The organism is Carboxylicivirga linearis (genome assembly GCF_018271995.1).
Taxonomy (GTDB): domain Bacteria; phylum Bacteroidota; class Bacteroidia; order Bacteroidales; family Marinilabiliaceae; genus Carboxylicivirga; species Carboxylicivirga linearis.
On sequence record NZ_JAGUCO010000003.1, the window covers coordinates 288,358 to 403,700 of the forward strand.

The window sequence follows — 115,343 nt, forward strand, 5'->3', positions numbered from 1 at the left end:
GTCAGTAACTCTGATGCTAAGAAGTTAATATCCTTCTTTAAATCTTTTACGCTTGCCATATTTTTTGTTTTACGCATTTATTGAGTTCAAAGGTAAACAATTAAACTGAAACAACATGTTTATCTATGTTTGTGTATAATGTTCTTCTTTATGCAGGTAAATCATGTTACAAACTGCATTCGTTTTGTATTAAAGGCTGTTGGAGGGATGGCAATCATCAGACAGAAAATTTTCTGCGTTTATCTAAGGAATTTTACAGTTAATAAAAAGAAAGGAACATTATCACTTTTTGTCTTTAATTGCCAAGTGGCCTTTTATATCTTTGAGTACCATTAACCACTAAACTCATCCAGTTGTTAGGAAAAGCCTATATAATAAAATCCTGTGGAACGTGTAAACGCATTCTTAAAGGGGTAAAGGAATACGGAAATATTGAGATTATTGATATTAAGGTAGCTCCGTTAAGTGTTGATGAGGTAGATGGTTTAGCCCGAAAAGCTGGAAGTTATGAGGCTATTTTTAATAAACAGTCGAAAAAGTACAGAGAAGAAGGACTGGCTCATAAACAACTGAATGAAGAAGATATTAGGCGTTATATTATTGATGAATATACATTTCTTAAAAGGCCTATATTTCTTATCGATGAAATGATTTTTATTGGCAATAGTAATAAAAGTGTTAGTAGTTTGATGAATTATTTAAATATGAAGTCAAAGCAACAATAAGATACCCGCTATAATAACCTAACTCAAAATTATAGTAATTGTAAAGAAGGCTGAGCTATTGAAAAATAGCCAGCCTTTCTTTTTATATTTATTCTTCCAACCATTTTTCAAGCTGGGTTATAGCCTGCGATTTTTGTTCTTTGTTTAAGTTGTTAATGCGTGTGCGATGATTTCCGTCGGCTTTAACAATCTTAACTGTATTGGTTAGGTCGTCAGTAATAATACTTGTTGCACCCCAGGGATCTGTTCCTCCTACAATAGCCAGTATCTTTGGATTCGACTGTTTTAATCGCTCCATCACATTAGGCATTGCTTCATCATTAAATTGTAAGTTTTTGCTGTCCGGAGCAAATAAACTGCTGCTTATTGTATCCTGATCAAATCCTTTTAGAAGCGGTTTCATATCACCTGTAATATAACCGTAGTAACCCAATTCGGTATATGCCTGATAAAAGAAGGGTTTGATTCCTTCCCATATTTGATCCGCCGGATAGGAAAAATCGCTGTATTGAGCCAGATGATCAAATAGTTCCTGAGTGGTAGCAGTAGTTTCCGGAATATGATCCGTATCTCCGTGCCATTGCCAAAAAGAAAAAGGATATTCAAGAACAGTAAGATCAAAGGCTTTGTCTAACCCCATGCGATAGGTGTATCCTTTTTCTTCAGCTAACTGTTCAAAAAGAATCATCAACTCATCTCTATGGTTAAGAACGGCCAATTGAAAATCATTAATTTTTTGTCGATCTTCAGCTGTACCTACCTTATTAAAGAAATCAAATAAACGGTCTTCTTCTCTACCAAAATTAATAGGTGCCACATAGGGTACACTAATATCAACATCATCCGGAAAATAAGAACGATGGTATATTGAGGTTTGTCCACCTTTACTGATGCCTGTGCTTATCCATTTACCTGTATAAAATTGTTTGAAGAATTCAATAATCTTATGATGATCTTTAGCGGCTTGTTCTATGTTTAAATATTGCCAATCGTTTATATCCGGTTTCGAATCTTCAAAGTATCTGTGTTCAACAATTATTTGATTGGTTTTTAGCATTTGTGCCAATTCGGTAGTGTAGTTTCTATTGGCAGAATAACCTTCGGTTACTATCACAACAGGTGCATCAGCATTATAATGTGATAGCCATATTCTTTGTGTAAAGGTTCCTTTGCCGGGATCGTTGTGGTCAACAGGTTGCTTAAATTGTATCAGGTAAGCATTTTTAAAAAGACTTGTATCTGCCTGTACCGAATCACAACTAACGATGTAATCAGAATTGAGTAGTTGTTGTAAAGATTGTGGTTTAGAAACACAGCTACTAAGTGTTGCCGCTACCAACAGAGTAACTAATAATAGTTTGTTCATATGTATTTGAGTTTAAATTATCTTAATTTTTACATGCTTGAAAGTGATGCGCTGAAAGGGAGGTATTACATTAATAAATCCAACATTCATACAGACCTTTGTATGAATTATTAAATGTATTGTATGCTTTAGAATAGTTGTTCACTTGCAATTAAGAATGTGTTACGAAGTAAGAAATTTAAATTCAAGTATCAAGAAAAAATGTCAAAAAAAGGCTGACTATTGAAAGCCAACCTTTAGAAAATATATGTTTGTCAACAGAAACCTTAAGTTACAATTATTTTACTTCATGAAGGGCAATAAGAACTGGCTCTGCATCTAATTCAATGGTTTTAATTGAAGGAATATAGTTTATTGGGGTTTCATTATATACTTCCATGCATGTCATCCATGCTTCAACTTGCATTGGTTCTTCAATTTGTTCTGCAACTAACTGGTCAACATCAAAATTTACTTGTTCAAATTCGTTGTAATTCAACATCCAATCTTCAATTGCTAACAAAGGTTCTTCTGTATCATTGGTGAAAGCACTGTAGTTTAGCATCCAATCTTCAATAGCTAGTAAATCTTCATTGAAATTTTCACTTGTTGCAGGTGCTATTTCATCAATGTTAAGCATCCATGCTTGTATTTCAAGATCCTCTTCGATAATCATTTCTTCATTGAAACCAGAATTAAAAGAATCATAATCAGTCATCCAGTTTTCAACCTGAATTTCGTTTTCAACTACCACTTCGTCGTTCAAAAAAGTTGGTTGAGCTAATAAAGATGTTCCGAATACTACTAATGAAAGAATCATAATGCTTACTGATTTTACTGTTTGTTTTGTGCTTAAGGTTTTCATGACTTTATTTTTTTAATTGTTTGTAACTGATCACTGTAAAACAATCGATGTGCCAAAAAATATAAAGTAAAGAAAATCAAATATATAACATCAATAAGAGATTTGAAGGTCTTTTAATATCGTGCGGTTATGAAACAAAACGGTGTGCGAAAGCGAACATGTGTATCAAGAAGGTACAAACTGATATAATATTGACTTTTTGGTATTTTATATACACAACCAAATCAATTGATTTGATTATATTTATCAAGATAAGTTAGCGCGGTTTGATGACCATTTAATTGTGAGGCTTCAACAATTTATCGTATTTTTGTTTTAAATTTTTATACAATGAGAACAGCAGAGATTCATACCGAAAAAGGAATTATGAAAGTTGAGTTCTATGAGAACGATGCTCCCAATACAGTAGATAATTTTGTGAAGTTGGCTCAATCAGGATATTATGATGGATTAAATTTTCATCGTGTGATTCCTGATTTTGTTATTCAGGGTGGTTGTCCTGATGGTACCGGAGCCGGTGGCCCTGGTTATACTATCGATTGTGAATTGGATGGCGATAATCAATATCATGATAAAGGAGTATTGTCAATGGCTCATGCCGGGCGTAATACTGGTGGATCACAATTTTTTATCTGCCATAACAGAGAAAATACTCAGCACCTTGATCGTCAGCATACTTGTTTTGGAAAAGTAGTTGAAGGTTTAGACGTGATTGATGATATTCGCCAAGGTGATAAGATTTTAAAGGTGGTAGTAAACGGTTAGAAATTAAAAGATATTAGCGAAAGATGAATTTTGAAATTTCAGGGAATTTAATAGTAAAAGACGATACAGTAGAGATTAGTGCATCCTTCAAAAAACGTGAGTTTGTAATTGAAGTGGTAAATGAGCGTAATTCTGATTGGAATGATTTTATCAAGTTTCAGTTAACTCAGGATAAATGTAATTTACTGGATCCTCTTCAATTAGGAGATAAGATAAAGGTGAACTTTAATATCAGAGGTCGTAAGTGGGAAAAAGACGGAAGAGTTAATTATTTCTCAAACCTTGAAGCTTGGAGAATTGAAAAAGAAGAAGCTGTTTTGCCTCCAGATGCACCAGCCCCTAATTTCTCTGAAGCTGATATACCACCAGCCGGACCGGACGAAGATCTACCATTTTAAAGAATATTATATGTCCTGAACCGATTGGTTCAGGACTTTTTTTAACCCTAATTTCAAAGAAATGAAAATTTCCACATTAATTGTATTTTCTCTTTTTTATGTAGTTAGCTTTGGTCAGGCTTTTAGCGATTCATTATCGAATTTTGAGGTATATGAAGGACGAATTGGTTTGAGTGATGATCAATTTCCGGTGATGTACTGGGCCGGTTCTGCTGTGTCCATCCACTTTACAGGTACAGAACTGGGAGTTACATTGGACGATGATGAAGGAAAAAACTTCTTTCAGGTTATTATTGATGGACATGATGAATTTCCAATTTTAATAGACTGTGATCAGGGATCTAAATATTATCAGCTTGTACATGGTTTACCCAAAGGCAAGCATATTGCCAAAATGGTGAAACGTACTGAACCATGGGAGGGATCGACCGTATTTAAAGGATTTAAGGTAAACGGTGATATAAAGCCAATGCCAATGACCTTAGATGAAAAGTTAAAAATTGAGTTTTACGGAAATTCAATAACTTCGGGTATGGGTAATGAAGACTTGAGCGATTATGGACGGCAGAATGGCAATCCTCGCTTCAAAAACCATTACCTGTCTTATGCATCTATTGCCAGTAGAAAATTAAATGCCGAACATCGCAGCATTTCATTAAGTGGTATTGGTATCATGGTTAGCTGGGATGATTATATTATGCCTGAAATATATAACAGAACCAATCCGTTTGATGAAAATAGCCACTGGGACTTTAGCAGCTGGACTCCTGATGTTGTGGTAATTAATCTTTTTCAGAATGACAGCTGGATTGTGGAAAAGCCCGATTATAAGGAGTTTAAAAAGAGGTTGGGCGAGGAAAAACCCGATGCAAAAGCTACCATTAAAGCGCACATGAATTTTGTAAAATCGGTTCGTAAAGAATATCCGAATGCTGATATAATTTGTTCGTTAGGAAGCATGGATGCCACACGGAAAGGAAGTCCCTGGCCGGGATATGTGCAGCAATCTGTTGAGAAACTCCAGCAAAAGGGTGATAAAAAATTACACTTTATGTTTTTTCCTCATAATGGACATCCTGCTCACCCAACTGTTTTCCATGATTTTGAAATGGCCGATCAGTTAGTTGATTTTATCAATAAAACAATACTCAATAAATAATAGTGAATAAAGCCAAAGAAAAATTTGAAACGGGTAAGGTTTTACTAATCAGCCTTGCTCATTTCTTTCACGATGTGTATACTGCCTTTTTGGCTCCATTGCTACCTTATCTGCGCGAAAGTATGGGTATTAGCCTAACTTTTGCTGGCTTTTTATCAGTAGTTCAACGGTTACCTACTTTGTTTAATCCTTTGGTAGGGATATTAGCAGAGAGGACTAAATCGCGATATTTTGTGATTTTTACACCAGCTGTTACAGCCGTTTCAATGAGCTTGATGGCAGTGGCGCCTCATAAAATTTATTTGGTTTTATTGGTGCTGATCAGTGGCATCAGTAGTTCGTTTTTTCATGTTCCTTCACCCGTTATGATGCGTAAGGTTTCGGGTAAAAGAATTGGAATGGGAATGAGCTTTTATATGGTTGGGGGTGAGCTAGCCCGATCGGTTGGGCCCGTGGCTGTTGTTGGAGCTATTGAGTTATGGGGTCTAAAAGGAATAACTTATTTTATTCCAACCGGTATTTTGGCTTCTGTTCTTTTGTATTTTCGGTTAAGAAATATTTCAGTAGCTGAGAGTATTCAAAATCATTCAGGATTGGAGTATTTGAAGGTATTCCGAAAATTCTTACCATTGGTGTCTACTATAGCACTCATCCTCTTTTTCAGAGCTGCCATGAAATCAGCTTTGACTTTTTATCTGCCAGTATATATTACAAGTCATGGTGACTCTAAAATATGGGCTGGAATTTCTCTTTCTATCCTTCAGGCAGCCGGAGTAATAGGAACTATGTTTGCCGGTACCATTTCTGATAAAATTGGTCGCAGAAGTATGATGGTTATTGCTACCTCAGCTGCACCCATTTTATTTTTTGGATTTTTATATACAACCGGATTTTTGCAAATGGTATTTCTGGTTTTATGTGGATTGTTCTTATTTGCCACGGGCCCTGTTTTTTTGGCTATTGTAAACGAGTACAAAACAGAACACAGCAATTTTGTGAATGCTGTATTTATGACTACTACTTTTCTAATAGGCGCCACTATGGTTTTATTAGTAGGTATGCTGGGTGACTTTTTTAGTCTGGAAACAACCTATCATATTGTTGGTTTATTTGCCTTTCTGGCTATTCCTTTTTCGTTTCGTATTCCGAGAAGGAAATAGTATTCTCTATTTCTCAGTTAAGATAATTTCTATATTCATCTCATCTGAAGAGGCCATCTTTTGAGGTGTTATGGTAATTATTTTGTTTTGATACAGTTTTTTACGGATCAAGATTGTGTAAGAAGTATTTTTCTTCAAGTAATAGCTGAATTCTCCATTTTCGTCAGCAGTTATTCTGGTTTTAAAGCTTCCTTTATTACTGCTAATATCAATCCATGCATCTTTTAAAGGAGCATTCTCGGCTTCGTTTCTCACAAATCCTTTTATCTGGCAATATTCCAATGGTTCACTTATGATGAGGCTGTAAACATCATCACCACCATTTCCTCCCGGGCGATTAGAGGTGAAGTATCCGAAGCTATTGGTGTCATCCAGATAAAGACTAAAGTCATCTGAAGAAGTATTAACCGGGTAGCCCATATTAAATGCTTTTGAGAACTTACCATCCTTTTGTTTGGCTAGAAATAAGTCGTAACCGCCTAATCCGGGTAATCCATCAGAAGCAAAATATAAAGTGCCTGTTGACGAAAGAAATGGAAAAACTTCGTTACCAATAGTATTAATTTCCGGACCCAGATTAACAGGTTTACTTAAAAAACCATCTTTTATTCTACTTACATACAGGTCCATACCACCGTATCCGCCAGGCATGTCAGAGCTATAATAAATAAGTTCAGCTTCAGTATCAATAAATGCGTGAGCCATGTTATAATTGCCACTAAATAAGTTAATAGGCTGAACTTTTTTCGACCATTTATCTCCGTGTTTAAAAGCAATAAACAGGTTCAGAACATTTACGCTTCCATCAACACTTTGTGTGTTGCGTGTTAGATAGGCAGTGTTTAAATTATCTTCGAAGCAAATAGGACCATCATTAAATTTTGAGTTGAGGTTAACACTAAATGGTTCAATATATTTCGAATTCTCTTTATCTGTTTCTTTAATCATGTACAGATTATAAAAGGAAGCTCCGGTTCTAATGTCCTTATTTTTAGTGATGCCTGATGATGGACGGTTAGAAGAGAAAACAACTTTATCTTCATACAAAACAGGAGCAAACTCATCATATTGACTATTAAAGCCCAAGTGGCTGATTTTATAACGGCTGGAATCCTTTTTTTGCATTTCAATAAAGGCTTTCAGGTCTTTAAAAGCATATTGGTTATTGCTATTACTTTGCAAATAGAATTTTTCCAAGTATAATTCTGCTTCCTCATATTGTTTTTCTTTTTGAAGTTCTCGGGCAAGCAGAAAGTAATTGTTAAAATCAAATTCGGGGTATTCAATAACTTTTTTATAATATTCAGAAGCCTTTGAACTATTGCCTAATTTGCTATATGATTTGGCAATTTGCAGGTTAGAATAATATTCGTTTTTCCCACTCTTTAAAAGTTTTTTGTATTCTTTGATAGCTCTTTTGTAGTTGAACTCATTATAATAGCTGTTGGCTTTATCCAAGTCTTTGGACTGACCAGCTACAGAGAGAGAAATTAAGCAAAGTGCGATTATGAGTGATAGCTTCATATTTTAGAAATACCTTGGATTTTGTACTTTTTCATTTGTAAAATTAAGCTCATATGAAATCATAATTTCATGAGTGCCATTGTTGTAGTTGCGTAGCTCGTTGTTAATCATATCGTATGCATATCCTACTTTTAGTTGTTCTGTGATCTGGTATTGCAATATTCCACCAAATGAATCGCTCATCCGATACATGGCTCCAACCCAAAGTTTTTCTTTAAACAAAAAGTTAATGTTGGCATCTAAACTTACAGGTGCAGCCTGAGTTAATCGGGCTAAAATGGTAGGTTTAAACTTCACCTCTTCACTAATATTAAATACATATCCACCTGTTAAAAAATAGTGCCTTATCTCAGAACCAGACTGTCCTAAAATCTGAACATCTCCATTAACCAGTTTGTTTTCCAGGAGCTTTGGAGCTGAAATACCCAGGAAATACCTGTTTGAATACAGATAAAGTCCAAACCCAAAGTTGGGAAGATATTTACTGGTTGAACCAATATTAGACAACGAAGGGTCGTTAGGAGATGCCTGAAGCAGTTGTGTAACATCTAATTGAAAATGGTTAAAACCACCTTTTAACCCGAATGATAATTTACTCTTTTCAGATATCTTAATGCGGTAAGCATAATCAACATAAAACCCGGTTTGACTGGCCGGTGATAATTGATCGTGTATAATGCTTAAACCTAATCCAATACTTTTACCCAAAGGCATATGTCCAGTAAGCGTTTGAGTTGATGGAGCTCCTTCAAATCCAACCCATTGATGACGAGATAATGCCATTATACTAGTCATTCCTCGCGAACCGGCATACGCAGGATTGAAAGCCAAAGTATTAAACATGTATTGAGTATACAACGGATCCTGCTGTGCTTCTATTCTACCTACTTGAGTAGTGAAAAAGAGGAGTAGAATAAGGAGTGATTTTATGTGATTTATTTTACGCATCATTGATTAATTAGGGTGTTGGTTACTTCTTCAAATAAACGGTGCCTTTTATAACTCTTCCATCTACAAGTTTAAAGACATAGAAATAGGTTCCTTCAGATAGTTCGTCAGATCCTAAAGAGCTTTCCGATGATCTTCCATCCCATGTGTTGTTATAATCTTTCATGTAATAAATCTGAGCTCCCCAACGATTAAAAATATAAAGCTCATTGTTGTCATACTCTGCAGTTCCAATTCCGGGAATAACAAAATAGTCGTCAACACCATCGCCATTTGGAGAAAATACCTCAGGAATATTATCGGGAGCTTTTTCAATGGTTATATGCACTCTGGCACCAGAAATAGCTCCGGTTCCATCTTCTAATATGTAGTCAACAATTTCTTCATCACAACCACAATTATAAGCAGCATTGAAACGCAGCGTTTTTCTGTCCTCTAAAATCACCGCAGTACCTTTGGTACTTGGAGTATAACTTGCAATTCTTACCCAGAGTAGCTCAGGAGATTCAACATCATCATCGTTCAGTGTTAAATCTAACTCGGCCGACTGTCCTTCTATCACAGTCATGTAATCATCCTGTGCAATAGGAGGGTCATTCAAAGGAAGGATTGTAATGTATATGGTGTCAACAGAACAGATGGAAGCTTCGTTACAAATTTGATACGTCATCATATCTTGCCCGAAATAATTATCATCTGGGAAGTATTCAATAACAGAGTTATCAATGTCGATGACATAGGATCCGTTTTCTGGTTCATCAATTACAGTCAAAGAAGATGCATCTATCGGACTATTAGGGCTGGAGGCATTTGCAATCGGATAGATTGAAACAGATTCATCTTCGTAAGTTTCTGCATAAACACTCTCAGTAACCGGAATAGCATTTTCTCCTGAAATAGTTAAATAAACTGTTGCCTGACTGCAATCACCTTCAACATCGCATATTTGATAGGTGTATAAATCGGTTCCTTCAAAATTAGCATCGGGTGTGTAAATAATATATCCAGTGCCGGTTTCCACTTCGGTAGTTCCATTTTGTGGCTGAATAGTTACTTCAAGGGAGTTTAGATTCAAATCACTGTCAACATCATTGTCGTTCTCAACCACATTGGTTCTGATTGTTGAACTAAGTAGTCCGAAATCATTATCATCAACGGCAACAGGAGCATCGTTAACTGAAGCAATAGTAATGTTTGCTTTGGCCTGAGCGGATGCACCATCTTCATCTTGTACCGAATAGGTAAATGAATCAGAACCAAAATAATCAAGGTCAGGAGTGTAAGTAATGGTAAAGTCTGAATTAATTGACAGAGCTCCATTTTGAACATCACTAATAATTTGTAATGTTGATGGCACTATTTCATTATCAAGGTCAGAATCATTCTCCAGAATAGCAAAAGTAGCAGTTATGTCTTCCTGTGTTTCAATATTGTCATCCTGCAGATTTGGAGCATCGTTAACCGGATTGATGGTTATGGATACTGTAGCCTGAGAAGAGTAGCCATCTTCATCCTGAATTTCATAAGTGAAATTGTCGGTTCCGTAATAATTTTCAGTAGGCGTGTATAAAACAGTACCGTCCGTTTGTGGCTCTGCACTTCCATTTGTTGGTTCGACTACAATTGCAACTGAGCTTGCAATTATATTGTTTTGCTGGTCGGTATCGTTCTCTAAAACATTTAATGAAGTAGGTGTATCCTCATCAATAGAAAATACATCGTTAACAGCAATAGGAGCTTCATTTGAAACGGTAACGCTAATAACAGCAACATTACTCAAGACGCCATCGGTATCGGCTATTTGTAACGAGAATTGATCATTGCCGGCAAATCCTGCATTGGGTGTGTACTCTACCGTTTCGTTCTGTAGGTTTATATTAACTGAGCCATTTGCTGGGTTATTAATTACACTAAGAGTACTTAAGTTTAAGTTGCCGTCCACATCGTTTGTGATGTCAGCAATATTTATTGTTAATGCTACATCTTCAGCCGTTGTATAGGGCGTTTGATTTTCAATGATCATAGGGGCATCGTTGACGTTAATAACTGTAATAGAAAACTGTTGCTCAACAGTTGTTAAAGGATCAGTTGCCCGTATTGTGATTGAATAAGGACTGTTGGCAACATCATCATTTACAGGTGTTCCTTGCAGTTGTCCGGTACCGTCTTCATTGTCGGTGAATTCTAGCCAGTTAGGTATTTCAATTGCTGACAATGAGGGAATATCACCATCCTCATCAGAAGTGGTTACAACATAATTATATAGTTCATCCTGATTAATACTTGTAATTGGAGTAGATGTGAAAACAGGAGCAGAATCGTTATCAGTAATATTAATGGTTACCATCTGGTTGGGAAGAACCTGATAATTCGAATCACTATTGGTATTGACACTAATAGTAACAGTAAGTGTTTCGTTCTCAAAATTAGTATCTTCTATTGCTGCTATCTCTATTGATTGCGGTTGATCCCAATTGTCTGCATTGAATGTTACAGGCGTTTCTGGAACTGCAGAACTGGTTGTATTACTTGAGGTGATATTAAAAATTACAGGTGAATTGGGTTGAGTAGTCAATTCAATAGTAATTGAAGAACTATTTCCTTCGGTAATACTGAGTTGAGTTGCAGATAAAATATATTGCGCTATATCATTATCTTCAATATCTACTGCAATTGTTTTGTTATCAATATCAATAAAATTAGGATCGCTATTGTCAACGTCAACACTTAAAGTAATAGTGGCAATTTCGTCATTTGTATCTTCATCATCCAATCCCGCAATTGTAACTTGTTGGGCAATGTTCCAATTGTCAGGAGTAAAAGTTAAAGTGTTGGACGAAACGGAAAGAGCATTAGAATTTGAATTGCTAACGTTGATAATAACATCACTTTCTGGTTGAGCTTCAAGAACAACTGAAAAATTGTTTGAATCACCCTCGGTGATAATAAAACTATCAGTGTTGGGAGTAAAGTCGGCAACAGTAATATCTGATACATTAACGATAATCAACTGATCATTCACATTAATGTATGACTGGTCACTTGCAGCGGTTACAGAAGCAGTAATGGTTAATGATTCATCGGTAAGGTCAGGATCTGTTACTCCTGTAATGGTTACTGTTTGAGGTGTATTCCAATTTTGATAGGTAAACTGTAATGAGGATGGAGATACTGTGGCAATGTTTGCATTAGCACCTGTAAAATTAATGGTTACCGTATTGGTTGGTTGAGTATTTAATACAACGTTAAAGCTTTCAAATGAATCTTCATTGAAATTTAATTCTGTTTGTGATAAAGTAAAACCTGCAACATCGTTATCCGTTATATTAACAGCTAATGATGCATTGATATCGGTAAAACCAGTGTCGCTATTATTGTTATTAACAGCTAACGAAATAGTAACAGTTTCATTATAGGCATCATCGTCGTTAACAGGATTTACAATTACTGTTTGTGGGGTGTCCCAGTTGTTTGTAGTGAATGTTAAACTACTCTCAGAAATGGTTACAGCTCCTTCGTCAGGGTTACTTAAATCAACTACCACATTGCTTTGTGGTTGAGCGGATAGGGCAACAGTGAAAGAGCTATCTTCGGTATCACCTTCGTTAATATTTAGTTCGCCAGGTGTAACTATAAGCGAAGCAGCATTGTTATCAGTTACATTAATATTAATATTTTTGTCAGCTAAACTTGAATACCTTGAATCGCTTCCGGAACCAACAGAAGCGGTAATTATCACTGTTTCATTTACAATATTGCTATCATCTTCAGCTGTAATCGTTATAGTTTGGGCTTGATTCCATGTACTATTGCTAAATGTGACTTCGGATGCTGATAAACTTATGGCATTGGTATCATCGCTAACCAATTCGATGGTGACAGAGTTACTTGGCTGGGATGATAAAACGATGGTGAAATCGTTTGTATTTCCTTCAGTTATATTTATTTCAGAAGCTGATAAAACAAAATTGGCTGTTTCGTTATCAGTGATATTTACAATTAAATCCTGATTAAGACCATTAAAATCGGCATCACTTGATGGATCAATTGTTAATGATATGGTAACTACTTCATCATCTGCATCATCATCTTCCAATCCTGTAACTTCAATTTGTTGTGGAGTATTCCAGTTGCTTGTCGTAAATACCAAAGGAGTTAAGTCTAAGCTGGCTGCACTTGAGTTGCTGTTTGCAAGGTTGATACTAACATTGCTTGAAGGTTGTTGAGTTAATACAACTGAAATGTTACCTGTGTTACCTTCGGTTATACCTAAAGGATTAGGAGTAGCTGTGAAACCTGCTATGTCATTATCTAATACCGTAATGTTAATTTCTTTGGGGTCAATTGTAGTAAATGCAGCATCGCTTGACGCATCAACGGTGGCCGTAATTATGGCTGATTCGTTTGTAAGATTATCATCAAGTAAAGCATTGATAGTAACTGGCTGTGAAGTATTCCAGTTCTCATTTGTGAATGTCAGTGTTGCGTTAGAAACCGATATTGCATCGGAATTATTATTGGATAAATTAATGGTTACCGGATTAACGGGTTGGGCCGAAAGTGAAACTGTAAAAATAATTCCGGTTCCTTCATTGATAAACACTTCCGAAACAGATAGGTTTACATCGGCATTGTCATCATCATTAACAGTGATATTAATTGTTTTATCCTCAATTCCGTTAAAGTTAGCATCGCTACTACTATTATTAACGCTAAGGGTTATAGTTGCAGCTTCGTTATTTGAATCAGAATCGGGAACTCCAACTACATTTACTTGCTGCGCAGTACTCCAATTACTACTTGTAAAGGTTAACAGGTTGGTTGATACAGTTGCAGCTTCGGTATTTGAACTGTTAATGCTAATTACCACATTGCTGGATGGCTGCGCAGAAAGAGCAACTGAGAAATTACCTGAACTTCCTTCGGTAACTGTTAAGTTATCCGCACTAACGGCAAAGTCTGCTACTGTTACATCTAATACAGTAACATTAATGGTTTGGTTGCTTAACGATGTAAATGCTTGATCGCTAATGGAAGCTACAGATGCTGTAATAGTGAGTAACCCATCAGTCAAATTATTGTCTTCCACACCGGTAAGTGTTACCGTTTGTGGCGTACTCCAGTTTAGGTTCGTGAATTGTAACGAAGAAGTTGATAGAGTGGCTATATTAGCATTACCACCCGTAAGATTAATATTAACCGGGTTATTGGGTTGAGCGGTTAAAGCAACGGTAAAAGTTCCATTCGAATTCTCTGCAAAACTTAATTCTGATACAGATAAGCTGAAACCTGCAGAGTCATCATCAGTGATGCTTACAGCAACAGTGCTGGAAGTATCACTAAAATCATTATCACTATTGGTATTGTCAACGTTTAATGAGATAGTTAAATTTTCATTATAGGCGTCGGCATCGTCAACGGGAGTAATAATTACTGTTTGTGGGGTATTCCAATTACCCGATGTAAAAGTAAGGCTACTTGCTGATATGGTTGCGGCACCTAAATCAGAACTAACCAAATCAATAACAACATCACTCGAGGGTTGTGCTGAAAGCACAACAGTAAATGATTGTTCCTGCGCATCACCTTCTGTAATATCAAATGTGTTGGTTGAAAGGATTAAAGCTGCATTATCGTTATCGGTAACTGTTACAGCAATCAATTTATCAGCAATGCCTAAAAATCCTGCATCGCTACCAGAAGCAACAGAAGCCGTGATGGTTACTGCCTCGTTAATGAGATTATCATCATTCTCAGCGGTTATAGTAACAGACTGAGCTAAATCCCAAGTGCTGTTTGTAAATGTAACAACTGATTCTGACATACTGATGGCATCAGTATTGCTACTTGTTAATTCTATGGATACATTACTACTGGGTTGAGATGTTAATTCAATAGTGAAGTTGTCGGAATTTCCTTCTGTGATATCTATTGTAGATGCTGATAATACAAAATTAGCATTTTCATTATCCGTGATATTGACCGTTAAAGATTCGCTTAAATCATTAAAGTTAGCATCACTTTCAGTATTGTCAACCTCCAGAGTGATAGTAGCTAATTCGTCATCGGCATCAGCGTCATCCACTCCAGTCACAGTAATTGTTTGAGACAGATCCCAATCACTGGGTGTAAAAACTATCGGATCCAAAGAAAGGCTGGCAGCAGCAGTATTATTGTTGCTAAGGTCAATAACAACGTTACTGGAAGGTTGAGCAGAAAGTACTACTGAGAAGTTCCCAGAGCTACCTTCTGTAATTCCTAAAGGATTAGGCGTAACAGTAAAGCCGGCCACATCATCGTCTGTAATAGTAATGTTAATTTGTTTATCAGTTATACTGGTAAATTGCATATCGCTACCCTCATCAACTGAGGCAGTGATTATAGCTGCCTCGTCACTCAGATTATCATCATTTAAAGCAGTAATAGTAACAGATTGTGGTGTACTCCAGTTAGATGAATTAAAATCTAAAGCAGATTCAGATAGTGCAACAGCAATAGTATTGTTGTTTGATAGATTGATTGTAACCGGGTTAAGCGGCTGAGCGTTTAGTGAGACCGTAAATACTCCAGTTGAGCCTTCATCAATTGTTAGTATGGTGGTTGATAAGGTAAAATCAGCTTCATCATTGTCTGTTATATTGGCAGTTAGTGTTTTTGAAAGGTCATCAAAATAATCATCGCTATTGGTATTATTAACACTTGCAGTGATGGATACTGTTTCATTAATAACATCATTATCTTCTTCACCTGTTACAGTTATTTCTTGCGAAGTGCTCCAGTTAAGACTTGTGAAAGTGATGGTTTCATCTGATAAAGAAGCGGCTCCTGCATCGGAGCTTGAAAGATTTATTACAACATCATTGGATGGTTGAGCTGATAATGTGACGTTAAAGACATCGGAGGTATTTTCGTCAATTACTAATGATTCGGTATCAAAAAGTATTTCGGCCACGTCAATATCATTAACAGTAACCGTTGTGTTTTTATCAGCTGCCCCTGTAAATGCTGCATCACTACCTGAGTCAACAGAAGCGGTTATGATAGCCGTTTCGTTTTCAACATTAGCATCAATCTCACCTGAGATTGTTACCGTTTCAGCTGTAGACCAATTGGTGTTGTTAAATGTAATTGATGCAGGAGAAACTGTAGCGGCATCTGTATTGTCGCTTGAGAGGTTAATAGTAACAGGACTTGAAGGTTCTGCACTTAAAACGATTGTATAACTGTTGGTTGAATTTTCATCAACGCTTAATTCTTCAGATGAAATAACAAAATTTGCCGTTTCATTATCAGTAACATTTACCGTAAGGGTGTTTTCTTTACCCAGGAAAAAGGCGTCGCTGGTGTTATCTGCCGCCAGTGTGATATTAACAACCTCATTATCCGCATCATCGTCTTCCAAACCTTGAACTTCAACAGACTGAGGTGTATTCCAATTCTCAGAAGTGAAAGTTAGGGGTGTTGTTAAAAAACTTACAGCTGCATCATTTCCATTAGTTAGATTTATTATAACATCATCAGATGGTTGGGCTGTTAAAACAACAGAAAAAGATCCGGTTCCACCTTCGCTAACTCCCAAAGGATTAGGGGTAACTGTAAAGTCGGCTACATCGTTATCTGTAATTGTAATATCAACAGTTTTATCAGAAATACCTGTAAACCCTGAATCACTGCTTGCGTCAACCGAAGATGTAATAATAGCTGATTCATCAATTAAGTTAGCATCTGTTACTCCGGTAACGTAAACCGTTTGGGCCGTATTCCAATTGCTGTTATTAAAAGTGATACTTGCGGGAGCTACAGTTGCTGCATCAGTATTGTCGCTAGAAAGATTGATGATTACATCAGATGCCGGTTGAGTTGTTAATGAAATAGTAAAAGCAACAGAAGCTTCTTCATCAATAATTAAGGATGATGCAGAAATGCTTAAGTCAGCTGTTTCATCATCCTGAATAGTATAAATTGTTGATTTAGAAAGATCATGGAAAGGCGAGCTGGTAGAGCTTGTGTTATTAACACTAGCTGTAATGGTTACCGATTCGTCATATGCATCTGCATCCTGTACACCTGTTACAGTTATATTCTGTGGTGTGCCCCAGTTGCCATTGGTAAAAGTTACAGAAGAAGGTGAAAAAGATGCGGCATTCGCATCTGTACTTAATAAATCTATAACAACAACTTCATCAGGAGCTGGTTGGCTTGTAAGAACAACGGCTAATTGATCAGTATTTCCTTCGTTGATGCTGGTTGATGTTGGGGTAATTGTAAAATTGGCTGTTTCATTGTCTGTTATGGTTATGATTGCCTGATTAGTTGATCCAGCTGTTATACTTGAATTATTGGTTGTTCCTAATAGTAATGTAACCGTTTCATCTCCTTCGGTAAATAAGTCGTCAATTACTGTTACCGGAATGGTGGTTGATGTTTGATTAGCACTAAGAGTTATTGGAGACGAATTTGTTGTGTAATCTTCGCTAATAGTTGCAGAGCCGCCTAAAGTAAAATTTATTTCAGTGTCGGTTGTTGACGCTATCGTTGAGTTAATCGTAAAAACACCGCTTGTTGTGTTTTCTACAGCCTGAGTTGTAGCAACAATTGAGAGCTCTGACGTGTCATCATCCTGATTTATTACTACAACACTTGTTGATGAACCATTATCTCCATCAATTGAAATAGTAATGCTTTGGTTACCATCAATAACATTATCATTTTGCCCTGTAATGGTAATTAATTCTCCAGAATTATAATTGTCGGAGGTAAGGTTTACACTGGAAGGTGTTACAATAATTTCATCATTTACTTCAGCTGGAACAGAAAAAGTTACTGCTACGGTGCCTGAGGGATCAGCGTCAAGAGTTAAAGTAAAAGTTGCAGTGGTTCCGTCCTCACTCGTGCTGTTGCTAACAGCACTGGCAACTAGGTTTTGAGCAACTGAATTAATTGATAGTCCCACCAAAATTAGCAGGAGAGAGAGTATTCTTAATTTCTTAGGATTGGATTGCATCTGAATCGTTTTAAGTATATGACAATTCGAACACATAAAAGTATCACCCATTATTGGGTTTTGCTTTTATTTTTTGATGAAAAGCCAGATTTTAACTACGAAATCAGACGAGAGAAAATAGATTATGCCTTAAATAGTTGAATATTGCTTAAAAGATTGGAACAAAAAGTTTAATCTATTTCATTAGTGAGTCTTGATAATTCCTTTTTTACCTTTTTTCGTTCGTCTTTTATTCTTTTTACCTCCTTTAAAACAAATGAAATTTCGTATCCGTCTCTGATGGCTTCTTTATCAAATTTTTCCATTACGATGTAATAGTATTTCTTTCCAATGAATTGTACTTTTAAAGATTGATCCCAGTTTGATGCAATGAAATCAATTACTCCATTGTCTTTACCATCTTTATAATTAACAATCTCCCATACATTTTCACCGTCTTCAAATTGCCTGTTTTGAAAACCATCTTTTTCTACTTTTTCACTCAAAGCATGATTGCCGCTAAAGTACACTTTAATCTGATTGTGGTTAATGTGTGATGTTCCGGTGTAATGACTGGAAATATAAAATTCTCCATCCCAGTCGAGGTGTGCTCGTAGGTAAATCCTGTTATAAGAATTTTCTGGTTTCTGACGTTTGTGGATCAGTATTTTTTTTGACCCATAATCAGATGATTCTCGAAAGTTTTTTAATAGAGGTTCTAACTCTTTTTCTCTTGCAGTTAACAGACTATCAAGAAAATCAAGGTTGTTTTTTTGTTCGTCAATAGTAATTTTTCTTAACAAATCATTAGCCCGGGTTGTATATTCAATTTGGTCAGAGAAATCTTCATTGATAGTGTCAATCAGTAGTTTTGCATCATTAAATTGTTTGTCAGCAAAAAGTTCTTGCGCTTTCTCGAATTTATTTTTTGCTAATTTTTCCCTGTTTGGACCGCAGGCAATTAGAATGACAGAAATAATAAAGAGTATTGGGAGAATTTGTTTCATGCTAAAAATATTATACCTCAAAAATATAAAAGTTTATTCTAGAGTAATAAAAAAAGCCACCAAAGGTGGCCTAATGTTAGTGAAAAAAAGATTTGATTAAAAAAACAATGTTTCTTAATCGCAACATGTTTAAATTGTTTACATGTTCAACTTGTCCTGTTAGCAAAAGCCTTCAGGAATCCCCCGCAATTAATCTTAATATTAAAATAATGTTTTATCGATATTTATTTGTGCAATAAAGGTGTGCTTATTGCATTTGTTATCAATAACGTATGCTTATTCGGTTGGTTTCAGTTTTGTGGTTAAATCATTAAAACCATTGATCTACTTTCTAGATTAAACGATAATAGAATTTTACTATTGTAAAGAAAACAAAAATTATTGATAAACAAAACTAATTAATAGTCTTTTTCTGTATCTGAATTAATTAATTTTTTTGTTGATAACAATCCGCACGCAGCATAAATGTCTTCACCTCGGGATTTCCTAATTGTTGTATTAAGTCCTTTGTTACTTAGTTGGTCTCTAAACCATTCCATTTTTGATCTTTCACTTCCTCTTAATGGCGAATTGGGAATAGGATGAAAATGAATCAGGTTAATTCTGCATCTTATACCGTTTAATAGTTTAGTCAATCCTTTAACATGTTCCGCAGAGTCATTCACTCCTTTAAACATGATGTATTCAAATGAGATTCTGCGCTGTCTTCCAAAGTCATAGTCTCTAAGGGCTTCAATGACCTGTTCAGCAGAATAAACATTTTCAATAGGCATCAACTGTTTACGCTCCTCGTTAAATGGAGAATGCAAGCTTATGGCCAGGTGTGCTTCTGATTCTTCAATGAAGCGACGCATTGCGGGTACAACTCCAATAGTCGACACATTTATTCTTCTTGGGCTCCAGCCATATCCCCAATCAGAAGTAATTATTTCAAGGCTTTTAAGCACATTGTCAATATTATCCATGGGTTCTCCCATTCCCATATAAACCAGGTTGGTTAATTTCTCTCGTTCAGGTAAGCTAGCTATCTGATTGAGAATTTCGTTAGTGGTCAATTGTTTCTGAAAGCCCTGACGAGCAGTCATGCAGAACAAGCAACCCATTTTACAACCAACCTGAGAAGAAACACAAAGGGTATTGCGTTCTGATTCTGGCAAGTATGCGCTTTCGATAAACTGAGAATTGATAGTTTTGAATAAATACTTCTTTGTACCATCAATTGATTCCTGGTATGATTCAGGAGGTGTTAAGCCAACCTCATATTTCTCATCTAACAACGCTCTGGCTTTTTTCGAGAGATTACTCATCTCCTCAATTGAGGTAACATGTTTTTTATACAACCAATCAGCTAACTGTTTTGATGTAAAAGCAGGGAGTTTTAATCCAACTATTATTTCTTTTAGTTCACCTAAGGTTTTTCCGTACAATGCTTCTTTAGCCATAACTAGCTTAATTAAAAATAGATTTCAGCAATGATATGATCGAAAGGAATGCCTTTTTCAATAAGGATTTCTCTAACGTCTATAATCATTTGAGAATTTCCGCAAAGATAGTATTTATAATTGGTAGGTAATTGCTTTTGATTTTTGAGGTAAGTTGTTAGTCTGCCATTATATACTCCTTCTTGTTCCTCGGAGGTACAAAATCGCTTGTAATTTTCACCGAGTAATGATATAAAGGTTTCTTGATAATAAAATGAATCCAAAGTTCGTGATCCATGAATTAAAGTAACCTCATCAGCTTTATTTGAACGTGCCAATGAAAGAAATGGAGCAATTCCAGTGCCAGTTGCTATCCACATGGCTGGTTTATGTTCGCATAAAAATTTACCAAAGGGTTCAGAAATAAAAAGATGATCGCCTGTTTTCAACTCAGCTAGTGAAGGAGTTAGTTGACCTTGAGGATTAATATCAAATAATATCCCTAAATAATCTTCGTCAAGTCCTGATGCGATTGAATATAACCGTGGTTCATTATCGGGAGCTAATGCAACTGCTATAACCTGTCCGGGTTGAAAGTCAAATTTTTTATCGATTTTAAGATAGTAAACACCTTCTTTCAAAAGTAGGTTGTCGATAACACTTACCTGATGTAATATTTTTCGCTTACGGCTATTCATTCCAATTTTTTGAATTTAACAGCCTTGCCAGAGAAATGTTTATAAATAAGTATTGCTCTTGCTGATAAGAATAATAATGTAGTTATTTCAAAGGAAGGTAAACCTCTGTAATCCATTTAGCAGGATCAGTTTCTTTTGTTGGATCGGTTAAGTAAAACTCTATTGGATCAATAGATCTGCTAACTTTTAATTTTTTGCTTCTGGCATACATGTATGCCGCCGACCATGCATTTGACAGATGTTTATAATCGCCTTTAAAAGTAACTTTTAAAGCTTTTTTAGCTGGTAAAGTAGCCACGTAAAATCCATTGCTGAGGTTAAATTGCGAGGAAGTTATTATTCCAGCCGAATACTCACAAACAGGATTTTTTATATCGAAATTGTGATAAATAGCCAGTGCTTTTTCTGCTTGTATATTCTTGTCGTTTGCCAGGTTATTTAATTGATTAAATGCTTCTTTCATTGAACTGCTAATATCTTTCATATTACAGCTAGTTCTGGTAGCTATAAATTGGTCAGGCTGAATGTTTTCTATGCCATCAATTTTTATTTCAGAAGCAATAGATCCTAACTCCAGTTTATCTTTAATCATCTTTAAACCTCTTTCATAATCCATCCCAATCCACGGCTCCATATTTTTAGCCATAAATTTGAATAAAAAAGGCATTTTACCTTTCATTCCCCAAGTTAGTTCGCACATTTCACCTTTGCCGCTTAACATCCAGAATACATCAGAGCGAGATTTGAACGGTTTTAAAAATCGTATTTCCTGTTCAAGAGAAACATCTTTTTTTAAGGATTTGTGCTCAATCTCACCAACCCCCACCATTTTGCCGGTCCACTTATAAACGGCCCCAATGGCTTTACCATCTTTACTTACCGAGACATTAGCATCGGGTTCGAGACATAACCATGGCGACCATGATGTCCAGGTATTAAAATCAGAAATAAGTTCAAATGCTTTTTCTCTGGATACATCCAATTCTATCGATCGGGTTATGTAATACGATCCGTCTATTGAAGCTAACCATACTGTCAGGCCCAATAGTACTAGTATAAATATAAGTAGTGCGTAAATCATAATCGAATATTAGTTTGTATCAGGGCGGGGATATATGGCTTTCTAATTTAATCAGCTATTTTGTCAAAGTCAACAGGTAACTAATTATAGCTAAATTAAACGTGTTTGGAGTTTGTTAAAGTGTTACTTTAAAAATGTTGTTATCTTTAAAGATTCAATAGAAAAGCATATTTGATGAGACAATTGGGAGCAGGAGGACTAGGTAAGTCTATTCAAAGAAAAGTTATTATTGGTTTTGGTATCATTATCATGATTCTTTTTCTGGTTTCATTTATGAGTATCAATGGTATTCATCAATTGTCGCATGTGGTTTCTAATACAGAGGTGGTGAATCGCTTGCAGGATCAAATTTCCGATTTAAGATTAAATGAAAAGCGAGTTCTTATCTCAGGTAATTCTTCCCTTAAAATTAGAGTTGATACTATTTCCCGTAATATCACCAACCTTCTAAAGGAAATTAATCAGTCTGACATAAATGATGAAACCAAAAGTGAGTTGGAACCTTTTGCCGAATTGGTAAGTGAATTCAATAAGAATTTTAGTTTGTATGTTTCACTACACGAATTGTTGGATACAACAGATGATCAGAATGACTCATTATTTAAAAGTATTGAAACAATAGAAATCAATCAATTCGAAACAATTGGGAAATGGTTTCGGCCGGGATCAGAGAAATATAATAGTGTTACTCGAGAGTTTAATGATATACATTCAAATTTAATTTCCATCCGGGTTATTCAAACCCGAATACAGAATAGGTTAATTCAAGGCGGTGAGCGCGATACCCTTAATGTTCGCTTTGATAGGACCTTAAAAAAGTCATTCGAGATTGAAAACATTGTTAATAATGCAGAGGTTCGTGAGTTTATGAGTGACTTCCGAAATGTTTTTAGAGCCTATGAACAAACAACCATACAAATTCTCAATCTAAGTGAAAACATCAATACAGCCCAACGCGGTTTAATCAGTGCCGGAAGCGAAATGCAGAAACGCTCTAAAAAAGCATCTCTATTACAAAGTAAGCAACTAACTAAGTGGGGCGATTTAAGTATGAACTTCCTGATTATATTGGTAGTTGTTGCTATACTCGGAGCAGGCTTTGTACTGGCATTTTTTATATATACCATTACTTCTGATGAAAGAAAAAGGAAAGATATTGAAGGGGCAATTGAAGATAATCGTCGTTTGCTTGATGATATCATCAATAACAGTAAAGCTCTCATTTTTGTAAAAGATTTAGAAGGAAGGTACACATTGGTAAATCAAAACTGGTGTGAAGAAGTAGGGGTGACCGAATCGGAGGTGATCGGTAAACAGGCAGATAAGTTTTTTGATGCTGAGGTAGTTGAGCATTGGAATGAAGTTGATGAACAGGTGATAAAATCAGGTGTTGCTGTTCACTTCGAAGAAGGTATGGAATTAAAAAAAGGCAGAAGGTATTTTCTGTCTAATAAGTTCCCAATAAGAAATACAGAGGGCGAAATAACTGCAATTTGCAGTATATCAACTGATATTACTGAGTTAAACGAAGCTTTGCGCGACCTGGAAAGAAGTCGTGAGAATTATCGAAATATAGTAACCAATGTGCCGGGTATTGTTTATACCGGAACGATGGACGATAGCCGCTCGATGTCTTTCTTAAGTAGCGGATTTACGAAAGTAACCGGTTTTGATAAAGAGAACTTTTTAAATGGGGTTCAGTCGTTCACCAATATGATAGTTGAAGGTGATAGAGAAAGAGTATTAGAAACTATCAAGCAGGCAGTGGCCCGTAATCAGTCCTTCGAAATTGAGTATCGTATTGAAGATGTGAAAGGAGAGAAGAGATGGCTTCATGAAAAAGGAATGCCTATTAAGCAACTTGAAAATTCGGGGTATTACTTGCAGGGTGTAATGATTGATATGACAGCCCAAAAAGAAGCCATTTCGGAAGTAATGTTGCGCGATAGGTTTTTGGAAGGTGTAGCTGAGGCGGTTAAGGAGTTGATTGCCAATCAGGAGGCTGAAGAAGCTCTTCTGAAATCATTACGTATTGTAGCGCAGAGTGCCATGGTCGATCATTCATTTATTTTTGTAAATGAACCAATTGGGAAAGATGGTCAGCCAAGGTTTTCGCATCATTACGAATGGCAGAAAGATCAAATAAAACCAATTCAACGGCCGGAATTACAAAATGTAAGTTATCAGGAAATAGGCTCCAGATGGTACCATTCATTAGCAGATAAGAAAGAAATCAGCGGATTTAAAGATGACTTTATAAAAGAGGAGCAGGTGCTTTTCGAAAAGTTAAATATTCAGAGTATACTTATAGTCCCGGTTTTTGCCCGAGATGAATTTTGGGGTTTTATAGGCTTTGGAAATATTAATAAAGGATTACCTTGGGTTGAATCGAACAGGGCTATTTTTAGAGCTTATACGGTTACTCTTGGTATTGCCATTGCAAAAGAGCGTGATTCGGTGCTGCTTAAAGAAGCAAAAGATGCAGCTGAAGCAGCTACCCAGGCAAAAAGTGATTTTCTGGCGAGGATGAGTCACGAGATTCGCACTCCAATGAATGCTATTGTTGGATGGACTCATCTTGCTATTGAGAAAGAAGCAGCTCATTCTCATAGCGATTATTTGCATAAAATTCAGGCAAGTTCTAAGTCCCTCCTGGGAATTATTAACGATATACTTGACTTCTCAAAGATTGAGGCTGGCAAGCTTATTTTAGAAAATATCGATTTTGATCTTGAACAGGTATTTGATGATTTAAGTAATATGGTGAGTTACAAAGCTCACGAAAAAGGGCTTGAATTTATTTACGCTCTGGATGCCGATGTTCCACTTAATTTGGTGGGCGATCCTTTACGACTATCTCAAATACTTATCAATCTGGTAAATAATGCCATTAAATTTACCAATGAAGGAGAAGTGGTTACGAGTGTATTAGTATTGCAGGAAGACGATAATGATGTTGAATTATTGTTTGAGGTAAAAGACTCAGGTATTGGTATTAAGCCCGATCTGCAACAATATTTATTTGAATCATTCTCGCAGGCCGATGTTTCAACCACCCGAAAATATGGTGGAACCGGACTTGGTTTGGCAATTTGTAAGCGACTTACAGGTTTAATGGGAGGACGTATTTGGGTTGAAAGCGAATATGGAATGGGAAGTTCCTTCTTCTTTACTGTTAAGGTTGGTAAAAATAAAGTTCAAAAACGCGATCTTCTAATTCCACCTAAAGACCTGGAGGGAATTGAAATATTGTTGATAATATCTCATCCAGTTACCTCCCATATTCATAAAGACATGCTTGAGCTGCTTGGTTTTAAAGTAACCATGGTGGGTAGTTTAGAAAAAGCAATGGTGAAGTTGGTTGAAAGTAATCAGAAAAAAGTCTTTGACTTGATTATAATGGATTGGGAATTGCAGAGAGAGAATAATGTAGATGCTGCTTTTGAACTAAAAAAGCATAATAAAAATTCAATTCCTTTAATCATTCTTATACCAGCTTTTAATCAGGATCCAATTCTCCTTAATTTTATTGAATCAAATCCTAAGGTGTGGTCGGTAGTAAAACCTGTCAATTACTCTACTATTTACGATGGTTGTATGGAAGCCTTAGGAAAGGAAAAATCAACTGTTTCATGGCGTAAGAAAGAACCGGATTTGTACCTTAAGGAACTGAAAAAGTTGAAGGATGTATTGGTACTTTTGGTGGAAGATAATGAAGCTAATCAGATGATTGGCATTGAGTTGTTGGAGCTTGCTAATGTTAGTGTGGAAGTGGCCTCCAATGGTAAAGAGGCAGTTACTCTATTAAAGAAAAGAGGTCCAAATTATTACGATCTTATTCTAATGGATATTCAAATGCCTGTGATGGATGGCTTTGACGCTACCAAAGAAATTTTGCAATCTTCGGGTTTTAAAGAAATGCATATTGTTGCCATGACGGCTGACGCCATTGATGGAGCTAAAGAAAAATACCTGAAAGCCGGAATGGTGGATATGATTTCTAAGCCTATCGATCCGGAACAGGTCTATAATAAGGTTCTAAAATGGGTTAACAAGCAAAGAGGTATTATGCAATCCAAGAGGAGACCTGTAAAAGTGATTGACCAATCGGAAAATCAAATTGCAGAGAATTTACCTGAAGTTAATACCTATCCTCCTATTGAAGGGATAAATGTGGAAGAAGGAGTGAAACGATTTGCGAATAGATGGGATTTCTTCAAGCGACTATTGCAGCGTTTTTATTTCGATCATCTCAATTTTGTAAAGGAATTTAATGAATTAAAAGTTAAGGATAGAGAGGCTGCAGAGCGTATGTTGCATTCGTTCAAAGGAATTTCCGGTACTATTTCTGCACCTAAGTTATATGAAATGGCTATAAAGGTTGAAAAATATTTTAAAGAAGATAGTCCGTCATTTAGTGAAGGCTTTATTGCTATGACAAAAGAGTTGGAAACAATTTTAAAGGAATTAAGTATAAACAAAGAAGTGGATATTGAGGGGGTAGATAAACAAAATTCTAACTAAATGAGGATTCTAAGTATTTTTCTCTTTTCACTTATTCTTATCTCGTGTGAAGATGCTCTTCGTTCTCCCGGGAAACCTCTTATGCAATTTGATTTCAATAACGAAATTGTTAACAAGGGGATGGGTAAGCTGGATATTGAGGGGGATGCAATGGTAAGTTATTACTATGGAGAAAAAGATACCTGTCTCGATTTAATGGCTTCAGCAAAATATCGAAAACCCATAATCATTAATTATCAGGATGACTTTTCGTTTGAAGATTACGATGGATATACCGTTTCTGTTTGGATACAAAAAGCTCGCAATGATAATGAAAGTTATAGTGTCCTTTCGCAACAAACCTATTTAGATGGTAAATGGCTAGGTTGGGAATTACGAGCTGAAAATTGTGGCTCATGGAGCTGGGTTTATCGTGATAGTATACAAACCTGGAAGTATCAACCTACTTCTTTGAGGCAACCTGTAAATGATGGTAATTGGCACCAGTTAACGTATAGCTATAATAAAAACTCGCAAGAAGCTCGCCTGTATTATGATGGAGAAAACGTGGCTGTTTACTCTTTGTTTGGGAATACATTCAGTATAAAATCAGTTCCGTTACGTGTAGGAGTGAGTCCTGCTTCAGCTTCTGAGAATATAGATATTTTTAATGGTAGGATTGATAATTTAGCTGTTTGGTCGCGAACACTGGAATCAGAAGAAGTTCATACTGTCTATAGATTAAAAGAAAAAAAGAAGTTTAAACGACCTGTTAGCGGTGATGTATTTAAGGTTTTGACATGGAATATCTGGCAAGGAGCAATTCATGAGGGGAAAAGAGTAGGGGCGGAGCGTATCTTAGATGTTCTTCAATCGTCAGAAGCCGATTTGATTATGTTGCAGGAAATGGCAGGTGAGGGGCCTTATTTAGCTGATGGTCTTGGGTTTTATTTATATCAGAGAAATAAGGACTTGGGAGTGCTTAGCCGATATCCATTGGAAGAGGCAAATAACGTATTTAGAGTACATAATTCTGGTTGTATAAAAGTTGATTTGGGTGCTGATCAAAAGGTTTTTGCTTGCCCAATCTCATTGACAGAAGAGCCACGACTGGATTCATATATAAAAAGTGGAAATGCGGACGTTGATACAATCATATATCGTGAAAACGAATTCAGAGGAAGAGAAATAACCTTTATTCTGGGTGAATTAAGGCATTTGATGTTTACCAATAAAAATACTCCCATGATTTTAGGTGGAGGTTTTAACAGTGGATCACATCTGGATTGGACGGAACGGAATCAAGATCTTCATATGGGGCTTGTTGTTGAATATCCGGTGACTAAACAGGTTGAAAAGGCTGGGTTTACAGATACATATCGCAGCTCTCATCCTGATGAAGTTGTAGACAAAGGGTATACCTGGTCAACTAAATTTAAAAGTGCTTTTCCTAATCGTACAGACTTTATCTATTCATTTGGCGAAGATATTCATATTGAAGAAAGTTATGTGTTAGATGACCATCAGGTAAGTTTCCCTTCGAGCCACGCTGCTGTGGTAACCGTATTTAATTTAGAAAAAAAATAATAGCGGGTAAGGGTTTTTATTTCTTAAATTGTCCTTGATAAAACCGAAGTAAATGGGTACATCTTATGATTTAGATGTTAATGAGCAATCTCTTTTGAATAGTATTAAAGAAGGAGATGAGAAAGCTTTTGAATATTTATTTAAAAGCTATTACCCCCACTTGGTTTTATTTGCGCAAAAATATTTAAATGATCGGGATTTGTCTGAAAGCTTGGTGCAAGATGTATTTGTTAATATGTGGATGAAGCGTGAAGATATGTCCATTCGATCATTAAAGGGTTTTTTGGTGGTGGCTGTTCGAAATAAATGTAACAACGAATTGAAGCATCAAAAAGTGGTTAGAGAGTTTGAAAAATCAAACGAAACGACTCCAATAGAAGAATTACCTCATTATAACGATGAAATTTATTTAAATAAAATTAATGAGGTGATTGACCAGTTGCCGGCTCAGCGGAAACGTATTTTTCGTATGAGTAGGATGGACGGTTTAAAATATAGAGAGATTGCTGATAAACTGAATATTTCGCCAAAAACTGTGGAAGTGCAAATGGGTAAGTCACTTAAGTTTTTGCGAGAAAAGCTTCAGCCATTAAAAAGGCAGTTGCTAGGTTTATTTTTGTGATTAATAATAAGGGTAAATAAAGTGTGAAATGTCCTTAAGTTGAATGATGAAACAGAAAAGATCACATAGTATCGATTGGGATTTAATAGCTAAGGATATAGCTGGTGAGTTAAGTCAGAATGAGCATGATAGGCTGAATAATGAATTATCAGCTGATAATGACTTGCTGGGACAGCTAGGTGAGCTATGGGGTGATGCCAAGTATGCGCAGGAATTAAAAACAATTGATACCAATAAAGCGTGGTCGAAAGTTCAGAATGATATACATCACAAGCAGAGGTACCGTTTAATGAACGGTTGGAAAAAAGGTATGTTAGTAGCAGCTACTGTAGTTATTGCTTTAGGTGCATATGTACTGATTAAGAACTTGGTTTCGGATGACAAATTTACCAGTGTTATTGCTCAAAATGAAGTAACACACATTCAACTTACAGATGGAACAAAAGTGGATTTAAATATAGGTAGTGCACTTAAGTATCCCAATGTTTTTGATGCTGAAACAAGAAAGGTAGAACTTCTGGGGGAAGCATTTTTTGATGTTGCCCGAAATGAGAATCAACCCTTTGTTATAGAAACCAATAATCTTCGGATTAAAGTTTTAGGAACATCCTTTAATGTAAAAGCAAATGTTGAAAATGGCAACGAAATAGTCACAGTGTCATCTGGCAAGGTGGAAGTATGGCATAATACAAGCCATGTTGTATTGGAAAAAGGAGAGGCTGTGGATTTTGATGTAGAATCTAAGGAGTTGGTGAAAACTTCAGTGGTAAACGTTAATTACAAAGCCTGGAAAACGCGAGAAATAAAATTTGAAGATGTTTCGCTGAGAGAAGTAATTGCCATTATAGAATCGGTTTACCATATTACAATTGAGGTGGATGAAAGTGTTGAGGTGGATAGTTTAATTCTTAATGCTCAATTTAGTCATGATAACCTAGAGCATGTTATGCGAGTGGTTTGTCAAACATTCAACCTGCAATCTAGTCGTGAAGAAGATAAATATCGAATAGAATCTGTTAGATAGCTGGGAAGAAAATTGTATTTTAATGCGGAGTTCCATTAAAGGACCTTTCTCTTTCAATGCTTAGTACTAACAAATGAAGATATCCATTAACAAGAGAATAAGTGTGTTTGTGTTGATTTTCGGATCACTTCTATCATTGCATGCACAAACATTTAATTTCCATTATAATCAAATTTCTCTCGGAGCTTTAATGGATACTATATCCAACCAAACAAATATTAAAATTTCCTATGATGCAAAAGCTGTTCCGGTTGACAGTATTATTGCAATAAACAAGAGTCAGATACATCCTTATGCTTTGTTACAATCAATTCTGAAAGAGAGAAATTTAGTATTGTCTTTTAGTAACAACCAAATTGTAATAAGTGAATCCAATAAAAAGCAAGAAAGTCCATTTCTAAGGATCAAAGGAAAAGTGTGCGATGATGCTGATAGTTCAGCAATGCCGATGGTTAATGTTACCATAAAGAATAAAGCATTGGGCACAATAACTAATATGGATGGCAAATATGAATTCGTTGTTCCATCGGAATATATTAACGACACACTGGTGTTTTCTTATTTAGGGTATTTAAACAGTTTGTTTAAGGTTAATGAAGTTGATAGTCTGTTAACGGTACGAATGAAAAGTCATGATATTAAACTAAAAGAAATTGAAGTTCGATATCAGGAAGTAGATGATATAATTGAAGGAATTAAGAAAAATAAAGCAGATAATTATTTCAATACTCAAACCATTTTAACCGGTTTTTTCAGAGAATCAATTAAGCAGGATAATAAGTTCGTGCAAGTGTCAGAGGCTATTATCCAAATTCAAAAACCTTCGTATAAAAATCTTTTAAGTCTTGAAAGGGTAAGGTTTATAAAAGGTAGAAAGCTTTCAGGTTTGCACGCAATGGAATCGATTAATTTCAAACTCGAAGGAGGTCCTTATCAGTTCTCAAGAATTGATGTAGCCCGATATTTCGAATTTTTACCCAAAGAGGAAGATCAAAATACCTACAGGTATACCTATGAAGGTGTTAATTACATGGATGATGAGATGGTATATCAGATTGGTTTTGCACCTGTTGACGATGATGGAGAGTTAAACTATCAAGGAAAGATAATGGTTCATTCACAATCTTATGCAATCGTACATGTTGATTTTGAATTAACTAAAAAGTCACTAAGACACAGTAGAAAAGCCTTAATAAAGAAATCAACCAGAAGGATTAAAGCTAAACCTCTGAAGGCAAAATACTACATTGATTATAGAAGGTTGAACAATAAGTGGATACTCAATAAGGTTGGCGGAGAAATTGCCATATTTATCAACGATAAGGATCAAAAAATAGATTCAGAATTTGTAGGAATATCAGAATTATTAATTAGTAATTGTGAGTTTGATAAGGAAGAGCGTTTTAAGGCATCAGAGTTATTTAAACCCAATTATGTTTTGGCTGATGAGATTGAAGAAACAGATGAAAAATTCTGGGAAAATTATAATATTATAAAACCAGATGAGGAACTGGAGAAAGTATTTAAAGCCAGAAAAACACAAGAGAAAGAAAAATAAGGTTGCTCTCAAAAAAGTTGATGGGACGATAAAATGAGTGGTTTTATTGCCTGTTCCGAAAGCAACCTCATGGGATTGGTCATTGAAAAAATCCTATGCGCAATGTCTCTGTAAATAATCAATAGTAGATTTTACAGATGTTAATTGCACTACTTCGTCGTTTTTAATATCAAGATCAAATTTCGTTTCCAAATAAAAAAGGAAACAATTCATGTCTAAATCATCAACAAAAAGCTCATCACGAAAGCTAGCTTCTTCACTAATTCGACTCTTAGGTACACCAGTTTTTCTTAAAACTTTGTACAAATTTCGTCTAATCGCTTTTGCATTCATAACTATAATCAATTATTAATTCATCTATAAGACAAACTAAATTCTTTTTGGACGTACGTTTATTTTGAATTTTTTTCAAAAAAATTCAAAATTATTAATAATAATGGCGTAAGTGATTGTTATACAGTGTGAATAATGCTAAAATAAAAATGTACATTTGTAGCTTCTAATAATAAAATAACAAAGAAGGATTGAGGTGAGTAAGTGTTGGCGGAAAATGACAATAATAGTCATTGTGCTTTTGCGTGTTTTAATTTCTGTTCATGGTCAGGTTGATTCAACTAGTTTGATTATTAATAATCTGGACTCTCTTCGTTTTGCAAAAATCGAAAACAAAAATTTTAGGATTATGCCTTATCTGGCACCTTCCTACACTCCTGAAACTGAATTTTTACTGTCTTGCGGAGGTTTAATAACCTTTAAAACCCAGCAATTAAATAGTCTTTTAAACCGGTCTTCAATACCTTTCTCACTTGGATATAGTTCAAATGGGGCTGTAACAATCAATATCCAGAATGTAATTTACCTTGCTGATGATAGACTACGAACTTTAGGTGAGTTTATTTACAGAGATATGCCTGATAACTATTGGGGAGTTGGATATGAAAATGGATTGAATGTTCCTAAATCAAATCAAACAACAGGGTATAAACGCATGTACTGGCGTTTTTATGAAAGGTTTATGTTTCGCACCTATAAAGATCTATTCATAGGAGCTGTAATAGATATGAATGGAACTGTTGCTTCAGAGCTTAATGATTATATGAAACAGGATGAATATGTGCAGGCCAATGGAACTGAAATCAGTAATACCGGCTTTGGAATAGCTGTAGAATATGATACAAGAGATTTTGTGCAGAATGCTTATGAAGGAGTGTTTGTAAGTGCTACTATGTTATTATTTCAACAATATTTGGGTGGAAACACGAGTTATAGAGTGGCTGAGTTTGATTATCGACAATACTTTAAAGTGCAGCGAGAAAGACGTACATTAGCTTGGATGATAAAAGCTCGCCATTCATTTGGCGATGAAATTCCATGGTCGGATATGGCTATGTTAGGTGGGCCGTTTAATATGCGAGGGTATACATTGGGGCGGTTTAGAGATAAAAATGCTTGGAGTCTAACGGCAGAGTATCGACACATGTTTAAGCGCAAAACAATTAATAAACGAGGAGACTATAACAGTCGATTGGGTTATGTTACATGGTTGGGAGCTGGAACTGTATCGGGTCAAATAAAAGAGTTTAATGGCTTATTACCCAATGCTGGTGTGGGCCTTCGATTTGAATTGCAGCCTCGTATGAATGTTCGGTTTGATTATGGTATAGCTAAAGGTGAAAACGGGGTGTATATTACTTTTTCTGAAGCATTTTAGAGTATCATTGACTTTGCTTGAGCTGTTAATAACTTTTACAAAACGGACTGATTTATTAATTTTTGCACTTGCGTATCAATCTTATATTTGTAGCCATAAAAATAAAGAAGTATGCAAAACTTATTTGAGTGTAAGGTAAAGTACGAAAAAATAGATGAGGCGTCAGGTAAGGAAAAGAAAGTGAGTGAAACCTATCTGATCGATGCCGTTTCCTTTACAGAGGCCGAATCTCGTATCTACAAAGAGATGGAGATGATGGTTCGTGGCGAATTTGTTGTAACCAATATTCGTAAGGCCAACTATACTGAGATTTTTGATAATGAAGATGGAGATCGTTGGTTTAAGAGTAAAATATCGTTTGCTTCGGTTGATGAAAAATCGGGTAAAGAGAAAAAGGTAAGTAACCAGATTTTGGTTATGGCAAGCAACGTAAAAGATGCTTTCGATAAAATCCATGAAGGAATGGGTGGAATGACTGTTGATTTTGATATTAATGCCATTTCTGAAAGTCCGATAATGGATTTCTTCCCTTATTTTAATGATGATGTGAACACCGAAATACCAGCTCACCTTAAACCTATCGAACGTAACGAAGAAGTAGAAGAAGAGCAGGTGGTTGAAGAAGAAATCATCGAAGAAGATGAAGATACAGATGAACAAGTATATGATGAAGAAATTGATTCATAATTTGTTTTTAACAAAATATTTAAAAAAAGGAGTCAGGGTATGACTCCTTTTTTTGTATCAGATTAGTTCCTTTTCTTAAGGACTATTAAAAAAATGTAAATCATACCTAAGTTGACAAAAGGCATATAATTTGTAATAACCTGCTCCTAATTTTGGTTAAATTTTAAGAGCCATGATGGAGTCGATTAAAGAGATTTATAAAATCGGAAGCGGACCTTCGAGTAGTCATACTATGGGACCGAAAAAGGCAGCTGAGATGTTTTTGAAGCGTCAGCCTGATGCGGCTCGCTATGAGGTTACTCTGTTTGGTAGTCTGGCAGCTACCGGAAGAGGTCACCTGACTGATTGGGCCATTGAAAAGGTTTTTAAAGAGAGGAAGCTAAAGATTAATTGGAGGCCGGATGTTTTTCTGCCTCGTCATTCGAATGCATTATCGTTTACCGCTTTTAATGATATGGGAGTTGAGCTGGATAGCTGGACTGCATATAGTGTTGGAGGCGGCACTGTAATAGATGATTTTAAGCAGGAAGAAACTAAGGCTATTTACGAACTAACCACTTTGGATGAAATTCTTCAGTATTGCGATGATAATGGATTGCAGATTTGGGAGTACGTAGAAGAGGTTGAAGGAAAGGAAATCTGGGATTACTTAAGCAAGGTATGGAGAGCAATGTCAAAAGCTGTTGAAAAAGGTTTAGATGAAGAAGGAACTTTGCCAGGAGCACTGAAGCTTCCACGAAAAGCAGCATCGTATTACACCAAGGCTAAAAACTTTAGTGGAAAAATGGAGCGTAGATCCATGATTTTTGCTTACGCTTTGGCTGTATCAGAGCAAAATGCATCCGGAGGAACCATTGTTACGGCTCCAACATGCGGTGCCTGTGGTGTAGTGCCAGCTGTTTTAAAGTTTGTTCAAACCTATTATAATGCTTCTGAGAAGAAAATATTGCGAGCCTTGGCTACTGCCGGTTTAATTGGTAATCTGGTAAAATACAATGCTTCTATTTCAGGAGCAGAAGTGGGGTGCCAGGGCGAAGTTGGAACAGCGTGTGCAATGGCATCTGCTGCAGCTACTCAGTTGTTTGGTGGCAGTATCTTTCAGATTGAATATTCAGCTGAAATGGGACTGGAGCATCATTTGGGCTTAACATGTGATCCAATAGCCGGATTGGTTCAAATTCCGTGTATAGAGCGAAATGCTTTTGCCGCAGCGCGCGCGTTAAATCATAATACCTATGTTCTATTGTCTGATGGACGTCACCGAATTACCTTTGATGAAGTAGTACGCGCTATGAAACAAACGGGGCACGACTTACCAAGTTTATACAAAGAAACATCAACTGGCGGATTGGCTGTTTTTCACTCTAACAAGAAAGATTGTAAAGCATAAAAAAATCCCGGTAAATCCCGGGATTTTAAGCTCTAAAAATACAATTGTTGAATAAATCTGGTGATGACTCATTATGGAATGAATCATATGTGCAAATATAGATTTATAAATGAGACTGCCAAATGATGCATGTTAGTCTAATGGATTAAAAGCTAGGATTGTATTTTGTATTTGCCTAAAAATAGTAATTGAGAATGTTCTATAATAATAGTGGTAGCAACTGATCCAGTGCACTTATTTCATGAGTAATGTTCTTTTCGTGTTGTAATTGTTTGCTATTAAAAAAGACTTGATCGATTCCAGCTTTTATGGCCCCTTCGATATCTGCTTCGAGGCTATCTCCAATTACCAGTGCTTCTTTTTTACTTGTATTGCAGCTTCTAATAAAATAATCGAAGAAATAAGGATGTGGCTTTTGAACGCCTATCAACTCCGAGATATAAATATTTTTAAAGAATGGTGCCAGACCACTATTCTTTAATTTTTTGCTTTGCACTTCGCGAAAACCATTGGTGATAATATGCATTTGATAATGCGGTTGCAGTTTCTTCAATACTTCAATGGTATTCGGGAATAGCCTAGTTTTAGTTGGGCTAACAGCAAGGTATTGTTTTGCAAATTCCTGTGCAATGGCTATGTCATCAAATCCAACTTCAGAAAATGGCAGATAAAAACGTTGCGTATTTAATGTTTTCTTATCTACATTACCTTTTCTGTATTGACTCCATAAATACAAATTATGTGTTTCATAACGGGCATGAAAATCATTAAAATCATCGAAATATTTATTCAGATGAAAGGAATCGAAAAGCTCGATGAGTGTTTCTTCCGAGTTGGCTTCAAAATCCCATAAAGTATGATCTAAATCGAAAAACAGATGTTTGTATTTTCTTTCCATAACCGCAATTTGTTACAAAGATAGTTTAGCTTTCAGCAATAAAAAAGCGACCTCATATGAGATCGCTTTTTCAGTTGGAATTGAATCCTGTATTTTTTAGTTAACCTGTACAACTAAATAACGAGATCTGCTCCAGAATGCTTCTTTATCAGCAATTTTTAGTACTATACTTCCTTCTTCTACTTCCTCTAAAGTATAAGATGATTCGGGATGCACAGTTAAGATCTTAGCTTTAGGACGGAATAAAGGAATGGAATCAATCTCACGATAGTCGATGGTAGTGAAATAATCTTCGTCATAACCTTCACCTGTTACCGTTTTTTTACTGAATAGTCCATTGCTTTCAATAATTTTTTGATCTAAAAGTTCCTTTTTAGTTCCAAAGACATAGTGGGCTTTATACAATTCTTCAGTAGCTTCTGCTAATTGCTGTTGAGTAGCATTTCTAACATTCTCCAATGAGTCAACAACACTTTGCAAACCGTCAATAGTAAAGTTTAACTCGGTTATTTCAAGGCTTTGATTTTCCAGTTGTTGTTTAAGCTTGATAATTTCCAGAGTTTTTTCTTTTAACTGATTATTTAAGCGTGTAACCAGTTTGTTAAGATTTGCATTGTTGGTTCCTGATTGCTTCAGGTCTTTTTCCAGTTTTGAAATCTGCTCTTTATTCTGAAGCATTAAATCATAAATCAACTGAATGTCACTGTTGATTCGGTCTTCCAGAGCTTTTCCTGAAGCCTCGCCACTGGCAACGTTCATACTAATGATATTTTCTTTTTCTTTTATTTGCTGTAGGTTATCGTCAATTGATATCATAGCAGTAACCAAACTGTTCATCTGTCGATCTTTCTCCGCTACAGCCATCATTAAAGAATCTTTTTCGCGTTTTACATCGCTTGAGTCAGTCATATTACAAGCTGATGTAAGTATGATCAGAACGATAGGAATAAGTTTTTTCATACAGTAAAATTTTTGTGGGTGTTTACTTGTGTGCGTTTCCTTCAACTACAATTACTATTTCTCCTTTAACGGTTTTTGAAGAGAAATATTGTATAAGTTCTTCCAGCGTACCTGGCTTATTTTCTTCATGTAACTTACTTAATTCCCTCGAAACAGAAGCTCTTCTATCTTTTCCAAAGTGTTCAGCAAACTGTGTTAATGTTTTTACCAGCCGATAGGGCGACTCATAAAAAATCATTGTTCTGTTTTCCTCCGCCAACAATTCTAATCGAGTTTTCCTTCCTTTTTTAGGAGGCAGGAAACCTTCAAAACAAAAGCGATCGTTGGGTAATCCAGAATTGACAATTGCCGGAATAAGAGCTGTTGCGCCAGGCAAACATTCAACTTCAACTTCTTCATCAAGGCATTTGCGAACTACCAAATAACCTGGATCAGAAATGGCTGGTGTACCGGCATCCGATACCAAAGCTGCATTTTCACCTGCTAAGAGGCGGTTAACAACATTTTCAACCGTGGCATGTTCGTTGAATTTATGGTGCGACATCATTCGGGTGTTTACCTCAAGATGCTTTAGTAAGAAACCGGTTGTTCGGGTATCTTCCGCCAAAATAAAATCTACCTCCTTTAAAACCTTAATGGCTCGTAATGTAATATCCTCCAGGTTGCCGATGGGAGTCGGTACAACAAATAATTTACCCATATCAGCTTATATAAATCTGCGTTGAATATTCTTAATAAATGATTGGCTTACTTCGTTATCATCATCCCAGTTAAAATTTGATTTTAAAAACTGACGGGCTGAATCAAACGAGTCCATAGTGTTTAATTGATCAAGTGTTTGATTTAGTTTTTCCATGTTACCATCAAACAACTCTCGTTGGTAATAAAAACGATCGTTTATTCCAATGGCTTTTCTCACATCGTCAACCGGTTTGCCAATTTGAGAGATATGATTTCCCTCTTTCTTCACTGCTATTTGCTCATTTACCGACTTGGTCTCGGAATGCATCTTCTCTCCTAATACGGAACTTTTCTTCTCTTCTGGTTTCTCATTCTGTTCCTCGGGGGCAGCTTCTATTACAGGTTCTGATTTTTCTTGTACCGAGGTGGAAGGTTTTTCTTCTTTCTTCGGATCAATGTTTTTTTCAACTTCAATCTTTTTAACTTCCACTTCAGTTATTACTTCGTTAACATCAGTGGTTGCTGAAGAAGCTTCACCACTTACAAATTGTTCTGAGGATTCGGCAATTTCATCGGCCTCTTTTTCCGGAGTAATGGTTCTGACGGAAGAAGTTAGGCTCGATTCTGTAGGTATCTCAACTGGTTGATCTGATTCCTGCACCGATTCAAGCAACGAGAGTTCTTCGCTGATATTATTCAGTTTAGTCTTTGCCAGATTGATAAATGCTGGATTAACAGCAGTCTTGCCCTTAAATGTAGACACTAATGTGTGCATTTCATTTAGGTCGTTCAAAATTATGTCGATAAGTGCTTCTCTTTCCATGGTAAAAAACGTAGCATTTTACTTACTTTTGCAAAGGTAGTGATTGCAATTTAAAAAACTTCGTAGACTAAATGTTTCTTGAAAATAAGGCTAATAGAGACTCGCAAAGAGGTTGGATTGAGGTGATTGTAGGGTCAATGTTTTCGGGTAAAACCGAAGAATTATTAAGAAGATTGAAAAGGGCTGAGATAGCCAAACAAAAAGTTGAGATTTTTAAACCCATGGTTGATGTGCGTTATAGTGATACGGAAGTTGTGTCGCACGATTCTAATGCTATAACATCAACTCCGGTTGAGTCTTCAGGTAATATCTTACTGCTAAGTAGTAATGTAAACGTTGTAGGTATTGATGAAGCGCAATTTTTTGATAATGGTTTGGTAGATGTTTGTGAGAAACTGGCCAATCAGGGAATCAGAGTGATTGTGGCTGGTTTGGATATGGATTTTAAAGGCAAGCCTTTTGGTCCTATGCCGAATTTGTTGGCTACGGCCGAATATGTTACTAAGGTTCACGCCATTTGTATGCGATGTGGCGATCTTGCTCATTTCTCTCATCGATTATCAGAAAATGAAAAGCTTGTTTTGTTGGGCGAAAAGGCAGAATATGAACCTCTTTGCCGTAAATGTTATGCTAAATTAAAATAGATATGGCCCAAATTACGCTCCAACAGTTTGCCAAATATGCAGAAGCTGAATTACATGGAAATTCAGAAGCAACTATTGAGCGTATTGTTTTTGATAGTAGAAAATTATTATTGACTGATGGGGCTCTTTTTATTGCAGTAAAAGGAGCAAACCATGATGGCCATTCATATATATCAAATTTATATAGCAGGGGTGTAAGAGCCTTTTTGGTTGAAAAAGGATTTGACTATAGCGGTTTTACAGAGGCAGGATTTATTATTGTTGATAATTCAGTGCAAGCTCTTCATAAGGTTGTGTCTCAAATGAGGAAAGGCTTTCATTTTCCGGTCGTAGGTATTACAGGAAGTAATGGAAAAACCATTGTTAAGGAGTGGGCTGCCCGAATTCTTGATAAAAAATTGAAAGTAGGACGCTCGCCCAGAAGTTACAATAGTCAGCTGGGAGTCCCTCTGTCGGTTTTTATGTTAGAAGATGATTGTGATGTTGCTCTTATCGAGGCCGGAATTTCATTGCCTGGAGAGATGGATGTCTTGCAGAGGATTATTGATCCTCAGATTGGTATTATCACTAATATTGGTCAGGCCCACCAAGAGAATTTTCAATCAATCCAACATAAACTTGAAGAAAAGCTCAAACTCTTTAAAAATTCAGAATATCTACTCTTTAATATTGATGATGAAGTAATTCATAAAGGTGTTCAAGAGGAATTACCAGCCGTGAAGACTCTTACTTACGGAAGTTCTGCAGATGCTTCCTTACAAATTTTACATCAGTCAGAAGATGCTTCGGGAAAGATCATAAAAGTAAGTTTTAAAGAAAAGGAATTTGATTTAACTATTCCTTTTAACGATGAGGCTTCGGTTGAAAATGTGTTAGTGTCCGTTTTGCTTGCAATGCATCTTTATATAAATGTGAAACAGGTGAAAGAAGCGGTAAAAGCCCTTCAACCTGTGGCAATGCGTTTGGAGCAAAAAGAAGGCATTAATAATTGCATACTCATTGATGATGCCTATAATTCCGATTTAACATCACTTGAATTAGCTCTCGATTTTCTGGATCAGTTAGGTGCTAAAAAAGGGTTGAGTAAAACCTTAATTCTCTCAGATATTTACCAAAGTGGTATGGATTCTGATGAGTGGTTTGGTCAAATTCAACGCTTAATTGAACTGAAAGGAATTGGGCGATTCATTGGAATTGGACCAGAATTATATAAGGCTATGGGGGGTGTAAATGCATACCATGCAACAGAAGAATTCTTAAATAGTGTTCATATCAATAGTTTTAGGGATGAAGCCATATTATTGAAAGGTTCTCGATCATTTTCTTTTGAACACATATCATCTTTTCTGGAACAACGCCGGCATAAAACAATTCTGGAAATAGACCTAAATGCCTTGATGCAAAATGTCCAAACATTTCGCTCAATGTTAACTCCCGGAGTGAAAATGTTGGCTATGGTAAAAGCTTTTTCATATGGCAGTGGCTCGTTCGAAATTGCCAATGTGCTTCAGCGTCAGAAGGTGGATTATTTAGGTGTTGCCTTTGCCGATGAAGGAATTGAATTGCGTGAAGCAGGAATCAACTTACCCATCATTGTTATGAATCCTGAGTTGAGTAGTTTTCCGTTGATGCTTCAATATGATCTGGAACCTGAAATTTATAGTTTTCATTTGCTGGAAAGTTTTTTAGATGCAGCAGAAAGGCAGGGTAATCAAAATGTTTCGGTGCACATTAAGATAGATTCCGGTATGAATCGAATGGGATTTTTACCTGATGAAATGGATAAATTGATTACTCGTCTTAACCAAACATCGTTGCTTAAGGTATCAACTGTTTTCTCTCATTTGGCAGGTAGTGATGAGGATGTACATGATGATTTTACGCGACAACAAGGTCAGGTGTTTAACGATTGTTGTGCCAAATTAAAAAATGGCTTGGGATATAATTTTATTCGCCATATTTTAAACTCAGCTGGTATTGAGCGATTTCCGGAAATGCAAATGGAAATGGTTCGATTGGGTATTGGAATGTATGGTGTGTCATCGAATAATCAGGAATTAAAAAATGTTGCCACATTAAAATCATATGTATCGCAGCTGAAGCAGGTTAAGAAAAGTGAGACCATTGGTTATGGAAGAAAAGGAGTTGCCATTGAAGACAAAACAATAGCCATTGTTCCGGTTGGTTATGCCGATGGACTAAACCGATTGTTAAGTAATGGAGTTGGTAACTTGATTATTAATCATCAAAAAGCTCCCATTATTGGTAATATTTGCATGGATATGTGCATGGCTGATGTTACAAATCTGAAGGTCTCAGAGGGTGATGAAGTGGAAATATTTGGTGAAGAAAATACCATTGAGGAGATGGCTCAAAAACTTGAAACCATCCCTTATGAGATTCTAACCAGTATTAGCCGAAGAGTAAAGCGGGTTTATTTTCTTGAATAATACTTGTGATTATTAACCTAGTCGAGATATTTTCTCTAAAGTATCTTCATCCAATATTTTAATGACTCTGCCATTAACGGCCAGGACTTTCTCATTAACAAACGTAGTAAGGGTACGAATAGCATTGGATGTTGTCATGTTTGAAAAGTTGGCTAAATCTTCACGCGATAAATAAACACTTAGCGTTTGTCCATCTTCTTCATAGCCATATACCTCTTTTAATACGCAAAGACTCTCGGCCAATCGTCCACGAATGTGTTTTTGAGTAAGAGTTACTGTCCTATAACGAGCAAACCCTAATTCTTTGGCCATCGATTTCATAAATGTCATCGATAAAGCTGGATTGGTTTGCATCAATTTGTAAATTACAGTGCGGGGAATATGAAATATGGTGCAGGGTTCAATAACTTCGGCTGCTGCTATGTGTAAATCTTCAGCAAATAAAGCTCTATAGCCAATAAAATCAGGAGCACTTGCCATTCTTACTATTTGCTCACGACGCCCAACACCTTCTTTAAATATCTTAACCTTTCCCGATCCAAGACAAAGTAAACCTGTAGGTTTATCACTCTCACGATATATGATGTCATTCTTTTTGTAAGCTAAAGTTGTATGATTATCCAAAAGATAACTTCTTTCTTCTTCGCTAAGAATGTTATAAAGATTAGGAATGTCCTTAATAGTAGGAATTATTTCCTCCGACTTTTTTTTCGCCGCCATGTTTATGTTGTAAAACAGTGTTATATAACACAAATTTAATAAAAAATGGATTGAGCACCTTATTTATTAATAAAATTAGGTGTTCATCACATATTTTAGTATTTGGCTACAAGAGGCATTCTACGTCCCATGCCAAAGGCCTTGCCAGAAACACGCAGCGTGGGAGCTGTTTGAAAACGTTTGTATTCATTCATATTTACCAGTCGCACAGCCTTTTTAACGGTTGCTTCATCAAAACCATCGTTGATAATGTCAGCCGGAGATTCATGTTTTTCGATGTATTTAAATAGGATAGCATCCAAAACGTCATAATCGGGTAGTGAATCAGAATCTTTTTGATCCGGACGTAATTCAGCTGAAGGTGGTTTTACAATGGTGTTTTCCGGAATGATTTCAGTTTCTCGGTTGATGTATCTTGCCAGTTTAAAAACATCGGTTTTATAAACGTCGCCTAATACCGAAAGTCCTCCGTTCATATCACCGTACAAAGTGCCATACCCTACTGCTGCCTCACTTTTATTAGAAGTGTTTAGTAAGATGTGTCCGAATTTATTGGATAATGCCATCAATAAAGTGCCGCGAATCCTGGCTTGCATATTTTCTTCAGTAACATCTTCATTTTTACCTTCAAATAAAGGCCCCATTATAAAGTTGTAGGTGTTAAAGATCTCTTTTATCGGTACAATATTATACTCAATATCAAGATTATTGGCTAAATCAACAGCGTCTTTTATTGAATGTTCCGATGAATATTGAGAAGGCAGTAATAGTACCCGAATATTTTCCTTACCTAATGCTTTCTCGGCAAGAGCTACGGTCACGGCAGAGTCAATACCACCCGATAGTCCGAGAGTAGCTTTGGTAAAGCCCATTTTTGCAAAATAATCGCGAATACCACAAATCAATGCATCATGAATTAAACCAATGGTTTCTTTGCTGGTTTGAGACTGAGTAGCCGCCTTGTCTATGGTGTCAATGTCAACTTCAATTATATCTTCTTCAAAAGTTTGAGTAGATCCGATTATTTCGCCTTTTGAATTTACAGCCATGCTGTTACCATCAAAAATGAGTTCGGTATTGGCTCCAACCTGATTGACATAAATGAATGGTATTTGAAAGTTCTTTGCCTTATTTCGCACAATGTTTTGGCGAACATCTACCTGAGTATATGAAAATGGAGATGCCGCAATGTTAACCGCAAAATCAGGTTTTTGCTTATTTAACTCGTCCATTGGTGAAATGGTATACAATTTATCTCGGGCAAATGCATTGGCAACGGGTTGGTCATCCCAGATATCTTCACAAATGGTAACAGCTACTTTTTTGCCGTTTATGTTAGCAATTTTAAACTGTTTGTTTGGCTCAAAATAACGGTATTCATCAAAAACGTCGTAATTGGGCAATAGTGTTTTACGCACAATTTGCTGAATGCCACCATCGCTTAAAATGTATGCTGCATTGTATAAATTCTTGCCAAGAGGTTCGGGATTGATTTCCGGAGCACCCACTATGGCAGTTATACCCACGCAACTACTAGCAATCTTATTTATCGCTTCGTTACATTTTTCAATAAATTCTTTTCTTTCTAAAAAGTCATATGATGGATAACCACAAACAGCCAGCTCAGAAAATACAACTAATTCTGCTCCGTTTTCTTTAGCTTGCTCTATAGTCTTAATAATCTTTCCTGAATTGGATTCAAAATTTCCAATGTGATAATTCAACTGGGCCAATACAACCTTCATTCCCTAAATCTCTTTTATCTTGAATTAAAAAATTACTCCAAACTGAAAAGTAAAGCGTTTCAGGTTGGCTTTGTCATCAATATTATAATCAGATATTTCTTTTGTAATGTCAATAAATCCACCACTGTATATCAAACCGATGGTTAAAAATGTACTTCCTCCTAAAGAGTATTCCATTCCACCGCCAAGCTGGTAGCCCATATCAAAAAAGTTCACATCTTTGCTTAGGCTGTTATTGTCACCATCAGTAGCTTTTATATTGAATTGTGTATACAATCCAAACTGACCGTAGTAACGCGAACGGTGAAATTCGTTGGTAAGCAGCTTCAGGCTTAAAGGCACTTCAATATACTTTAATCGGTAGGTTGTGTTAAGATCATTATACAATTCAGGCTCAGCTGTTCCGTCATAGGTTAACTTTCCTCCTGTAGTATTAATTGTTAAGCCTGTTGAAAATGCGTAATTGGTATCGAAAAAGTTATCCATTAAAATACCAAAATTGTATCCAAACAAGCTTCCGTTTGAGCTAACGGCACTCTCATCAGAACTCATCCACGATATTTGTGGACTTAATAAAAAACCGAGTCTTGTTTTTTTCTCTGTTTGGGCGTTGGTCAATATACAGATAAGCAAACCTGCCAGAATTAAAAGCTTTCTTTGCATCGTGTAATGTTTAATTGGTTGAAATCTGTACAAACTTACTTATTTTTACAGCAAATAAAAGAATTGATTATGCAAGCTTTCAACAAAAAACACCTGTTTTATGTAGTTTTAGGTTTTATTTTGATATCCTGCGGCAGGGGTATAGATACTCCGGATGTGAGTGATATTGAAGTGGAAATTGATTCTCATTTGTTTTTTAAGGATTTGTTTGAGAATGGCAGCGAGAATATTGAGCAGAAGGCTGAGAATTTAAAACACAAATATGGAAGCTACTTTTATGCTTATTGTCAAAAAATAATTGGCATTGGTAGTCCTGATCATCCTGAATTTTCCGGTCGATTAAAAGCGTTTTTAGATTATGATGCCAATAAAGATGTTTTTGAAAAATGTAAGGATCAGTATGCTAATGTGGAGGAAATTATTAAAGGTACTGAGCAGGCCTTTCAATATTATAAGTATTATTTTCCTGAGGTGTCTATCCCTGATTTGTATTTTCACATTTCAGGGTTTAATCAGTTTGTAGCAGTTGATTCTGCATGGATATCGGTAAGTGTTGAGAAATACCTGGGTGAAGATTGTGAATTTTACGAATGGTTGGCCGAACCTCAGTATCTTCGAAAAAGAATGGTTCGCGATAAAATAGTACCCGATATTATCAAAGCCATGGCCTTGACTTCTTTTTCAGATCGTATGAAGAGTAATGATGTGATAAGTAGTATGGTTGAGAAGGGTAAAGTGTTGTATTTTGTTCATCTTATGATTCCAGATATTAAAAAACACCTTTTGTTTGATATGTCGAAAAAGGAAGTGAAATGGTGCGAAAAATTTGAAGCTGATATTTGGGCAAGCATGGTGGAACGAAAAGATTTGTTTAACACAGACAGGATGGTTATTCAAAAATATACAGGTGATAGTCCGTTTACCTATTACTTTGGGCAAGACTCGCCGGGAAGAGCAGCTGTGTATTTAGGGTATCAGATTGTATATGAGTATATGAATAATAATCCTGAACTTTCGATAAAAGATCTAATGAATGAGAAGGATGGTCATATGATTTTTCAGCAATCAAGGTTCCGACCTTAATACAAATAGAATGGTTAAAATAGGATTAGTTCAGTTTGCTCCTAACATGGGAGATGTGAAAGCCAATATTGAGCAGATAAAAGAGTTGGTTAATTCAAGAGAAAGGTGTGACATGTATGTGCTACCCGAATTGGCGAATTCAGGGTATCGTTTTCAAAATCGTAAAGAGGCTATTTCATATGCTGAGCAAACAACTGATAGTGTTTTTTTGAAAGCCTTGATTTCCATCGCTGAAGAAAAAGAGGCTTATCTGGTATCCGGTTTTTGTGAACTTTCTGACGATAAGCTGTATAATTCTTCTGTATTGGTTGGGCCTGAGGGTGTGGTTGGAATCTATCGTAAGCTCCATCTGTTTATGGATGAAAAAGATATTTTTGAGCCCGGTGATTTGGGTTTGCCCGTATTTGAAACAAAAATAGGAAAAATTGGAATGCAGGTTTGTTTTGACTGGATGTTCCCTGAGACCTGGCGTGTGCTGGCTATGAAAGGAGCTCTTTTAGTTGCTCATCCTTCTAACTTAGTTCTTCCATATTGTCAAAGTGTTGTTCAATCATATGCATTGATAAATAAGATATTTATTGCCACAACCAATCGTATTGGAGAGGAGCGAGATTTAGTTTTTACTGGTCAATCGGTATTGGTTGGTCCAGATGGGGAAACAATAGTTAAGGCTGATGATAAAGAGAAGGTGTTATTAATAGAGGAGGTGGATTTATCTGTGGCCCTCAACAAACAAATTACGCAAAGAAATCAAGCCTTTAATGATCGTCGAAAAGATGTTTATGGGAATTTAAACTTGACTGATGCTTGAAAAAAAAGAACTTAGAAAATATATTCGCTCATTAAAAAAGGAGATTCCAGAAGAAGAATATGCTAGGCAGGATTATATAATCAATAAAAAACTTGCTGTAGCAGAAGAGTTTGTAAATGCAAAGAATGTTTTGCTTTATTGGTCAATGGATGACGAGGTTTCAACTCATGATTTCATTCTTAAATATTATCAGAAAAAAAATATTTATCTACCTGTGATTAAAGGCGATGATCTGGATATCGTTTTGTTTTCTGGTAAGGATTGTTTGGTTGAAGGACCTAAATACGGAATTCCAGAGCCCTCTGGTGACAAGTTAAATGATGAAAAATTAATTGATTTGGTTGTTGTTCCGGGTGTAGCCTTTGATACGGAAGGAAACCGAATGGGTAGGGGGGCAGGATATTACGATCGAATATTAAAGCGTGTTCAGCAAGCTGCGAGAGTAGCTTTGGCTTACTCATTTCAGATGATTGAAAAGGTTCCGGTCGAACCACACGATATACAAATGGATAGAGTAATTTATCCAAAATAAAAAAGCCCCAAACGGGGCTTTTTTATATTTTCTTTTACTTACGCTGGATGAATTGCTTCAGTTGGGCAAACATCTGCACATGTACCACAATCAGTACAAGCTTCGCCATCAATTTTGTAGATATCTCCTTCAGAAATTGCATCTACTGGACATTCATCAACACAAGTACCGCAAGCAATACAGTCTTCATTAATTACGTAGGCCATTTTTTTATTCTTTACATGGTTATTATTATTCAAGCAAAATTATTTGCTTTTTTTTATATATTAAAAGAATTCGTTAGTAAACAACTTTATTTTTAAAGGTTATAAATAAGGCTTCGAGGTCTTAAATATAGTAAAGTGCAGAAATACAGGTGTTAGTGTTCTTTATTGGTCTTCTGTGTTATGGGTTTTCATAAATTTAAATCCTAAATAAGCCATTAGCCCAGCTGCTGTTTCCAGCGATTTTTCATTCAAATTAAACTGAGGAGTATGCAAACTACCCGTTTCTGTTTCATCTTGAGCTACTCCAAAGCGGTAGAAAGTAGATGGGTATTTTTGTGAGAAATAACCAAAATCTTCAGCTGTCATTCGAATGTCCATTAACTCTGTATTCTCTTTACCAAGGTATTCGTTTGAAAAGTCAATGGCTTGTTCTGTGATGTATTCAGTATTGTGTACTACCGGATATCCGTCTTTGATGTCGACTTCGCATTCTGCACCCATACATTTCGCTGTACTTTGTGCAATGTCGCGAATTTTCTCTTTTATTTTTGCACGCCATTCTTCATTCATTGTGCGCAGCGTGCCGGCAATTGTAACTTTTTCCGGAATAATATTGGTTGCTCCATCAGCAATCACTTTTCCAAAAGAAAGTACGGTTGGTATTTGAGCAGGTACTATTCTACTTACAATCTGCTGAAGGGCAACAATGATATGCGATGCAATTAAAACATTATCAGTTAATGCATGGGGCATAGCTGCATGACCACCTTTGCCTTTAACGGTTAAATGTACTTCGTCTCCAGATGCCATATACATTCCTCGTTTGAAACCAACATGACCTGTTTTCATATTGGGTAGTACATGTTGTCCAATTATTAAATCTGGTTCAATATCGCTAAATAATCCTTCTTCCATCATTAATTTAGCACCCCCGGGAAATACTTCTTCAGCTGGTTGGAATATTAATAATATGGTACCTTCAAATTCGGTTTTCAATTCGTTTAAGATCATGGCTGCTCCCAATAGAGCTGCGGTATGGGCATCGTGACCACAAGCATGCATTACACCTTCGTTACGAGAGGTGAATTCAAGATCTGTTGATTCTTTGATTGGTAGGGCATCCATATCGGCACGAAGAGCGATTGTTCTATTACCAGGATTTTTACCTTCTATTCGACCTAAAATTCCGGTTTTAACAAATCCGTCCTTATAGGGAATACCCATTTTATCAAGATTCTCTTTTATATAGGCTGATGTTTTGTGTTCTTCAAAAGATAATTCTGGATTTGAATGTAAATGCCTTCTTATGGCAATAATGTCTTGAATATATTTTTGTGTAAGTTCCTGTATTTTTGTTTTCATGCTATTTTCACTGATCCTTCCAAAATCCAAAATAATTGGTTTTCGGATTGGTTTATATTTTATATGGCAAAGATAATAGAGTTTACGTGAGATGAGAAAGGTTTGATTAATTGTGGGATTAATCAAAGGTGTAAAATAATAATTAGTGTTTATTTTTTAATCCCTCTGGAAAAATGTTGTTAGATTTGTCGGCAATGTTAAAATTATCTTAAAGTGGCTTGTTATTTGAACACTTTCTTATACATTTCGTATACATTAGAATAAAACACATAAACTAACTAGTTAGTATAAATTATAATTAACTATGAAGAGGATCTTTATAATATTGGCAGTTGCCATATTAGGCACTTCAGTGATGAGTGCTCAGCATGCAAAAGCAAATTTAAATTTTAACGAAACCATTTATGATTTTGGTGAGATTCAGGAATCAAAAGGTAAAGTTGAACACGTATTTAGTTTTAAAAACACTGGTGGTCAGCCAATGGTATTGCATAATGTAAAAGCTTCATGTGGTTGTACAACTCCGGAATGGACTAAGACACCTATCCCTCCTGGGGGAACTGGTGAAGTAAAAGCTACTTTTGATCCGCGAAATCGTCCGGGTAACTTCAATAAAACAATCACTGTTCAGTCAAATGCTCAGAACGGTACTGTTGTTTTGCGTATTACCGGTAAAGTGTTGCCACGTGAAAAAACAGTGGAAGATATTTATCCACGTAACATGGATTTAATTCGATTGGAATCGTCTCATATGGCATTTACCAAAATGACTCCCGATCAGAAAAAATCAGAACAGCTAAAAATAATAAGTACATCAGATGCACCTCTTAAGATTTCTTTTGCTAATGTGCCTAAGCATGTTACCATTAAATCGGTTCCTGAAGTATTGAAGCCTAACCAGGCAGGTGTAATTACAGCTACGTATGATGCATCTGTAAAGAATGATTGGGGATTTGTAACTGACAATGTTTTTATCAATTTTAATGATGAGAAAAATTACAAAAACCGCTTAACTCTTAGTGCTTCTATTGAAGAGGATTTTAATAGCTGGAGTGCAGAAAAACTAGCTGAGGCTCCAGTAGTAAGTATTGAAGAGAAAACCTGGAATTTTGGTGATATTACGCAAGGAGATAAAGTTACCCATAAGTTTATGGTTAAAAATGATGGCAAAAGCGAGTTAGTTATTCGTAAAGTAAAAGCATCATGTGGATGCACAGCTATAAAGCCGGCAAAAACGGTATTGGCTCCTGGCGAAACAACATCTATTGTTGCAGAATTTAATTCAGCACACAAAACAGGTCGTCAGAATAAGTCGGTTACTATTGTAACCAACGATCCTAAAAATACAACAACTTTGTTGCGAATCAGCGGAAACGTAACAATTCAGTAATAGAATTAATGATAATATAATCGGGAGAGTCAGTTTTTTGCCGACTCTCCTTTTTGTGTAAATAATACAGTTGTCATGTCGACATTTGATGAACATCATCATATTGAAAATGATCCTTCATATAAAGGGTTGAAAGTGAATAAAGGGGTAGAATCAGTACCTACAGTTAATCCGGATGCAGCCAAACGTTTTCTGAAAAAGAAAAAGCCACGTTTAGCGATTGACGATTATGTGAAGGGCATACTGGATGGAAATGTTACTGTATTAAGCCAGGCTGTTACCATGGTTGAGAGTTCAAAGCCCGATCACCAGGAGATAGCTCAGCAGATTATAGAAAAGTGTTTACCCTACGCCGGAAAAAGTATTCGCCTGGGAATAACTGGTGTGCCAGGAGCTGGGAAAAGTACTTTTATAGAGTCAATGGGTATGCATATAATCCGTAATGGTGGCAAATTAGCAGTGTTAGCCATTGATCCTTCAAGTGAACGTTCAAAAGGAAGTATTCTGGGAGATAAAACTCGAATGGAAAAACTTTCAGGTGAAAGCAATGCTTATATTCGTCCCTCTCCATCAGCCGGATCATTAGGAGGTGTGGCTCGTAAAACAAGAGAAACAATTATTCTTTGCGAGGCGGCCGGATTTGATACCATTTTTATTGAAACAGTAGGTGTTGGACAATCTGAAACGGCTGTGCACTCAATGGTTGATTTCTTTTTATTGCTTATGCTGGCCGGTGCAGGTGATGAGCTGCAGGGAATTAAAAGGGGCATAATGGAAATGGCCGATGCCATTACAATTAATAAAGCTGATGGTTCAAATAAAGAAAGAGCCAATCTGGCGCAAGCCGAGTATCGAAGTGCCTTGCATTTATTTCCACCAACTAAATCAGGTTGGACTCCCGAGGTAAAAACATGTTCGTCGTTATACCATGAGGGAATTGCGGAAATATGGGATATGGTACAGGAATATGTAGAATTAACTAAGAACAATAATTACTTTGAAGCCAATCGTAGATCACAAGCTAAGTATTGGATGTACGAAAGTATAAATGAACAACTTCGAAATCATTTTTATCAGCGAGAGGAAATAAAATCTGGCCTTGAGTTGAATGAAAAGTTGGTTTTAAACGATGAAAAGAGTTCCTTTATGGCTGCCAAAGATTTGTTGGATAAATATTTTAAAAATATTAAGTAACTAAAGCCGCGAGGTTATAAAAGAAAGAAGAAATGAAAAATTGGATGTTAGCAATCTTAAGTGTTGCTTTGTTGGCTTCTTGCCAGCCTAAAAATTATCAGATTACAGGAACGCTTGAGGGTGTGACAGCTGAAAACGTGATTTTAAAAAATCTTAGAAAAGGAAGGCCAGTAACAATGGATTCAGCCAAAGTAGTAGATGGTTCTTTCTCATTTACTGGTTCGGTAGAAAATCCTGAATTTGCAATTTTATTTGTTGAAGGCATACAACAACCTATAACTTTCTTCATTGAAAATTCAAAAATTACCATTAATGGTACAGTTGATGATTTAGCAAATGCTGAAATAACAGGTTCTTCATTAAACGATTTATGGGTGAAATTTAATGATGAAATTCCAGGAAAAGACCGTATGCAGGAATTGCAGAAAGAGTATGCGCAAGTTCAAATGAGCCCAGATCAGGATAAGCAGGAAAAGATGAAAGTGTTGGGTGAAGAGGCTAACACAATAATGGGAGAGCAACAAGCATATTACAATAAGTTCTTGGAAGAAAATACCAATAACGCAATTGGTGCTTTTATTGCTTTGTCAATGGGGCAGCAAATGCCATTGGAAGAAATTAAACCAACTTTTGAAAAATTGGAAGCTGCTATGCCAACTCATGCTTATATTGCTGAATTAAAAGAAGTAATTGAAGCAAAAGAAAAGCGTGAAGCAAGTTTGGCTGCTACAAAAGTAGGTGCTGCAGCTCCTGATTTTACTTTAAAAACCAAAGACGGAGAAGAAGTTAGCTTAAGCAGCTTCAAAGGAAAATATGTATTAGTTGATTTCTGGGCTAGCTGGTGTCAGCCATGTCGTCAGGAGAATCCTAATGTAGTGAAAGCGTATAACAAATATAATTCTAAAGGATTTGAAGTTTTCAGTGTTTCTGTTGATGATAATGAAGAAAAATGGTTAGAAGCTGTTGATGCTGATGGTTTAGTTTGGACTCAAGTTAGAGATGCCGAGAAAGAAGTGGGTAGACTATATGCTGTTCAAAGCATCCCTACAACCCTTTTATTGGATAAAGAAGGTGTGATTATAGCTAAAAACCTTAGAGGTGCAGCTTTAGAAGAAAAATTAGCTGAGCTGTTGAACTAGTTTTCAATACGAATTTATGAATAAAATAGCACTAGGGCTCTTATCAATATTATTGTTGGTAAGTGCCTGTAATACAAAGCCTGTTTTTACCTTAAAGGGAAAATTGACTGGTGAAACAGATAAAGCTCTTTTAGTTGGGGTGGTTGATAAAGAAGGATATCATGTGGTTGATACTGTCACTCTTAAAGATGGAGTAGTTGACTATAGCACTTTTCTTGATCAACCATTATTAATGATTGTTGGACTTGATGGAAGCCGTCAGCATAGTGTCTTCTTTGCTGATAATGGTGCTTATACTATTGAGGGAGATATTCAAAACCTTAAAGATGCAACGCTAACAGGAGGACAGCTTTTTACTGATTATGAAAAAGTAAAAAAGCTCGACTCTGAATTTAGTGTTCTTCTGCAAGACCTGAGAATGGCTTATGGTGAAGCATCTCAAGCTGGAGATGAAGCTAAGATGAAAGAAATAGATGAAACTTATGATGCGGCTTTTGAGAAAAACAATAGCGATAAAATGTCATTTGTTTCAGCCAATCCGTCATCGCCAGTAGCTGCTTATGTTGTTTATGATTCATATCGCCATCAACCATTAGAGGATATTAAGGTTGCAATGGCTGAATTGGATCAATCAATTGCATCGTCACCTTATTATCAGTTGATAAATGAGCGTGCTGCAAAACTGGAAACAGTTGCGGTTGGTCAGGTTGCTCCTGATTTTACATTGAACGACACAGAGGGTAATGCATTTTCATTGTCTTCATTAAAAGGAAAATATGTTTTGGTTGATTTCTGGGCGAGCTGGTGCGGACCATGTCGCAGAGAGAACCCGAATGTAGTTAAGCTATACGCAGAGTTCAAAGATAAAGGATTTGATATTTTAGGAGTATCATTAGATGAAAAAGAAGATGCATGGTTAAAGGCTATTGAAGATGATCAATTGGCATGGAATCATGTATCAGATTTAAAAGGATGGAAGAATGAAGCGGCTCAACTTTATGCTGTTTCAAGTATACCACATACAGTGTTATTAGATCCGGAAGGAAAAATAATTGCTAAAAATCTTAGAGGTGAAGAACTTCGTACTAAGATTGCAGAATTATTGAATTAAAAAAATATCATCTCAATGATATAGAAAAGGGAGCTTTTATGCTCCCTTTTTTTATGAACTGAAATATTTATCATTTTATTTCAAACCACCCGCCTATAAATTTGTTATGTAACAGATGCCTTTTTGTTTTTAGGCTGGAATGTTAAATAATAATAGAAAGTAGAATTAAAACACAATTATATGAATTACGATGTTATTGTCATAGGTAGTGGTCCGGGTGGTTATGTGGCTGCAATCAGAGCTTCTCAATTGGGATTAAAAGTAGCTGTAGTTGAGCGTTCTGAATTGGGTGGAATATGTTTGAATTGGGGGTGTATTCCAACAAAATCATTATTAAAAAGTGCAAGTGTATTTGAATATTTACAACATGCACAGGACTATGGCGTGACAATTGACGGCGAAGCAAAAGCTGATTTCGCTGCTATGGTAAAGCGAAGCAGAGGTGTAGCTGAAGGAATGAGCGGAGGTATTCAATATCTCTTCAAGAAGAACAAAATTGATGTTATCAAAGGAACCGGTAAGTTACTTGGTAATAAAAAAGTTGAAGTAACCACCGAGTCGGGAGAAAAACAGGAATATCAGTCAGATCATATTATTCTGGCAACGGGAGCACGTAGTCGTCAATTACCAAATTTGCCTCAGGATGGTGAAAAGGTAATTGGTTACCGTAAAGCTTTAGTACTGGATAAGCAACCAGAATCAATGATAGTGGTTGGATCAGGTGCTATCGGAAGTGAATTTGCGTATTTCTATAATGCAATTGGTACAAAGGTTACTTTGGTTGAATATATGCCAAATATTGTACCGGTGGAGGATGAGGAAGTATCTAAGCAATTGGCTCGCTCATTTAAAAAGGCCGGTATTAAAGTAATGACCGGAGCGGAAGTTACAAAGGTTGATACTTCTGGTGATAAAGTAAAAACAGTAATTAAAACGAAAAAAGGTGAGGAGGAGCACGAAGCAGATATTGTTTTGTCGGCTGTAGGTATTACACCAAACCTTGAGAATTTAGGCCTTGAAGACGTTGGCGTTGAAATTGAAAACGGACGTGTTAAAGTGGATGAATTTTACCAAACTTCTGTTAAAGGAGTATATGCCATAGGTGATATTGTACCTGGTCAAGCTTTAGCTCACGTAGCATCAGCAGAAGGTATTATATGTGTTGAAAAAATTGCAGGACACCATCCTGAAGGATTGGACTATGGTAACATTCCGGGTTGTACATACACTGTGCCTGAAGTGGCTTCAGTTGGAATGACCGAGAAAGCAGCCAAGGATGCCGGGTATGAGCTTAAAGTGGGTAAATTTCCGTTCTCAGCATCAGGTAAGGCTAGTGCTGCCGGACATAAAGATGGCTTCGTAAAACTAATATTTGATGCTAAATACGGTGAGTTATTAGGCGCTCATTTGATTGGTGCCAATGTTACTGAAATGATTGCCGAACTGGTAACGGCTCGTAAATTGGAAACAACCGGCCATGAAATTATTAAAGCAGTTCATCCGCATCCAACTATGTCGGAAGCTGTGATGGAAGCGGCGGCAGCAGCTTATGATGAAGTAATTCACATCTAAAAAAGATGAAGCTTACATATATAAAAAAGGGACTTTAAGTCCCTTTTTTTATATTAATATCTTAATCTCTCTAGCCACTCTTTGATTGTATTCAAATGCCAGGTTTTTGTGATTAACCAAATCAACAATAGTTCCAATCAAACATAACCCACCGGTTAAAAGGTAGAGAATGCCCATTCCTATTTGGTTCATTAGGAATCGATGTATTCCAGCTACCCAAACCAAGCCAATTAAAGCTGTTAATAAAATGGTTTGTGGATCTTTTCTTCTTCCCCGATAAATTAAAATAAAGTTCTGAACCTGCTCATCAGAACTGTCTTTCAGTAACGATTCAAGAAAGATGGCCTCTTCGCTGTCGGCCTCAGGTAATAAAGTAAAAATTCTATTCATTCTTCGTCGAATTAAAGGTTATAAGTTTAATGTCTGGTTTAAGTATTTTATAGGCTCTGAAAATCAGTATAACAATTGCTAAAAAACCCATAGGGTGCGAATGCCAGGATTCCACAAAATGTCCTTTAAAAAAGAACGAAATGGAATGTCCCAAACCACAGCCAGGGCAAAAATTTATACCCAGGTTTTTAAAAAGGCAAAGTGAATAATGGGATTCAGCTTCAGGGTTGGTAAATGCAAGCAATACTAAAGACAATATCCAGAAATAAGCTTCTAAATGACTCTTCTTAAATTGATAGCTGACTTTTACCACCAGATAGCTTTTAAAAAAATGAAATTAATGAATTTTTTCAGTATATCCTCAGGTAAAGAAGAAAAATGTATTTCCTATTGATTAGATATTGGTATTGTATCTAATATAGAGGTTAGTTGTTGCTCATTTATCTGTTCCAGTATGTCAATAACCGGAAAGTAACTATAGCTGGTTGAGTCGTTTTGTAAGATGTAATTAAATTTAAGCCCCATTTCAACTATCGAATCCTGTCTACTAGTAATATTTAATTTATACAATTCGGGTTTGAAAACAACCTTAGCAAAGTGTTTTCCATCCCGGCATTTTAAAAAGTAACCTGCTTCATTACCATTAATCCGGTAATTTTTTTGATAGCCATGTAACGGAGCATTTTCTATTTCAAGAAAAAATGACTCACTTATTTGATTGCTGTAAACCGGAAATATTCCACCTTCTTGTGTGGCAAATAGTTCAATTTCGTAGTTGTTCTGTTGCTTTTTAATATTCAGGCCGATGTCAAACTGGCTAAGATTGCTTTGTTGATTTAAAAAATCAAAACCTTTTTTTTGTGTCGAGGTTCCATATTTTCGTTTACCACTCGTATAAATCATTTGCTGACTAATGAATGGTGCATTGGAATGAAAACCTTTTTCATTTAATGACATCTGCAAATCAATACTATTATCAGAACGATGTAAGTAAATCGTATCGGGTAATTTGCTTTTACTAATAAAGTATGATTCATTAAAGGTCTGATGGCGGGTTGGTTCTACTAAAATGTTTACCCGGTAAGCTTTTTCAAATCTACAGAAGAATTGGCCATTTGCATCAGACAGAAGGTGGTGCTCCTCCACTTTGGATTGATCAATGTTGGATTGGAAAAGAGCTTTAGTTTGTATGCTCGTAAAAGGAACCGGTTGGTGTGTTTCGGAGTCAAGTATTACTCCATTCCATACAACATTATACGACTCCTTTGAGCAAGAATAAGACAGGAATACTAAAATTAGTACTCCTAATCTATATGTTATATGAAATCCATTCAGGTTCACATTAGCTTACTCTTTAACCCATCCCATGTACTCAAAATCGCAATTTACCCATTTTTTATCAATGGTGATATAGGTTTCTTTTTGTTTTGCCTTAATCCACTTATCAAGTGTTTCCTGTTGCTTTTGATTTTCCAGCATCATTTGTAACATCTGATAATCGTCGCGTAGGTTAGCTTTATGTGGGTCTGTTTTCTTTTTAAGTTTTACCAAACAGTAGGTTTCCTGACCTTTGGTTTCGTCAAGCATATAAAACGAAGGAGAGATATCATCTACACTCATTGTTTGTAATTGCTTGTTGATGGCCACAGGGATTTGAGATAACTCAAATTTAGCGGTTCCGGTTTGAGGATTCAGCATCAGCCCTCCACTGGTACGTGAGTCTTTGTCCATCGAAAAACGAAGTGCTGCTTCTTCAAACGACATGGTTTTGTCCATTATTAAGCCACGGATAGTATCCAGGTTAGCTTGAGTTTCTTCACGTGCTGCTGTTGAAACTTTAGGTTTAATCAGTATGTGTCTACAGTTGATACGCTCTCCTTTTCGGTCGATTAACTGAATGATATGATACCCGTATTCTGTTTCAACAATTTTTGATACTTTGTTTTTATCCTGCAGGTTAAAAGCAACACTGGCAAATTCAGGAACTAATCCCGAACGTGGCATCCAACCAAGTTCACCACCACGGGCTGCCGAACCTTTATCTTCGGAGTATAACACAGCAAGTGTCGCAAAGTCACGTCCTTCGTTTATCTGACGTTGGAAATCGCGTAATTGAGTTTTTACTCTGTCAATTTCTTTTTGTTCAACTTTAGGGTACAATACAATTTGTTGTAATTCAAATTGAGTAGGTACCATAGGTAAACTGTCCTTATCTGCATTTCTGTAAAAAGCACGAATTTCGGCAGGAGTAACTTTTACATCTTTAGTGATTTCACCCTGCATCTGCTGAGTCATCATTTTTGTACGAATCATCTCCATTTGGTCGCGCTTAATCTGAAGAAGTGATTTGTTAAAATACTCTTCCAGTTTTTCTTTACTACCAATTTGATTGATAAAATAATTGATGGTGGCATCAACCTGATTTACTACCTGGTTTTCGCTAACCTCAATACTATCTAATTTAGCTTGATTAAGTAGTAGTTTACTAATCAATTGCTGTTCAAAAATGTTGCATTTCAGGTCTCCCGGGAAATTTACACCTTCCATTAAAGCTTGTTCGTACTGATGCTCAATGTCTGATTTAAGAATGGCATTATCGCCAACAACGGCAATAACTTCGTCAATAACATTTGTTTGAGCATTGGTGTTAAAAAAAACAATGATAGAAGCGAACAAGCTGATTACTATATTTTTTCGCATGTTTTCGGTTTTGTATTCCTTTTCTAAAATTTAGGCATTTAAATGCCATTAGTAATATAAATAAAGGTGTATTATTGCCTTGCAAATATAAAAAAAAGATTAGCTTTTCTGCCCTCAATTAGTTAATTGCAAGCGATTGCTCTACTAATAGAACTTAACTGATTTCTTATCCAGACCTTCTTCATAAAGATCGTTCTCCAACTGTTTTAAAAATTCCAGTCGTTTTTTATTCACTAAAACGGCTTTTATTTTTTCTTCAACATACTCAATTGGAGCCAACTCCGAAGGTAATTTATATTCTTTAATGGATAAAAAATATTGGTTTAATGAATCTGAAGTTTTATAAAACTTGTTGTACTTCACAAACTGATCGGTACGCTTAATGGGTTCAGGTAATGCAATATTAATATCTTCCATGGGTAGCCATTGATCAAGAAAAATTTCATATTTCTTGGCATTCTGAAAACAATAGGTTTCCAGTTTTACCAAATCTTCCTGATCATCTGAACGATATAATTTCTCTAAGGTGTTAATGTTGGGTGCTGTTTTAGGAACCGTTACAAAAACACCTTTTATAATCACATCCTCCAATCGGAAATTATCTTCCATATCTTCATACCACTTTTTGATTTCGCTACTGGTAATGAAGGGGGTAAATTTTTGTGCCAGTAATTTTTGTTGGTATTTATGAATCAGCAATGAGCGACGATATTCCTCAAGAAGTTGTTCTACATTTTTTTCTTTCGGATTAAGATTAAGTTCTGCTTTGCGTAATAATAATTCAGAGCGAATCCAGCGGTTTATATAGTCTTGAACAAATACAATGCTATCTTCAGCTGATAAATGATTAGGTACAGCAGAACTAACCATTCCAATGGTTAATTGTCGGTTGCCAACCGATACCAACGGCCGTGAAGCTTCATTATCAGGTTTTGACTGACACCCTTGAAAAAGGGCGCCTATTGTTATAATAGTAAATAATAGATATTGGAAAGAATATCTCATTTTAAAATATTGGTTAAGAAGCGATTATTGCAAGCAAATATACAATTCTTATAAAGCTATCGAAATATTATTGTTTTTTATCTACGATAGCGGTTGTATTAATCTCAGGTTTATATTTTTCTCTCAGTTCTTTAATCCAGTTTTCTTCCATTTGCTTTTGGTAATCTGATAAAACCTGTCCTCTTACTTCGTTTAATTCACGCTCAGTCATAGGTTTTAATTCACCTAAAGTAACAAGATATTTATATTCCCCTTTCGCTTTAGTTTTGTCACCCCAAACTTGTTTGTCGAGTAATGGGTATTGACCTTTTGTAAAACTGCCTTCCTCAACATTAGCAAAAGTTGAAAGTACATTTTGTATTGAATCGGTTAAGGTAAAGTCAGGAGTTGATATCATTGACATAATTTTCTTAAGGTCTTTCTTCTTATTGCATTGTATCAGGGTTCCTTCAAAACGTTCCGGCAAAATATAATCAGCCTTGTGTTTGGCAAAGTAATTTTCTAATCCTGTAGTATCTTCCGATGCTTTATTCCAGATCTCTTTTTGGCTGATTTCAAATATCAATAATCCATCGTGATATTCGTTCATTAAAAAGCGGAATTCAGGGTATTTATCTTCAAGAATACTTTTTTCGTAGGTTAGAAGACCATCCTCGGCACATTCGTTCCAATGTTTTACGTAGGATTTTTCATTTAGTCTGCTTAATGCCACACGCTTTGATTTCAGGTATTCAGCAAAATCTTCAGAGCTTATTTCTTGCTTATTGAAGCTTGCAAGAGTATAGTTTTTTGCTGCAATTTCATCAAGTGTAAGGTCGCTTTTTTGTTCTTTATTAGCAGCAATTGTTTTATATATACTATTTAAAGCTTCACTATTTTCATTGTAATTGTACTCTTTCTTAAGCCTGTTGATCGTTGCTTTTTTACCGGCATAGGCACGTTCGTCGCGCTTAATTTTTTGCTCTATTTCCTCTCTGCTATCTTCCAGGCTCTTCATTGATTTTTTATCAACACGCTTAATGATATGCCAACCAAATGGAGTTTGTACCGGCTCCGATATTTGTCCGTTTTCGGTAAGCGCAAAAGCAGCATCAGCAAATTCAGGTACCATTCGCCCAGTGTTAAACCAAGGAAGTTCACCATTGGTGCTTAGCGAGTTTTTATCATCGGTATATTTTTTTACCATTTCGGTAAAATCTGCTCCGTTCTGTAAAAGAGCATAAATTGAGTCAATTTCAACCTTGGCTTTATCCTTTACTGTTTGAGGCGCATTCTGTGGATACATCTTCATTATATGCGCTACTTTTATTTCACCTTGATTAGGGCGCTTGTCTTTCACATATATAAGGTGATATCCAAATGAAGTACGAGTGATGTCTGAAGCCTGACCAACTTCAGTATTATATGCCGCCTTTTCGAAAGGATACACCATCATAAAACCTGTGAAATAACCTAAATTACCTCCTTTGGCTGATGACGGACAATCAGACTTTTCTTTAGCCAATTTTTCAAATGAATCTAAATCGGTTATCTGTGATTGTATCTCTTTAATTTTATTGTATGCGGACAGTGTATCTGCCGGACTTGGTGATTGAGGTAACTTAACAAGTATATGATAAGCATTCAGCTCGTAACTTAAGTGGTTGTATGCTTCTTCAATAACTGCTTCTGTAGCTTTTTTGTCGGTTAAGTATGGCTTTGCCAATTCGTTGCGGTAGTATTCCAGTTCGCTTTTAAAACTTGGAATTGTATCGTACCCCTGATCCATTGCTTCTAAAACTTTAAGCTTGTAGTTTACAAATAAGGGAATGTATTCCTTCTTGCTTAAAGGATTCTGTGAGAGTGAATTGTTTTTATTGTAAATGTAATTGAATTCATCTATGCTATACTGATGATCATCAACGGTTAATAAATTTGTATTTTGAGCCTCACTCACTAAGGTAGTTAGAGTAAGAATTGCAACTAATATGCTACGAAAGATATTTTGCTTGTTCATTATAACTAAAATTTGGAATTTAAACCATCAATAACTAACGGATGCAAATGTAAAATATTATTGATGGCTTTAGATAATATTGCAAAGTAAATTTTTGTGAGCGATGAGGCAATTGGCAGGTAGCTCAAAAAAAAAGCCTGAATCAAAAATGACTCAGGCTAAAAATATGCGTTGTTTTTATTTATCTTGAATAGTTAGGAGCTTCCCTTGTGATAGAAACATCATGTGGGTGACTCTCATTCATACCTGCATTGGTAATTTTAGTGAATTTTGCATTGTGAAGATCATCAATGGTTGCTGCCCCACAGTATCCCATTCCAGCTCTTAATCCACCAATAAGTTGATAAATTACTTCGTATAAAGTTCCTTTATACGGTACGCGAGCTGAAATTCCTTCCGGCACTAATTTTTTTACATCGTCTTCTACATCCTGAAAGTAGCGGTCTTTTGATCCCTTTTGCATCGCTTCAACAGATCCCATTCCACGATATGCTTTAAACTTTCTTCCGTTATAGATAATAGTGTCACCCGGCGATTCATCAACCCCGGCAAACATACTACCTGCCATTACAGCATGAGCTCCAGCTGCCAATGCTTTTACAATATCACCCGAGTAACGTAAGCCACCATCAGCAATTACCGGAACACCTGTTCCTTCAAGAGCTTTTGATACTTCGTAAATTGCAGAAAGTTGAGGAACTCCCACGCCTGCAATTACACGAGTTGTACAAATAGACCCCGGACCAATACCAACTTTTACTCCATCAGCACCGGCTTTAACAAGGTCTAAAGCAGCTTCGGCAGTTGCGATATTACCAACTACCACTTCCAAATCTGGATAGCGTTTTTTTGTTTCGCCTAAAGTTTCAATCACTCCTCTACTATGCCCGTGAGCAGTGTCAATAACGATGGCATCAACATTGGCTTCCACTAAGGCTTCAATACGCTCAAAGGTATCTGCTGTTACACCAACACCTGCTGCCACACGTAAACGGCCTTTTTCATCTTTACAGGCGCGAGGCTTATCTTTTGCTTTGGTAATATCTTTATAGGTAACCAGTCCGATTAATTTATTATTGGCATCAACAACTGGTAACTTTTCAATTTTGTATTGCTGAAGAATTGCAGCTGCCTTTTCCAAATCGGTACTTTGATTGGTAGTGACAAGGTTTTCGGTTGTCATTACTTCGTCGATAGAACGATCCATGTTTGGTTCGAAACGAAGGTCGCGGTTAGTTACAATACCAACCAGGAAACCGGCATTATCAACAACAGGAATACCACCGATTTTATATTCTTTCATCAAATCTAAAGCCTGACCAACAGTGCTACCGTGTAATATGGTAACAGGATTATAGATCATACCGTTTTCAGCACGCTTCACGGTTAATACCTGACGAGCTTGTTCGGTAATACTCATGTTTTTGTGTATTACACCAATACCACCTTCACGTGCAATGGCAATTGCCAAACGCGCTTCTGTTACTGTATCCATAGCAGCAGATACAATTGGTGTGTTAACCACAATGTTTCTTGAAAAAAGACCGTTTAATTTTACGTCCCTGGGAAGAACTTGTGAATAAGCAGGGATGAGTAAAACATCATCAAAGGTTAAACCTTCCGTAACGATTTTATCCTCAGTAAATGACATGGAACCTTGTTTTTGGGATTAAAAAATTTTGGCAAAAGTAGTAAAAAATAGTTCAGAAAAACCTACTGAAAATGTTAAACTTGGTTTAATCTTTTTGAGGCGACTGTTTGGTCTGTGAAAAATGATTTAAAAAGAAGTTTGTGTTATGTGATCTATCTTCTGAAAATCAGTGCTGATGTGAAAATATTCTCACATGTTTATTAAACTAAAAAATATCATTAAAATTAGGGATTACCCTAAGGCCACATCCAAAAGCATCATGGTAGCAAATCCAAGCATGGCTCCAATAGTAGATAAATCGGTTTCGTTACCTGTTTGTGATTCAGGTATTAACTCTTCTACTACCACAAAAATCATTGCTCCCGCAGCAAACGATAAGGCATAGGGTAGAATAGGAGTGATGGTAAGTACTAGGTAGGCACCAATAACACCTGCAATAGGTTCAACAATACCTGATAACTGTCCGTAGTTAAAAGCTTTTAACCTGGAAAAGCCTTCGCGTCTGAGAGGAATTGAAACAGCAGCTCCTTCCGGGAAGTTTTGCAAACCTATACCAAAGGCTAATGCTATTGCTCCTGCTAAAACTCCTGGCTCCGGTGTATTAGCTAATGCTCCAAATGCTACACCTACGGCTAACCCTTCCGGTATATTATGAAGCGTAATTGCCAGAACTAATAATATACTTCTTTGCCAGGTGGTTTTAATTCCTTCTGCTTTATCTCTTGATAATCCCATATGAAGATGAGGGAGTATCTTATCAACTATTAAAAGAAATGCACCTCCGGCAAGGAATCCGATTACGGCCGGCAACCATGCAATACCTCCATTACCTTCTTCCATTTCTATGGCAGGCTTTAGTAATGACCAAAAACTGGCTGCAATCATTACGCCGGCTGCAAAACCCAACATGGAATTTAAAATCTTTTTATTGATTGATTTAAAAAAGAAAACCATAGAAGCTCCGGCAGCTGTTACAAACCATGTAAAAGAGGTTGCAACAAGAGCTAATATAATTGGGTTGTATTCTAGTATCGATTCTAAGTTCATCACTGTCTGGTTTAATATTTATTGAATAAATATAAACAACCAATATAGTAAATGGTTTTTGAGTATTTAAATCTTAGCTTTTTTATCAAGAGCTTCCCATGTTTCTCGTCGAATAGCAAAGATTAATTCATCTTCAAATCGATTCTTTTTGAATATGGTTCTTTCGAATTTGGCTTCCATCTTAAAATGGTTTTTGACAAGAGCTCTTTGAGATGCAGTATTTGATCCAAATACACTAGCATATAATCTATTGATGTCAAATGAGGTGAATGCAAAATCGAGAACTTTTTTAATAGCCACGCTAATTATTCCCTGTCCCCAAAATGGTTCGGCCAGCCAATATCCTAATTCTGCATTTTTAATGTGGATATCTTGTTGTGGATGAACTCCAATACCCCCAATGGCTTCTCCATCTAAATCAATAGCGAAGATGTGAACTGGATTATCCTGATTGGCAAACTCAATAAATGCTTTCCCGTCTTCCTCAGTGTAAGGGTGTGGAAATTTGTTTGTCAGGTTTTTAGCAATGTTCCAATTGTTGGCATACTTAACCAAGCTACTTAAGTCATTGGGGTGCCAGGGGCGTAATGTTAGGTTCATTCTTGTAGGTTCGTTCTTCTAATTTTTATTTAAGGTGATATATTTCCATTACATTCTCAAGGAGCTGTTCAAAATCGATTTCTAAATCAATTAGTTTACCACTATGAATATCCCAAACCCATCCATGCACAGTAATATGACGATCGCGATATCCTCTTTGTACTTCGGCTGTTTTAATAACATTCAGACATTGTTCCTGTACATTAAGTTCCACCAATCTATTATATCTGCTTTCTTCATCTTCAATGGCATTTAACTCATCTTTGTGAATTCGATATACATCGCGGATGTTTCTTAACCAGGGATTAAGAATGCCTAAATCTTCAGATTGCATAGCTGCCTTTACGCCACCACAGTGATAATGTCCACATACAACAATGTGATTTACTTTTAGGTGAACAACTGCATAATCGATTACTGACATAGCACTTAAATCGGTATTAGGAACCATGTTGGCAATGTTTCGATGTACAAATACCTCTCCCGGTTTTAATCCCATTAATTCTTCCGCAGTAACTCTGCTATCTGAACAGCCAATGTATAGAATGTCGGGACTTTGCCCTTCGGTAAGCTTTTCGAAGAACTTGGAGTCTTTTTTCAATTTTTCCAGAACCCACTCCTGATTATTTTTAAAAATCTTTTGAATATCCATAGTTACCTGTATTTAAGAAAGTGCAATATAATATAAGATCATTGACTTATCATTTCTTTAGCTAATTCTATATAAAAAGCTAATTGATGCAAGAATGTTTAATCTGAGTTTAAATGTTTTAATGAATAAATGTCACTTCTTCTGTCTTTTAGGTTTTTAACGCTACCAAATTGGTTTAATTCGCGCAACATACCTATATCAACATCAGCAATCAATATCATTTCGGTATTTGGTGTAGCTTCAGCCTTAATACCATTGGTAGGAAAGGCAAAATCACAAGGTGTAAAGACCATTGACTGTGCATACTGTATATCCATATTGTGTACCTTAGGCAGGTTGCCAACACTGCCGGCTATCGCTACATAACATTCGTTTTCAATAGCACGGGCCTGAGCGCAATGTCTTACTCGGGAATATCCATTTTGAGTGTCAGTAAGGAAGGGAACAAAAAGAATATCCATACCTTCATCGGCCAGGAGTCGCCCTAATTCAGGAAACTCAACATCGTAGCAAATTAAAATACCAATATTACCACAGTCGGTTTCAAAAGTCTTTAATTGTTGGCCTCCTTGCAGACCCCATACTTTAGCCTCATCAGGTGTTACATGTATTTTTTCAAAGCGCTCAATTCCACCATCTCTTTTACAAAGGTAGCCAACGTTGTATAGTTCATTATCAACTAATTCAGGCATGCTTCCCGTAATAATATTAATGTTATAGGTTATGGCCAGTTGCGAGAATCGTTGAACCACCAAATCAGTGTATTCCGCCAGTCGTCGAATAGCTTCCGGCTCCGATAAATGGTTGTATTCCGACATCAATGGAGCATTAAAGAATTCGGGAAATAGAGCAAAGTCGGAGCGATAGCCGGATACCGCATCAACAAAGTACTCTACTTGTTGCATTACTTCGTCCAAATCTTTGTATAAGCGCATTTGCCATTGAATCAAACCCAGTCGAACAATTGTTTTGGTAGTGGTAGCACTCTCTGTTGGTTGCTCGTGGTAGATATTATTCCATTCTAATAATACAGCGAATTCATTTGATTCTTTGTCGCCTTCCAGATATCCTTTCAGTATTTTTTTGGGATGAAAATCGTTTGACATTTGAAAGTCAAGTACCGGATCGTGTATTTCTTTTTTGCGAACTTTTTCAATGTATTCTTTGGGAGTCATCTCCTCAGAATATTTATGAAAATTTGGAATGCGCCCTCCAAAAACAATACTTTTCAGGTTAAGCTTTTCGCATAATTCTTTTCGGTAATCATACAACCTTCTTCCCAGTCGCAAACCACGAAATTTAGGTCTGATAAACACATCTATGCCATATAAAACATCTCCTTTATTGGTATGTGTACTAAAGGTATAGTTGCCGGTTATATCTCTATAGGTATGCTTGGCATCGTATTTTTTATAATCAACAATGATGGAGAGGGCACAGCCAGCCAATTCATTATCAATTTTTATGGCTACTTGTCCTTCCGGAAATTTTTGAAGTAAAGCTTTAATATGGTTTTCTTTCCAATAGGCATTTTGCATATTGGAATAAGCTTCAATCATCGCATTCTTAATCTCTTCGTAATCTTCTATCTTCAGGTATACTAATTCAATGTTATCTATATTGTCCATAGACGGTTATTTGAGTTTATTTTTTCTGATCTTTCTTTTCAATGTTTACAACAAAGCCTTCGGGTTGATAGTTTTCCGATCTATATTCCGGTGGGATAGTAGTGGTGTTTCCATCGCGCGCTGCTCGGTAGTGAGGCGATAATATTTCAATACCTTTTTCATTACAAACATCCTGTATGTTTTGGTGAAGGTTGGAATAAATCAAGGCTTGTTTACTGGCCTCATTGGTATAGGCATTTATTTGGTAACTTACATAAAAGTCATCGAGTGCAGTTTGCAGAACATATGGCTTAGGTTCTTTTAAGATCATATCAGTTCGCAAAGCTGCTTCAATTAAGGCTTCATGCATATTTCTCCAGGGAATATCATATCCAATTGTAACTGTTGAATTAACAATTAATCCGCTCTTTGCAGCTATACTGGTATAGTTAGTTGTATTGCCGGTTAATACTGATGAATTAGGAATGGTGATAATCTCGTTTTTGATGGTTTTTATGCGAGTAACCAACAATGACTTTTCAACCACATCGCCAGAAACATCAGCAATTTTTATTCGATCACCAATTTTAAACGGACGCATGTAGGTAATCACCAAACCAGCTATCATATTAGAGATGGCCGATGATGATCCGAGTGAGAATAATATTCCGATAAAAACAGAAACCCCTTTAAATATATCGGACTTGGAGTTGGGTAAAAGTGGAAAAATCAAGACAAACATAAATGCATAAAGCAAAAATTTAACAATGCTATATGTTGGCATAGCCCAATCGGCATGGAATCCTGATATTTTGAGTTTTTCTGATTCTATTTCATGAAAAATGTATCGCACAAATTTGATTACATACCGCATGACCAGATAAATAACTAAAATACTGAACAGATCAGGCAGGTAATTCCATACTGCTATGATTACTCCTTTAAATGGCGACCATATTAATTGAAACAGAGCATCGGCCCAATGGCGTGAAAAAGGAAATATGCTGAAAATTATGGGCAGCGTAATATATAATAACAACACATAAGTGAACCATCGGAGTAATTTAATAAACACTTCAATGGTTTTTATTTCTTGTTCTACGGTTAGAAAAATGTAATCCTTGTACGAAAGATTCTTCAACCAATTATCTTTTTTCAGCATTATCAGGTTCATCAGCTTGGCATATCCTTTTCCTATAAGCCATATAATAAATCCGGTAATTAAAATAACCATTAGAACCAGTCCAACCCGAACTAACAGTTTTGAAATCTTATTTTCGTTTTTAGCATTGATGAGTGAAGTTTGTATCGAACTTTTTATCTGATTGGATAGTGTTCGAATGTCAAGACCATACCACATGGCATCCATCTCAGAAATGCTCATTAATATGGTTTTTCCGTATATAACATCGAATGAATTTTCGGAATCCTTAACTAAGATAGAATCGGGATTTAAAAAATCATTATCGTATAATTGCTCAATTTTCCTGTTGATATTAGAAGCTCTTTCTTGTGCTGTTAAAGGGCCGAATTTTGAATAAATGATAATAATGGTGTCATTTAAAATGCCTAAAACAGGAAAGCCTTCTGCCTTTTTTCGAAGCGAATTAATATGAGCCAATTTTTTCTGAAGCCTCTGATCTTCCTCTTGTTTAATGGTTCGTAATTGATTTAAAAGGGTTTCCTTCTCAATGTTATCAGTGGTTTTTAATTGTTTAATCTGATTTTCTAGCTCCAGTTTTTTTAATGAATCGCTTTGTCGCTGATTTTCCACCTCTTTTAAACGTTCACTAATGTTGAGTAATACATTTAAGTTTATAGTGTCGCTCGAAACCTGAAGGCTGTCTGAGGTTTGTATAGTGCTGTCTGGCTGGCCGTATAATAATTGACCTGTTATTGACAGAAGTAAAATAAAGGTAAAAACTCTGCTCATATTTACCATTAATTAATTGTGATAAATGGTCGTTTCTTCATACTAGGAACTAATTCAAGTTGAATAAGTTTAATGTATAATAAAATTTGCTCAATAAGTCTACATCTCAAAACACAGGTGCTTTTGGGGATGAAATATATGCAAACCTTTTTAAGTCTTCCATTCAAAGGGTAAAATTATTTTGATGACATAGAAAAGTGGCATGAAATGATGGCGGCTACCGTTCACGAATGAACATCAAATGTTCGTTCATGGACAGCAATTATTAATGTGTAATACTCATAAGTAGCAGTTTGATAGGAGATTATAAAAAAGGGTCTAAAGCTTGTTTTCTTTTGGTTGAAACTAAAAATTTTGAGTTATGAGAAGAGTTATTTTATTTGTAGGATTTGTTTTGCTTTCCGTTTGTGTGATGGCGCAGGAAGAAATGAAGCAAAAGTTTATCAAGGAAACAAAGGTGATGGCGCCTGTTTTTATTGGTGATGAGAATGTGAATGATACCAAGGCCACGTTTAATCAATACTTGGTTAAGGAATTGGATTATCTGAAAGATGACGCATATGTTTTAGATGAGGGAATTGTTTCGGTAAACTTTAAAATTCAAGCCGATGGTTCATTAACTGACGCAATGGTGGTGAACTCTGTTTCGCGAGCATTGGATAGAATTGTATTGAAAGTAGTTGAAAAAAGTAATCAATTGTGGCTGCCAGGTGAGATTAATGGAAACCCAACGGAAATGGATCAAACTGTTTATGTGAAGTTTGATTTGGAAGGTAATCCATCTCATCGAATAATGGCACAAAACAATCTGTTAATGGCGGTAAAAGATATTAGATCAATAGCTAATATTAATGAAAATGTTTTTTTGAATGCCAATAGGAAGGAAAACAAAATACAACGAAAACTTAATTCAGCAGAGCGGTTTTTGTGTACGGCAGAAAAATATAGACCTGATGAAACATCAATCGTATTTTGGCAAGCCAGATTGTATGAATTGCAAGGAGAAGAAGAATTAAAGAATGAACGTTTACAGAAGTTTAATGAGTTGGCTGAGCAGAAAATGTATGAGGAAGAGTTATTAAATTCGAATCAATTAGCTGTAGTAAAATTTTAAGGGTAGGTTTATTTATATTGATTATGCAAGCAGGAGTTGAAGCTTCTGCTTTTTTTATTGTTATAAAAATTATTTTCTAACTATTTTAGCCATTGATACAAATTACAATCTCAATCTTTTATGAAAAAATTGTTTGTTTTAAGTCTACTGCTTATCTCCGTTTTCAACCTTTCTGCGCAACGAAATAAAATAAGACAAAATGTGCCTCTGGATTCCATTGTGCTAAGTGATCCGTTTATATTGGCCGATGAAGCCAGCCAAATGTATTACATGACTGGAACTGGTGGCCGAATGTGGAAAAGTCCGGATTTAAAATTGTGGGAAGGACCATATAAGGTAGCTCAAACCGATCCTGCATCATGGATGGGGCCACGACCAATGATATGGGCAGCTGAGTTATTTCACTACCAAAACAAGTATTACTATTTTGCCACATTTACCAATAGAGAGGTTAAAATTGACACGGTTAGAGGTAATGTTATTGAACGCAGAGCTTCGCATATATTAGCAAGTGATAAGCCTGACGGACCTTATGTGCCTATGCAGGACTCTATTTATCTTCCTGAAGATTTACCTACTTTAGATGGTACTTTTTGGGTTGATACTGACGGTAAACCATACATGATTTACTGTGGAGAATGGCTTGCGAATTGGAATGGTACCATGGAGAAAATTGAATTGAAATCTGATTTGAGTGGTTCCATTGGAGAAGGTAAAATTCTCTTCAGAGCCAGTGATTCACCTTGGAGCAAAGAAAAGGATGAAGATGGGAATGATATTTTTAACAAAGTAACAGACGGACCTTTTCTTTTTAAAACCGAAACCGGTCGTTTGGGAATGATCTGGACCAGCTGGGTATATAATGTTTACACACAAGGTGTGGCTTACTCGCAAAGTGGAACACTTGATGGCCCCTGGATACATGAGGAAGAACCTATTACGCCACCTAATTTTGGTCATGGTATGTTATTTCAAACCTTAGAAGGGCAGTGGTTAATGTCAGTTCATAGTCATAAGGTTGTTGATGGTCGATATATTCGGGTTCCTCATTTGTTTAAAGTTGATCTATCGGGTGATAAATTGGTTGTTGGTGAAATTTATAATCCTTAAAACTATTTAAATGAAGCAGCTATCATTAATCTTTACCCTACTTGTAATGATGTTTTTTAATCAGAATACCGAAGCACAGGACTGGCCCAATTTGGGACGGTTCAAAGCTGAAAATGAGAAATTGGGTGAGCCTGCCAAAAAGGAAAAGAGAGTTGTGTTTATGGGCAATTCCATTACCGAAGGATGGAGTCAGCATTATCCCGAATTTTTTAAAGATAAGCCATATATCAACCGGGGCATAAGTGGTCAAACAACTCCACAGATGCTCATTCGTTTTCGCCCTGATGTTGTTGATTTGCAACCCAAGGTTGTTGTAATATTAGCAGGTATAAATGATATAGCAGGTAATACGGGTCCTTCTTCATTGAAAATGATAATGGATAACATTAAATCAATGGCTGAATTGGCTAAGGTCAATAAAATAAAAGTGGTTTTGTGTTCTGTTTTACCGGCCAATGATTTTCCCTGGAATCCTGGAACAGAACCAGCTAATAAGGTTATTGAACTAAACCGGATGATAGAAAACTATGCCGAAGAAAATAAAATGATCTATGTCGATTATTTTTCAGCGATGGTGGATGATCAGAAAGGATTGAGAAATGAATTGACTTATGATGGTGTTCATCCTAATAAAGAAGGGTATCAAATAATGGAACCATTGGTTGAGGCAGCCATTAAAAAAGCATTGTAATTCTGATAAAATAAAATATTGAGGACGTCTCTGGTCATTGTTAACCGAGACGTCTTTTTTTATGATGCGCAGGAAAAGATAAAAAATGGAGTCAAATAAAATGAATCTCCTTATTAGCAACTTTCCATAAATACAATTTAAAAAGTAGAAGGTAAAAAATGGATAAACAAAGAAAGTTTTCGATTAACAAATTAATGCGCTCACTGCATCGCGATATTGGATTTTTGGTGATTGGCATGACACTTATTTATGCTATAAGTGGTATTGTATTATTATATCGCGATACTAATTTCTTAAAATCAGAGAAAGTAATAGAAAGAACTATTGATGCGGGTATCTCAGAAAATGATTTGGGAGGTGCTTTGAGAATGCGTCACTTCAGAGTTGAAAAATCAGAGGGTGATTTAATTTATTTTAATGGAAATGGCACATACAATCAATCAACAGGGCTTGTGAAATATTCTGTAAACTCTTTGCCCGAGTGGATAAATAAGATGAATAGCTTTCATAAAACAATGAGTAGAAATGTTATGCATTGGTTTGGATTGGTTTATGGAATTGCACTTACCTTTTTGGCTGTTTCTTCATTTTGGATGTTTAAAGTCAAGACCCGTTTATTTAAAAGAGGGATGATTTTTACGGCTGTTGGATTGATTTTAGCAATTGTATTATTGTTTGTGTAAAACTAAATAAGTGACATGTTCTGAGTGGTCATGTCACTTATATTTTTATTCGGACTTAATGTGATTACTTATTTGTGTTTTGGTCGTATCATTTTTACTGCTGGTAACATCTCCGTTACAGTTGGTGAAATACACATAATTTCCATCGTCTCTAAAACGATACACTTTACATCCATCATGTTCAAAAAGATATTCTACTGTATAGGTTTCGTTGTTTTTAGGCGGCTCACTTGTTAAAGGTTGCTCAATAGAGCACGAGTGAAACATAAAAGCTGTGCAAATAATCAAGCCTGATTTTAAAAGAGTCTTCATTACGATCTGGTTTTAGTTATATGTAAAATTACTATACTAATTTATTCATCACAAAAAGCGAGTCTGTTTTATGGTGTTGAAAAATATTTTGAAATAAATGAATAGTTCAGAGTAACTTTATACTCGCATATGGACATTTTTCATCACATACTAAAACAATACTGGGGGTATACTCAGTTCAGACCCTTGCAAGAGGATATTATACGTTCGGTAGCATCGGGTAAAGACACGCTGGGTCTAATGCCAACTGGTGGAGGTAAGTCGTTGACCTTTCAGGTTCCCGGATTAGCCAAAGAAGGCATTTGTTTGGTGGTTACACCCTTGATTGCCTTGATGAAAGATCAGGTAGCTAATTTGCGTAGTCGTGATGTAAAAGCTGCAGCTATTCATTCTGGTCTTACGCGTGATGAAATAAATGTAATTCTTGAGAACTGCATTTTTGGTGGAACCAAGTTTTTGTATTTATCACCTGAACGGATTGGAACCGAATTATTCCTTGAAAAGTTACCTCATATGCCGGTTTCGATGCTGGCTATTGATGAGGCGCATTGTATATCGCAGTGGGGATATGATTTTCGTCCTTCATATTTAAAGATTGCAGAAGTAAGAGAACATTTGCCTGATGTGCCGGTTCTTGCTCTTACAGCAACAGCCACACCAGATGTGGTGAAGGATATTCAGCAAAAATTGCTTTTCAAAGAAGATAATGTATTTGAAAAAAGTTTTAAGCGCGATAACCTGGCTTATGTGGTGCGGTATGCCGAGGATAAAGAAGAGCAGTTGGTAAAGGTGCTGCAAAAAGTACCGGGTAGTGCTGTGGTATATGTTCGAAGTCGCAAAAAAACCAAAGAGTATGCGGAGTTATTGTTGAAGAATGGAATTTCAGCATCCTCATTTCATGCAGGGATGCCCCAGGAGGTGAAAGACGAAAAGCAAAAGCGTTGGACTCAAAATGAAATACGGGTAATGGTTTCGACCAATGCCTTTGGAATGGGAATTGATAAACCCGATGTGCGTGTGGTTGTACATATGGATGCACCCGATTCGTTGGAAGCTTATTTTCAAGAGGCTGGGCGTGCCGGCAGGGACGAGAAAAAGGCATATGCCTTGCTGTTGTGGTCCAATAACGATAAAGCGCGATTAAAGCGAAGCATCCCAATGTCTTTTCCTGAAAAAGAAACTATTTTAAATGTTTACAAAGCTTTAGGTAATTTCTTTCAATTAGCTGTTGGCAGTGGTTTTGGTATGGTATACGATTTTGATATGGGCTTATTTTGCAGCACTTACAAAATGAATGTGATGGTGGTGTTCAATAGCCTTAAGATTCTGCAGCGTGCCGGATATCTCGAATTCACCGAAGAGTTGAATTTATCATCCAAAGTAATTTTTATTTTGCGCCGCGATGAGTTGTATAAATTTCAGGTTGCTAATGAGGATTATGATACTTTCATTAAACTATTGCTTCGGTCATACACCGGATTGTTTACAGAGTATGTTTCAATTAATGAAGAGGTGTTGGCAAAGCGAATGAATGTTACCCGTCAGGTGATTTACGAATACCTGGTTACCTTATCAAAATTAAAGGTGATAAAATTTATTCCTCAGCGTAAAACTCCACTTATTACGTATACAACATCGCGCGAGGATACCAAGTATATTGAACTGCGTAAGGAAGTTTATAAAGACAGAAAAACGCGTTATGAAGATCGTATTGAAAGTGTAATTGAATACGGAAGTACCAATCATATTTGTAGGAGTAAGTTGTTGTTAAGCTACTTTGGTCAGAAAAATATTGAAAACTGCGGGCAATGTGATGTCTGTCAGCAAATGAAAAAGACTGATCTTTCGGTTAATACCTTTGATGAAATAGAGCAGCAGGTTAAAAAACTACTTAGGAATAATCCCATGACCTTCAATGAACTGTCGCTTCAATTGAAAGTAGATGAAAATGATCTTCAGAAAGTAATCCGATGGCTTGAAGAATACGAAGTGATGGGTGAGAATGAACAAGGGAAGTTTGAATGGTGGCGCAATTAGCCAATTATTTAAAAAGAGAGAAGACGGAAGACAGAATATCCATTTGCTTTTTGAATATGTCAATCACAATTCAACGATTTAACAGTTCAACAACTTAACAATGAAAGACGGAGAACCAAATTCCATCATTATTAATCCATAACCATAAACAATTTATACAGGTGAAAAAGGTGCAAGGGGTTACCTCTGAGGTACCCCTCCCCACCTTGAAGCTCGACGTTTCGACCTTTTACCTCGGGTGATGAAGCAAAAAGCTCGATGAATGGAGATTTTACCTTGGTGATATCACCTCTGAGGTACTCTTTTCCACCTCAAAGGTTAACGCTCGGCCCCTTAACCTCGAACGATGGAGCAAAAAGCTTGGTGTGTGGATCTTTTTAGTCGACGCTTGAACCAAAAAGCTCGGCGTTTCGACCTTTTAACTTGGGTATTGGAGCAAAAAACTTAGAAAGCGGATCTTTTTTGGCAGCGAATGTACCTTTAATGGTAAGGTATGATCTTCAAAGCCCGGTACATTCACCTTTTTTCTTCAGTGTTGAACCTCAAATACAGGAAAGCCGACCTAAAAGACCAGTGTATTGATCAATTTATCATGAAGTGACTTATTAGTATTTTGAACTCCGACTATAAAATTAGCTGAGTAGGGTAGGCCGGGGTAAAGTATTAATTAAACGATGTGTCGATTATTGCCAGAGTATAAAATTGCAGTTGCCTTCTGTTACAATTAATCATTAATGTATCGCTCATCACCAATCCTTTTACATAGTCATTAGCTATTCGCTTTTAGGTGCACTCTCCTTTTTTTTTCTTACTTTTGCTCGACAATTATTAGTATACAGAACGTAGCGAGGGAGATTATTAAATAGTATGGAAGAACCATTAAAGCATGTAGTTTATTCGAAAAATGTGATTGAATTTGTGACGGTAGCCAAAGAATATTGCGAATTTTTGGAAGGTGCCGAACAATACCCTCGACGCGAATTTATTACTATTGCCACCCGCATTATTCCTCTTCTTTATATAAAAGCCAGTATGTTATCAAGAGTTGAAGCTCAGATGGAAGATGAACTGGAAAAGACAGTGGATGAGATGACCTATGCACATATTCAGAATAAGATTGAACTATTATTGGGTCGCTTCAACGATTACCTGGAAGTATTTAATCAGGATATGCAACGAAGTGATACGCCGGTAATTTCGTATATTGCAGAGGATTTTACGGACATGTATCAGGACCTGAAAGATTTTATTTCATCGTATCGTATAGGAGTTACTGAAATAATGAATGATGCTTTGTCGGCGGTTCAGGAAAATTTTGAATTGTATTGGGGGCAAAAAGCCGTGAATACCTTGAGGGCTCTTCATGCCGTATTATATGGAGAAGAAGACCTGGATGAAGAGGAAGGTGAAGAAGAGGTGAAAGAGGAAAGAAGAAAGGATACCTGGTTCGATCGTTTTCAAAAAGAATGGTCGGATGAAGATGATGAACTTAGTTAAAACAACATTTGAATGCAGAAAACCATTTCGAAGGAAGCACTGAGTGAACTTCCGTTGCAACATTTCGAAGGTGATGTAGTAGTGGTTGAAGACGAGAGTAAAATAGAAGAACTGGTGCGTGAATTGGAACAACATTCCGTTATTGGTTTTGATACAGAAACAAAGCCTTCTTTTCAGAAGGGAAAAGTAAATAAGGTAGCTTTGTTGCAGTTGGCTACCTCTGATCAGGGATACCTGTTCAGAATGAATAAAACAGGTTTTCATCCTGCATTAGTTCGTTTATTAGAAAATCAGGACATTGCTAAAATAGGGGTGGGAATCAGAGATGATTTAAGAGGATTAAATCGCCTGGTTCCATTCAAACATGCAGGTTTTGTTGAGTTACAGGATTACGTAAAGCAAGTGGGTATTGAAGACACCAGCCTACGAAAATTGGCCGGATTGGTTCTTCATTTCAGAGTCAGCAAACGACAGCGTTTATCCAATTGGGAAGCGCCACATTTAACACCCAGCCAGGTTATTTATGCAGCCACTGATGCCTGGGTTGCCATTGAGCTTTATAAAAAGCTTACAGCATTATTTCCAAAAGAAGAAGTACAAACATTAAGTATCTGATAATATATGGCTAAGTTGCCAAAGTTAGTTTTAAAGCCCGGGAAAGAGCACAGTCTTAATCGCTATCATCCATGGGTGTTTTCAGGAGCCATCAAAAAAATTAAAGGTGATTTGATTGAAGGCGATCTGGTGGAAGTGTTGGATAGTCATGACAATTTTCTGGCTATAGGTCACTCTATCATAGGATCCATCTCAGTTCGGATACTTACTTTTACTCAGGAAGAAATAGATTATGAATTCTGGAAAAGCAGAATTCAAAAAGCTTTTGAACTGCGCAAAGCGGTTGGTTTGATTGATAACCCGGAGACAAATGCTTTTCGTCTGGTACATGGCGAAGGTGATTACCTGCCGGGTTTAATTATCGATTTCTATAACGGAACAGCGGTTGTGCAAATGCATACAGTAGGTATGTATCGCATTGAAGAAACCATTATAAAAGCTTTAACCGAAGTGATGGGCGATCGTCTGAAATCGGTTTTTAGCAAGTCGGAAGGCACCTTACCATATAAAGCACATGTAACGGCTGTAAACCGATATGTTTTTGGTAATAAATCGGAGAAAGTTGCACTTGAAAACGGATTAAAGTTTCATGTTGATTGGGAAAAAGGACAGAAGACCGGCTTTTTTGTTGATCAGCGCGAAAACAGGTCGTTGATAGAGCATTACAGTAAAGGGCGAGAGGTCCTAAATATGTTTTGTTATACCGGTGGATTCTCGTTTTATGCCATGCGTGGAGGTGCTAAGGTGGTGCATTCGGTTGATAGTTCGGAACGTGCCATTTATATAACCAATAATAATGTTGAGTTGAACTTCCCGGGCGATGAACGCCATCAGGCATACGCCGAGGATGCATTTAAATATTTGGGAGGCATCAAAGATAAGTATGATCTTATTATTCTGGATCCGCCTGCATTTGCAAAACATCAGAATGTGGTGAAGAATGCTATACAGGGATATCGCAGGTTAAATGCCAAAGCCATAGAACAGATTCGTTCCGGTGGAATTATCTTTACTTTCTCCTGCTCGCAGGTGATAAGTAAAGAGCAGTTCAGAACTATGGTCTTTTCTGCAGCGGCACGTGCTAACCGTAAAGTTCGTATATTGCAACAACTAACCCAACCAGCTGATCATCCGGTGGATATTTATCATCCCGAAGGAGAATACCTGAAAGGGTTGGTTATTTATGTAGAATAATACATTGAAAAAAGATACTGTTTGAAATTTAAAGAATTCAATTTTGCCAATGAGTTGCTTGATGGCTTAGATGCCATGCGTTTCGAGAAAGCAACTCCTGTTCAGGAGAAAACCATTCCGGTAATTAAGGAAGGGAGTGATTTAATTGCGTGTGCGCAAACCGGAACAGGTAAAACTGCTGCTTATCTTCTACCGGTATTGGATAAACTGATTCGTAACGGACATAAAGATATCAATGCTTTAATTTTGGTTCCTACACGTGAGCTTGCCATACAAATTGACCAGCAAATGGAGGGCTTTGGGTATTTTCTGGATGTGTCATCAACAGCCATTTATGGAGGTAATGATAAGGAAGAGTGGAACCGTCAAAAGAATGCTCTTACCACTGGTGCTGATATTGTTATTGCTACTCCCGGTCGATTGATTCAGCATTTGAGTATGGGATATGTAAATATGTCAACCTTGCAGCATCTTATTTTGGATGAGGCAGACCGTATGCTGGATATGGGATTCTTTGAGGATATTATGCAAGTAGTAACACATCTTCCCAAAGAACGTCAGACTTTGATGTTTTCGGCAACCATGCCACCTAAAATCAGGGAGCTGGCAAAAAATATTCTGCACGATCCCGAGGAGGTAAATATATCCATTAGTAAACCTGCTGAAGGTATTTTACAGGCGGCTTATATGGTTTACGATACCCAGAAAATTCCTTTGCTTAACGGTTTACTGAAAGATAAAGACTTACCAAGTATCATTATTTTTTCATCAACCAAAATTAAGGTGAAAGAGATCAGTCGTTCGCTGCTGAATAATGGTTTTAATGCCAAGGCTATTCATTCTGATTTGGAGCAGGCTGAGCGAGAAGATGTATTGCGCGAATTCCGTAATCGTAATGTACAGATACTGGTGGCAACCGATATTATTGCCCGTGGTATTGATATTGAAAAGATTGATTTGGTTATCAACTTTGATGTACCACGCGATGCTGAGGATTATGTACATCGTGTTGGAAGAACGGCTCGTGCTGCCACACAAGGGGTTGCCATTACTTTAATTAATGAAAAAGAAATATTGGAATTTTATCGAATCGAGCAATTGATTGAGACTAATGTATTTAAAATTCCATTGCCTCCCGATTTGGGTGAAGCTCCTGTGTACAATCCTGAGGAACTAAAAAAAGGACGGAAACGCAAAGGCGGATACAAAGGAAAAAAGAAAAAGAACTTCAAAAAGAAAGATCATAATAAATCGTAAAAACAACGTTTTATTGATGGGAGAAATTGTTGCCTGTTTCACTTCGGATCAGGCAATTCTTGTCTTTAATCTAATAATTAAATCATGCAAAACTTATTTGTTGACATCATATCCAAAGAATTAAGTCTGGCTGCCCGCAATGTGGCCAATGTTTTAACCTTGTTCGACGAGGGAGCTACCATACCTTTTATCAGTCGTTATCGAAAAGAGATGACCGGAAGTATGGATGAGGTTCAAGTGGGGGCTGTAAAAGAGCGTTATGAGAAACTTCAGGAAATAGAAAAACGCAAAGAGTCCATATTAAAATCGATGGATGAGCAGGGTGTGTTAACAGATGAGTTGGAATCTAAGATTAAAGCAAGTTACAATCTTACCGAACTGGAAGATATTTACCTGCCATACAAACCCAAACGAAAAACCCGTGCGGTAAAAGCCCGGGAAAAAGGTTTGGAGCCATTGGCTAAAATTATAATGAAACAGCATGAGCGTGATGTGGAAGGACGTGCGGCTTCTTTCGTAAATAAAGAGGTGGCTAATGTTGAGGAGGCTTTACAGGGCGCTCGTGATATTATTGCTGAATGGATTAATGAGCATAAGGTAGGACGTGAGATTGTGCGTTCGGTATTTGAGAAAGAGGCTGTTATTTCTTCTAAATTAGTGAAAGGAAAAGAGGAAGAAGCGGCTAAATATAAAGATTACTTCGAGTGGTCGGAACCTTTGAAAAAATGTCCTTCGCACCGTTATCTGGCCATGCGTCGTGGAGAGAAAGAAGGATATTTAAAATTGAATATTTCGCCCGATGCCGAATATGCCATGGAGCGCCTGGATCGTTTCTTTGTAAAGGGAGATACAGATTCTGCAGCTCAGGTGCAGGACGCAGTGACAGATGCTTATAAGCGATTATTGGCTCCATCTATCGAAACAGAGTTTTCTAATTTGTTTAAAGAAAAATCAGACGAAGAGGCCATAAAAGTATTTACCGATAATTTAAGACAATTATTATTGGCATCCCCATTGGGACAGAAACGAGTATTAGCTCTTGATCCGGGTTATCGTACCGGTTGTAAAGTGGTTTGTTTGGATCAATATGGCGATTTATTGGAGAATGCCACAATTTATCCCCATCCGCCTCAAAACGACTATAAAAAATCGAGTGATACTATAATAAAGCTGGTTGCCAAGCATAAAATTGAAGCTATTGCTATTGGCAACGGAACAGCATCTCGCGAAACGGAAGCATTTGCTAAAGGTTTGTCATTTGCCCATAAGGTAGAAGTATTTGTTGTGAGCGAAGATGGTGCTTCGGTTTATTCTGCAGGAAAAGTAGCCCGTGAAGAGTTTCCTGATTATGATGTGACGGTTCGTGGTGCTGTTTCCATCGGTCGCAGGTTAATGGATCCATTGGCTGAACTGGTAAAGATTGATCCTAAATCAATAGGAGTTGGACAGTATCAGCACGATGTGGATCAATCGCAGTTGAAAAAATCACTGGATACAGTTGTGGAGTCGTGTGTAAACTCTGTTGGAGTTAATTTAAATACAGCCAGTAAGCACTTGTTAACCTATGTTTCCGGACTAGGACCTCAATTAGCACAAAACATTGTTGATTACCGATCGGAAAATGGAGCCTTCACATCGCGCGATGAATTAAAGAAGGTAACACGTTTGGGAGCGAAAGCCTATGAACAGAGTGCAGGCTTCTTGCGAATATCATCTGCAAAAAATCCATTGGATAACACGGCTGTTCATCCCGAATCATATAAGTTGGTAAAGCAAATGGCCAAAGATCTGCATTGCGAAGTAGCCGACTTGATTAAAGATAAAACACTACGCAGTAAAGTTGATTTGCAAAGATATGTAACCGACAAAGTGGGATTGCCAACCTTAAATGATATTATGCAGGAGTTGGATAAGCCGGGAAGAGATCCCCGTGAAGCTATTAAAGCTTTTTCATTTGCTGAGGGCATTTATTCCATTGATGATTTACACGAAGGGATGGAATTGCCCGGACTGGTTACAAATATCACCAAATTCGGAGCTTTTGTAGATGTGGGTGTAAAGCAGGATGGATTAGTTCATATTTCACAGTTAGCCAATCAGTATGTGAGTGACCCTAACCAGATTGTAAAATTACAGCAACAGGTTAAAGTAAGAGTGTTAGAAATAGACCATCAACGAAAAAGAATACAGCTTTCGATGAAAGGACTTAATTAGTATACTTTTTGATTTACTGGTTCAGATACAGTGGGGAAGGCGATTGAAAAAATACTGCCTTTCCCTTCAGTACTTTCAACAATGATATCGGCCTTCATCATTTGGGCCAGATCTTTACACAGAAATAGACCTAAGCCTGTGCCTGGTTCATTTTGTGTGCCACGGGTTGATGTTTTTTGGCAGGGTTTAAATAAGCAGGCAATATACTCAGAGCTCATTCCTACACCTTCATCGATTATATCAATGTAGGTTAATTTCTCGTCTGTTCGTGTGCCAATTTTAATAGATCCATCTACATAGGAAAACTTAACTGCATTAGAGATAATATTTCTAAGGATAGTACTTAAAATACCTTCATCAGCTAAAATTTCAGTTTTTGGATTAATAAATGTATCAATCCTGATGCGTTTATGATTTAGGTTGTTGTGAAGTAATCCCAGGGTATTATTAACCACACTAAGTACATTAATAGCATGGGCTTGTGGATGAATAAGGTTGTTTTGTTGTTTCGACCAATCCAGAATATTCTCTAATAATTCTAAGCCTTGGTGAGAAGAACGTTTAATGGATTTTAAGATCGATATAATATCTTCATTATTATACGATTTATAGTCGGCAAGTAATAAATCAACAATGGATGTTTGAGCAGCAAAGGGTGATTTTAAATCATGTCCGATTATACTGAATAACTTGTTTTTAATTTCTATCGCCTCTTCCAGACTTTTTTTCTGCTTTTCAATTGTTATCTGATGTTCTTCCAGTTTCTGATTCAGTATTTTTTCTTTCTTTAACTGAAGTAAATTCATTTCATTCTTTTGTTTTTCTAAGGCTAAATCAAGTTTAACAGAGTTTTGCTGTTTTATGCTAACCAGTTGTTTGTTAACCAGTCTCTTGATCATCTCAGGTACTCCCAAAAGAAAATATCCCATAATTAGCAGGTAGGTGCTTTTATATATCTGACCGGCCCAGTTGGCTGAGGCTACTTGATCCAACAATGTAGGATCGATATGCGGTAGTCTTATAAAATAAATGAGATTAAAACAGAAAATGGAATATATGGTTGAGAATATTACCAATCTTCCATCGTACCTCAACACCGATAAAAGTATTAAAACCGGATATAGAAAAATAGAAGCTGCAGTTGTAACTGCTATGGGTTGGAAAAAATATGAATAATTAAAAATGTGTAGTGATAAGATAGAAATATCAAAAGTGGCAGATAAAAATCTTATCCAGGTGGCGCTTCCAAATTTTTTAAGCAAGAAATTGAGAGCTGCATTGTAGAAGATGTATATACTGGCCAGAAACAAAGATATTAAGGCTCTTTCCTCGTATCCTGCAAAATAGATGTACCCAACAAAAAATAAAATGACAATGATGAGAAACCATCGAAAGCGAATTACTTTTTGTTCGCCCCAAACGGCATCGTCTTTGAAAAGACTTCGGAATTGTTGTGTGTTAGGTTTTAGCATGAGTAGGATATACGAATTCAAATATAATACTTTGAAATATTATTTTGTGAAGAAAGACTGCTGTTTTTTTACAATTGGATGAAAGAATTACATGGAAATCTTGAAAAATGTTGTTAAAAAAAAGGTCAATCGGATAAAAATTCGTTTTTTAGCATTTCCTGAAAAAATCCGAATACTAATTTCGTTCATTCTAATGACCTAGATCTATGCAAGAGATTAACAGTTTTCTACAATTAATTGATTCTTATATTGGTAGTCACTTTTGGTTTGTGTGGTTGCTTTTGGGAACCGGTATTTTCTTTACGGTTTATCTTAAATTTCCACAAATCAGGTATTTTAAATATGCAATTCGTATTGTCAGAGGAAAGTACGATAAAGAAGGAGATGAAGGAGATACTTCACATTTTCAGGCATTAACAACAGCTCTTTCAGGAACAGTAGGTACCGGTAATATAGCAGGAGTGGCATTGGCCGTTCATTTGGGTGGGCCGGCGGCTTTATTCTGGATGTTGGTAACGGCTATGATTGGTATGACTACCAAATTTGTTGAGGTTACACTTTCGCATAAATACCGCGAGAAGGCAGCTGACGGTACAATAGCAGGAGGCCCGATGTACTTCATGCGCGAACGATTAAATTTTAAACTTCCTTCAGGTAAATTGGTTAAATCAGGAAAGTGGATTGCTGCTATTTTTGCTTTTGCAACGGTACTTTCTTCTTTCGGTACGGGTAACCTGCCTCAGGTAAATAGTATTTCCAATTCAATATTTGCCACTTTTGGTTTACCTCATGTAATTACCGGATTTGTTTTAGCAATTTTATTAGGGTTTGTAATAATTGGCGGAATTAAACGAATAGCCAAAGTTACCTCGCGATTGGTTCCAACTATGGCTCTTATCTATTTTATTGGGGCTATCTCGGTTATTGCAATGAATTACGAAAATATCTGGCCATCTATACAGGCAATTTTTGCAGATATATTTACAGGCTCATCAGCAACCGGAGGTTTTTTAGGAGCAACTTTAGCTTTTGCTTTTAATCGGGGTGTAAACCGAGGCTTATTCTCTAATGAGGCCGGTCAGGGGTCAGCCCCTATTGCTCACGCAGCAGCCAGAGCTCATGAGCCAGTATCAGAAGGAATGGTTGCATTGCTTGAACCCTTTATCGATACTATTATCATTTGTACGTTAACCGGACTAACGCTTTTGTCATCTGGTGTTTGGAATGAAAAGCTGGACAACCGTTTTCAAATGGCCGATTTGCAGATTCTGCAAGGGACTAATTACGATGATACAACTCAGGAAGGAAAGTTGGTTTTGGCAAAGCATATAAACGGAGATGAAACCTTACCTCTGTTTACCGGGGAGATGAAAGTAAAAGATGGTGAAATTACTTCTGATGTTCAGTTAATACACTCGCGATCTTTGGCTGAAAATGTTGTAGTAAAACAAGGCAAAAAGCCTTATAACGGAAGTATTAAAGTACAAAATGGACTTGTACAACTGCAAGAGGAACATCTTGGCATGATGGCCAGGTTGAAAGCTCAGTTTTCATCATCATCAGATAGTAAGAAAATTGTATTTGAGGGAAAATCACTTTTACATAGTGCACCATTAACAACCGTTGCTTTTACCAAAGGCTGGTTTGGTTCATGGGGCCAATACATCGTTTCTATTGGATTATTATTATTTGCTTTCTCAACCGCTATCTCGTGGTCGTACTACGGCGACAGGGCAATTACTTACCTTTGGGGCTCTAAAGCGGTTATTTGGTACCATCTGATTTATGTAATTGGATTCTTTTTAGCATCCTTTGTGGATACAACCATTATTTGGACATTATCCGGGATTACCATTGCTTTAATGACTATTCCAAACTTAATTGGGTTATTGATATTACACAGAGAGATGAAAGGGGAGGTGAAGTTATTCTGGAAAGAATATAAAAATCGTTTCCCTGAAGAAAAAGGAGTGCCGGTTGATTAAATGATTTCCTCATGACATCATATATTGTTATAGGTCTTTTTATTGCTGGGATATTTATCGGACGGCAATTAAAAAATAAAGAAAAAACGCGCAAAAGGGTAGATAAGGCAGTAAATTATGCAATTTACCTTTTGCTTTTTCTTTTGGGCATTTCGGTAGGTATAAATGAGGATATTATTCAAAATTTTTCAAGAATTGGATATAAGGCATTACTACTAACCATTGGAGCTCTTGCTGGAAGTATTTTATTGGCAAAAGTGATTTATATTTTCTTCTTTAAAAAGTATCAGGAAAAAGAAAGCTGATGAAAGGAAGCTTGATAATATTATCCTTCTTCGTTGCCGGATTATTAGGTGGCTTATCGAATATTTTCCCCGATTGGTTACTAAACGATGATCTTACCACTTATGCTTTGTACTTTCTAATGATAGTGGTCGGAATAAGTATTGGAAGTGATGCAAATGCCTTTTCGGTGTTAAGAAAAATGAATATCAGAGTTTTATTAGTGCCTTTGGTAGTTATTATAGGAAGCTTGGCTGGTGCAGCTCTGGTAGCCATTTTTTTGAGTGATATTACTATTCAGCAAGCAATGGCGGTTGGAGCCGGCTTTGGCTATTATTCTTTATCGAGCATTTTTATTAGTAAATTAAGTGGCGACGAGTTGGGTGTTGTTGCTTTATTGTCTAATATTTTCAGAGAGATTTTTACGCTTCTGTTAATGCCTTTGTTGGTGCGATATTTTGGAAAATTGGCAGGTATTGCCTCCGGTGGTGCTACCTCAATGGATACAACACTACCTGTTATTGTTAAATTCTCCGGGAAAGAATACGGAGTAATAGCCATTTTTAGTGGCATTATTTTAACTATTTTGGTTCCTGTATTGGTTACATTTATTCTTGAGATATAACAAACTTTTAAATATTATACTACTTTTATTCTCTTTGTGTAAAGAGCATAAAATCAATGTTTAGATGATTGCATGTATTGTCTAAATGTTATTATTTTGCTTTTCCCCCATTTGTTAATGCAACCTTCCTTTTATTTGTGTGACTTTGTTACAAAAGATGCACATTAAACCTAATTACTTAATAATGTTAAAACGTACCTTACTCTTTCTATTTATTTTAGTGCTTGCTGCATATGGGCAAGCAAGAGCTGAAGAAGATCCTGTTTCAAAGGATCTGATTACCATTAGTGGTTCTATTAAAGATGCTACAAGCGGCGAAGCCCTTATTGGAGCTACAGTTTATGTAGAGGAAACAAAAAGTGGTAATATTTCTAATCTATATGGATTTTATTCTATCTCGCTACCAGCAGGTTCATATCATCTGGTTTTTGCCTATTTGGGCTATGATGCTTATGAAACCAAAGTTGAATTGTCGGAGAATCAAGTAATAAATGTTGAATTGAAACCTTCATCAGAATCAATTGATGAAATTGTTGTTACTTCTGAGCGTAAAGATGCCAATGTAAGAGATCCTCAAATGGGAGTAGAGAAACTGAAGGGAAAAACCATTAAAAATGTACCTGTATTGATGGGAGAGACCGATTTGGTGAAAGTAATTCAATTGCTGCCGGGTGTGTCTCCCACAAGTGAAGGCTCGAGTGGTTTTAGTGTAAGAGGTGGAAACCCCGATCAGAATCTTATTTTATTAGACGAAGCAAGTGTATACAATGCAGGTCATTTAATGGGTTTTTTCTCTGTATTTAACAACGATGCCATCAAAGATGTAAAATTGTATAAAGGAGATATACCTGCAAGTAATGGTGGTCGTCTTTCATCTTTGCTGGATATACGCATGAAAGATGGTAATTCAAAGAAGTTCTCGGGGACAGGAGGGATTGGAACTATCTCGTCTCGATTAACACTGGAGGGACCAATCGCCAATGAGAAAACATCTTTTGTTGTTAGTGGCCGAAGAACCTATGTTGATTTATTCTTACCTTTTGCTTCCGATGAATCGGTGCGGGATAATAAGTTGTACTTTTACGATTTCAATGCCAAGGTTAACCATACCATAAATGAAAATAACCGCATTTACTTAAGTGGATATTTTGGGCGGGATGTTTTTAAAAACGATTTCTCAAAAATGGATTTTGGGAATAAAACGGTTACTTTTAGATGGAATCATATCTTTTCGCCCAAACTGTTTTCCAATTTCACTCTTATTGGTTCGCAATATGATTATGCATTAGGCACTGTTGAAGGAGGTGCCGATTCGTTTGAATGGGAATCAAATTTATACGATTTAAGTGCCAAACTGGATTTCGATTATTACATCAACCCCAATAACACAGTTGAATTTGGAGCGCAGACAATATTTAGAGAAATACTACCCGGACTAGCCAGAGGAACAGGCGAAAATTCATTGTATAACGAAATAAAAGTACCAGAGAACCGATCATTCGAACATGCTTTGTACGCGCAGAATACCCAAAAAATATCAGATTGGTTAGTATTAAAATATGGTTTGCGATGGTCCTTATTTCAGAATGTGGGGGCCGGTACTCAGTATTATTACAACGATAATTATGAATTTACCAACAGCGAACGATACGGAACCGGCGAGGTATACAATACGTATCATGGAATAGAACCAAGATTAGGAGCAAATTTCATTATCAATCCAACAACCTCAATTAAAGCTTCCTATAACAGAACCTTTCAGTATCTACATTTGGCATCCAATTCAACTTCGGGTACTCCGTTAGATGTTTGGTTTCCATCTTCCCCCAATGTAAAACCTCAAAAAGCAGATCAGTTTGCTTTAGGTTTATTCCGTAATTTTAATGACAATACCATCGAAACATCCATCGAAGGATTTTATAAAAAGATGTATAATACCATCGATTTTAAGGATCATCCCGAATTATTGTTAAATGAATATTTGGAAGGTGAATTGCGTTTTGGTGAAGCAGAAGCTTATGGTGTGGAAATGATGCTTCGGTTTAACCGTCCCAAATGGAATGGATGGATCAGTTATACCTTGTCGAGGGTTGAGCGAACGGTGTCTGAGATAAATGGAGGTAAACCATACTTATCTCCATATGATCATACCCATGATTGCAGTATCGTACTCAATAGAAAATTATCTAATCGGACAAGTGTATCTGCTAATTGGGTTTTCTATACGGGAGCTCCGGTTACGTTCCCTGTGGGTAGGTACGAAGTAGGAGGGGATATAATTCCGTTGTATTCCGAAAGAAATGCGGAGCGAATGCCAGATTATCATCGCCTGGATTTATCATTGATATTAAGTGGAAAAGATAAACCTAACAGAAAGTGGCATGGCGAGTGGGTATTCTCGGTATATAATGCTTATGGACGCAAAAATGCCTGGGCTATTAATTTTGTGCGCGATGATGATAATCCTACCATTACTAAAGCTCAAATGACTTATTTGTTTTCATTTATCCCATCTGTAACCTATAACTTTAAATTCTAGCCATGAAAAATCAAAATAAAAAATATGTAATAGCTGGTAGTTTAATGATTCTACTACTACTTAATGCTTGTACTGAAGATATAACATTAAAGCTTAACAATACCGAACCTCGATTAGTAGTAGATGGTTCTGTTTCAACTGATACCATGGTTCATTTTGTTCGGTTAACTGTATCTGCCGATTATTACAGTAATAAAGAGCCTCAAGCTATTTCTAATGCTTTGGTTACTATTGAAGATGATGTGCAAAAAATTGAATTATCAGAAAGTGATAGGTATCCCGGATATTATTTAACACCCAATGACTATTATGGTAGGGTAGGGAAATCGTATCATCTAACCATCGAAAATGTGGATATTGATAATGATGGTGTCTTTGAAATTTATGAGGCAGAGTCCGTTTTAAATTCGGTAGCACCTATCGATTCGGTTCGTTTGGAGTATGAGGATACCTGGGATTTATGGAAAGTGTTGTTGTATGCGCAAGATCCGGTGGAGACAGATGATTTTTACAGCTTTTCTATCGCATTAAATGATAGTTCACTTACTAACCGATATTCGGAATTAGGCTTTGTGGATGATCGTTTTTTTGATGGGAATTATGCGGCCGGTGTTTGGGTTCAAACCATTGATGAAGAAGATATGGAACTGGAATTAAAAGAGGGTGATTGGGTAAAACTAAATATGAATGGAATTACAGAGGAGTTTTACGATTACCTGGTTGCCGTTGATGAAGAAGTGAGCTTTAAGGCTCCATTATTTAGCGGTCCTCCTTCAAATGTAAAAGGAAATGTGAGCAATGGAGCGTTGGGTTTTTTTCAGGCATATAGCTATACAACTGATTCGGTTCAATTTAAAAGATAAAAAAAGAGCCACTAGCATCTGCTAATGGCTCTTTTTTTATTTGTTATTAATAATATTGAAAAATTCTTCTCGTGTAGCCTGATTTTTTTGAAATGCTCCTGTAAAATCAGATGTTGTTGTGATAGAATGTTGCTTTTGTACACCACGCATTTGCATACACATATGTTGTGCTTCAATTACCACCGCTACACCTAACGGATTAAGTGTATTCTGAATACAATCTTTTATCTGTGTGGTTAGTCGTTCCTGAACTTGCAGTCTTCGGGCAAAAGCTTCCGCAACACGGGCTAATTTACTTAGTCCGGTAATATGATGACGAGGAATATAGGCAACATGAGCTTTCCCAAAAAACGGAAGCATATGATGTTCGCACATCGAATATATTTCAATGTCTTTTACCACTACCATTTGTTGATAATCCTCGCGAAACATGGCTGAGCGCACAATTTCTTCCGGATTCATATTGTAGCCTTGCGTTAAAAATTGCATTGCCTTGGCCACGCGTAATGGTGTTTTTTCCAAACCTTCTCGTTTCGGATCCTCACCTAGTAATTCTAAAATGCTTTTATACTTTGAAGATAATCCATCAGTGGTTTCATCATCATAGGTTTCCACTTTAGAATATCCTTTATTTCCGTTTAAAGTAAATTCCATATTCTCTTATTTGAGCATTTATCTTCCAAACTGCAAAAATGCACTTTTCTTCAGAAAACTATGCTTATTTTATTCTGTTTTGTTGTTTTCTAACATTGATTTTACTTTTTCCTCATAAACTCTAAGAATAAGGTCAAGTTCATGTCGGTTTAATGGTTGAGCAATGGTGGTTTTAATTTTTTGCTTGTTTGGTGTTACAAATAAACTCATTGAACTTAAATTATCTGAAGAAATACCAATGGTTCTGTCTGGAGGAATTTGTGTTTTATATACAGTACCCCATCTTTGTTCGCGCAACACCATATCCTGATTCATTTCACTATCCATTCGCAAAGGAGTTTGGGTAAGTGCTTGATTGGTTGATGCCTTAATGTTGTTATTGGCATATGCCTGATCAGGCGTTATTATTAATGGCATATTACGTGCCCGTGCGGCCAGATTCTCGTAACGGGGAATAACAATTACCTCACTTATTTCGAATGTGTCGCGAGTTAAAAATACACCTAACATATAATTGTCCAGTTCCAATGAATCGTCAATTTGTATGTATGTATCTTTAAAACCAATGTGGGTAAATTTTATGATTTCACCTTTTTCGGCCCAAAAAGAAAATTGCCCTTTTTCATCAGATGAATAAATGCCTGAATGAACGTTAAACCTTGAGAAAGGAAGCGTGTTTAAACTATCTTGTTCAAATACAACACCTGAAATTCGTAATGAATCAATGTTTCTTCTTTGGGCATGGCTACCTATAGAAATAAATAGAATGCATATGAATAATAAAATTTTTCTCATGATTTTATTTTTGTTTGGTATATATTAATAACAATGCAGCTTTCGTTTGGTTGGCCTACTCAAAAAAGAAATCCGGCTGAATCAGCCGGATTGATATTAACTGATTATGATTTCATCAATTTTACGTTTAGGCACATGGTGTTTTTCATTCACATCACGCCAATAAATATGGTTATTGTCTTTCATTTCCTCCAATCCAACTTCTTCTTTAGGAAATCCAAGAGCAATTACATGAACAATTTTATACTGATCATTAATGCCTAATTCTCTCTGTAATTGAAGTCGATTGACTGAGCCAATTATACATCCGCCAAGGTCTTTTTCCACAGCTCCTAATAAAATGCTTTGCGATGCAATTCCGTCGTCGCAAAAGTAGTTCGATGAAATCTCAGTATCATTCAAAATAATGATATAGGCCGATGGTTGTTCGCCTTTTTCAGGACCATTCCATTCTTTTAAATAACCAGCCCACGATAGATGAGGAAATACTTTTGCATTAGTAGCCTCATCGTTTGAAATAAAATATTTTAAAGGCTGTGCATTGCGTGCTGAAGGCGAAAGTCGAGCCAAGTCAATCAACTCTATTAATGTTTCTTTCTCTATCATTTTGTCTTGATAAAAACGCCGATAGCTACGATTTTTTAAAATAAGTTCTTTAAGCATAAACTGGTATTTAATTAGTTGATATATGGATATTAAAAAAGAGACTTAATATACAAAAAATGCAATCAAGTCTCTTTTAAATTTCTTAATTTTTGAAGTGATTAGAATCTTTCCGATACTACATCCCAATCAATAATCTTCCAAAAATCTTCAATGTACTTAGGACGAGCATTTTGTTTATCCAAATAATAAGCATGCTCCCAAACGTCGCATGTTAAAATTGGAGTGTCGCCTTGTGTCATTGGGTTGCCAGCATTGCTTTCCTTAACAATAGCCAGGCTTCCATCGGCTTTTTTTACCAACCAGGCCCATCCTGAACCAAATAAGGTGGCTGCTGCCTGCGAGAATTCTTCTTTAAATTTCTCAAATGATCCAAAAGTGGAATCAATAGCTTCCGCTAATTTACCTTTAGGAGTTCCTCCTCCATTAGGCGAGAATGAGGTAAAATAGAAAGTGTGATTCCAAACCTGAGCGCCATTATTAAAAATACCACCATCCGATTTTTTTACAATCGTCTCCAAATCGGCATCTTCAAACTCAGTACCTTTAATAAGGTTGTTTAAGTTATTAACGTATGCCTGGTGGTGCTTTCCGTAATGGAATTCTAAAGTAGTTTTAGAAATAACAGGTTCTAATGCATCTAATGCATAAGGTAATTTTGGTAATTCAAAAGTCATAATTAGTTTGTTTTATAATTCTTGTCTGAGGTTTAAACAAAAATAAATAAATAGTGTTTTGAATCCATCAAAAAAAAGCAAAATAAAAAGGGAAACTCTCGTTTGAGCTTCCCTTTTTCCCAGACAAAATGAACAAACTAAACTTTAAAACGTGTTGCTACCTCGTCCCAATTAATCACATTCCAGAATGCTCCAATATAATCGGGACGTCTATTTTGATAATTTAAGTAATATGCATGTTCCCAAACATCTAAACCTAAAATAGGTGTTCCTTTAACATCAGCGATGTCCATTAATGGATTATCCTGATTGGGTGTTGAAGATACAACCAACTCACCGTTAGATTGTTTAACCAACCAAGCCCAACCTGATCCGAAACGTGTGGCTGCTGCTGCATTAAATTGCTCCTTGAACTTATCGAAAGAACCAAAAGCTTTATCAATTGCTGCTGCCAATTCACCTGTTGGCTGGCCGCCGCCATTAGGTGACATCACTTTCCAAAACAGGTTGTGGTTGTAAAATCCACCTCCATTGTTGCGCACTGCTGTTGAAAGGCTTGAAATGTTTGCTAAAATATCTTCAATGCTTTTACCGGCTAAATCGGTGCCTTCTACCGCATCATTTAATTTACTTGTGTAAGCTGCGTGATGCTTAGTGTGATGTATTTCCATCGTGCGAGCATCGATATGTGGTTCTAAAGCGTCGTATGCATAATCTAATTTTGGTAATTCAAATGCCATGTCTTTTGTATTTTATAGGTTATCAAATCAATTAAAAGACTTACGAATCCAAAAATATTATTTAATTAGATCCAGTCCAAATAATAAAGAGAAAAACATCCTAAAATGTTCAATAAAAAATTTGATTTTTTTGAAAAGCTACATTTAAACAGGTGTATAGCAGTGTTTTTTTTATTCATGTTTGTATGATTATCTTCGCAGCTCATTTATAAAATACAGCATGAATCGCGATATTTTACGTTTAGCCTTACCAAATATTTTAACCAACCTAACAGTTCCGCTCTTGGGGATGGTAGATATGCATCTAATGGGATATCAGGATAGCGCGTCATTTATGGGTGCTGTAGCATTGGGGGGTGTAATATTTAATTTCGTGTATTGGGGATTTGCCTTTCTAAGAATGAGTTTAAGTGGTATGGCAGCTCAGGCTTATGGAAGGGGAGATAAGTCGGAGATGGCAATGCTTCTGTTTCGTGGTGTGTTTTTAGCTTTAACTGCAGGTATTGTGTTATTGCTAATTCAAAAAGGAGTAATTCATTTGAGTTTAATAATATTAGAAGGAAGTGAAGAAGTTAAATTGCTTGCTGCTAATTACTTTTATGTTCGAATATGGGCTGCACCGGCAGCAATTGCTTTAATGGTTATTAATGGTTGGTTTTTGGGTATGCAAAATGCTCTTTATCCAATGATTATCTCTATTAGCATAAATGTGGTTAATATTGTTTCTTCCTTTATTTTTGTAAAAGGGCTTGGCATGAAAGTGGAAGGGGTTGCACTTGGATCTGTTGTTTCGCAGTATGTAGGCATCATTCTTTCTGCTATTCTATTCCTGAAGAAGTATAAATATATTTTATCATACTTTAGATTTAAAGAAATTATAAAACGTTCGGGCCTTATGGCCTTTATGAATGTTAGTGGTGATATATTTCTGCGTACACTATGTGTGATAATTGTTTTTACTTTTTTTACCTCTAAATCTGCCGGCACAGGTGATTTGATATTGGCAGCAAACAGTGCGCTACTACAATTTTTATTTCTCTTCTCATACTTTCTGGATGGATTTGCCTACGCTGCCGAAGCTTTAGTGGGTAAATTTACCGGGAGCAAAAATCATCTTCAACTTAAAAAAGTGGTCAAGAACCTGTTTTATTGGGGCGCTGGATTTGCTTTGGTATTTGTAGTTGTTTTTGCCCTAGGCGGGAAGTTTATTTTACTCCTTTTTACCAATCAGGATAATGTAATAGAGGTAGCCTTTAGATACTTGCCGTGGTTGATAATTCTTCCGTTAACAGGTTTTTCTTCCTACATATGGGATGGAATTTACATTGGGGTAACTGCTTCACGATTAATGCGCAATACGATGTTAATGGCTGCATTGGTCTTTTTTATACTTTTCTTTTCTTTGAGGTCAAGTTTAGGAAATCATGCATTATGGATTGCCATGAATAGTTTTATGCTTGGCCGGGGACTTTTTCAAACATTTCTTTATAAAAAGCTGCCTGTGTTTAAGGGAGGTAAATAGAAGATTAGTCATTCTGGAATTATTATTCGATTCTTAAGAGTTTAACAATCAATATGTAATTTTTTTCTATGATGTTTAGGGATATCAATTTCTCTATTTCATATTTAATATCTATGTTTGTATCGTAAAATCTAAATATGTAGATATATGGAGTTTAAAAAATTAGATATAAAGCCTCAAGGTTCCTGGATTAAAAGAATGTTACAGTCAAAGCATGTTCAGAAAACTATTTTGTACACTGTGGGAGGATCTGTTGTTGGACTGTTGGTCTATTATTTTACGGATGCACAAACAATTTCGGGAATGGAATTGAATGAAGTAATCAATCATGTAATTGTAGGAGGGCTGTTTGGATTATTTATTACTAATAGTCCATGTGCAAGAAATAAGTGTTAAAGTAATATTCTAATGAAAAAGGCTACTCGAATTAAATCGAATAGCCTCCTCTTGGTTTAAATATTTAGGTGCTAACCTCGAACAAATAACGACTTAATGATGTGGCTTGCCATTTTAGGATTCTCCTTTAAACGACGGGTACTATAGCCAAACCATTCTTTTCCGTAAGGTACATAAACCCTCATGCTATACGCTTTGTCAATAATAGATTTTCTTAAGTCAGGAGTTACTCCATAAAGCATCTGAAATTCAAATTGTTCTTTAGGAATATTGTGTTTGTTAATGATTTCATAAGCTCCTTCAATAAGCTTTTTGTCATGAGTGGCAATGCCTACAAATACTTTATTGGTTAATAAGTATTCTAAATTTTTCAAATACATCTCATTAACCTTTGCCGGATCTTTGAAGGCAATTTCTTTGGGTTCTACATAAATACCTTTACATAATCTATAGTTTAGAGGAAACTCATCACTATGCAGGTCCATTAGTTTTTCTAAATCAGAAGGCGTACGTTTTAGATATGCCTGAACTACTAAGCCAACATTTTTAGGATATTCAGCTTTAAGTTTTCTGTATAATTCTATTTCCAGATCAACACAGGAGGAATCCTCCATATCAACCCTAACAAAATTGTTATGTTCAGCAGCTTTTGCAACTATCTCAAGTATGTATTTGAAACATATATCTTTATCTATTAATAGGCCAAAGCTGGTAGGCTTTAATGAATAATTTCCTTTAATATTATTTTTCTCAAAGTGCTCTATTATTTTAAGGTAATCATTCTTATTCTCTCTTGCCTCATCTATGTTTTTAATAAATTCACCAAGTAGATCAATTGTAACTGTTATATTCTTGTCGTTTAGCTGTTTTGAAGCCAGTATAGCTTCTTCTATAGTTTCACCAGCGATGTATTTCTTCGAAAATATCCACACAAATTTCTTAGGGAAATAAGGTAGCGTTTGTGCAATTAATTTATTAATCATAGCTTGATGTATTTGTTGATATTATGAAAAAATTACTTTTAAACGGAACTATAATACAGTATATGCCGTAGTACAGACAATACTCTCCGCCTAAGAAATTTCTTCGGTTGGGTATGCTTGGTTAACTTGTGTAAAATTTGCAAGGAAACCGATTTTAAAAAATGATTTAACTCAGCGTTTTAAAGAAAAACACGAAACCTGACAAAAATCACGGTTAACGATAAGTTCATCCTTAAGCAATACAAAGGTGTGTTTAACGTTTGCCTAATTAAGTGCGTTACTAATATTAGAAAGGCTTTATGGACGGTAAAAAAAGAGCTCTTTTAATATTATTCTACCTGCTGTTCCTGTTTGTAAATGGGAATGGACAGGATTGTAATATTACAACAAAAGCAAATGCTATCATACCCGATAAGTTATGTGCTCCAGTAACTGTTGATTGGACAGTTACTTATGATGGTGTGTATAATGCTGGCACCAGTGTTGAGTTTATTTTTAGATGGGATGATGGAAGTGCTGAAGAAATTATACCAGCTAATAATACTACAGGAAATGAATGGACTCTTACCTATTCTCATGTGTACCCAATTGGTGGTGATAAATGTAATTATAAGCCAAGTGTTACGCTGGTTGTAAATGGAGTTGAATGTACGAGTAGTATTCAGGTTCAGAATGTAACAGTTTGGGATACGGATGAATATAATGGAGGGGAGATGATGATCGATCCATTAGTGTTTCCTATCTGTGTTGGTAACGATGGTACTGTTACTTTTCTTGATAATAGCCATTGGAATTGTACGCCCCCAGATGAAAATGATTTTATAAATCAGCGTAAAAGGTGGGTTCAGTGGATATATGGTACTGGAGGTACTAATATAACAACAGCTTTGGTTGCCGGAGTTTTGGAGACATATCCGATGACTGGAAGTATTAATGTTACTACAGAGCCTATTTTTGGTCCCGTACCACCTCTTAATACGTCTGAAGAAATATATATTCCGGATAATTATGATGTTGGCGATTACTTTGAAATAACACTTCGTAACTGGAATCAGTGTAATCCATATGATGATCCTAATATTCCAGGTACGCCTGCGGATCCAATTAATGGAGATCATCCGCCGGTAATTACAACGGCTATTGCATTAATTGTTGATATTCCTGATGGAACAGTAAATCCGGCGGGTCCTTTTTGCGAAAATGAAGATCCAACAACATTATCAGCAGTAACTCCGGGAGGTGTTTGGTCCGGACCAGGTATTGTTGATCCCAATTCAGGAGAATTTGATCCTTCTGTTGCGGGAACCGGATCGCATACAATCGATTATTATATTGAAGATGGCAATGGGTGTAGCGCAACAGGTCAGACTGTGATTGAAGTAATTGCTGCACCAAATGCAAATATTACCACTGGTTCGCCTGCTTACTTATGTCCAGGTACACAATTACATTTAAACGGTAATCCTACAGGGGGAGCTACTCCCTATACACACCTTTGGACAGGAGATACCGCACCATTAAGTGATACAGGTATTCAAGATCCGATTTTTACAACAATTACAGAAGGAAACTATGAATTGTTATACAGGGTTACGGATGATAACTCCTGTTTTGATGTTGATACCATATTGGTGGTGGTTGATTCGGTAGATATTAGTTTTACAAATGATTACATTGAATTATGTACCGGAGAAGATCAAACATTGCAGGCTAATCCAGTGGGAGGATCAGGAGTTTTTGTTCAGCACCGCTGGAGTGGAGACAGAATAGACTTACTTTCTGCTACTGATGTTCAAGATCCTGTTTTTACAGCCAATGAAACCGGGATATTTAAATTCGAATATTATGTATTGGATAGTCAGGGTTGTGAAGATGCAGATAGTATAACAGTTGTTGTGTATGAAACGCCTGTTGCTAATGCTGGTCCTGACAGCAAAGCATGTGGATTACGATATTATCTGGAGGCAGTACCGACTTCAGGATCGGGAACATGGACTCTTTCTTCCGGGCCGGGAAATGCTTCTATTTCAAGTGATGTTGATCCTAATTCATTAGTGGTAGTAGATACTTATGGAGATTATACATTTTTATGGACTGAAGATAATAATGGATGTATCGATACTGATGAGGTAGTTATCAGTTTTATTCAAATACCGCAACCTGTGGTAATGGAAGATGCTGATACTTGTGGATTGAATCATTTTTTAAGTGTAACAGCTGATATTGGTGTGGGAGAATGGCAGCAGGTAAGTGGACCGGGAACTTCTGCATTTGGTGATGTTTTAAGTGAGGCAACAACGGTGTCTGTGGATCTTGCAGGACAATATAGGTTTGCATGGATAGAAATGAATGATGTTTGTGAGGGGGGAGATACCGTTACAATAGATTTTTATCCGTTGGTAACAGCAGATGTGGCTCCGTTTGATAATGTTGGTTGTAGTCCTTTTGATATTGATTTTGAGAATCAGTCAACAAATGCTGATTATTACATGTGGGATTTTGGTGACGGATTTGGATCCAATCAAGTAGATCCTTCACACACCTTTTCTAATCCATTACAAGTACCTTCAGATTATAGTGTAAAACTTTTAGCCTATAATAGTTATGGTTGCCGCGATTCGGTTGAGTATTCGGTAACGGTCAATCCTAATACAATTTCACAGTTTAGTAATGACCCAACACCAGGTTGTAGTCCTTTACCAGTAGAATTTATTAATGAATCAATTGGGGCTACAAGCTATGAATGGACATTTGGAGACGAATCTCCTGTTGAATCGGATGAGAATGTAACGCATACATTTGTTAATTCAGAAACCTTTGTGGAATCATACGAAGTTAAACTGGCAGTTAATAACTCCTATGGATGTGCTGATACATCAAGTGCCTATATTACAGTTTATCCATTGGTCGGTTATGATTTTACTGCAGAGCCGCAAGAAGGATGTCACCCTATGAAGGTTGATCTGGTGGGTGATATTGGAGCTTATTCATATGATTGGGATTTTGGTGATGGAACAAAGGTTTCGGGTATCAGTTCTATATCTCATGTTTTTGAAAATACAACTTCATCAAGTGTTGAGTATGAAGTTAATTTATATACATCATCGGTATTTGGTTGTTTGGATACTGCGCAGGCAGTAATAACGGTTAACCCTAGTCCATCTGCAATGTATAGTTATAATCCAACCGAAGGTTGTGCTCCTTTAATAGTTGATTTTACTAATGAGTCAACCGGGGCAGAAACCAGTTATTGGTATTTTGGTGATGACTCTTCCCTTGAGGAGCAGGGGGCCGGATCGGTATCGCATACATATATCAATGAAGATTTAGATCTGAAAACATTTACAGCTAAGTTGGTGGTTGAAAATTCATATGGATGTAAAGATTCTACAAGCTCAGTTGTCAGAGCCTTTCCAAAAGTTATCGCTGCCATATCAGATGGAGGAGTTGGTTGTTCTCCATATGTTGAAACCCTTTTGAACGAATCGCAGGGGGCAGTTTCTTTTAGTTGGGATTTTGGTGATGGAAATATTGCTGCAGGTTATAATGGAATAAATGAATTTATTAATGAGAGTAATGAGCAGCAAATGTTTGATGTGGCTATGGTTGCTACTTCATCATTTGGATGTAAAGATACTGCTTATACTCAGGTAACAGTTAATCCAAGTCCTTCCAGTGTGTTTAATGCAACTCCAACTTCCGGTTGTTCTCCGTTAATAGTACAATTTAGTAATTCATCAATTGGAGCTGAATATAGTAAATGGTATTTTGGTGACGGAACTTTACAGGATGAAGCAGGAAGTTCGACCATAATGCATGTTTATGAAAATGATGAATATGCTATGGCAAATTATACTGCCCGTTTAGTTGTTGGGAATAGCTACGAGTGTAAGGATTCCTCTGAAACCATTATTCAGGTATTTCCTACTGTATCTGCTTCAATAAGTGATGGAGGAGCTGGGTGTTCGCCATTTGAAGAGAGTTTTATTAATAATTCAGAAGGGGCTAATAGGTTCTATTGGAATTATGGAGATGGTAATTCCTCTACTTCATTTACAGGTAATAATTTGTTTCAGAACTCATCTTTAGACGATGTGGTATTTGATGTTTCAATGGTTGCTGAGTCATCATTTGGTTGTACCGATACGGCTTATACAAATGTAGTAGTATATAAAACTCCAACTCCGTCATTTAATGTTGATCCAATAAGTCAGCAGATGCCTAACTCAACTGTTAATCTTGAAAATACCACTCCTCATTCGGGATGGGATTATACCTGGTTATGGGGCAATGGAGATCGTTATGAAGGACAAAATCCGTCAACATATACTTATGGTGAATCAGGTGATTTTGAAATTAAACTGATTGCAGAAGGCGAACATTGTGCAGATTCTGCCATGAAGGCTGTTGAAATATTGCCTATGCTTCCTTCTATTGATTATGGTCCTGATACTATAGGGTGTCCTCCGTTAAGAGTTCAATTTTATAATAATAGCGTTGATGCCACTAATTTCTTGTGGGATTTTGGAGATGGAAATATATCAACGGAGAGAGAACCTGTTCATACGTATTATTCAACCGGTAATTATACCGTGAAGCTGACTGCTGAGGGAGCAGGAGGAATAGTGGAGTCGGATGATGTTGTTGTGACAGTATTTGAAGTTCCGTATGCTGATTTTGAAGTGAGACCTATTAAAGTGAAACTTCCAGAGACTGTTTCTTTCATAAATAAGTCAGAAGGAGCTATATCTTATCTATGGGATTTTGGTGATGGAAATACTTCTACTGAGCATTCTGTACAATATTTATATCAGGAGCCTGGTACCTATGATGTGAGTTTACAGGTTGAAAATGATAAAGGTTGTATGAATGAACGGATTATTAGAAGCGCTGTAGTGGCAGAGGCTGCTGGAGAAATTGATTTTCCTAATGCATTTACACCAAATCCTAATGGACCTAATGGAGGTCAATACACACCGGGCGACCCTGATAACTATGTATTTTATCCATTTGTTCAGGAGGGAATAGTAGAATATAATTTAAAGATTTTTACCCGTTGGGGTGAGTTGATTTTTGAGAGTAAAGATGTGAATATTGGTTGGGACGGATATTACCGAGGCAAGCTTTGTGCATCGGGTGTATATATCTGGAAAGTTGTTTGTAAATATTCAAACGGCACCTTGGAAACCCATACTGGAGATGTAACCTTGTTTAGATAATGAGAAAAAGAGTAAGTATATATATATTAGTTGGTCTCTTTCATTTTCTTGGAGCAAAAGGGCAGGATTTTCACTTTTCCCAGTTCTATGCTAACCCATTGTATTTAAGTCCATCTTTGGCTGGAGCTACAGATGGAGGAAGGATGGTATTAAACTACAGGAATCAGTGGCCTGCTATTAATGAAGCGTTTTCAACAGCAGCTGTTTCTTTTGATAATTTCTTTTCACAGTTTAATAGTGGTATTGGTGTTTATCTTATTCAGGATAAAGCCGGTAGTGCGGGGTTAACGACCACTCAGGCAGCCTTTCAGTATTCTTATAACTTGTTAGTGTCTAGCGATTGGCAGGTAGTTCCGGCTATTCAGTTTACTTACGGTAATAAATCTGTTGATTTTAGTAAGATTGTTTTTCCTGACCAACCGCCAGGTCAAGGTGGTGGTTCTGGAGGATGGGATCGCCTATCAAATGATCAGGTCCAATATATTGATTTAGCTGCTTCTGTTTTTGTTTACAGTTCAAAATACTGGATAGGACTTACGGTAGATCATTTGGCTAAGCCTAATTATTCTTTTATGAATGAGCAGGCAGAGGTGGATCTGAAGTATGTGTTGTTTGGAGGATATAATATTTGGACAGAAAAACGCAGGAACAGGGCTATGAATAGGGCCTTTTCGATGTCTTTCAGATATCAGAATCAGGCCAATCAAAATCAGGCTGATGTAGGTTTGTATTGGTATAATGGCCCTCTTGAGTTGGGTTTTTGGTATAGAGGGCTGCCATTGTTTAATGATGTGAAGAGTGCTGCTATAAATCAGGATGCTATTGTAGCTTTACTGGGGTATGATTTTGGAATGTTTCGAGTTGGTTATAGTTATGATATTACCATTTCTAATTTGGGGTGGGCAACTCAAGGAGCTCATGAGCTTTCCTTAATTTTGGAATTTAATCAAAAAGGGAATATGCGCATGGGCGGAAAGCGTCCGTCCGTGCCATGTAGCGAAACTGCCAATCCCAGAAGTAGTGGTGGTAAATACAGAAAGAAAAGACGAAGGATATTTTAAATACAAGAAAAGCCGCGTAATTGTTCCGCGGCTTTTCTTTTGTCAACTAAATACAAATTATTGGATTTCTAAAATTCGTTTTGGTTTTGGCTTTGCTTCTTCGGTTTTCGGGATGGAAATATTTAAAATCCCATTTGTGTATTGGGCTTCAACTTTTGCTTCCTGAACTTTCCCTTTAGGAAGAGTAAAAGATCTGTTAAATGATCCGTAATTATATTCGTTGTGCGAATACTTAACGTTTTCGTCTTTTGTCTCCTCATTTCTTTCAACAGAAATGGTTAAAACATTATTGTCAATCTCAACATTAAATTCCTCTTTAGTATAACCAGGAGCTGCTAAGTCAATCTGATAAGTATCTTCAGTTTCTTTAATGTTAACTTTAGGTTGACTTTTTTTATTCTCGAAGTACTGATCTGGTTCAACAAAAAAGTCCCTTCCTAAAAAGTGGTTAAACCAATCGTTTGTTTCTGGTAGTTGTCCGTTGTATTTTCTTACTAGTCTCATAACTAAATCTCCTATTTTTAAATTATTTAATTTCTATTGTTTGACTTAGTTATTTCAATAAAAATGCCAATAAGAAATTCAGGTAAAAATGTCTTATTTATTACTTAAACAATGACAATATGGCTTGAATTAATTACTTATATATGACAATATGACAACTTTAAGTGTTCGTAGCTGCTGTAGTTGATGATGTAGTGTGTTTTTCACTTCATGTTGAATTAACAGAGGGTAATCTTAATTTAAAATAGAAATAACAAACCCGTAACGGGCATGCTACTCAAAAAGGAGACCTTTGGCATTGTTACGAGAGATTTTTCCTCCCAACAATTCCTGTGTGTAGAGGTGGCTTTCCTTCGGTTAGCTACCTCTTTTTATAGGAATAAAAAACGGAGCTCAAAATTCATTGGCTCCGTTTTTTGTTGTTTAGCTGAAAACTAATAATCCCAACTAAAACCAATATTTATTCCAAGCCAATTTTGTTGTGGTACATTTGAAGATTCAAATGTCATATTATAATCAAAACTACATGAGATGCTAGTGCTGTAATTTAAAGGAATAAGTATTCCTGCTTTAGGAGTAACAGCAAAGACCCAACCTTTTTCTTTAGATGAGAATAATCCGTTGTCGTTTCTTTGCTCCAGATAGTAAGTGCCGGTTCCTACTCCAATAAAAGGTCTGAATGGGCTATTGTCATCAGTAAAATAATATTTTCCGGTAAGTTGAATCGGAATTGAGTTGATGTAGCGATATTGTTTGCTGGTAATAGCTCCGTTCTCCAAAGGGTAGGTGTCTCGTGGCATTTCTTCATAAAAAGTGTTCCATCCAAATTGTAAGCCAACACCAATATTGGGCTGTATTAAGCGTTCGTATTCAAATAAAGCTCCTCTCCAACTTGCTTTGCTGATGAAGTCTTTGGTATCGCCCATTGGAATTCCGATGCTGTAATGCAGATTTGATTTACTTTGGGCGTTCATTGCTATTGATAGGGCAATAAACGAAAGTGTAAAAAGATATTTTAAATTTTTCATTGTACAATCTATTTGGTGGGTTAATGTTAGTTAAATGGTGCTTGGTTGAATAATTCATCAATACCTCTTTCAATGCGTTCTCCAATGTAGTCTGTACTTCCTTGAAGTAAACCATCAATAGCTCCTTCGTAAATTGGAGGAACAATTTCTTTGTCACCATCTTCAGTGCGGTTTTTAAAGTCGCCCATATGTATTAATACCGAACCGGTTTTAAAATTATAGTAAACCGGGTACCATGGGTAGTATCCCCATCCCCATCCGGGGCCCCATCCGGGATACCATCCGCCCCACCATCCGCCACCTGGAACCCAGGTTGAGCCGCTGTTGTTCTGTTCTATCATGGTAATAGCCAAAACAATGTCAATTGCATCTTCATCAGAGCCATCTACTAAGGTCATGCCTAGGCTTTGCATTTCGCTATTTATCTGACTGATGATTTCTGTATCGTAGGTATTATCGGGATCATCAATATCTTCACCGTCCTTAATGTGTCTGATTTCGTCAGGCATAGTGTAGGATAGTCCGCTTAAATTACTCCAATTGTAGTCGGGTGAATATTGTGAAATGGAGGTGTCTAATTCGTCAACATATTCAGCTCCTCCAGGATAACAAGAAGGTATTATCAGGGCAAGGGCTGCAATTAATACAAATTGAAATTTAGTCTTCATTTAAGTAAATTTTTAGTGGTTAAGTTTTAACTTGCGAATTATAATATAGCAAACATAAGAAGGTTTTCTATTTTTATCAATGCTTACATTAACGTAATTAATCTATGAAAAAAATTTATTTAACAGTACTTGCTGCTTGGGTGGCTGTTGTGTCATTGAGTGCTCAGGTGAGTGAACAGGAGGCAAATTTGATGAGGTCGATTTTAAAATCGGAAGTAAAAGTGTTTTTTGCGCAAAATATAAAGCTGAAATCGTCAGAAGCTAATATGTTTTGGGAGATTTATGATTTGTATGAAGAAGAGTTGCTACCCGTTGGGAATAGACGTGTTGCTATATTGCAAGAGATCGTTAAAGGAAAAGGTAAATTGAGTGAAGATGATGCTGATAGACTTATAAACGAAGCTGAAAAAATTGATAAGCAAAGAAAAAAGGTGAGATGGAAATATTATAAGATCTTAAAAAAGAAAATGAGTACTAGTATTGCGGTACAGTTTTATCAATTAGATGCATTTATACATTCTCAGGTGACGGCAGCTATTAATGAAGGTGGAGCTTTGGTAATTCCTGTCGGTGATAAAAAAGAAGAGTAAGAAAAAAAGTAAGGTAAAAATATAATGGGTAGCTTCAAATGGCTACCCATTTTTTTTACATCCATAATAGAAATAATAGTGGGATAACAATACCGGCAATTAAATACCATTTGCCTCTTCCTTTAATTCCTTTGGTGCCTTTTACCAGAAAAAGTCCCGAGAGTGCAAAGAATACTAGAGTAAAAGCAAAAATATCACTGATCCATGTCCAGTATTTTACCTTGTTGTAATGCAGTTTATTAAAAAAATAAATGATGGGTTTTTTAGAATATAGTTGATAGTCGATTGTGCCGGAATGGACTTCGTATATACCTACCCCTCCGTCAAGCATCAACCGATAATGGTCCTCATTAATTCTGAGGACTTTTTTTGCTTTTGGGTTATTTTCTAATTGATTCCATTCGGATAGCAATTCTTTTTGAGTTAAGTCTTTTTTTATTGTAATACTCTTATCTTCTTTCTTGAAAGCTGGATCGGCTCCGTTAATGTGGTTTAGAATATAACCTGAAACTCCATATATGATGGAAAGGCCAACCATTAAATAACCTAAGTCCCGATGCAGAATTCGTAACCATTTTCTAATCTCTTTATTCGACCACTTCATAATTCATTCCTTCAACATAATAAATCGAGTAGTGGTCTTTGTTGTGGTTTTTCATCCAGGTGCGCATATCTTTAATATTGTTCATTTCTGTGGCGCATGATTCAGCTGATCCGTCTTCTTCGGCTTTGTCTTTAAGTTCGTCTTCCCATTGATCGATATATTCTTTGGTTAAACGTCTTTCTTTTAATGTTCCGGAAACAACAAGTGTACTGCCAATTAAATTTTGATCAAATCCCGTAATTTCACCACCTGCTTCGACTCTTACAGTGAAATCTTCATTATCACCAACTAAAAAGGCTCTTTTGCCTGAGTGTTTGCACGTGTGTGTGACATGCCCCTTAATTGTTATCAGGCTGTCAATATTATCATCAGCCTTCTCGATTAGATGATCAACCAGTATAATTTCTTGCTGTTGGTTTGACTGTTTTGGAGTTGAGGTGCAGGAATTAAATATGGCTAGAGATATGGCCACGATAAATGTCAAATTTTTCATAGTATTTAGTTTATCAAATGTCTGTAGGCTAAAATACAAAAAGCAATTTGCTTAATATTTGTGTTTTATGCGATTGTTTTTGCTTTTGGGTTAATTTTAACAAGTGCTTAACGTTTTTATTATTGGTACGTTACTTGTAGTTGAATGAAACGTTTTAAAATGCTTTATATTTGTGTTGAACTATGCTCGATTAATAAATAATTAATAGTTATGAAGAAGAATGTTTTTGCAATTGTAGTTTTACTTGCTGTATCTCTTGTGTCAATTAAAGCTCAAATGAAAGAGCCGGTAAAATGGAAATTTGAATTAAAAGAAGTAAATCAATATGAAGTGCAAGTGATTGCATATGCAACTGTAGAGGAGGGATGGAAGTTGTATGGATTAAATGTGCCTGAAGGAGGTCCTGTTTCAACAGAAATAACTTTTGAGAAAGGAGATGGTTATCGACCATTGAAAAGTGCTACAGAGGTTCAGAAACCAACGGTGAAGCATGATGATGTTTTTAATATGGAAGTGCCATTTTTTAAAAAGAAAGCTGTTTTTAGTCAGAATGTTCGGGTGACTCAGAAGCCTTCAACAATAAAAGGGTATGTTACGTTTATGTGTTGTGATGATGAAACGTGTTTGCCGCCTACGGATGTGGAGTTTGAGTTTAAAGTTGATTAAAATATCAAAAGAAAACCCCGGCCAATCAATTAGTCGGGGTTTCTCTTAAAATGAATTAAGAGAGAATATAATTTTATTTAATATATAAATATGGTAAAGTTAATAGCTACAGATATGGATGGAACACTTTTAAATTCCGATAAGAAATTACCGGAAGGATTTGAAGGTGTGTATGAACAGTTGAATAAGCAAGGGATTAAATTTGTAGTTGCCAGTGGAAGGCAGTTTTATACTTTAGAGGAGGAGTTCGCGCATTTTAATCACGAAATGAGTTTTATTGCTGAGAATGGTGGTTTTATTAAAATGGGAGAAGATGTTCATTTGTTAAAGCCTATGAAAACAGCTAATGTTGAGAAATTAATTAAATACATAAGGTCGATTGAAGGCGCTGAGATTGTACTTTGTGGTAAAGAAGGGGCGTATGTTGAGTCAGATGATGAAAAATTCCTGAGAGAGGCGCGTCTGTATTATCACAGGTGTAAAAGGGTGGATGATTTGTTGAATGTGGAAGATGATATTCTGAAGCTGGCGGTAAATGATTTTATAAATCTTGAATCAACAACCCTGGAAGCGGTTCAGTGTTTTGCTGATGAATTTCATATTAGTACATCAAGTTCGATATGGTTAGATATTATGCCTAAAGGTGTGAATAAAGGAGAGGCGATTAAATTTTTGCAAAATCGATTGAATATTTCTGAGTCGGAAACGATGGTTTTTGGTGATTATTTAAATGATTATGAAATGATAGAAGCTGCCGGTTATAGCTATGCGATGGGTAATGCGCATGATAAAATTAAAAAAATAGCAAAATATGAAACGGCAACAAATGATGAGAATGGGGTGCTAATAGTGTTGGAGGACTTGCTGAATAAATAGGATAAGGAGAATCTAAAATTTATGGGAGGTAGCTGTGCTGCCTTTTTTTTTTGTGCCAATTTTTAGGCAAAAAAAGAGGACAGATACGTTTACCTGTCCTTACCCTTAAATCAGCTAACTAAATCCAAGTTATATGAAAAAATCCAATGCAATTTTAGTGGGATTTTTTTGAAGCCATGTTATGTGTGTGTTAACAACCGGCTAACTTATTGTAAAGCTTAATTTGTTATTTCTGATTTTAAAAAAAGCAGGACAGATACGTTTATCTGTCCTTACCCTTAAATCAGCTAACTAAATCCAAGTTTTATGAAAAAATCCATTACAAAGATGGGGGTTATTTTAAACTGTGCAAATAAAAAAGTGTTAAAAAATACAAAAACAGTAAAAAATACAGGGGTGTTGAAACGGAAATAGCAATAATAGAAAAATGCACCCTAAAAAATAGGGGGTATAAATAAAAAGTAACATTTACGGTATTATTGAGACAGAAATTTAGGGCTTTGTTACAGATTAAGTAAAAAATACCTGTTGAAATTGATATTTCACGATTTAGAGCTGATAATGATGGTTCCAATAATTTTATAGGATTGTAATTTGATTCCTTATGATACAAGTGCATTATTTCTTTTCTTAATAAATTTGAGTTTTACCCTTGTATATATTGTGGTTATGTACTCTACTTTTTAAGAATTGATTTAATTATGAAAGTCATGTGTCGATACGTCTTTTATGGTTTTCTAATTGACACTAAATGCATTTTTTGTTGTTAATATCTATTTAATAACTATTTTTTGAGTTGGTAGACATTTAAAATCACTATTCATTTCTTTGTATTCGTATTGGGTTCTTAACAGATTAAAAGGGAATCTTGTGAAATTCAAGAACTATCCCCGTAGCTGTAATCCTGTCTCGCTTTTGCGGGATGTATTTTTTCAACAAAAGCCACTGACTGCTGCCAGGCGGTTGGGAAGGGGTTGAAAAATCAGGAAAGTCAGAAGACCTGCCAAATACAAAAAAAAACCAGGCTTTCGGGTGAAAAGCAATAGGTGTAGCAATCGAATTTTCGTATCCCTTTGTTTGCACTTTACTTGCGCGTGTTTTCTCGCTTAGCCTTATTATTTATTTTCAAACCAATAAGCTATGGAAACATACATTATTAAACGAGATGGGAAAAAAGAGGCTTTTTCGATCGAAAAAGTAAAAAGCGCTTTGCGCAAGGCTTTTTTGTCGGTGGGTAGTTTTGCAACCGACGAGGTGATTACTAATATTTTATGCAGGGTAAATATAACCAACGATATTACTGTTGAAGGTATTCAAAATCAGGTGGAAGTGGCGCTGATGGCCGAGCGTTATTATTCGGTGGCCAAGGCTTATATGTTGTATCGTCAACAGCATTTAGAAGATCGAGAAGTGCTTGATAAGCTGGAATTTTTAATGGATTATTGCAATGCGCAAAACGCAGCTACGGGTAGTAAATACGATGCCAATGCCAATGTCGAAAGTAAAAACATTACCACTTTAATTGGCGAGTTGCCTAAATCGAACTTCATACGCTTGAATCGTCGTATGCTTACCGATCGTATTAAAGAGATGTATGGCAAAGAATTATCGGATCGATACGTTGATTTACTGAATCAACACTATATCTATAAAAACGACGAAACCAGCCTGGCTAACTATTGTGCTAGTATCACTATGTATCCATGGTTAATTGGTGGTACCTCGTCGATAGGTGGTAACTCAAAGGCGCCTACCAATCTAAAATCGTTTTGTGGTGGATTTATAAACATGGTTTTTATGGTTTCGAGCATGTTGAGCGGCGCCTGTGCTACACCCGAATTCCTGATGTACATGAATTACTTTGTTGGTTTAGAGTATGGCGACGATTATTACTTACATGCCGATAAAGTGGTTGATTTATCGGCCAAACAACGTACCATTGATAAAATCATAACCGATTGCTTCGAGCAGATTGTTTATTCTATCAACCAACCAACCGGAGCCCGCAATTTTCAGGCTGTTTTCTGGAATATTTCGTATTACGATAAGTATTACTTCGATAGTCTTTTCGAGCATTTTATCTTTCCGAATGGAAGCAAACCGCATTGGAATTCGTTAAGTTGGTTGCAAAAGCGTTTTATGAAATGGTTCAATGCCGAACGTACTAAAAATGTGTTGACTTTTCCGGTCGAAACCATGGCTTTGTTAAGCGATAATGGTGATGTGAAAGATACCGAATACGGCGATTTTACAGCTGAAATGTACGCCGAAGGGCATTCGTTTTTTACCTATATGAGCGACAATGCCGACTCGCTGAGTAGTTGCTGTCGCCTACGTAACGAAATTACTGATAACGGATTTAGTTATACCTTGGGTGCCGGAGGCGTTTCAACCGGATCGAAGAGTGTGCTAACCATCAACCTAAATAGATGTATTCAGGATGCTTCGCGACAAAATACGCATTACCTGTTCTTTCTCGAAGAGGTGGTTGATCTGGTTCATAAAGTGCAAAAGTCGTATAACGAAAACCTGAAGTATATGCTCGAAAAAGGGATGTTACCTTTGTTCGATGCCGGATATATCAATATGGATCGTCAGTATCTTACCATTGGAGTAAATGGTTTGGTCGAAGCTGCTGAATTCTTAGGTATCGAAATTAGTGATAATGATAAGTATACTGAGTTTGTGCAAACTGTTTTGGGGCTGATTGAGTCGTACAATAAAAAATACCGCACCAAAGATGTAATGTTTAATTGTGAGATGATTCCTGCCGAAAATGTGGGTGTGAAGCATGCTAAATGGGACAAAGAAGACGGCTATGTGGTGAAGCGCGATTGTTATAATAGCTACTTCTATGTGGTGGAAGATGAAAATACCAATGTGATAGATAAATTCCGTTTGCATGGTAAAAAGTACATCGAGCATTTAACCGGTGGATCGGCCTTGCATATGAATTTAGATGAGCACTTAAGTAAGGATCAGTACAAGCAATTGTTACGCATTGCCATACAAGAAGGGTGTAACTATTTTACTTTTAATATCCCTAATACTATATGTAACGATTGTGGTCATATCGATAAAAACAACCTGGGCGAATGTCCTAAATGTAAAAGTCATAATCTCGATTATCTGACCCGTATAATTGGTTATATGAAACGTGTAAGTAATTTTTCGCAAGCCCGTCAAGTGGAAGAAACGCAACGACATTATGCTAAAGTATCACAGTTATAATATTGTATTTCAAGAGGTGCCAAACGAATTAACGTTGGCTATCAATATTGCCAATTGTCCGAATAAATGCCGGGGATGTCATAGTCCCTGGCTTCAAAACGATGTTGGTGAGTCCTTAACTAAGCAAGTAATCGATTCGCTAGTGAACGGTTACGGAACGGGCGTGACCTGCATTTGTTTTATGGGGGGTGATGATGCTCCTGAACAGGTGAATTATCTGGCCGAATACATTAAGTTAGTAACTGATAATCGAATGAAAACAGCCTGGTACTCGGGCAAACCGAAGTTTTCGGAATTTGGTTCGCTCACCAACTTCGATTATATAAAGCTTGGGCCTTATATAGAGGTTTGTGGAGGGTTGGATAGCCCTGATACTAATCAGCGGTTTTATCAGGTAATAAATGAAACTCTAGTTGATAAAACCGGTATATTTCAAAAGAAAAATCATGGTCAGCAACATCAATATGATTCAACTTTTGATTCAATTAGATAAAAAATTCTGTATTTAAGTATCATGATTATTACTTTGATTATGTGCTTAATAAGAGGATAATCTTGTGGTGTAATTATTCTCAAACTGCCGGAGCTCACATTAATTGGGTTGGCGAATTAAAGAATTTTACTACATTTGCGGCTCGTTCATTCAAATGTTGACTTTAAGATACCCTGTAAAAAGGGTTTAATAGGGAACCATGTGTAAATCATGGGCTGACGCGCAACTGTAATCTCGTGCCGTTAATACGGTATGTGCTTTTAGCGTTGAAACCACTGTTCGGAAACACCGGATGGGAAGGTGCTAAAAGTCGGGAAAGCCAGGAGACCTGTCTTACTGTATTTGAATGATATTTGCTTTCGCGACATAAAGCAGGTATCGGATCTTAATTATATTCCTGTACTCATAGTGTCTGCGATAGCATATTATTGTTTCATTTTTTAATAATTGTAATATGCAAACATTAGCATTGGCTTCCACGCGTAAGGACAGCTGTTTCTTATCTTCTAACGCTTCTCAGTTTAAACAGAAGGTTTCCGTTCTTCAATACAAGTGTATCTCTTATCAGGAAAGTATCTTGATGAAAAGTTTTGTGTCAAACATGGGGTTTGATTGTGATATAATGTCACATTAAAATTGTCTGCAACTACTTCATAATTAATACTAATGTAAGGGGTGCCTGTTTGAGTTAAGCTATATGTTTTCAATAACATGTTGTTTTGTTCATAGACTCTTGTTGTTTCAGGCAACCCCTTTTTAAATTTAAAATCACGTATGAAACTTTTACATCTTTTTGAAGGAGTAAGCACCGGAGCTACTTTGCTTAACCTTTCAATTGTTGGCATATTAGGAATACTTATCGGAAAGATTCCTTTTGGTAAGATAAAATTGGGTATTGCAGGTGTTTTGTTTATGGGCTTATTAGCTGGCCATTTGGGGGCTTCATTCAATCCGCATGTATTGCATTTTATTAAAGAATTTGGGTTGATCCTGTTTGTTTATTCGGTTGGAATTGAAATTGGTCCTCGTTTTATTTCATCATTTCAAAATAACGGACTGAAGCTAAATTTGCTGGCGTCAGCAATAATTATATTGGGTTTTATAACAGCTGTTGTAATTAAGATTGGTTTTGATATTGATATGCCGGCTGCCGTTGGTATGCTTTGCGGAGCAGTTACTAATACACCCAGTTTGGGAGCTGCTCAATCGCTTATTTCTGATCAGCTTGCCAATGGTGATGCATTGGCACAAAATACGGGTATGGCTTATGCTATATCGTATCCTTTTGGTGTAGTCGGAATTATTCTGGTTATGTACTTGGTTCGGTTTGTTTTTCGGGTCAGAATTAATGATGAGATAGTAAATAATCAGAAGGAGTTAGGCGAAAAAGCTAAGAAAGCCATAGCTATCAATGTCACTGTTTCAAATCCAAATTTGGAATCTAAAAGTATTGCCTTTCTTAAGAAATCGTTGGGCGATAGTTTTGTGTTTTCGCGAATAGCTCGTGGTGGTAAGTTTCTGGTGCCGGATAAAGATGTATTGTTGAGAAAAAATGATGTGGTTTACGGATTGGCATACGAAGAAGCTTTTTCAGAATTAGAATTGAGTGTTGGTTCTGTAAATAAAACACCAAAGTTCAATCACTCTCTACCATTAGCTATGAGGCAGATTATTGTTACCAACCGCAGTTTGGTGGGTAAAACCATTGAAGAAACACAGTTTTCCGATTTGTTTCCTGCCAGTATCACACGTATTTTCAGGGGTGATACAGAAATTGTTGCCAGTCAGTCAACACGCGTTGAATTTGGTGATACGTTGCGCGTAATTGGTGCACGCGACAAAATGGAGGAAGTGGCTTGTTATATAGGTAATTCAATGCATAGTTTGTCACATCCAAATTTGTTACCGCTTTTTATTGGTGTTTTATTGGGTATTCTTTTGGGAAGTATTCCGGTTTATATACCGGGGTTGCCGGCACCTGCAAAGTTAGGTTTGGCCGGAGGGCCGTTGGTTATTGCTTTGTTATTGGGGCACAAAGGACGGGTCGGAAAACTTAATTTTTATATGACACCGGGGGCCAATAAATATATTCGCGAGATGGGTATCATCCTTTTTCTGGCATGTGTGGGTATTGGTTCTGGCGCAAATTTCTGGGAAACACTTACCGATGGAGGTTTAGGGATAATGGCTTTGAGCGCAATAATTACTTTTGTCCCTTTATTTATTGTAGGTATTTTGGGACGACTTCTGAAACTCAATTACCTCACTATATGTGGCGTGCTATCCGGATCTATGACTGATCCACCCGCATTGGAGTTTGCTAATTCTATTGCGCCCGGTCAAATTCAGTCAAGTGCCTACGCAATGGTATACCCCTTAACTATGTTTTTACGTATTTTATTTGCTCAGATTTTCGTCCTGTTTTTTGTGTGATAAACAAAACATTGTACCCATTCGTTATTTTGCGGGTTAGATCTGTTAATAGAGATTGTAATTAATTAGAAATTAAATATTAGAATAATCATGAAGGAAAACAGAAAGGCTTATAAAGTTTTTCATCAGAGAAAAGATAAGCTGAACGAACAATATACAGGTGATTATTATAAGAAGCAACACGATAAGGGCAAACTAACCGCTCGTGAACGTATCGACTTTTTATTTGACGAAGGCAGTTTTCATGAGATTGGTGCTTTTATCAAACCTAATACTGAAGCAAAAAAATACGGAGATGGCGTTATCTGTGGTTATGGCACTGTTAATGGGTGTAAGGTAATGGTTTATGCTCAGGATTTTAATATCATGGGCGGATCATTAGGTCTGGTACATGCACAAAAAATTCAGAAAGTGCAGGAGCTGGCTGCTAACATGGGGCATCCGGTTGTTGGATTAATTGACTCGGGAGGAGCTCGTATTCAGGAAGGCGTTGCCAGTTTAGCCGGTTATGCCGGTATCTTCCATCATAATGTAAAATCATCAGGAATTGTTCCGCAAATTTCTGTCATATTAGGGCCTGCTGCCGGAGGTGCCGTTTATTCACCAGCCTTAACCGATTTTCGCTTTATGGTGAAGCACACTTCGCATATGTTTGTTACCGGTCCGCAAGTGGTAAAAGAAGTGCTGAACGAAGATATTTCGTTTGAAGATTTGGGTGGTGCAGAAGTACACGGTTCGGCATCCGGTGTAACTGATTTTGTGTATAATGATGAAGAACATTGTCTTTTGGGAGTTAAAAAATTGCTTTCGTATTTGCCATCCAATCATTTAGAGCAGCCACCTGTTTTAAACTGGGATGATATACAGCCGCGCAACTCTGAAAATATTTCATATGTGTTGCCCGAAGATTCAAGCAAACCATACGATATGATTGATATCATCGAACGTATTGTTGATGTTGATTCCTTTTTTGAAGTGGCTGAAAATCATGCACAAAATATCATTACAGGTTTTGCACGTTTAAACCGAAAAGTGGTGGGTATTATTGCTAATCAGCCAAAGGTGATGGCAGGTACTTTAGATATCAATGCTTCACGTAAAGCAGCCCGTTTTGTGCGTTTTTGTGATGCTTTCAATATTCCTGTTTTGGTATTGGAAGATGTGCCTGGTTTTATGCCTGGTAAAAATCAGGAACACAATGCAATTATTATGCACGGAGCAAAGCTTTTGTATGCTTTTGCAGAAGCTACAGTGCCGAAAATTACGGTAATTGTAAGAAAAGCATACGGTGGAGCTTATATTGTGATGAACAGCAAAAATATGGGTGGCGATATGAATTTTGCATGGCCGTCGGCAGAAATTGCAGTAATGGGGCCTGAGGGTGCCATTAAAATATTAAACCGAAAAGAATTGAGCGAGGCTGAAGAGCCGGAAGAGTTGAAGCGTCAGTTGGTGGATGATTATAAAAATAACATTGCCAATCCGTTTATAGCTGAAGAAAAAGGATATGTTGATGAGGTGATTGAACCTTCAAAAACACGTGAGGTACTGATCTCTGCTTTTTCGTTGCTTGAGAATAAATTCGAGCCGAAATCGCCGCGCAAACACGGAAATTTTCCAATGTAAAAGAAGAAATCATGATTAAATCAATATTAATAGCCAACCGCGGAGAGATAGCCATCCGCATAGCACAGACTGCCCGCAAAATGGGTATCCGCTCTTATATGTTCCTGACGCATCAGGAGCCTAATGCCCATTATTTGTCTTTTGCCGATGAGGTAATTGATGTGTCGGGCGACACGTTTACCAACATTTTTCTTAGTGTTGAAAA

The 115,343-nt window shown here is 36.5% G+C and carries 95 protein-coding genes and 2 riboswitches (2 of these 97 only partly in view); of the genes, 50 read left to right on the plus strand and 45 right to left on the minus strand.

The window, feature by feature from the left end; genetic code table 11:
• Positions 1–59, minus strand: the start of a protein-coding gene (locus KEM10_RS06695) for a hypothetical protein (protein WP_212215117.1). Its footprint begins 220 nt before the window's first position; the window shows 59 of its 279 coding nt (coding positions 1–59); its start codon is at positions 57–59; its stop codon lies beyond the left edge, outside the window.
• A gap of 294 nt (positions 60–353) precedes the next feature.
• Here KEM10_RS06695 and KEM10_RS06700 point away from each other — a divergent pair, with 294 nt between their 5' ends.
• Positions 354–725, plus strand: a complete 372-nt coding sequence (locus tag KEM10_RS06700; protein WP_212215119.1) for an arsenate reductase family protein — start codon at positions 354–356, stop codon at positions 723–725.
• A gap of 88 nt (positions 726–813) precedes the next feature.
• Here KEM10_RS06700 and KEM10_RS06705 read toward each other — a convergent pair whose 3' ends face one another.
• Both KEM10_RS06705 and KEM10_RS06710 read right to left on the minus strand, forming a co-directional pair.
• Complete coding sequence (locus KEM10_RS06705) at positions 814–2,091, minus strand: S28 family serine protease (RefSeq protein ID WP_212215121.1); 1,278 nt, start codon at positions 2,089–2,091, stop codon at positions 814–816.
• Between the two features lie 277 nt (positions 2,092–2,368).
• The gene (locus KEM10_RS06710) at positions 2,369–2,935 is read right to left on the minus strand and encodes a hypothetical protein (RefSeq protein ID WP_212215123.1); all 567 of its coding nucleotides are present in this window, start codon (positions 2,933–2,935) and stop codon (positions 2,369–2,371) included.
• A gap of 330 nt (positions 2,936–3,265) precedes the next feature.
• Between KEM10_RS06710 and KEM10_RS06715 the strand changes: the two genes are divergently transcribed.
• The 4 genes from KEM10_RS06715 (at position 3,266) to KEM10_RS06730 (ending at position 6,417) form a co-directional block, all read left to right on the plus strand.
• Positions 3,266–3,700 carry a peptidylprolyl isomerase gene (locus KEM10_RS06715; protein ID WP_212215125.1) on the plus strand — a complete coding sequence of 145 codons (435 nt, stop codon included), beginning with the start codon at positions 3,266–3,268 and terminating at the stop codon, positions 3,698–3,700.
• Between the two features lie 23 nt (positions 3,701–3,723).
• The gene (locus KEM10_RS06720; RefSeq protein ID WP_212215127.1) at positions 3,724–4,098 is read left to right on the plus strand and encodes a DUF3127 domain-containing protein; all 375 of its coding nucleotides are present in this window, start codon (positions 3,724–3,726) and stop codon (positions 4,096–4,098) included.
• Positions 4,099–4,159: 61 nt separating this feature from the next.
• On the plus strand, positions 4,160–5,257 hold the full coding sequence (locus tag KEM10_RS06725) for an SGNH/GDSL hydrolase family protein (RefSeq protein ID WP_212215129.1): 1,098 nt from the start codon (positions 4,160–4,162) through the stop codon (positions 5,255–5,257).
• A gap of 2 nt (positions 5,258–5,259) precedes the next feature.
• Positions 5,260–6,417 (plus strand): MFS transporter, encoded by a 1,158-nt coding sequence (locus KEM10_RS06730; protein WP_212215131.1) that lies wholly within the window; start codon positions 5,260–5,262, stop codon positions 6,415–6,417.
• A gap of 6 nt (positions 6,418–6,423) precedes the next feature.
• Here the strand turns inward: KEM10_RS06730 and KEM10_RS06735 are convergent, their stop codons facing one another.
• From KEM10_RS06735 to KEM10_RS06765, 7 genes are all read right to left on the minus strand, one after another.
• Positions 6,424–7,941 carry a tetratricopeptide repeat protein gene (locus KEM10_RS06735; RefSeq protein WP_212215133.1) on the minus strand — a complete coding sequence of 506 codons (1,518 nt, stop codon included), beginning with the start codon at positions 7,939–7,941 and terminating at the stop codon, positions 6,424–6,426.
• Positions 7,942–7,944: 3 nt separating this feature from the next.
• A complete protein-coding gene (locus tag KEM10_RS06740) occupies positions 7,945–8,889 on the minus strand; it encodes a PorP/SprF family type IX secretion system membrane protein (RefSeq protein WP_212215135.1) in 945 nt (314 codons plus the stop codon).
• Positions 8,890–8,911: 22 nt separating this feature from the next.
• Positions 8,912–17,893 carry an Ig-like domain-containing protein gene (locus KEM10_RS06745; protein WP_212215137.1) on the minus strand — a complete coding sequence of 2,994 codons (8,982 nt, stop codon included), beginning with the start codon at positions 17,891–17,893 and terminating at the stop codon, positions 8,912–8,914.
• 170 nt (positions 17,894–18,063) lie between these two features.
• Entirely contained in the window at positions 18,064–18,879 is an 816-nt protein-coding gene (locus KEM10_RS06750; RefSeq protein WP_212215139.1) for a hypothetical protein, read from the minus strand.
• A 398-nt stretch (positions 18,880–19,277) separates the two neighbouring features.
• Positions 19,278–20,321: a 23S rRNA (adenine(2503)-C(2))-methyltransferase RlmN gene (rlmN, locus tag KEM10_RS06755; RefSeq protein WP_212215141.1), complete on the minus strand. Its 1,044-nt coding sequence runs from the start codon at positions 20,319–20,321 to the stop codon at positions 19,278–19,280.
• 11 nt (positions 20,322–20,332) lie between these two features.
• Positions 20,333–20,998, minus strand: a complete 666-nt coding sequence (locus KEM10_RS06760; RefSeq protein ID WP_212215143.1) for a ferredoxin--NADP reductase — start codon at positions 20,996–20,998, stop codon at positions 20,333–20,335.
• 82 nt (positions 20,999–21,080) lie between these two features.
• On the minus strand, positions 21,081–22,079 hold the full coding sequence (locus tag KEM10_RS06765; RefSeq protein WP_212215146.1) for an SRPBCC family protein: 999 nt from the start codon (positions 22,077–22,079) through the stop codon (positions 21,081–21,083).
• Between the two features lie 174 nt (positions 22,080–22,253).
• Between KEM10_RS06765 and KEM10_RS06770 the strand changes: the two genes are divergently transcribed.
• The 5 genes from KEM10_RS06770 to KEM10_RS06790 all read left to right on the plus strand — a co-directional run bounded on the left by KEM10_RS06770 (position 22,254) and on the right by KEM10_RS06790 (position 31,373).
• Positions 22,254–26,603: a response regulator gene (locus KEM10_RS06770; protein ID WP_212215148.1), complete on the plus strand. Its 4,350-nt coding sequence runs from the start codon at positions 22,254–22,256 to the stop codon at positions 26,601–26,603.
• Positions 26,604–28,169 (plus strand): LamG-like jellyroll fold domain-containing protein, encoded by a 1,566-nt coding sequence (locus tag KEM10_RS06775; RefSeq protein WP_212215158.1) that lies wholly within the window; start codon positions 26,604–26,606, stop codon positions 28,167–28,169.
• Between the two features lie 52 nt (positions 28,170–28,221).
• Positions 28,222–28,791, plus strand: a complete 570-nt coding sequence (locus KEM10_RS06780) for an RNA polymerase sigma-70 factor (RefSeq protein WP_212215160.1) — start codon at positions 28,222–28,224, stop codon at positions 28,789–28,791.
• Positions 28,792–28,837: 46 nt separating this feature from the next.
• Positions 28,838–29,815: a FecR family protein gene (locus KEM10_RS06785; protein ID WP_212215162.1), complete on the plus strand. Its 978-nt coding sequence runs from the start codon at positions 28,838–28,840 to the stop codon at positions 29,813–29,815.
• Positions 29,816–29,888: 73 nt separating this feature from the next.
• Positions 29,889–31,373: a carboxypeptidase-like regulatory domain-containing protein gene (locus KEM10_RS06790; RefSeq protein WP_212215164.1), complete on the plus strand. Its 1,485-nt coding sequence runs from the start codon at positions 29,889–29,891 to the stop codon at positions 31,371–31,373.
• 93 nt (positions 31,374–31,466) lie between these two features.
• Here KEM10_RS06790 and KEM10_RS06795 read toward each other — a convergent pair whose 3' ends face one another.
• On the minus strand, positions 31,467–31,706 hold the full coding sequence (locus KEM10_RS06795; protein ID WP_212215166.1) for a phosphopantetheine-binding protein: 240 nt from the start codon (positions 31,704–31,706) through the stop codon (positions 31,467–31,469).
• Positions 31,707–31,923: 217 nt separating this feature from the next.
• On the opposite strand from KEM10_RS06795, the gene KEM10_RS06800 reads away from it, so the two are divergent.
• The 3 genes from KEM10_RS06800 (at position 31,924) to KEM10_RS06810 (ending at position 35,161) form a co-directional block, all read left to right on the plus strand.
• Positions 31,924–33,084, plus strand: a complete 1,161-nt coding sequence (locus tag KEM10_RS06800) for a BamA/TamA family outer membrane protein (RefSeq protein WP_212215171.1) — start codon at positions 31,924–31,926, stop codon at positions 33,082–33,084.
• Between the two features lie 111 nt (positions 33,085–33,195).
• On the plus strand, positions 33,196–33,771 hold the full coding sequence (locus KEM10_RS06805; RefSeq protein WP_212215172.1) for a DUF4494 domain-containing protein: 576 nt from the start codon (positions 33,196–33,198) through the stop codon (positions 33,769–33,771).
• Between the two features lie 172 nt (positions 33,772–33,943).
• Positions 33,944–35,161, plus strand: coding sequence for an L-serine ammonia-lyase (locus tag KEM10_RS06810; protein WP_212215173.1), 1,218 nt, complete (start codon positions 33,944–33,946; stop codon positions 35,159–35,161).
• A 199-nt stretch (positions 35,162–35,360) separates the two neighbouring features.
• Here the strand turns inward: KEM10_RS06810 and KEM10_RS06815 are convergent, their stop codons facing one another.
• From KEM10_RS06815 to KEM10_RS06830, 4 genes are all read right to left on the minus strand, one after another.
• Positions 35,361–36,059, minus strand: coding sequence for a YjjG family noncanonical pyrimidine nucleotidase (locus tag KEM10_RS06815; protein ID WP_212215174.1), 699 nt, complete (start codon positions 36,057–36,059; stop codon positions 35,361–35,363).
• A gap of 96 nt (positions 36,060–36,155) precedes the next feature.
• Positions 36,156–37,019, minus strand: coding sequence for a Cbp1 family collagen-binding glycoprotein adhesin (locus KEM10_RS06820; RefSeq protein WP_212215176.1), 864 nt, complete (start codon positions 37,017–37,019; stop codon positions 36,156–36,158).
• Positions 37,020–37,041: 22 nt separating this feature from the next.
• Complete coding sequence (gene rsmI / locus KEM10_RS06825) at positions 37,042–37,719, minus strand: 16S rRNA (cytidine(1402)-2'-O)-methyltransferase (protein WP_212215178.1); 678 nt, start codon at positions 37,717–37,719, stop codon at positions 37,042–37,044.
• 6 nt (positions 37,720–37,725) lie between these two features.
• The gene (locus tag KEM10_RS06830; protein WP_212215187.1) at positions 37,726–38,523 is read right to left on the minus strand and encodes a hypothetical protein; all 798 of its coding nucleotides are present in this window, start codon (positions 38,521–38,523) and stop codon (positions 37,726–37,728) included.
• A gap of 71 nt (positions 38,524–38,594) precedes the next feature.
• On the opposite strand from KEM10_RS06830, the gene KEM10_RS06835 reads away from it, so the two are divergent.
• A complete protein-coding gene (locus KEM10_RS06835) occupies positions 38,595–39,167 on the plus strand; it encodes a thymidine kinase (protein ID WP_212215189.1) in 573 nt (190 codons plus the stop codon).
• A gap of 2 nt (positions 39,168–39,169) precedes the next feature.
• Positions 39,170–41,617: a bifunctional UDP-N-acetylmuramoyl-tripeptide:D-alanyl-D-alanine ligase/alanine racemase gene (locus KEM10_RS06840; RefSeq protein ID WP_212215191.1), complete on the plus strand. Its 2,448-nt coding sequence runs from the start codon at positions 39,170–39,172 to the stop codon at positions 41,615–41,617.
• Positions 41,618–41,629: 12 nt separating this feature from the next.
• On the opposite strand, the gene KEM10_RS06845 is transcribed toward KEM10_RS06840, so the two are convergent.
• From KEM10_RS06845 to KEM10_RS06855, 3 genes are all read right to left on the minus strand, one after another.
• Positions 41,630–42,337 (minus strand): Crp/Fnr family transcriptional regulator, encoded by a 708-nt coding sequence (locus tag KEM10_RS06845; protein ID WP_212215192.1) that lies wholly within the window; start codon positions 42,335–42,337, stop codon positions 41,630–41,632.
• 95 nt (positions 42,338–42,432) lie between these two features.
• A complete protein-coding gene (locus KEM10_RS06850) occupies positions 42,433–44,082 on the minus strand; it encodes an NAD+ synthase (RefSeq protein ID WP_212215195.1) in 1,650 nt (549 codons plus the stop codon).
• A 24-nt stretch (positions 44,083–44,106) separates the two neighbouring features.
• Positions 44,107–44,745 carry a porin family protein gene (locus tag KEM10_RS06855; RefSeq protein WP_212215197.1) on the minus strand — a complete coding sequence of 213 codons (639 nt, stop codon included), beginning with the start codon at positions 44,743–44,745 and terminating at the stop codon, positions 44,107–44,109.
• A 69-nt stretch (positions 44,746–44,814) separates the two neighbouring features.
• On the opposite strand from KEM10_RS06855, the gene gldB reads away from it, so the two are divergent.
• The 3 genes from gldB to KEM10_RS06870 are packed head-to-tail and all read left to right on the plus strand — an operon-like array spanning position 44,815 to position 47,171.
• Positions 44,815–45,828: a gliding motility lipoprotein GldB gene (gene gldB, locus KEM10_RS06860; RefSeq protein WP_212215199.1), complete on the plus strand. Its 1,014-nt coding sequence runs from the start codon at positions 44,815–44,817 to the stop codon at positions 45,826–45,828.
• A gap of 10 nt (positions 45,829–45,838) precedes the next feature.
• Complete coding sequence (locus KEM10_RS06865) at positions 45,839–46,639, plus strand: nitrilase-related carbon-nitrogen hydrolase (protein ID WP_212215201.1); 801 nt, start codon at positions 45,839–45,841, stop codon at positions 46,637–46,639.
• Positions 46,632–47,171 carry a 5-formyltetrahydrofolate cyclo-ligase gene (locus KEM10_RS06870; RefSeq protein WP_212215203.1) on the plus strand — a complete coding sequence of 180 codons (540 nt, stop codon included), beginning with the start codon at positions 46,632–46,634 and terminating at the stop codon, positions 47,169–47,171. Before KEM10_RS06865 ends, KEM10_RS06870 begins: the two co-directional genes overlap by 8 nt.
• Before the next feature lie 38 nt (positions 47,172–47,209).
• On the opposite strand, the gene KEM10_RS06875 is transcribed toward KEM10_RS06870, so the two are convergent.
• Positions 47,210–47,377 (minus strand): DUF362 domain-containing protein, encoded by a 168-nt coding sequence (locus KEM10_RS06875; RefSeq protein WP_212215204.1) that lies wholly within the window; start codon positions 47,375–47,377, stop codon positions 47,210–47,212.
• 162 nt (positions 47,378–47,539) lie between these two features.
• Positions 47,540–48,739, minus strand: coding sequence for a M20 metallopeptidase family protein (locus KEM10_RS06880; protein ID WP_212215206.1), 1,200 nt, complete (start codon positions 48,737–48,739; stop codon positions 47,540–47,542).
• 304 nt (positions 48,740–49,043) lie between these two features.
• Between KEM10_RS06880 and KEM10_RS06885 the strand changes: the two genes are divergently transcribed.
• From KEM10_RS06885 to lpdA, 5 genes are all read left to right on the plus strand, one after another.
• Entirely contained in the window at positions 49,044–50,129 is a 1,086-nt protein-coding gene (locus KEM10_RS06885; RefSeq protein WP_212215208.1) for a DUF1573 domain-containing protein, read from the plus strand.
• 75 nt (positions 50,130–50,204) lie between these two features.
• A complete protein-coding gene (gene meaB / locus KEM10_RS06890) occupies positions 50,205–51,323 on the plus strand; it encodes a methylmalonyl Co-A mutase-associated GTPase MeaB (RefSeq protein ID WP_212215210.1) in 1,119 nt (372 codons plus the stop codon).
• A gap of 32 nt (positions 51,324–51,355) precedes the next feature.
• Positions 51,356–52,462: a TlpA disulfide reductase family protein gene (locus KEM10_RS06895; RefSeq protein WP_212215213.1), complete on the plus strand. Its 1,107-nt coding sequence runs from the start codon at positions 51,356–51,358 to the stop codon at positions 52,460–52,462.
• A 16-nt stretch (positions 52,463–52,478) separates the two neighbouring features.
• A complete protein-coding gene (locus KEM10_RS06900; RefSeq protein ID WP_212215215.1) occupies positions 52,479–53,573 on the plus strand; it encodes a TlpA disulfide reductase family protein in 1,095 nt (364 codons plus the stop codon).
• 180 nt (positions 53,574–53,753) lie between these two features.
• Complete coding sequence (gene lpdA, locus KEM10_RS06905; RefSeq protein WP_212215219.1) at positions 53,754–55,145, plus strand: dihydrolipoyl dehydrogenase; 1,392 nt, start codon at positions 53,754–53,756, stop codon at positions 55,143–55,145.
• Positions 55,146–55,193: 48 nt separating this feature from the next.
• Here lpdA and KEM10_RS06910 read toward each other — a convergent pair whose 3' ends face one another.
• The 12 genes from KEM10_RS06910 to KEM10_RS06965 all read right to left on the minus strand — a co-directional run bounded on the left by KEM10_RS06910 (position 55,194) and on the right by KEM10_RS06965 (position 68,726).
• Positions 55,194–55,535, minus strand: coding sequence for a TM2 domain-containing protein (locus KEM10_RS06910; protein ID WP_212215221.1), 342 nt, complete (start codon positions 55,533–55,535; stop codon positions 55,194–55,196).
• Complete coding sequence (locus tag KEM10_RS24515; protein WP_212215222.1) at positions 55,528–55,848, minus strand: DUF2752 domain-containing protein; 321 nt, start codon at positions 55,846–55,848, stop codon at positions 55,528–55,530. The genes KEM10_RS06910 and KEM10_RS24515 overlap by 8 nt, the downstream gene beginning before the upstream one ends.
• Before the next feature lie 74 nt (positions 55,849–55,922).
• Positions 55,923–56,876: a hypothetical protein gene (locus tag KEM10_RS06920; protein ID WP_212215224.1), complete on the minus strand. Its 954-nt coding sequence runs from the start codon at positions 56,874–56,876 to the stop codon at positions 55,923–55,925.
• A 6-nt stretch (positions 56,877–56,882) separates the two neighbouring features.
• Positions 56,883–58,235, minus strand: coding sequence for a peptidylprolyl isomerase (locus KEM10_RS06925; RefSeq protein ID WP_212215225.1), 1,353 nt, complete (start codon positions 58,233–58,235; stop codon positions 56,883–56,885).
• 144 nt (positions 58,236–58,379) lie between these two features.
• Positions 58,380–59,240: a hypothetical protein gene (locus KEM10_RS06930; protein WP_212215228.1), complete on the minus strand. Its 861-nt coding sequence runs from the start codon at positions 59,238–59,240 to the stop codon at positions 58,380–58,382.
• A 67-nt stretch (positions 59,241–59,307) separates the two neighbouring features.
• A complete protein-coding gene (locus tag KEM10_RS06935) occupies positions 59,308–61,236 on the minus strand; it encodes a peptidylprolyl isomerase (RefSeq protein ID WP_212215231.1) in 1,929 nt (642 codons plus the stop codon).
• 181 nt (positions 61,237–61,417) lie between these two features.
• Complete coding sequence (gene guaB / locus KEM10_RS06940; RefSeq protein WP_212215234.1) at positions 61,418–62,887, minus strand: IMP dehydrogenase; 1,470 nt, start codon at positions 62,885–62,887, stop codon at positions 61,418–61,420.
• 231 nt (positions 62,888–63,118) lie between these two features.
• A complete protein-coding gene (locus KEM10_RS06945) occupies positions 63,119–63,934 on the minus strand; it encodes a ZIP family metal transporter (protein WP_212215236.1) in 816 nt (271 codons plus the stop codon).
• A gap of 66 nt (positions 63,935–64,000) precedes the next feature.
• Positions 64,001–64,534: a GNAT family N-acetyltransferase gene (locus KEM10_RS06950; protein ID WP_212215238.1), complete on the minus strand. Its 534-nt coding sequence runs from the start codon at positions 64,532–64,534 to the stop codon at positions 64,001–64,003.
• A gap of 25 nt (positions 64,535–64,559) precedes the next feature.
• A complete protein-coding gene (locus KEM10_RS06955; protein WP_212215240.1) occupies positions 64,560–65,186 on the minus strand; it encodes a carbonic anhydrase in 627 nt (208 codons plus the stop codon).
• A gap of 98 nt (positions 65,187–65,284) precedes the next feature.
• Positions 65,285–66,814, minus strand: coding sequence for a carbon-nitrogen hydrolase family protein (locus KEM10_RS06960; RefSeq protein ID WP_212215242.1), 1,530 nt, complete (start codon positions 66,812–66,814; stop codon positions 65,285–65,287).
• A gap of 16 nt (positions 66,815–66,830) precedes the next feature.
• Positions 66,831–68,726 (minus strand): mechanosensitive ion channel family protein, encoded by a 1,896-nt coding sequence (locus KEM10_RS06965; protein WP_212215249.1) that lies wholly within the window; start codon positions 68,724–68,726, stop codon positions 66,831–66,833.
• A 361-nt stretch (positions 68,727–69,087) separates the two neighbouring features.
• Here KEM10_RS06965 and KEM10_RS06970 point away from each other — a divergent pair, with 361 nt between their 5' ends.
• From KEM10_RS06970 to KEM10_RS06985, 4 genes are all read left to right on the plus strand, one after another.
• Positions 69,088–69,840, plus strand: coding sequence for an energy transducer TonB (locus KEM10_RS06970; RefSeq protein ID WP_212215252.1), 753 nt, complete (start codon positions 69,088–69,090; stop codon positions 69,838–69,840).
• 120 nt (positions 69,841–69,960) lie between these two features.
• Entirely contained in the window at positions 69,961–70,950 is a 990-nt protein-coding gene (locus tag KEM10_RS06975; protein ID WP_212215253.1) for a glycoside hydrolase family 43 protein, read from the plus strand.
• Positions 70,951–70,960: 10 nt separating this feature from the next.
• Positions 70,961–71,641 (plus strand): SGNH/GDSL hydrolase family protein, encoded by a 681-nt coding sequence (locus KEM10_RS06980; protein WP_212215254.1) that lies wholly within the window; start codon positions 70,961–70,963, stop codon positions 71,639–71,641.
• Between the two features lie 158 nt (positions 71,642–71,799).
• Positions 71,800–72,324: a hypothetical protein gene (locus KEM10_RS06985; protein WP_212215261.1), complete on the plus strand. Its 525-nt coding sequence runs from the start codon at positions 71,800–71,802 to the stop codon at positions 72,322–72,324.
• 45 nt (positions 72,325–72,369) lie between these two features.
• On the opposite strand, the gene KEM10_RS06990 is transcribed toward KEM10_RS06985, so the two are convergent.
• Positions 72,370–72,636, minus strand: coding sequence for a DUF4884 domain-containing protein (locus tag KEM10_RS06990; RefSeq protein ID WP_212215263.1), 267 nt, complete (start codon positions 72,634–72,636; stop codon positions 72,370–72,372).
• Between the two features lie 129 nt (positions 72,637–72,765).
• Here KEM10_RS06990 and KEM10_RS06995 point away from each other — a divergent pair, with 129 nt between their 5' ends.
• The 6 genes from KEM10_RS06995 to KEM10_RS07020 all read left to right on the plus strand — a co-directional run bounded on the left by KEM10_RS06995 (position 72,766) and on the right by KEM10_RS07020 (position 81,450).
• Positions 72,766–74,673 (plus strand): RecQ family ATP-dependent DNA helicase, encoded by a 1,908-nt coding sequence (locus KEM10_RS06995; RefSeq protein ID WP_212215264.1) that lies wholly within the window; start codon positions 72,766–72,768, stop codon positions 74,671–74,673.
• A gap of 867 nt (positions 74,674–75,540) precedes the next feature.
• On the plus strand, positions 75,541–76,170 hold the full coding sequence (locus KEM10_RS07000; protein WP_212215265.1) for a DUF5063 domain-containing protein: 630 nt from the start codon (positions 75,541–75,543) through the stop codon (positions 76,168–76,170).
• A gap of 12 nt (positions 76,171–76,182) precedes the next feature.
• Positions 76,183–76,785 carry a 3'-5' exonuclease gene (locus KEM10_RS07005; RefSeq protein WP_212215266.1) on the plus strand — a complete coding sequence of 201 codons (603 nt, stop codon included), beginning with the start codon at positions 76,183–76,185 and terminating at the stop codon, positions 76,783–76,785.
• Positions 76,786–76,791: 6 nt separating this feature from the next.
• Complete coding sequence (locus KEM10_RS07010) at positions 76,792–77,979, plus strand: class I SAM-dependent rRNA methyltransferase (RefSeq protein WP_212215267.1); 1,188 nt, start codon at positions 76,792–76,794, stop codon at positions 77,977–77,979.
• 21 nt (positions 77,980–78,000) lie between these two features.
• Positions 78,001–79,236, plus strand: coding sequence for a DEAD/DEAH box helicase (locus tag KEM10_RS07015; protein ID WP_212215268.1), 1,236 nt, complete (start codon positions 78,001–78,003; stop codon positions 79,234–79,236).
• Between the two features lie 84 nt (positions 79,237–79,320).
• Positions 79,321–81,450, plus strand: a complete 2,130-nt coding sequence (locus KEM10_RS07020; RefSeq protein ID WP_212215269.1) for a Tex family protein — start codon at positions 79,321–79,323, stop codon at positions 81,448–81,450.
• Here the strand turns inward: KEM10_RS07020 and KEM10_RS07025 are convergent.
• A complete protein-coding gene (locus tag KEM10_RS07025) occupies positions 81,447–82,922 on the minus strand; it encodes a sensor histidine kinase (protein WP_212215270.1) in 1,476 nt (491 codons plus the stop codon). The genes KEM10_RS07020 and KEM10_RS07025 overlap by 4 nt on opposite strands.
• A gap of 206 nt (positions 82,923–83,128) precedes the next feature.
• Between KEM10_RS07025 and KEM10_RS07030 the strand changes: the two genes are divergently transcribed.
• From KEM10_RS07030 to KEM10_RS07045, 5 genes are all read left to right on the plus strand, one after another.
• A complete protein-coding gene (locus tag KEM10_RS07030) occupies positions 83,129–84,907 on the plus strand; it encodes an alanine/glycine:cation symporter family protein (RefSeq protein WP_212215271.1) in 1,779 nt (592 codons plus the stop codon).
• Between the two features lie 11 nt (positions 84,908–84,918).
• Positions 84,919–85,212 (plus strand): LysO family transporter, encoded by a 294-nt coding sequence (locus tag KEM10_RS24245; RefSeq protein WP_244825603.1) that lies wholly within the window; start codon positions 84,919–84,921, stop codon positions 85,210–85,212.
• Positions 85,212–85,814: a lysine exporter LysO family protein gene (locus tag KEM10_RS07035; RefSeq protein WP_244825605.1), complete on the plus strand. Its 603-nt coding sequence runs from the start codon at positions 85,212–85,214 to the stop codon at positions 85,812–85,814. The genes KEM10_RS24245 and KEM10_RS07035 overlap by 1 nt, the downstream gene beginning before the upstream one ends.
• Before the next feature lie 184 nt (positions 85,815–85,998).
• Positions 85,999–88,353, plus strand: coding sequence for a TonB-dependent receptor (locus KEM10_RS07040; protein ID WP_212215272.1), 2,355 nt, complete (start codon positions 85,999–86,001; stop codon positions 88,351–88,353).
• A 2-nt stretch (positions 88,354–88,355) separates the two neighbouring features.
• On the plus strand, positions 88,356–89,216 hold the full coding sequence (locus tag KEM10_RS07045; protein WP_212215273.1) for a DUF4249 domain-containing protein: 861 nt from the start codon (positions 88,356–88,358) through the stop codon (positions 89,214–89,216).
• A gap of 36 nt (positions 89,217–89,252) precedes the next feature.
• On the opposite strand, the gene folE is transcribed toward KEM10_RS07045, so the two are convergent.
• The 5 genes from folE to KEM10_RS07070 all read right to left on the minus strand — a co-directional run bounded on the left by folE (position 89,253) and on the right by KEM10_RS07070 (position 92,745).
• On the minus strand, positions 89,253–89,870 hold the full coding sequence (folE, locus tag KEM10_RS07050) for a GTP cyclohydrolase I FolE (RefSeq protein WP_212215274.1): 618 nt from the start codon (positions 89,868–89,870) through the stop codon (positions 89,253–89,255).
• A 69-nt stretch (positions 89,871–89,939) separates the two neighbouring features.
• Positions 89,940–90,665 (minus strand): peptidase associated/transthyretin-like domain-containing protein, encoded by a 726-nt coding sequence (locus tag KEM10_RS07055; protein WP_212215275.1) that lies wholly within the window; start codon positions 90,663–90,665, stop codon positions 89,940–89,942.
• 96 nt (positions 90,666–90,761) lie between these two features.
• Positions 90,762–91,328 (minus strand): nitroreductase family protein, encoded by a 567-nt coding sequence (locus KEM10_RS07060; protein WP_212215276.1) that lies wholly within the window; start codon positions 91,326–91,328, stop codon positions 90,762–90,764.
• Between the two features lie 101 nt (positions 91,329–91,429).
• Positions 91,430–92,005 carry a superoxide dismutase gene (locus KEM10_RS07065; protein ID WP_212215277.1) on the minus strand — a complete coding sequence of 192 codons (576 nt, stop codon included), beginning with the start codon at positions 92,003–92,005 and terminating at the stop codon, positions 91,430–91,432.
• A 137-nt stretch (positions 92,006–92,142) separates the two neighbouring features.
• Positions 92,143–92,745 carry a superoxide dismutase gene (locus KEM10_RS07070; protein ID WP_212215278.1) on the minus strand — a complete coding sequence of 201 codons (603 nt, stop codon included), beginning with the start codon at positions 92,743–92,745 and terminating at the stop codon, positions 92,143–92,145.
• 220 nt (positions 92,746–92,965) lie between these two features.
• Between KEM10_RS07070 and KEM10_RS07075 the strand changes: the two genes are divergently transcribed.
• Complete coding sequence (locus tag KEM10_RS07075; RefSeq protein ID WP_212215279.1) at positions 92,966–94,267, plus strand: MATE family efflux transporter; 1,302 nt, start codon at positions 92,966–92,968, stop codon at positions 94,265–94,267.
• A gap of 147 nt (positions 94,268–94,414) precedes the next feature.
• Positions 94,415–94,663, plus strand: a complete 249-nt coding sequence (locus tag KEM10_RS07080; RefSeq protein WP_212215280.1) for a hypothetical protein — start codon at positions 94,415–94,417, stop codon at positions 94,661–94,663.
• A 71-nt stretch (positions 94,664–94,734) separates the two neighbouring features.
• Here the strand turns inward: KEM10_RS07080 and KEM10_RS07085 are convergent, their stop codons facing one another.
• Positions 94,735–95,646, minus strand: coding sequence for a proline dehydrogenase family protein (locus KEM10_RS07085; protein ID WP_212215281.1), 912 nt, complete (start codon positions 95,644–95,646; stop codon positions 94,735–94,737).
• Positions 95,647–95,945: 299 nt separating this feature from the next.
• On the opposite strand from KEM10_RS07085, the gene KEM10_RS07090 reads away from it, so the two are divergent.
• Positions 95,946–100,865, plus strand: a complete 4,920-nt coding sequence (locus KEM10_RS07090) for a PKD domain-containing protein (RefSeq protein WP_212215282.1) — start codon at positions 95,946–95,948, stop codon at positions 100,863–100,865.
• Positions 100,865–101,926, plus strand: a complete 1,062-nt coding sequence (locus tag KEM10_RS07095) for a PorP/SprF family type IX secretion system membrane protein (RefSeq protein ID WP_212215283.1) — start codon at positions 100,865–100,867, stop codon at positions 101,924–101,926. The genes KEM10_RS07090 and KEM10_RS07095 overlap by 1 nt, the downstream gene beginning before the upstream one ends.
• 57 nt (positions 101,927–101,983) lie before the next feature.
• On the opposite strand, the gene KEM10_RS07100 is transcribed toward KEM10_RS07095, so the two are convergent.
• From KEM10_RS07100 to KEM10_RS07110, 3 genes are all read right to left on the minus strand, one after another.
• Positions 101,984–102,430, minus strand: a complete 447-nt coding sequence (locus KEM10_RS07100) for an Hsp20/alpha crystallin family protein (RefSeq protein ID WP_212215284.1) — start codon at positions 102,428–102,430, stop codon at positions 101,984–101,986.
• 434 nt (positions 102,431–102,864) lie between these two features.
• A complete protein-coding gene (locus KEM10_RS07105) occupies positions 102,865–103,458 on the minus strand; it encodes an outer membrane beta-barrel protein (protein ID WP_212215285.1) in 594 nt (197 codons plus the stop codon).
• A gap of 26 nt (positions 103,459–103,484) precedes the next feature.
• On the minus strand, positions 103,485–104,126 hold the full coding sequence (locus tag KEM10_RS07110; protein WP_212215286.1) for a DUF4136 domain-containing protein: 642 nt from the start codon (positions 104,124–104,126) through the stop codon (positions 103,485–103,487).
• A 104-nt stretch (positions 104,127–104,230) separates the two neighbouring features.
• On the opposite strand from KEM10_RS07110, the gene KEM10_RS07115 reads away from it, so the two are divergent.
• Positions 104,231–104,716, plus strand: a complete 486-nt coding sequence (locus KEM10_RS07115) for a hypothetical protein (RefSeq protein ID WP_212215287.1) — start codon at positions 104,231–104,233, stop codon at positions 104,714–104,716.
• A 55-nt stretch (positions 104,717–104,771) separates the two neighbouring features.
• On the opposite strand, the gene KEM10_RS07120 is transcribed toward KEM10_RS07115, so the two are convergent.
• Positions 104,772–105,320, minus strand: a complete 549-nt coding sequence (locus KEM10_RS07120) for a PepSY-associated TM helix domain-containing protein (protein ID WP_212215288.1) — start codon at positions 105,318–105,320, stop codon at positions 104,772–104,774.
• Entirely contained in the window at positions 105,304–105,813 is a 510-nt protein-coding gene (locus tag KEM10_RS07125; RefSeq protein WP_212215289.1) for a hypothetical protein, read from the minus strand. The genes KEM10_RS07120 and KEM10_RS07125 overlap by 17 nt, the downstream gene beginning before the upstream one ends.
• 210 nt (positions 105,814–106,023) lie before the next feature.
• Here KEM10_RS07125 and KEM10_RS07130 point away from each other — a divergent pair, with 210 nt between their 5' ends.
• From KEM10_RS07130 to KEM10_RS07160, 7 genes are all read left to right on the plus strand, one after another.
• Positions 106,024–106,479: a protein-disulfide reductase DsbD domain-containing protein gene (locus KEM10_RS07130; RefSeq protein ID WP_212215290.1), complete on the plus strand. Its 456-nt coding sequence runs from the start codon at positions 106,024–106,026 to the stop codon at positions 106,477–106,479.
• Positions 106,480–106,569: 90 nt separating this feature from the next.
• Positions 106,570–107,355: a Cof-type HAD-IIB family hydrolase gene (locus KEM10_RS07135; protein ID WP_212215291.1), complete on the plus strand. Its 786-nt coding sequence runs from the start codon at positions 106,570–106,572 to the stop codon at positions 107,353–107,355.
• An 824-nt stretch (positions 107,356–108,179) separates the two neighbouring features.
• Positions 108,180–108,377, plus strand: a riboswitch (cobalamin riboswitch).
• Between the two features lie 118 nt (positions 108,378–108,495).
• On the plus strand, positions 108,496–110,586 hold the full coding sequence (nrdD, locus tag KEM10_RS07140) for an anaerobic ribonucleoside-triphosphate reductase (protein ID WP_212215292.1): 2,091 nt from the start codon (positions 108,496–108,498) through the stop codon (positions 110,584–110,586).
• Positions 110,564–111,079, plus strand: coding sequence for an anaerobic ribonucleoside-triphosphate reductase activating protein (gene nrdG / locus KEM10_RS07145; RefSeq protein WP_212215293.1), 516 nt, complete (start codon positions 110,564–110,566; stop codon positions 111,077–111,079). The genes nrdD and nrdG overlap by 23 nt, the downstream gene beginning before the upstream one ends.
• A 149-nt stretch (positions 111,080–111,228) precedes the next feature.
• Positions 111,229–111,429: riboswitch (cobalamin riboswitch) on the plus strand.
• A 424-nt stretch (positions 111,430–111,853) separates the two neighbouring features.
• The gene (locus KEM10_RS07150; protein ID WP_212215294.1) at positions 111,854–113,512 is read left to right on the plus strand and encodes a putative transporter; all 1,659 of its coding nucleotides are present in this window, start codon (positions 111,854–111,856) and stop codon (positions 113,510–113,512) included.
• Between the two features lie 90 nt (positions 113,513–113,602).
• Complete coding sequence (locus KEM10_RS07155; protein ID WP_212215295.1) at positions 113,603–115,138, plus strand: acyl-CoA carboxylase subunit beta; 1,536 nt, start codon at positions 113,603–113,605, stop codon at positions 115,136–115,138.
• An 11-nt stretch (positions 115,139–115,149) separates the two neighbouring features.
• Positions 115,150–115,343 carry the start of an acetyl-CoA carboxylase biotin carboxylase subunit gene (locus tag KEM10_RS07160; protein ID WP_244825615.1) on the plus strand. It continues 1,297 nt past the right edge of the window, so only the first 194 of its 1,491 coding nucleotides appear in the window; the start codon lies at positions 115,150–115,152; the stop codon falls past the right edge of the window.

What these genes read in the sequence shown, in the direction of transcription:
- KEM10_RS07070 (WP_212215278.1), bottom strand. Translation starts at nt 92,745, where the DNA reads ATGGCATTTGAATTACCAAAATTAGATTATGCATACGACGCTTTAGAA.
- KEM10_RS06790 (WP_212215164.1), top strand. Translation starts at nt 29,889, where the DNA reads ATGAAGATATCCATTAACAAGAGAATAAGTGTGTTTGTGTTGATTTTC.
- KEM10_RS06980 (WP_212215254.1), top strand. Translation starts at nt 70,961, where the DNA reads ATGAAGCAGCTATCATTAATCTTTACCCTACTTGTAATGATGTTTTTT.
- KEM10_RS06725 (WP_212215129.1), top strand. Translation starts at nt 4,160, where the DNA reads ATGAAAATTTCCACATTAATTGTATTTTCTCTTTTTTATGTAGTTAGC.
- KEM10_RS07130 (WP_212215290.1), top strand. Translation starts at nt 106,024, where the DNA reads ATGAAGAAGAATGTTTTTGCAATTGTAGTTTTACTTGCTGTATCTCTT.
- rlmN (WP_212215141.1), bottom strand. Translation starts at nt 20,321, where the DNA reads ATGGCTAAAGAAGCATTGTACGGAAAAACCTTAGGTGAACTAAAAGAA.
- KEM10_RS07045 (WP_212215273.1), top strand. Translation starts at nt 88,356, where the DNA reads ATGAAAAATCAAAATAAAAAATATGTAATAGCTGGTAGTTTAATGATT.
- KEM10_RS06895 (WP_212215213.1), top strand. Translation starts at nt 51,356, where the DNA reads ATGAAAAATTGGATGTTAGCAATCTTAAGTGTTGCTTTGTTGGCTTCT.
- KEM10_RS07040 (WP_212215272.1), top strand. Translation starts at nt 85,999, where the DNA reads ATGTTAAAACGTACCTTACTCTTTCTATTTATTTTAGTGCTTGCTGCA.
- meaB (WP_212215210.1), top strand. Translation starts at nt 50,205, where the DNA reads ATGTCGACATTTGATGAACATCATCATATTGAAAATGATCCTTCATAT.
- KEM10_RS06910 (WP_212215221.1), bottom strand. Translation starts at nt 55,535, where the DNA reads ATGAATAGAATTTTTACTTTATTACCTGAGGCCGACAGCGAAGAGGCC.
- KEM10_RS06750 (WP_212215139.1), bottom strand. Translation starts at nt 18,879, where the DNA reads ATGAAACAAATTCTCCCAATACTCTTTATTATTTCTGTCATTCTAATT.
- KEM10_RS06985 (WP_212215261.1), top strand. Translation starts at nt 71,800, where the DNA reads ATGGATAAACAAAGAAAGTTTTCGATTAACAAATTAATGCGCTCACTG.
- KEM10_RS06835 (WP_212215189.1), top strand. Translation starts at nt 38,595, where the DNA reads ATGTTTCTTGAAAATAAGGCTAATAGAGACTCGCAAAGAGGTTGGATT.
- KEM10_RS07010 (WP_212215267.1), top strand. Translation starts at nt 76,792, where the DNA reads ATGGCTAAGTTGCCAAAGTTAGTTTTAAAGCCCGGGAAAGAGCACAGT.
- KEM10_RS06865 (WP_212215201.1), top strand. Translation starts at nt 45,839, where the DNA reads ATGGTTAAAATAGGATTAGTTCAGTTTGCTCCTAACATGGGAGATGTG.
- KEM10_RS06925 (WP_212215225.1), bottom strand. Translation starts at nt 58,235, where the DNA reads ATGCGAAAAAATATAGTAATCAGCTTGTTCGCTTCTATCATTGTTTTT.
- KEM10_RS06740 (WP_212215135.1), bottom strand. Translation starts at nt 8,889, where the DNA reads ATGCGTAAAATAAATCACATAAAATCACTCCTTATTCTACTCCTCTTT.
- KEM10_RS06855 (WP_212215197.1), bottom strand. Translation starts at nt 44,745, where the DNA reads ATGCAAAGAAAGCTTTTAATTCTGGCAGGTTTGCTTATCTGTATATTG.
- KEM10_RS07075 (WP_212215279.1), top strand. Translation starts at nt 92,966, where the DNA reads ATGAATCGCGATATTTTACGTTTAGCCTTACCAAATATTTTAACCAAC.
- KEM10_RS07025 (WP_212215270.1), bottom strand. Translation starts at nt 82,922, where the DNA reads ATGCTAAAACCTAACACACAACAATTCCGAAGTCTTTTCAAAGACGAT.
- KEM10_RS07085 (WP_212215281.1), bottom strand. Translation starts at nt 95,646, where the DNA reads ATGATTAATAAATTAATTGCACAAACGCTACCTTATTTCCCTAAGAAA.
- KEM10_RS06745 (WP_212215137.1), bottom strand. Translation starts at nt 17,893, where the DNA reads ATGCAATCCAATCCTAAGAAATTAAGAATACTCTCTCTCCTGCTAATT.
- KEM10_RS06765 (WP_212215146.1), bottom strand. Translation starts at nt 22,079, where the DNA reads ATGATTTACGCACTACTTATATTTATACTAGTACTATTGGGCCTGACA.
- KEM10_RS07080 (WP_212215280.1), top strand. Translation starts at nt 94,415, where the DNA reads ATGGAGTTTAAAAAATTAGATATAAAGCCTCAAGGTTCCTGGATTAAA.
- KEM10_RS06830 (WP_212215187.1), bottom strand. Translation starts at nt 38,523, where the DNA reads ATGGAAAGAGAAGCACTTATCGACATAATTTTGAACGACCTAAATGAA.
- KEM10_RS06780 (WP_212215160.1), top strand. Translation starts at nt 28,222, where the DNA reads ATGGGTACATCTTATGATTTAGATGTTAATGAGCAATCTCTTTTGAAT.
- gldB (WP_212215199.1), top strand. Translation starts at nt 44,815, where the DNA reads ATGCAAGCTTTCAACAAAAAACACCTGTTTTATGTAGTTTTAGGTTTT.
- KEM10_RS07090 (WP_212215282.1), top strand. Translation starts at nt 95,946, where the DNA reads ATGGACGGTAAAAAAAGAGCTCTTTTAATATTATTCTACCTGCTGTTC.
- KEM10_RS06935 (WP_212215231.1), bottom strand. Translation starts at nt 61,236, where the DNA reads ATGAACAAGCAAAATATCTTTCGTAGCATATTAGTTGCAATTCTTACT.
- nrdG (WP_212215293.1), top strand. Translation starts at nt 110,564, where the DNA reads ATGCTAAAGTATCACAGTTATAATATTGTATTTCAAGAGGTGCCAAAC.
- KEM10_RS06735 (WP_212215133.1), bottom strand. Translation starts at nt 7,941, where the DNA reads ATGAAGCTATCACTCATAATCGCACTTTGCTTAATTTCTCTCTCTGTA.
- KEM10_RS06800 (WP_212215171.1), top strand. Translation starts at nt 31,924, where the DNA reads ATGACAATAATAGTCATTGTGCTTTTGCGTGTTTTAATTTCTGTTCAT.
- KEM10_RS07125 (WP_212215289.1), bottom strand. Translation starts at nt 105,813, where the DNA reads ATGAAAAATTTGACATTTATCGTGGCCATATCTCTAGCCATATTTAAT.
- nrdD (WP_212215292.1), top strand. Translation starts at nt 108,496, where the DNA reads ATGGAAACATACATTATTAAACGAGATGGGAAAAAAGAGGCTTTTTCG.
- KEM10_RS06950 (WP_212215238.1), bottom strand. Translation starts at nt 64,534, where the DNA reads ATGAACCTAACATTACGCCCCTGGCACCCCAATGACTTAAGTAGCTTG.
- rsmI (WP_212215178.1), bottom strand. Translation starts at nt 37,719, where the DNA reads ATGGGTAAATTATTTGTTGTACCGACTCCCATCGGCAACCTGGAGGAT.
- KEM10_RS07105 (WP_212215285.1), bottom strand. Translation starts at nt 103,458, where the DNA reads ATGAAAAATTTAAAATATCTTTTTACACTTTCGTTTATTGCCCTATCA.
- KEM10_RS07020 (WP_212215269.1), top strand. Translation starts at nt 79,321, where the DNA reads ATGCAAAACTTATTTGTTGACATCATATCCAAAGAATTAAGTCTGGCT.
- KEM10_RS07100 (WP_212215284.1), bottom strand. Translation starts at nt 102,430, where the DNA reads ATGAGACTAGTAAGAAAATACAACGGACAACTACCAGAAACAAACGAT.
- KEM10_RS06820 (WP_212215176.1), bottom strand. Translation starts at nt 37,019, where the DNA reads ATGAAAAAACTTATTCCTATCGTTCTGATCATACTTACATCAGCTTGT.
- KEM10_RS06720 (WP_212215127.1), top strand. Translation starts at nt 3,724, where the DNA reads ATGAATTTTGAAATTTCAGGGAATTTAATAGTAAAAGACGATACAGTA.
- KEM10_RS06845 (WP_212215192.1), bottom strand. Translation starts at nt 42,337, where the DNA reads ATGGCGGCGAAAAAAAAGTCGGAGGAAATAATTCCTACTATTAAGGAC.
- KEM10_RS06965 (WP_212215249.1), bottom strand. Translation starts at nt 68,726, where the DNA reads ATGAGCAGAGTTTTTACCTTTATTTTACTTCTGTCAATAACAGGTCAA.
- KEM10_RS06870 (WP_212215203.1), top strand. Translation starts at nt 46,632, where the DNA reads ATGCTTGAAAAAAAAGAACTTAGAAAATATATTCGCTCATTAAAAAAG.
- KEM10_RS06875 (WP_212215204.1), bottom strand. Translation starts at nt 47,377, where the DNA reads ATGGCCTACGTAATTAATGAAGACTGTATTGCTTGCGGTACTTGTGTT.
- KEM10_RS06900 (WP_212215215.1), top strand. Translation starts at nt 52,479, where the DNA reads ATGAATAAAATAGCACTAGGGCTCTTATCAATATTATTGTTGGTAAGT.
- KEM10_RS06850 (WP_212215195.1), bottom strand. Translation starts at nt 44,082, where the DNA reads ATGAAGGTTGTATTGGCCCAGTTGAATTATCACATTGGAAATTTTGAA.
- KEM10_RS06975 (WP_212215253.1), top strand. Translation starts at nt 69,961, where the DNA reads ATGAAAAAATTGTTTGTTTTAAGTCTACTGCTTATCTCCGTTTTCAAC.
- KEM10_RS06880 (WP_212215206.1), bottom strand. Translation starts at nt 48,739, where the DNA reads ATGAAAACAAAAATACAGGAACTTACACAAAAATATATTCAAGACATT.
- KEM10_RS06810 (WP_212215173.1), top strand. Translation starts at nt 33,944, where the DNA reads ATGATGGAGTCGATTAAAGAGATTTATAAAATCGGAAGCGGACCTTCG.
- KEM10_RS06795 (WP_212215166.1), bottom strand. Translation starts at nt 31,706, where the DNA reads ATGAATGCAAAAGCGATTAGACGAAATTTGTACAAAGTTTTAAGAAAA.
- KEM10_RS06930 (WP_212215228.1), bottom strand. Translation starts at nt 59,240, where the DNA reads ATGAGATATTCTTTCCAATATCTATTATTTACTATTATAACAATAGGC.
- KEM10_RS06955 (WP_212215240.1), bottom strand. Translation starts at nt 65,186, where the DNA reads ATGGATATTCAAAAGATTTTTAAAAATAATCAGGAGTGGGTTCTGGAA.
- KEM10_RS07055 (WP_212215275.1), bottom strand. Translation starts at nt 90,665, where the DNA reads ATGAGAAAAATTTTATTATTCATATGCATTCTATTTATTTCTATAGGT.
- KEM10_RS06715 (WP_212215125.1), top strand. Translation starts at nt 3,266, where the DNA reads ATGAGAACAGCAGAGATTCATACCGAAAAAGGAATTATGAAAGTTGAG.
- guaB (WP_212215234.1), bottom strand. Translation starts at nt 62,887, where the DNA reads ATGTCATTTACTGAGGATAAAATCGTTACGGAAGGTTTAACCTTTGAT.
- KEM10_RS06705 (WP_212215121.1), bottom strand. Translation starts at nt 2,091, where the DNA reads ATGAACAAACTATTATTAGTTACTCTGTTGGTAGCGGCAACACTTAGT.
- KEM10_RS06805 (WP_212215172.1), top strand. Translation starts at nt 33,196, where the DNA reads ATGCAAAACTTATTTGAGTGTAAGGTAAAGTACGAAAAAATAGATGAG.
- KEM10_RS07135 (WP_212215291.1), top strand. Translation starts at nt 106,570, where the DNA reads ATGGTAAAGTTAATAGCTACAGATATGGATGGAACACTTTTAAATTCC.
- KEM10_RS06960 (WP_212215242.1), bottom strand. Translation starts at nt 66,814, where the DNA reads ATGGACAATATAGATAACATTGAATTAGTATACCTGAAGATAGAAGAT.
- KEM10_RS06945 (WP_212215236.1), bottom strand. Translation starts at nt 63,934, where the DNA reads ATGAACTTAGAATCGATACTAGAATACAACCCAATTATATTAGCTCTT.
- KEM10_RS07030 (WP_212215271.1), top strand. Translation starts at nt 83,129, where the DNA reads ATGCAAGAGATTAACAGTTTTCTACAATTAATTGATTCTTATATTGGT.
- KEM10_RS07150 (WP_212215294.1), top strand. Translation starts at nt 111,854, where the DNA reads ATGAAACTTTTACATCTTTTTGAAGGAGTAAGCACCGGAGCTACTTTG.
- KEM10_RS06885 (WP_212215208.1), top strand. Translation starts at nt 49,044, where the DNA reads ATGAAGAGGATCTTTATAATATTGGCAGTTGCCATATTAGGCACTTCA.
- KEM10_RS06710 (WP_212215123.1), bottom strand. Translation starts at nt 2,935, where the DNA reads ATGAAAACCTTAAGCACAAAACAAACAGTAAAATCAGTAAGCATTATG.
- KEM10_RS07060 (WP_212215276.1), bottom strand. Translation starts at nt 91,328, where the DNA reads ATGCTTAAAGAACTTATTTTAAAAAATCGTAGCTATCGGCGTTTTTAT.
- KEM10_RS07115 (WP_212215287.1), top strand. Translation starts at nt 104,231, where the DNA reads ATGAAAAAAATTTATTTAACAGTACTTGCTGCTTGGGTGGCTGTTGTG.
- KEM10_RS06815 (WP_212215174.1), bottom strand. Translation starts at nt 36,059, where the DNA reads ATGGAAAGAAAATACAAACATCTGTTTTTCGATTTAGATCATACTTTA.
- lpdA (WP_212215219.1), top strand. Translation starts at nt 53,754, where the DNA reads ATGAATTACGATGTTATTGTCATAGGTAGTGGTCCGGGTGGTTATGTG.
- KEM10_RS06840 (WP_212215191.1), top strand. Translation starts at nt 39,170, where the DNA reads ATGGCCCAAATTACGCTCCAACAGTTTGCCAAATATGCAGAAGCTGAA.
- KEM10_RS06990 (WP_212215263.1), bottom strand. Translation starts at nt 72,636, where the DNA reads ATGAAGACTCTTTTAAAATCAGGCTTGATTATTTGCACAGCTTTTATG.
- KEM10_RS07110 (WP_212215286.1), bottom strand. Translation starts at nt 104,126, where the DNA reads ATGAAGACTAAATTTCAATTTGTATTAATTGCAGCCCTTGCCCTGATA.
- KEM10_RS06775 (WP_212215158.1), top strand. Translation starts at nt 26,604, where the DNA reads ATGAGGATTCTAAGTATTTTTCTCTTTTCACTTATTCTTATCTCGTGT.
- KEM10_RS07095 (WP_212215283.1), top strand. Translation starts at nt 100,865, where the DNA reads ATGAGAAAAAGAGTAAGTATATATATATTAGTTGGTCTCTTTCATTTT.
- KEM10_RS06995 (WP_212215264.1), top strand. Translation starts at nt 72,766, where the DNA reads ATGGACATTTTTCATCACATACTAAAACAATACTGGGGGTATACTCAG.
- folE (WP_212215274.1), bottom strand. Translation starts at nt 89,870, where the DNA reads ATGGAATTTACTTTAAACGGAAATAAAGGATATTCTAAAGTGGAAACC.
- KEM10_RS06785 (WP_212215162.1), top strand. Translation starts at nt 28,838, where the DNA reads ATGAAACAGAAAAGATCACATAGTATCGATTGGGATTTAATAGCTAAG.
- KEM10_RS07005 (WP_212215266.1), top strand. Translation starts at nt 76,183, where the DNA reads ATGCAGAAAACCATTTCGAAGGAAGCACTGAGTGAACTTCCGTTGCAA.
- KEM10_RS07035 (WP_244825605.1), top strand. Translation starts at nt 85,212, where the DNA reads ATGAAAGGAAGCTTGATAATATTATCCTTCTTCGTTGCCGGATTATTA.
- KEM10_RS06970 (WP_212215252.1), top strand. Translation starts at nt 69,088, where the DNA reads ATGAGAAGAGTTATTTTATTTGTAGGATTTGTTTTGCTTTCCGTTTGT.
- KEM10_RS07120 (WP_212215288.1), bottom strand. Translation starts at nt 105,320, where the DNA reads ATGAAGTGGTCGAATAAAGAGATTAGAAAATGGTTACGAATTCTGCAT.
- KEM10_RS24245 (WP_244825603.1), top strand. Translation starts at nt 84,919, where the DNA reads ATGACATCATATATTGTTATAGGTCTTTTTATTGCTGGGATATTTATC.
- KEM10_RS07155 (WP_212215295.1), top strand. Translation starts at nt 113,603, where the DNA reads ATGAAGGAAAACAGAAAGGCTTATAAAGTTTTTCATCAGAGAAAAGAT.
- KEM10_RS07065 (WP_212215277.1), bottom strand. Translation starts at nt 92,005, where the DNA reads ATGACTTTTGAATTACCAAAATTACCTTATGCATTAGATGCATTAGAA.
- KEM10_RS06770 (WP_212215148.1), top strand. Translation starts at nt 22,254, where the DNA reads ATGAGACAATTGGGAGCAGGAGGACTAGGTAAGTCTATTCAAAGAAAA.
- KEM10_RS07000 (WP_212215265.1), top strand. Translation starts at nt 75,541, where the DNA reads ATGGAAGAACCATTAAAGCATGTAGTTTATTCGAAAAATGTGATTGAA.
- KEM10_RS06760 (WP_212215143.1), bottom strand. Translation starts at nt 20,998, where the DNA reads ATGAATAGCCGTAAGCGAAAAATATTACATCAGGTAAGTGTTATCGAC.